102 protein-coding genes and 2 tRNA genes (2 of these 104 cut by a window edge) are annotated in these 114404 nt (G+C 70.4%); 64 read left to right on the top strand and 40 right to left on the bottom strand.

Going from position 1 to position 114404, the window contains the following annotated elements; all coding sequences use genetic code 11:
- On the top strand, nt 1-114 hold the final stretch of the coding sequence (locus tag HQQ79_RS14335; RefSeq protein WP_173035110.1) for a UbiA family prenyltransferase. The gene continues 756 nt to the left of window position 1, outside the view; only the last 114 of its 870 coding nucleotides appear in the window; the start codon falls outside the window, past its left edge; the stop codon is at nt 112-114.
- A gap of 67 nt (nt 115-181) precedes the next feature.
- On the opposite strand, the gene HQQ79_RS14330 is transcribed toward HQQ79_RS14335, so the two are convergent.
- The 5 genes from HQQ79_RS14330 to HQQ79_RS14310 form a co-directional block, all read right to left on the bottom strand.
- Entirely contained in the window at nt 182-1375 is a 1194-nt protein-coding gene (locus HQQ79_RS14330) for an FAD-dependent oxidoreductase (RefSeq protein WP_367948105.1), read from the bottom strand.
- 85 nt (nt 1376-1460) lie between these two features.
- The gene (locus HQQ79_RS14325) at nt 1461-2690 is read right to left on the bottom strand and encodes an acyltransferase (RefSeq protein ID WP_173035108.1); all 1230 of its coding nucleotides are present in this window, start codon (nt 2688-2690) and stop codon (nt 1461-1463) included.
- Nucleotides 2691-3114: 424 nt separating this feature from the next.
- Nucleotides 3115-4413: an NAD(P)/FAD-dependent oxidoreductase gene (locus HQQ79_RS14320; RefSeq protein ID WP_071406544.1), complete on the bottom strand. Its 1299-nt coding sequence runs from the start codon at nt 4411-4413 to the stop codon at nt 3115-3117.
- A 102-nt stretch (nt 4414-4515) separates the two neighbouring features.
- The gene (locus HQQ79_RS14315; RefSeq protein ID WP_071406543.1) at nt 4516-5064 is read right to left on the bottom strand and encodes a dihydrofolate reductase family protein; all 549 of its coding nucleotides are present in this window, start codon (nt 5062-5064) and stop codon (nt 4516-4518) included.
- Between the two features lie 21 nt (nt 5065-5085).
- Nucleotides 5086-5574, bottom strand: a complete 489-nt coding sequence (locus tag HQQ79_RS14310) for a hypothetical protein (RefSeq protein WP_173035106.1) — start codon at nt 5572-5574, stop codon at nt 5086-5088.
- Between the two features lie 82 nt (nt 5575-5656).
- Here HQQ79_RS14310 and HQQ79_RS14305 point away from each other — a divergent pair, with 82 nt between their 5' ends.
- On the top strand, nt 5657-6436 hold the full coding sequence (locus HQQ79_RS14305) for an alpha/beta fold hydrolase (RefSeq protein ID WP_173035104.1): 780 nt from the start codon (nt 5657-5659) through the stop codon (nt 6434-6436).
- Between the two features lie 71 nt (nt 6437-6507).
- Nucleotides 6508-7212, top strand: a complete 705-nt coding sequence (locus HQQ79_RS14300) for an alpha/beta hydrolase (RefSeq protein WP_173035102.1) — start codon at nt 6508-6510, stop codon at nt 7210-7212.
- A 60-nt stretch (nt 7213-7272) separates the two neighbouring features.
- On the opposite strand, the gene HQQ79_RS14295 is transcribed toward HQQ79_RS14300, so the two are convergent.
- From HQQ79_RS14295 to HQQ79_RS14275, 5 genes are all read right to left on the bottom strand, one after another.
- On the bottom strand, nt 7273-8286 hold the full coding sequence (locus HQQ79_RS14295; protein WP_111058031.1) for a LacI family DNA-binding transcriptional regulator: 1014 nt from the start codon (nt 8284-8286) through the stop codon (nt 7273-7275).
- A 135-nt stretch (nt 8287-8421) separates the two neighbouring features.
- Nucleotides 8422-10617, bottom strand: a complete 2196-nt coding sequence (locus tag HQQ79_RS14290; RefSeq protein WP_173035100.1) for an acyltransferase family protein — start codon at nt 10615-10617, stop codon at nt 8422-8424.
- A gap of 209 nt (nt 10618-10826) precedes the next feature.
- Complete coding sequence (locus tag HQQ79_RS14285) at nt 10827-11852, bottom strand: Gfo/Idh/MocA family protein (RefSeq protein ID WP_173035098.1); 1026 nt, start codon at nt 11850-11852, stop codon at nt 10827-10829.
- Nucleotides 11849-12871, bottom strand: coding sequence for a Gfo/Idh/MocA family protein (locus tag HQQ79_RS14280; RefSeq protein WP_173035096.1), 1023 nt, complete (start codon nt 12869-12871; stop codon nt 11849-11851). Before HQQ79_RS14280 ends, HQQ79_RS14285 begins: the two co-directional genes overlap by 4 nt.
- A 39-nt stretch (nt 12872-12910) precedes the next feature.
- Entirely contained in the window at nt 12911-13564 is a 654-nt protein-coding gene (locus tag HQQ79_RS14275) for a CatA-like O-acetyltransferase (RefSeq protein WP_173035094.1), read from the bottom strand.
- 41 nt (nt 13565-13605) lie between these two features.
- Here HQQ79_RS14275 and HQQ79_RS14270 point away from each other — a divergent pair, with 41 nt between their 5' ends.
- The gene (locus tag HQQ79_RS14270) at nt 13606-14163 is read left to right on the top strand and encodes a YbaK/EbsC family protein (RefSeq protein ID WP_071246993.1); all 558 of its coding nucleotides are present in this window, start codon (nt 13606-13608) and stop codon (nt 14161-14163) included.
- On the opposite strand, the gene HQQ79_RS14265 is transcribed toward HQQ79_RS14270, so the two are convergent.
- From HQQ79_RS14265 to HQQ79_RS14235, 7 genes are all read right to left on the bottom strand, one after another.
- Nucleotides 14144-14512, bottom strand: coding sequence for a VOC family protein (locus HQQ79_RS14265; RefSeq protein ID WP_110860834.1), 369 nt, complete (start codon nt 14510-14512; stop codon nt 14144-14146). The two genes, HQQ79_RS14270 and HQQ79_RS14265, sit on opposite strands and share 20 nt — an antisense overlap.
- A gap of 19 nt (nt 14513-14531) precedes the next feature.
- Nucleotides 14532-18383 carry an ATP-dependent RNA helicase HrpA gene (hrpA, locus tag HQQ79_RS14260; RefSeq protein WP_173035092.1) on the bottom strand — a complete coding sequence of 1284 codons (3852 nt, stop codon included), beginning with the start codon at nt 18381-18383 and terminating at the stop codon, nt 14532-14534.
- Nucleotides 18384-18422: 39 nt separating this feature from the next.
- Nucleotides 18423-20255 carry a thioredoxin domain-containing protein gene (locus HQQ79_RS14255; protein WP_173035090.1) on the bottom strand — a complete coding sequence of 611 codons (1833 nt, stop codon included), beginning with the start codon at nt 20253-20255 and terminating at the stop codon, nt 18423-18425.
- A gap of 91 nt (nt 20256-20346) precedes the next feature.
- Entirely contained in the window at nt 20347-20877 is a 531-nt protein-coding gene (locus HQQ79_RS14250; protein WP_173035088.1) for an ATPase, read from the bottom strand.
- Nucleotides 20878-20881: 4 nt separating this feature from the next.
- Nucleotides 20882-21949, bottom strand: a complete 1068-nt coding sequence (locus HQQ79_RS14245) for an NAD(P)-dependent oxidoreductase (protein WP_173035086.1) — start codon at nt 21947-21949, stop codon at nt 20882-20884.
- 91 nt (nt 21950-22040) lie between these two features.
- Complete coding sequence (locus HQQ79_RS14240; protein WP_173035084.1) at nt 22041-22901, bottom strand: sulfurtransferase; 861 nt, start codon at nt 22899-22901, stop codon at nt 22041-22043.
- A gap of 326 nt (nt 22902-23227) precedes the next feature.
- Nucleotides 23228-24769, bottom strand: a complete 1542-nt coding sequence (locus tag HQQ79_RS14235) for an MFS transporter (protein WP_027466052.1) — start codon at nt 24767-24769, stop codon at nt 23228-23230.
- Nucleotides 24770-24940: 171 nt separating this feature from the next.
- On the opposite strand from HQQ79_RS14235, the gene HQQ79_RS14230 reads away from it, so the two are divergent.
- On the top strand, nt 24941-25603 hold the full coding sequence (locus HQQ79_RS14230; RefSeq protein ID WP_173035082.1) for a TetR/AcrR family transcriptional regulator: 663 nt from the start codon (nt 24941-24943) through the stop codon (nt 25601-25603).
- A 136-nt stretch (nt 25604-25739) separates the two neighbouring features.
- Here the strand turns inward: HQQ79_RS14230 and HQQ79_RS14225 are convergent, their stop codons facing one another.
- Nucleotides 25740-27371, bottom strand: a complete 1632-nt coding sequence (locus HQQ79_RS14225) for a dolichyl-phosphate-mannose--protein mannosyltransferase (protein ID WP_173035080.1) — start codon at nt 27369-27371, stop codon at nt 25740-25742.
- Between the two features lie 65 nt (nt 27372-27436).
- On the opposite strand from HQQ79_RS14225, the gene rsmI reads away from it, so the two are divergent.
- From rsmI to HQQ79_RS14195, 6 genes are all read left to right on the top strand, one after another.
- Nucleotides 27437-28258 (top strand): 16S rRNA (cytidine(1402)-2'-O)-methyltransferase, encoded by an 822-nt coding sequence (gene rsmI, locus HQQ79_RS14220; RefSeq protein ID WP_027466054.1) that lies wholly within the window; start codon nt 27437-27439, stop codon nt 28256-28258.
- Nucleotides 28259-28392: 134 nt separating this feature from the next.
- Nucleotides 28393-29961: a methionine--tRNA ligase gene (gene metG / locus HQQ79_RS14215; protein WP_173035077.1), complete on the top strand. Its 1569-nt coding sequence runs from the start codon at nt 28393-28395 to the stop codon at nt 29959-29961.
- Complete coding sequence (locus tag HQQ79_RS14210; RefSeq protein ID WP_173035076.1) at nt 29958-30890, top strand: TatD family hydrolase; 933 nt, start codon at nt 29958-29960, stop codon at nt 30888-30890. The genes metG and HQQ79_RS14210 overlap by 4 nt, the downstream gene beginning before the upstream one ends.
- A gap of 2 nt (nt 30891-30892) precedes the next feature.
- On the top strand, nt 30893-31744 hold the full coding sequence (gene rsmA / locus HQQ79_RS14205; RefSeq protein WP_111087865.1) for a 16S rRNA (adenine(1518)-N(6)/adenine(1519)-N(6))-dimethyltransferase RsmA: 852 nt from the start codon (nt 30893-30895) through the stop codon (nt 31742-31744).
- Nucleotides 31745-32111: 367 nt separating this feature from the next.
- Nucleotides 32112-32645, top strand: coding sequence for a type II toxin-antitoxin system VapC family toxin (locus HQQ79_RS14200; protein ID WP_173035074.1), 534 nt, complete (start codon nt 32112-32114; stop codon nt 32643-32645).
- Nucleotides 32646-32682: 37 nt separating this feature from the next.
- A complete protein-coding gene (locus HQQ79_RS14195) occupies nt 32683-33222 on the top strand; it encodes a hypothetical protein (RefSeq protein ID WP_173035072.1) in 540 nt (179 codons plus the stop codon).
- Between the two features lie 56 nt (nt 33223-33278).
- Here HQQ79_RS14195 and HQQ79_RS14190 read toward each other — a convergent pair whose 3' ends face one another.
- Entirely contained in the window at nt 33279-34025 is a 747-nt protein-coding gene (locus HQQ79_RS14190; RefSeq protein ID WP_367948104.1) for an SDR family oxidoreductase, read from the bottom strand.
- Nucleotides 34026-34120: 95 nt separating this feature from the next.
- Here HQQ79_RS14190 and HQQ79_RS14185 point away from each other — a divergent pair, with 95 nt between their 5' ends.
- The 5 genes from HQQ79_RS14185 to HQQ79_RS14165 all read left to right on the top strand — a co-directional run bounded on the left by HQQ79_RS14185 (nt 34121) and on the right by HQQ79_RS14165 (nt 39611).
- Nucleotides 34121-34963, top strand: coding sequence for a helix-turn-helix transcriptional regulator (locus tag HQQ79_RS14185; RefSeq protein WP_071246969.1), 843 nt, complete (start codon nt 34121-34123; stop codon nt 34961-34963).
- 200 nt (nt 34964-35163) lie between these two features.
- Nucleotides 35164-36162: an alpha-L-glutamate ligase gene (locus HQQ79_RS14180; protein WP_173035070.1), complete on the top strand. Its 999-nt coding sequence runs from the start codon at nt 35164-35166 to the stop codon at nt 36160-36162.
- A 147-nt stretch (nt 36163-36309) separates the two neighbouring features.
- Entirely contained in the window at nt 36310-37350 is a 1041-nt protein-coding gene (locus HQQ79_RS14175; protein WP_111058280.1) for an LLM class flavin-dependent oxidoreductase, read from the top strand.
- Nucleotides 37350-38669 carry an O-acetylhomoserine aminocarboxypropyltransferase/cysteine synthase family protein gene (locus HQQ79_RS14170; protein ID WP_173035069.1) on the top strand — a complete coding sequence of 440 codons (1320 nt, stop codon included), beginning with the start codon at nt 37350-37352 and terminating at the stop codon, nt 38667-38669. Before HQQ79_RS14175 ends, HQQ79_RS14170 begins: the two co-directional genes overlap by 1 nt.
- A 9-nt stretch (nt 38670-38678) precedes the next feature.
- The gene (locus tag HQQ79_RS14165) at nt 38679-39611 is read left to right on the top strand and encodes a 4-(cytidine 5'-diphospho)-2-C-methyl-D-erythritol kinase (RefSeq protein WP_027466065.1); all 933 of its coding nucleotides are present in this window, start codon (nt 38679-38681) and stop codon (nt 39609-39611) included.
- 84 nt (nt 39612-39695) lie between these two features.
- On the opposite strand, the gene HQQ79_RS14160 is transcribed toward HQQ79_RS14165, so the two are convergent.
- Nucleotides 39696-41348, bottom strand: a complete 1653-nt coding sequence (locus HQQ79_RS14160; RefSeq protein WP_173035066.1) for a glycosyltransferase family 39 protein — start codon at nt 41346-41348, stop codon at nt 39696-39698.
- A 95-nt stretch (nt 41349-41443) separates the two neighbouring features.
- On the opposite strand from HQQ79_RS14160, the gene HQQ79_RS14155 reads away from it, so the two are divergent.
- From HQQ79_RS14155 to HQQ79_RS14130, 6 genes are read left to right on the top strand one after another with little or no spacing between them, the layout of a single operon-like run.
- Nucleotides 41444-42502: a ThiF family adenylyltransferase gene (locus HQQ79_RS14155; protein WP_173035064.1), complete on the top strand. Its 1059-nt coding sequence runs from the start codon at nt 41444-41446 to the stop codon at nt 42500-42502.
- Nucleotides 42503-42561: 59 nt separating this feature from the next.
- A complete protein-coding gene (locus HQQ79_RS14150; protein WP_173035062.1) occupies nt 42562-42978 on the top strand; it encodes a molybdopterin-binding protein in 417 nt (138 codons plus the stop codon).
- On the top strand, nt 42975-43784 hold the full coding sequence (gene modA / locus HQQ79_RS14145; protein ID WP_173035060.1) for a molybdate ABC transporter substrate-binding protein: 810 nt from the start codon (nt 42975-42977) through the stop codon (nt 43782-43784). Before HQQ79_RS14150 ends, modA begins: the two co-directional genes overlap by 4 nt.
- A 3-nt stretch (nt 43785-43787) precedes the next feature.
- The gene (locus HQQ79_RS14140; protein WP_071246956.1) at nt 43788-44588 is read left to right on the top strand and encodes an ABC transporter permease; all 801 of its coding nucleotides are present in this window, start codon (nt 43788-43790) and stop codon (nt 44586-44588) included.
- Nucleotides 44585-45625 (top strand): ABC transporter ATP-binding protein, encoded by a 1041-nt coding sequence (locus tag HQQ79_RS14135; RefSeq protein WP_173035059.1) that lies wholly within the window; start codon nt 44585-44587, stop codon nt 45623-45625. The genes HQQ79_RS14140 and HQQ79_RS14135 overlap by 4 nt, the downstream gene beginning before the upstream one ends.
- 12 nt (nt 45626-45637) lie before the next feature.
- The gene (locus HQQ79_RS14130; protein ID WP_017888287.1) at nt 45638-46738 is read left to right on the top strand and encodes a calcium:proton antiporter; all 1101 of its coding nucleotides are present in this window, start codon (nt 45638-45640) and stop codon (nt 46736-46738) included.
- A 176-nt stretch (nt 46739-46914) separates the two neighbouring features.
- On the opposite strand, the gene HQQ79_RS14125 is transcribed toward HQQ79_RS14130, so the two are convergent.
- Genes HQQ79_RS14125 through HQQ79_RS14115 form a run of 3 tightly spaced genes read right to left on the bottom strand, consistent with a single transcriptional unit; the run spans nt 46915 to nt 49469 of the window.
- Nucleotides 46915-47163 carry a MoaD/ThiS family protein gene (locus HQQ79_RS14125; protein ID WP_173035058.1) on the bottom strand — a complete coding sequence of 83 codons (249 nt, stop codon included), beginning with the start codon at nt 47161-47163 and terminating at the stop codon, nt 46915-46917.
- Nucleotides 47164-47166: 3 nt separating this feature from the next.
- Nucleotides 47167-48219, bottom strand: coding sequence for a GTP 3',8-cyclase MoaA (gene moaA, locus HQQ79_RS14120; protein WP_173035057.1), 1053 nt, complete (start codon nt 48217-48219; stop codon nt 47167-47169).
- Nucleotides 48220-48224: 5 nt separating this feature from the next.
- The gene (locus HQQ79_RS14115; protein WP_173035056.1) at nt 48225-49469 is read right to left on the bottom strand and encodes a glycosyltransferase family 87 protein; all 1245 of its coding nucleotides are present in this window, start codon (nt 49467-49469) and stop codon (nt 48225-48227) included.
- A gap of 69 nt (nt 49470-49538) precedes the next feature.
- Between HQQ79_RS14115 and HQQ79_RS14110 the strand changes: the two genes are divergently transcribed.
- The 4 genes from HQQ79_RS14110 to pheA are packed head-to-tail and all read left to right on the top strand — an operon-like array spanning nt 49539 to nt 53162.
- Nucleotides 49539-51134, top strand: coding sequence for a molybdopterin-dependent oxidoreductase (locus tag HQQ79_RS14110; protein ID WP_173035055.1), 1596 nt, complete (start codon nt 49539-49541; stop codon nt 51132-51134).
- Nucleotides 51131-51592: a hypothetical protein gene (locus HQQ79_RS14105; RefSeq protein WP_173035054.1), complete on the top strand. Its 462-nt coding sequence runs from the start codon at nt 51131-51133 to the stop codon at nt 51590-51592. The genes HQQ79_RS14110 and HQQ79_RS14105 overlap by 4 nt, the downstream gene beginning before the upstream one ends.
- A 28-nt stretch (nt 51593-51620) precedes the next feature.
- Nucleotides 51621-52166 (top strand): MarR family winged helix-turn-helix transcriptional regulator, encoded by a 546-nt coding sequence (locus HQQ79_RS14100; protein ID WP_173035053.1) that lies wholly within the window; start codon nt 51621-51623, stop codon nt 52164-52166.
- A gap of 39 nt (nt 52167-52205) precedes the next feature.
- Complete coding sequence (gene pheA, locus HQQ79_RS14095; protein WP_173035052.1) at nt 52206-53162, top strand: prephenate dehydratase; 957 nt, start codon at nt 52206-52208, stop codon at nt 53160-53162.
- 159 nt (nt 53163-53321) lie between these two features.
- Here pheA and HQQ79_RS14090 read toward each other — a convergent pair whose 3' ends face one another.
- The gene (locus HQQ79_RS14090; RefSeq protein WP_173035051.1) at nt 53322-54392 is read right to left on the bottom strand and encodes a diacylglycerol kinase family protein; all 1071 of its coding nucleotides are present in this window, start codon (nt 54390-54392) and stop codon (nt 53322-53324) included.
- 56 nt (nt 54393-54448) lie between these two features.
- Here HQQ79_RS14090 and serS point away from each other — a divergent pair, with 56 nt between their 5' ends.
- From serS to HQQ79_RS14040, 10 genes are all read left to right on the top strand, one after another.
- Complete coding sequence (gene serS, locus HQQ79_RS14085; RefSeq protein ID WP_027466078.1) at nt 54449-55714, top strand: serine--tRNA ligase; 1266 nt, start codon at nt 54449-54451, stop codon at nt 55712-55714.
- Nucleotides 55711-56574 (top strand): HAD family hydrolase, encoded by an 864-nt coding sequence (locus HQQ79_RS14080; protein ID WP_173035050.1) that lies wholly within the window; start codon nt 55711-55713, stop codon nt 56572-56574. Before serS ends, HQQ79_RS14080 begins: the two co-directional genes overlap by 4 nt.
- Before the next feature lie 83 nt (nt 56575-56657).
- Nucleotides 56658-56742, top strand: a tRNA-Ser gene (locus HQQ79_RS14075).
- Between the two features lie 1303 nt (nt 56743-58045).
- Nucleotides 58046-59062 (top strand): Gfo/Idh/MocA family protein, encoded by a 1017-nt coding sequence (locus HQQ79_RS14070; protein ID WP_173035049.1) that lies wholly within the window; start codon nt 58046-58048, stop codon nt 59060-59062.
- Complete coding sequence (locus tag HQQ79_RS14065; RefSeq protein ID WP_173035048.1) at nt 59043-60191, top strand: DegT/DnrJ/EryC1/StrS aminotransferase family protein; 1149 nt, start codon at nt 59043-59045, stop codon at nt 60189-60191. The genes HQQ79_RS14070 and HQQ79_RS14065 overlap by 20 nt, the downstream gene beginning before the upstream one ends.
- The gene (locus HQQ79_RS14060; RefSeq protein ID WP_139179084.1) at nt 60188-60697 is read left to right on the top strand and encodes an NUDIX hydrolase; all 510 of its coding nucleotides are present in this window, start codon (nt 60188-60190) and stop codon (nt 60695-60697) included. Before HQQ79_RS14065 ends, HQQ79_RS14060 begins: the two co-directional genes overlap by 4 nt.
- Complete coding sequence (locus HQQ79_RS14055) at nt 60694-61875, top strand: glycosyltransferase (protein WP_173035047.1); 1182 nt, start codon at nt 60694-60696, stop codon at nt 61873-61875. Before HQQ79_RS14060 ends, HQQ79_RS14055 begins: the two co-directional genes overlap by 4 nt.
- Nucleotides 61876-61976: 101 nt before the next feature.
- Nucleotides 61977-63098: a hypothetical protein gene (locus HQQ79_RS14050; protein WP_027466093.1), complete on the top strand. Its 1122-nt coding sequence runs from the start codon at nt 61977-61979 to the stop codon at nt 63096-63098.
- A 253-nt stretch (nt 63099-63351) separates the two neighbouring features.
- On the top strand, nt 63352-63870 hold the full coding sequence (locus HQQ79_RS14045) for a GNAT family N-acetyltransferase (RefSeq protein WP_254066264.1): 519 nt from the start codon (nt 63352-63354) through the stop codon (nt 63868-63870).
- The gene (locus HQQ79_RS14040) at nt 63867-64430 is read left to right on the top strand and encodes a GrpB family protein (protein WP_173035045.1); all 564 of its coding nucleotides are present in this window, start codon (nt 63867-63869) and stop codon (nt 64428-64430) included. The genes HQQ79_RS14045 and HQQ79_RS14040 overlap by 4 nt, the downstream gene beginning before the upstream one ends.
- Nucleotides 64431-64447: 17 nt before the next feature.
- Here the strand turns inward: HQQ79_RS14040 and HQQ79_RS14035 are convergent, their stop codons facing one another.
- Nucleotides 64448-65143 carry an SDR family oxidoreductase gene (locus HQQ79_RS14035; RefSeq protein WP_173035043.1) on the bottom strand — a complete coding sequence of 232 codons (696 nt, stop codon included), beginning with the start codon at nt 65141-65143 and terminating at the stop codon, nt 64448-64450.
- Nucleotides 65144-65227: 84 nt separating this feature from the next.
- On the opposite strand from HQQ79_RS14035, the gene HQQ79_RS14030 reads away from it, so the two are divergent.
- Together HQQ79_RS14030 and HQQ79_RS14025 are read left to right on the top strand one after the other, a co-directional pair.
- Nucleotides 65228-65689, top strand: a complete 462-nt coding sequence (locus HQQ79_RS14030; RefSeq protein ID WP_173035041.1) for a helix-turn-helix domain-containing protein — start codon at nt 65228-65230, stop codon at nt 65687-65689.
- Between the two features lie 14 nt (nt 65690-65703).
- Nucleotides 65704-66213, top strand: a complete 510-nt coding sequence (locus HQQ79_RS14025; protein ID WP_146247963.1) for a hypothetical protein — start codon at nt 65704-65706, stop codon at nt 66211-66213.
- Between the two features lie 57 nt (nt 66214-66270).
- Here the strand turns inward: HQQ79_RS14025 and HQQ79_RS14020 are convergent, their stop codons facing one another.
- Nucleotides 66271-67284, bottom strand: coding sequence for a LacI family DNA-binding transcriptional regulator (locus HQQ79_RS14020; RefSeq protein ID WP_232536521.1), 1014 nt, complete (start codon nt 67282-67284; stop codon nt 66271-66273).
- Between the two features lie 76 nt (nt 67285-67360).
- On the bottom strand, nt 67361-68644 hold the full coding sequence (locus HQQ79_RS14015; RefSeq protein ID WP_254066311.1) for a Gfo/Idh/MocA family protein: 1284 nt from the start codon (nt 68642-68644) through the stop codon (nt 67361-67363).
- A gap of 198 nt (nt 68645-68842) precedes the next feature.
- Between HQQ79_RS14015 and HQQ79_RS14010 the strand changes: the two genes are divergently transcribed.
- The 5 genes from HQQ79_RS14010 (at nt 68843) to HQQ79_RS13990 (ending at nt 73482) form a co-directional block, all read left to right on the top strand.
- A complete protein-coding gene (locus HQQ79_RS14010; RefSeq protein ID WP_228516654.1) occupies nt 68843-69817 on the top strand; it encodes a carbohydrate ABC transporter permease in 975 nt (324 codons plus the stop codon).
- Between the two features lie 59 nt (nt 69818-69876).
- Nucleotides 69877-70770, top strand: coding sequence for a carbohydrate ABC transporter permease (locus HQQ79_RS14005; protein WP_035808970.1), 894 nt, complete (start codon nt 69877-69879; stop codon nt 70768-70770).
- A gap of 26 nt (nt 70771-70796) precedes the next feature.
- Nucleotides 70797-72170 carry a sugar ABC transporter substrate-binding protein gene (locus tag HQQ79_RS14000; RefSeq protein ID WP_214524401.1) on the top strand — a complete coding sequence of 458 codons (1374 nt, stop codon included), beginning with the start codon at nt 70797-70799 and terminating at the stop codon, nt 72168-72170.
- A 124-nt stretch (nt 72171-72294) separates the two neighbouring features.
- Nucleotides 72295-72765, top strand: a complete 471-nt coding sequence (locus HQQ79_RS13995; protein ID WP_051596847.1) for a BLUF domain-containing protein — start codon at nt 72295-72297, stop codon at nt 72763-72765.
- 108 nt (nt 72766-72873) lie between these two features.
- On the top strand, nt 72874-73482 hold the full coding sequence (locus HQQ79_RS13990; RefSeq protein WP_173035037.1) for a ScbR family autoregulator-binding transcription factor: 609 nt from the start codon (nt 72874-72876) through the stop codon (nt 73480-73482).
- Between the two features lie 43 nt (nt 73483-73525).
- Here HQQ79_RS13990 and HQQ79_RS13985 read toward each other — a convergent pair whose 3' ends face one another.
- From HQQ79_RS13985 to HQQ79_RS13975, 3 genes are all read right to left on the bottom strand, one after another.
- Nucleotides 73526-73954 (bottom strand): BLUF domain-containing protein, encoded by a 429-nt coding sequence (locus HQQ79_RS13985; RefSeq protein WP_173035035.1) that lies wholly within the window; start codon nt 73952-73954, stop codon nt 73526-73528.
- Nucleotides 73955-74030: 76 nt separating this feature from the next.
- Entirely contained in the window at nt 74031-75185 is a 1155-nt protein-coding gene (locus HQQ79_RS13980) for an AI-2E family transporter (protein WP_173035033.1), read from the bottom strand.
- Between the two features lie 10 nt (nt 75186-75195).
- Entirely contained in the window at nt 75196-76413 is a 1218-nt protein-coding gene (locus HQQ79_RS13975) for an MFS transporter (RefSeq protein ID WP_173035031.1), read from the bottom strand.
- Nucleotides 76414-76481: 68 nt separating this feature from the next.
- Here HQQ79_RS13975 and HQQ79_RS13970 point away from each other — a divergent pair, with 68 nt between their 5' ends.
- From HQQ79_RS13970 to HQQ79_RS13960, 3 genes are read left to right on the top strand one after another with little or no spacing between them, the layout of a single operon-like run.
- Nucleotides 76482-77228 carry an MSMEG_4193 family putative phosphomutase gene (locus tag HQQ79_RS13970; protein WP_138804073.1) on the top strand — a complete coding sequence of 249 codons (747 nt, stop codon included), beginning with the start codon at nt 76482-76484 and terminating at the stop codon, nt 77226-77228.
- 33 nt (nt 77229-77261) lie between these two features.
- Nucleotides 77262-77789 (top strand): DUF3090 domain-containing protein, encoded by a 528-nt coding sequence (locus tag HQQ79_RS13965; RefSeq protein ID WP_027466105.1) that lies wholly within the window; start codon nt 77262-77264, stop codon nt 77787-77789.
- The gene (locus HQQ79_RS13960) at nt 77786-78544 is read left to right on the top strand and encodes an SCO1664 family protein (protein WP_173035029.1); all 759 of its coding nucleotides are present in this window, start codon (nt 77786-77788) and stop codon (nt 78542-78544) included. Before HQQ79_RS13965 ends, HQQ79_RS13960 begins: the two co-directional genes overlap by 4 nt.
- 70 nt (nt 78545-78614) lie before the next feature.
- Here HQQ79_RS13960 and HQQ79_RS13955 read toward each other — a convergent pair whose 3' ends face one another.
- The gene (locus HQQ79_RS13955) at nt 78615-80633 is read right to left on the bottom strand and encodes a VWA domain-containing protein (protein ID WP_216852518.1); all 2019 of its coding nucleotides are present in this window, start codon (nt 80631-80633) and stop codon (nt 78615-78617) included.
- Nucleotides 80626-82011 (bottom strand): AAA family ATPase, encoded by a 1386-nt coding sequence (locus HQQ79_RS13950; RefSeq protein WP_173035027.1) that lies wholly within the window; start codon nt 82009-82011, stop codon nt 80626-80628. Before HQQ79_RS13950 ends, HQQ79_RS13955 begins: the two co-directional genes overlap by 8 nt.
- Nucleotides 82012-82266: 255 nt before the next feature.
- Here HQQ79_RS13950 and HQQ79_RS13945 point away from each other — a divergent pair, with 255 nt between their 5' ends.
- The 5 genes from HQQ79_RS13945 (at nt 82267) to HQQ79_RS13925 (ending at nt 88171) form a co-directional block, all read left to right on the top strand.
- Nucleotides 82267-83676 (top strand): MFS transporter, encoded by a 1410-nt coding sequence (locus tag HQQ79_RS13945; RefSeq protein ID WP_173035340.1) that lies wholly within the window; start codon nt 82267-82269, stop codon nt 83674-83676.
- A 169-nt stretch (nt 83677-83845) separates the two neighbouring features.
- Nucleotides 83846-84526: a GntR family transcriptional regulator gene (locus HQQ79_RS13940; RefSeq protein ID WP_173035025.1), complete on the top strand. Its 681-nt coding sequence runs from the start codon at nt 83846-83848 to the stop codon at nt 84524-84526.
- Nucleotides 84527-84727: 201 nt separating this feature from the next.
- Complete coding sequence (locus HQQ79_RS13935) at nt 84728-86023, top strand: LCP family protein (RefSeq protein WP_254066263.1); 1296 nt, start codon at nt 84728-84730, stop codon at nt 86021-86023.
- Between the two features lie 501 nt (nt 86024-86524).
- A tRNA-Ser gene (locus HQQ79_RS13930) sits at nt 86525-86614 on the top strand.
- Nucleotides 86615-86929: 315 nt separating this feature from the next.
- A complete protein-coding gene (locus tag HQQ79_RS13925; protein WP_173035021.1) occupies nt 86930-88171 on the top strand; it encodes a site-specific integrase in 1242 nt (413 codons plus the stop codon).
- Nucleotides 88172-88715: 544 nt separating this feature from the next.
- On the opposite strand, the gene HQQ79_RS13920 is transcribed toward HQQ79_RS13925, so the two are convergent.
- Nucleotides 88716-89021 carry a lactococcin 972 family bacteriocin gene (locus HQQ79_RS13920; RefSeq protein WP_254066308.1) on the bottom strand — a complete coding sequence of 102 codons (306 nt, stop codon included), beginning with the start codon at nt 89019-89021 and terminating at the stop codon, nt 88716-88718.
- Between the two features lie 250 nt (nt 89022-89271).
- Between HQQ79_RS13920 and HQQ79_RS13915 the strand changes: the two genes are divergently transcribed.
- The 3 genes from HQQ79_RS13915 to HQQ79_RS13905 all read left to right on the top strand — a co-directional run bounded on the left by HQQ79_RS13915 (nt 89272) and on the right by HQQ79_RS13905 (nt 91536).
- Nucleotides 89272-89790: a hypothetical protein gene (locus HQQ79_RS13915; protein ID WP_173035017.1), complete on the top strand. Its 519-nt coding sequence runs from the start codon at nt 89272-89274 to the stop codon at nt 89788-89790.
- A gap of 331 nt (nt 89791-90121) precedes the next feature.
- A complete protein-coding gene (locus HQQ79_RS13910) occupies nt 90122-90919 on the top strand; it encodes a peptidoglycan-binding protein (protein ID WP_367948110.1) in 798 nt (265 codons plus the stop codon).
- Complete coding sequence (locus HQQ79_RS13905; RefSeq protein WP_173035013.1) at nt 90913-91536, top strand: ATP-binding cassette domain-containing protein; 624 nt, start codon at nt 90913-90915, stop codon at nt 91534-91536. Before HQQ79_RS13910 ends, HQQ79_RS13905 begins: the two co-directional genes overlap by 7 nt.
- A gap of 1392 nt (nt 91537-92928) precedes the next feature.
- Here HQQ79_RS13905 and HQQ79_RS18985 read toward each other — a convergent pair.
- Complete coding sequence (locus tag HQQ79_RS18985; RefSeq protein WP_301952571.1) at nt 92929-93051, bottom strand: hypothetical protein; 123 nt, start codon at nt 93049-93051, stop codon at nt 92929-92931.
- 897 nt (nt 93052-93948) lie between these two features.
- Between HQQ79_RS18985 and HQQ79_RS13900 the strand changes: the two genes are divergently transcribed.
- The gene (locus tag HQQ79_RS13900) at nt 93949-94866 is read left to right on the top strand and encodes an HNH endonuclease (RefSeq protein WP_173035011.1); all 918 of its coding nucleotides are present in this window, start codon (nt 93949-93951) and stop codon (nt 94864-94866) included.
- 227 nt (nt 94867-95093) lie between these two features.
- Here HQQ79_RS13900 and HQQ79_RS13895 read toward each other — a convergent pair whose 3' ends face one another.
- Nucleotides 95094-96284 (bottom strand): MFS transporter, encoded by a 1191-nt coding sequence (locus HQQ79_RS13895; protein WP_173035009.1) that lies wholly within the window; start codon nt 96282-96284, stop codon nt 95094-95096.
- A gap of 127 nt (nt 96285-96411) precedes the next feature.
- Here HQQ79_RS13895 and HQQ79_RS13890 point away from each other — a divergent pair, with 127 nt between their 5' ends.
- Nucleotides 96412-96861: a MarR family winged helix-turn-helix transcriptional regulator gene (locus tag HQQ79_RS13890; RefSeq protein WP_111057605.1), complete on the top strand. Its 450-nt coding sequence runs from the start codon at nt 96412-96414 to the stop codon at nt 96859-96861.
- 78 nt (nt 96862-96939) lie between these two features.
- Here the strand turns inward: HQQ79_RS13890 and HQQ79_RS13885 are convergent, their stop codons facing one another.
- On the bottom strand, nt 96940-97944 hold the full coding sequence (locus HQQ79_RS13885; protein ID WP_173035007.1) for a LacI family DNA-binding transcriptional regulator: 1005 nt from the start codon (nt 97942-97944) through the stop codon (nt 96940-96942).
- A gap of 116 nt (nt 97945-98060) precedes the next feature.
- Between HQQ79_RS13885 and HQQ79_RS13880 the strand changes: the two genes are divergently transcribed.
- From HQQ79_RS13880 to HQQ79_RS13860, 5 genes are all read left to right on the top strand, one after another.
- A complete protein-coding gene (locus HQQ79_RS13880; RefSeq protein ID WP_173035005.1) occupies nt 98061-99278 on the top strand; it encodes a Gfo/Idh/MocA family protein in 1218 nt (405 codons plus the stop codon).
- Nucleotides 99275-100279: a sugar phosphate isomerase/epimerase gene (locus tag HQQ79_RS13875; RefSeq protein WP_173035003.1), complete on the top strand. Its 1005-nt coding sequence runs from the start codon at nt 99275-99277 to the stop codon at nt 100277-100279. Before HQQ79_RS13880 ends, HQQ79_RS13875 begins: the two co-directional genes overlap by 4 nt.
- 203 nt (nt 100280-100482) lie before the next feature.
- The gene (locus HQQ79_RS13870) at nt 100483-101487 is read left to right on the top strand and encodes a MoxR family ATPase (protein ID WP_173035001.1); all 1005 of its coding nucleotides are present in this window, start codon (nt 100483-100485) and stop codon (nt 101485-101487) included.
- A complete protein-coding gene (locus HQQ79_RS13865; RefSeq protein WP_173034999.1) occupies nt 101487-102818 on the top strand; it encodes a DUF58 domain-containing protein in 1332 nt (443 codons plus the stop codon). Before HQQ79_RS13870 ends, HQQ79_RS13865 begins: the two co-directional genes overlap by 1 nt.
- A gap of 5 nt (nt 102819-102823) precedes the next feature.
- The gene (locus HQQ79_RS13860) at nt 102824-105175 is read left to right on the top strand and encodes a DUF3488 and transglutaminase-like domain-containing protein (protein WP_173034997.1); all 2352 of its coding nucleotides are present in this window, start codon (nt 102824-102826) and stop codon (nt 105173-105175) included.
- A 161-nt stretch (nt 105176-105336) separates the two neighbouring features.
- On the opposite strand, the gene HQQ79_RS13855 is transcribed toward HQQ79_RS13860, so the two are convergent.
- Together HQQ79_RS13855 and HQQ79_RS13850 are read right to left on the bottom strand one after the other, a co-directional pair.
- On the bottom strand, nt 105337-105939 hold the full coding sequence (locus HQQ79_RS13855) for a TetR/AcrR family transcriptional regulator (RefSeq protein ID WP_071246890.1): 603 nt from the start codon (nt 105937-105939) through the stop codon (nt 105337-105339).
- A gap of 247 nt (nt 105940-106186) precedes the next feature.
- On the bottom strand, nt 106187-106948 hold the full coding sequence (locus HQQ79_RS13850; RefSeq protein WP_111038270.1) for a trimeric intracellular cation channel family protein: 762 nt from the start codon (nt 106946-106948) through the stop codon (nt 106187-106189).
- Nucleotides 106949-107017: 69 nt separating this feature from the next.
- On the opposite strand from HQQ79_RS13850, the gene efeU reads away from it, so the two are divergent.
- The 3 genes from efeU to efeB are packed head-to-tail and all read left to right on the top strand — an operon-like array spanning nt 107018 to nt 111121.
- Nucleotides 107018-108628 carry an iron uptake transporter permease EfeU gene (efeU, locus tag HQQ79_RS13845; protein ID WP_173034994.1) on the top strand — a complete coding sequence of 537 codons (1611 nt, stop codon included), beginning with the start codon at nt 107018-107020 and terminating at the stop codon, nt 108626-108628.
- Nucleotides 108615-109838: an iron uptake system protein EfeO gene (efeO, locus tag HQQ79_RS13840; RefSeq protein WP_027466119.1), complete on the top strand. Its 1224-nt coding sequence runs from the start codon at nt 108615-108617 to the stop codon at nt 109836-109838. Before efeU ends, efeO begins: the two co-directional genes overlap by 14 nt.
- Nucleotides 109835-111121: an iron uptake transporter deferrochelatase/peroxidase subunit gene (gene efeB / locus HQQ79_RS13835; RefSeq protein ID WP_173034992.1), complete on the top strand. Its 1287-nt coding sequence runs from the start codon at nt 109835-109837 to the stop codon at nt 111119-111121. Before efeO ends, efeB begins: the two co-directional genes overlap by 4 nt.
- Nucleotides 111122-111442: 321 nt before the next feature.
- Here efeB and HQQ79_RS13830 read toward each other — a convergent pair whose 3' ends face one another.
- Complete coding sequence (locus tag HQQ79_RS13830; RefSeq protein ID WP_173034990.1) at nt 111443-113821, bottom strand: bifunctional UDP-sugar hydrolase/5'-nucleotidase; 2379 nt, start codon at nt 113819-113821, stop codon at nt 111443-111445.
- Nucleotides 113822-113923: 102 nt separating this feature from the next.
- A protein-coding gene (locus HQQ79_RS13825; RefSeq protein ID WP_173034988.1) for a thiamine pyrophosphate-requiring protein crosses the window boundary here: on the bottom strand, nt 113924-114404 show its final stretch. Its footprint extends 1334 nt past the window's final position; 481 of the gene's 1815 nt are visible here — the last part of the coding sequence; its start codon lies off the right edge, out of view; the stop codon is at nt 113924-113926.

Here is a 114404-nt window from a genome sequence, read left to right as displayed (position 1 = left end):
GTCCGGTTGGTGCTCGCGGGGCGCGCATCACGCACCCTGTTCCGGCTGGTCATCGCGTCGTCCCTCGTGCTCGTCGTCGAGCTCGGCTTCGCGGGAGCGCGACTCGTCGCCTGACGACGCGGAACACGCTGCGCCTCCGCGCAGACACGCGTCTGCGCGTCTGCGCGCCGGACGCGAGCCGTCAGGCCCAGCGCATCGCGTAGAGCCGGGCCAGGCCGTGCGCGGTCGGCAGGGAAAGGGCGGTCCGGAGCAGCGCCTCCCGGCCGGTCGCCGTGACGGGGCCGAGCGGACGGCCCAGTGCCATGTTCACCTCGGCCTGCCGTGCCGCGCGTCGGGCGGCCGCCTGGCGGCGGGCGGCGTAGCCCGGCCACGGACCGGGGACGCCGGTGCGGACGGCACCCACCAGCAGGGGCGCCAGTTCGGCGACGTCGAGCCACCCGAGGTTCATGCCCTGCCCGCCGATCGGACTGATCTCGTGGGCGGCATCGCCGACGAGCACGACCCGGCCGACGCCCACCCGGTCGGCGGCGCGGCGGCGCACCCGGAAGCCGCTGGTCATCGAGCAGGTCGCGGGGTCCGGCACGACGCCGGTGCGCGCCGCGACGAGTGCGGCCAGGCGTGTGACGACCGCGGGGTCCGGCGTGCCCGTCCAGCTGCCTTCGGCCGAGGCGAACGCTTCGTCGTCCGGCACCAGGGCGACGTACCGGCGCCGCGCGCCCGGCAGCGGGAAGGACTCGACGACGCCGTCCGGGCCGACGTCGACCAGCGCGGAGGACCGAGCCGACGGGGCCTCGGGATCGGCGAAGTCACCCATCACGTAGCGGTCCGGGTACTCCCGGCCGGTCGTGCCGATGCCGAGCAGGTCACGGACGGCGCTCCGGGCACCGTCGGCCCCGACGACGAAGGCCGCACGGACCGTCACGGTGTCGCCGTCCGGTCCGGTCCCGGTGGCGTCGACGTGGTCGGGGTGCCGGGACAGTGCGGTCAGGGTGGTGCCGGTCCGCAGCGCGCTCGGTGCGCTGGCCCGGAGCCGGTCCCGGAGCAGGGACTCGGTGCGGTGCTGGTCGAGGGTGGCCACGTACGGGTGGGTCGGCGACGCGCGGTCGAAGCGCAGGGTGCCGATGGTCCGGCCGCGGCTCCTGGCGACGCCGGCGTGCACCAGCGACGCCTCGGCGAGCACCGCGGTGTCGAGGCCGATCGCGGCGAACGCGTCGAGGGACGGTGGGTGGATGCCGATGGCCCGCGAACCGGTCGGCGGCTCGGCCCGGCGTTCCCACACCCGGACGTCGACGCCCCGCGCCGCGAGGAGTGCCGCCAGGAACAGCCCGACGGGGCCGCCGCCGACGACGAGGACGTCGACGCGTTCGATGGGCACGCCGCTGAGCCTACGGTGACCGTTCGCCGCCGCGTTCAGTGAGCAGAAGGCGTCGGGTCAGCGGGCCGTACTCGACGTCTTCTGCTCACTCGATGCGCTGCGCGGGCGCGGGCGTGGTCGCCGGCGCGGCGTGGGCTGCCGCACTGCGACCCGCTCGGACCCGTGCGCGGAAGCGCTCGACGGGGACCTCGACGGCGTAGGCGGCGCCGATCGACACGATCACCACCGCGCCGACCAGGCCGACCGTGCCCCAGGGGCCGATCGCGAAGGTGCCGAGCAGCGCGATCACCAGCGGGTGCCAGAGGTACGCCGAGTACGAGACGCGGCGGCCGAACCACGACACCGGCATCCAGGCCAGGGCGGCGGACACGGGGGAGCGGACCGAGACCAGCCCGCCGATCGTCACCGCCGCGATCAGCCCGGTCAGCGGCAGCACGATGCCGAACGTCGACGCGTGCTGCGTCCAGTCGTCGTCGATCCAGAGCAGCACCCCGACCAGCAGCACGAGACCGAGCCAGGTCGCCACGTGCCCGAGGACCCCGGCGGCCCACACGCGCACCCGTTCGTCGTCGAGAACCAGTGCCAGCCCGCAGCCGATCGCGAGCGGCACGACCCCGAGCACGGGCGAGAAGTAGACGTCGGGTGTGGCACCGCCGCTCGGGCTGCGGTAGCTCGCCCACGACACCGCCGAGGCTCCGACTACCAGGACGCCGAGCCCCGCCAGGAGCCAGCGACGCCGGACCCGGAGTGCGGCGAGCAGGACCAGCACCGGTGGCCAGACCAGGTAGAACTGCTCCTCCATCGACAGGCTCCACGTGTGCGCGAACACGCCCTGCGAGGTGTCCCAGAAGGCACGGAACAGGTTGCCCGTGTAGGTCAGCGCGATGAACGCCGCTTCACCCGACGACAGCGAAGCGCCCTTGTAGTCACCGACCCAGTTCCAGAGCAGGAGCCCGACGACGACGAACGCGAGCAGTGCCGGGTACAGGCGGAGCAGCCGCTTCACCCAGAACGAGCCGAGGCGCACCCGCCCGGTGCGACGCCGTTCGCCGAGCAGCAGCGTCGTGATGAGGAAGCCGGACAGCACGAAGAACACCGTCACACCGATGAAGCCGCCCTCGAACTGCGGCACGTGCAGGTGGTACAGGACGACGACCAGGATGGCGAGGGTCCGGAGTCCGTCGAGCGCGGGTGCGCGGTGCGTCAGCGGGGGTGGCGGAGCCTGCTGCGTCCCCGCCCCGGAGTGCGCCGGGGCGGCCGGACGGTGCTGTGTCTGCGCCTGTGTCGTCGCGTGCGTCAGCGTGGTCGTCGCCATGGTCCCTCCCCGCGCTGCTCGGTTGCGTGTCGCCGACCAGGGTCCTCCTCGCGGGTAAGAGGAGTCTCAACGAGCGGGGTGCACGAGGCTCGTCAGGGCCGATGTCGAACGACAGTGTCGACGTCGCACGACAGCGACATCGTCGTTCGTTGCACGCGCGCAATGTTGCGAAGCGCGCGCAGCGACCATGTCGCTGTCGCACGACAGCGTCATCGTCGTTCCGCGTCGGCCGGCCCCACGGTCCCGGCCACGCGTCGGCGCCAGCCCCGCGCACCACGCGCCAGCCTGGAGGCCCGTGGCCGGCCCGCACCGCGCCTCCAGGCCGTCGCGCCCCGCGTCCACCGCACGCACACCGTGAGCAGGAACGGTCGGGTCCGACGTGCGGACCCGACCGTTCCTGCTCACCAAGTGGGAACGCGCGCGGCTACTCGGCCTTCTGCAGCTGCCAGGGGTCCGGCTCGCGGTCGCCGTTCGGGCGCACCGGGCGCACGTCGCCGACGATCGGGATCGAGCGCTTCCGCATGAACCACACGTAGCGGACGAAGAAGTGCGTCAGCGTCGACATCCGGTTGCCGGCGCCGAGCAGGCTCGTGATGTGCACGAACACCCAGGCCAGCCAGGCGACCGGGCCGACCATCGTGATCCCGCCGCGCAGCTGGGCGACCGCGGCGTTCGTGCCGATCGTCGCCATGGTGCCCTTGTCGAAGTACTTGAAGCGCTCGGTGGCCTTGCCCTCGAGCAGGCGCACGATCTGCCGCGCCGAGTGCCGTCCGCCCTGCAGCGCGGGCTGGGCGAGCTGGGCGAGGGCGTCGTCCTGCGCCGCGATGTCGCCGGCGGAGAAGATCCGCTCGGCGCCCTTCACGCTCAGGTCGTCGTTCACCTGGATGCGGCCACCGTGGGTCTGCGGCAGGCCCCAGCCGGAGACCTCCTTGTGGGCGGCGACGCCGGTCGCCCAGATCACCTGCGACGCGGGGATGAACTCGCCGTCCGCGGTCATCACGCCGTCGCGCTTGACCTCGGAGACGCCGGTGTTCAGCCGCAGCACGACACCGCGCTTGCGCAGCACCTTGGCGGCGTAGCGGCGCAGGCGCGGGGCGAACGGCTTGAGCAGCTCGCCGCTGCGGTGCACGAGCGTGATCGAGATGTTGCCGCGTTCGATCTCCGGGTACGCGCCGACGAGCGCCTGGTCGCGGAGCTCGGCGAGCGCGCCGGCCATCTCGACGCCGGTCGCACCGCCACCGACGATCACGATGCGGATCTCGTCGGGGCCCTGGTTGGCCGCCGCTTCTTCGAGCCGGGTGAACAGCTCGTCGCGGATGCGGAGCGCCTGCGAGCGGGAGTACATCGAGTACGCGTACTCGTACGCACCGGGGGTGCCGAAGTAGCTCGTGTTCACGCCGTTGGCGAGGATCAGGTAGTCGTAGTGCAGGTGCTCGCCGTCGGACATCTCGGCGATGCGCTCGTCGGTGCGGATGCCGGTGAGCAGGCCGTGACGGAACTCGGCATTCGACTGGCGGGCCCGGAGCGAGCGCAGGAAGTACGTCACGTCGCCGGCGTTCAGGCCGCCCGTCGCCACCTGGTACATCAGGGGCTGGAACATGTTGTAGACGTGGCGGTCGACCAGGGTCACCCGGACCGGCGCATCGGCGAGCTCGCGCATGGCGGCCACACCGGCGAATCCACCGCCGACGATGACGACGTGCGGGCGGGTGTCCTGGGTCATGCTTGCTCCGGTGTTCCTCGGGTGCGGATGGTCACCATCGAGGGTACGCGCGGTTTGCCGGGGCGCATGACGGGTGGGGCCGGGAGGCCCGTGGTGCGTCCGTCAGGCGTCGAACCGCCCGTAGGTGTTCAGCACGTTCCCCTTGCTCGTCACGGTGCTGTCGACTAGACGCAGGCGCGTGGGCGGATCGGTCGGTTCGAACAGTCGCCGGCCACGGCCGGCGATCGCCGGGTGGATCATGAGCTGCAGTTCGTCGAGGACCCCGGCGAACAGCAGGCTGCGGACGAGCGTGACACTGCCGCACACGGCGATGTCCGCACCCTCGCGCTGCTGCAGATCGCGCACGAACGCGGGGACGTCGCCGGGGATCCGCGTGCTGTTCTGCCAGGTCAGGTCGTCGCCGAGCGTGGTGGAGGCCACGTGCTTCTCGATCGGGTTGATCCACTGCCCGAAGGGGTCCTCCGGGTGGGCCGGCCACCACTCGGACCACTCGAGGTAGCTGTTCCGGCCGAGCAGCACGGTGTCGGTGCGGGCCATGAAGGCACCCATCCCGGCGCCGAGCTCGTCGTCGAAGCTGTCGTACTGGAACTCGTAGGGGTCCTGCACGACGCCGTCGACCGACGTGAACAGACCGGCAGTGGTCTTCCGCATGGGACGGATCGTACCCGCCGTTCAGCTCCCGGTGCCGTACCCGGGGGCCTGGCCGGTGCCGTTGCCCGGGACCCGGTTCGTGCCGGGCACCTGCGTCGTCGACTGCGTCCGGTCCGCGCCGATCGCGTGGCCGATGGCGAACCCGACGCCTCCGCCGACGAGCAGCGCGGCGAGCCCGACGATCGCGGCGAGGAGCGGCCAGAACCACGGGGGCTTCGGGCCTGCGCTGCGGCGGTTGGTCGGGCTCGCGGCGCCGGCTGCGGCTCCGTACCAGGGGGTGGTGCCGTTCGGGGCGGTGGAGTCCCAGCCGCCCGGGGTCGTGGCGCCGGCGTCCGCGCGGTACGGCTGCTGCTGCTGCTGCTGCTGCTGCTGCTGTTGCGACGCGGGGGCGTCGAGCGTGGAGGTCGACGTCGGGGTCGGGGCGGCGCCCCAGCCGGTCGGTGTCGTCGCCCGGTTCGCCGGGTCGGAGCCGTCCGGTTCGTGGCCGTTGGTGGGAGTGGTGTCGCTCATGCCAGGAGTGCACACGGCGCGGCTGTGTGCGGCCGATGACGAGGCTGACCCGGTGCTGCGAACCGCCGCGTAGCCTCGGCTCGTGCGCGCTGCTGTGGAGACCGTCCGGATCGACGGGTTGCCCGTGCGCCTGCACGCGATGGCGTCGCGGCAACCGGTCCGCGACGACACCGACCCCACCGTCGTGTTCGTCCACGGCATCGGGATGTCGCACCGGTCCTTCGCTCGGTCGCAGCGCGCCGTCGCCGTCGCCGTCGAGCACCGCACGGTCAGCGTCGACCTGCCGGGGTTCGGCTGGCTGCCCGCGGCCGGTCGGCGGCTGTCGATCGAAGAGCTCGGCGACGTCGTCGTTCGGGCGGTCCGCCACCTGGTCGACGGTGACCTGGTGCTCGTCGGGCAGTCGATGGGTGCCCAGGTCGTGGTCGAGGCCGCCCGGCGCCACCCGGAGAACGTCACGGCGGTCGTGCTCGTCGGTCCGGTGATCGACTCCGAGCGGCGATCGCTCCCGCTGCAGGCGCTCGACCTGGGCCGCGACGGGTTCGTCGAGGGGGTCCGGATGAACGGCGTCCTGGTCACCGACTACCTGCGGAGCATGCGGCAGTACACGCGAGAGCTCAGACCGATGCTCCGCTACCCGACCGAGCAGACGATCACCGAGGTGACGCAGCCCGTCCTCGTCGTCCGCGGTGACCAGGACCCGATCGCGCGGCACGACTGGTCGGCTCGGGTCGCGGCCGCTGCGCCGAACGGCACCTTCGTTGAACTGGCCGGCCCGCACCACGTGCAGGAACGGCAGCCGGACGCCTTCGCGCGCCTCCTCGAGACGTTCCGCTACGCCGAGCGCCTGAAGGGGCTGCGATGACCCGGCCGGCCACGTCGGGGACGGAGGCGGCGCGGACGGCGCGATCCGGGCCTCCAGGCCGTGTCCCGCTGGTGCGACGCGCGTGGTGGGCCGCACTCGACTGGGGGTACGCCGCCAGGTGGCAGGTCCGGAGCCTCGGCCCGACCACCGCGGACGACTACCGGACCGGTGGCGGGCAGCCCGTCGTCGTGGTCCCCGGCGTCTACGAGACGTGGCACTTCATGCGGCCGCTGATGGACGCGCTCCACGACCGGGGGCACCCGGTGCACGTGCTGCCCGTCCTGCGGCACAACCTGCGGCCCGTGCCCGACTCCGCGCGCGAGGTGATCGCGACCCTGGAGGAACAGGACCTGCGGAACGTGCTCGTGCTCGCACACAGCAAGGGCGGACTGATCGGCAAGTACGCGATGACGCAGCTCGACCAGCACGAGCGGATCGACCGGATGGTCGCGGTGTCGACGCCCTTCGCGGGCTCGGTCTACGCGCGGCTCGCGCCGGTGCCGCACCTGCGGGCGTTCCGGGCGGCCGACCCGGTGCTGGCGGGGCTGGCACGGGAACTCGACGCGAACGCGCGGATCACCTCGGTGTACGGGGTGTTCGACACGCTCATCCCCGAGGGCAGCGAGCTCCAGGGGGCGACGAACGTGCGGCTGCCGGTGGGTGGGCACTTCCGGATCCTCGGCGATGCGCGGACGCGGTCGGCGGTGCTGGCGGCGGCGGACCCGGGTGGGGGCGGCGGCGGCTCCGGCTCCGGTTCCGGCGGTCTTTCGCGCTGAGCGACACGTCACGGGCGCGCGACTGCGTGAGGTGTCGGTCAGCGCGAAACGGCGGCGGCGTCAGCGCGGGCGGTCGGCGACGCTCGCGCGCTCGACGATCCGGTGCGGCACGACGACGGTCTCCGGCGCTGCCCCGCGGTCCGCGATCCGACGGGTCAGCAGGTCGAGCGCAGCCGTTGCGAACGCCCGACGGTCGAACGACACCGTGCTGAGCGACGGGATCGCGTACGCGGCGCCGTCGACGTCGTCGAACCCGATGACGCTGACCTGGTCCGGCACCCGGACACCGCGGGCGGCGAGCACGTGCAGCACCCCGAACGCGATCGAGTCGGTGAACGCGAAGACGGCGTCGGGCAGGGGGTGCTCGTCGAGCCAGGCCGCGAAGGTCGTCGCCGCGGAACTCGTGGTCCACGCCGGCAGCGGGACACGGAGCGACGGGTCGGGCGTGATGCCGGCGGCGGCGATCGCGGCGGCGTACCCGCGTTCGCGGAGCTCGCTGGTCGCCGTCGCCGCACCCTCGGGTGACGCCCCGACGATCGCGATGCGCCGGTGCCCGTGGGCGATGAGGTGTTCGGTGACCTGCTCGGCCGCCGCACGGCTGTCGACGTGCACCTGGTCGACGTGCTCGGGCTCGACCTCGCCGATGACGACGGTCGGCGGCAGTCCCTCGGTCGAGGCCAGGACGCTCGCGCTGAGCGACACCGGGTTGAGGATCAGCCCGTCCACCAGATGTGCGCGGGCACGGGAGACCAGTTCGCGTTCGCGGGCCGGGTCGTTGCCCGTTTGCTCGAGCTGCACGACCCAGCCGCGTTCGCGGGCGAGTTCCACGAAGGACTGCGCGAGTTCGGCGGAGTAGGCGCTGCCCATCTCCGGCAGTGTCAGCGCGATCGCTCCGGAGCGGCCGTTCCGCAGGCCACGCGCGGACAGGTTCGGCACGTAGTCGAGCTCGGCGACCGCGCGCTCGACGCGTTCGCGGGTTTCCGGGCGCACGACCACGCCGCCGTTGACGACGTTGGAGACGGTCTTCGGGGACACCCCGGCGAGGGCGGCCACGTCCCGCACGGTTGCGCGCATCGGGACGAGCGTAGCGCGGGCGCTGCCGGGCGGTACCCGGCGGTACCCGGCGGTACCCGGCGGTACCCGGCGGTACCCGGCGGTACCCGGCTGGCCGCTGAGGCCGTCGCGGCCGTTGCGGCCGTTGCGGCTACCTCAGCCGGCGACGGCGGCCTCGACCGCAGCGGTCACCTTCGGCTCCAGGAACGGCGCCATGGATCGTGCGTAGGTCTGCGTGACGTGTTGCACCTGTCGGTAGACGACGACGCCGCCGATGACCGAGGGGCAGGTGCCGTCGGCGCAGAACATCGCCGTGGAGTCGATCAGCGTGACGCCCGGAGTGGTCCGCGCGGCCTGCGCAACCGGGTCGTCGATCAGCGCGTCGGCCTCGGAGACGTCGCAGGCGGCGCCGTCGCCGTGCTGTTCGACGCAGCTCGGCACGTCGGACACGCCGCCGATGCCCGGGTCGGGGTTGTCGCGCAGGGCCACGATGCTCGACCCGGCCTGCTGCAGGCGCACCCAGGTCTTCGCGTACTGGCCTGCCGCGTCGTCGCGGACCTGGGGCGTCATCTCGTCGGCGTGCCGGATGATGCCGTGCGGCCACGGCGTGCGGGACATCGCGGCGACGAACACGACGTCGTACCGCTCCTGCTGCAGCCGCTCGAGGGTGTCGGCCTTCCAGGTGTTGCACGACGGGGTCACTAGTGCCCGGGTCATCGGGCAGCCGGAGTGCAGGTAGGTGGTGAGGCTCCAGTGCTTCGCCTTCGCGATGAGCTCGAGGGACGGCACGTAGTTGGCGGCGTGGGAGTCGCCGACGATCGCCAGCCGCACGGTGCCGTCTGGGTCGCCGACCTCGCAGCCCCGGACAGTGGTGTCGTCGCCCGCGATCTGGCACCCGGCGCCGGACTGGTCGGCGAACGCGTCGGACCCCGCCTGCACCGGGCTGGGCGTGATGTCGGCCGCGTCCACCTGCGGGCAGTCCGCCCCGGGCTGCATCGCTGCGGCACCGTGACAGGCTCGGCTGGTCAACGTGCCGTCCGCGGTGAGGGTGACCCCGGTGGCGGCGCCCGCGGTCTCCTCCCGCACCACCGACCAGTACATGCTGGCGGCGGGCACGGCGACGACGAGCATGCCGGCGATCGCGAGCACCAGGACGCCGCGGTGCCGCGGGTGCCGCGCACGCATGCGCTCGCTGGAGAACGCGATCACAGGCTGCTCGATCAACCGGCGCGAGAAGTGAGCGAGGACGAGCGCGACGACGAGCACGATGCCCTTCGCCCAGAGCGGGGTCGCTTCGCCCGTCGGGGTCCCGATCACGAAGGGCATCACGATCAGCAGCGGCCAGTGCCAGAGGTAGAGCGAGTACGACACGTCCCCGAGCCACTGCACGGGTCGCAGCCGGTACAGGAACGCCGGGCTCCACGCGGGCTCGGGCATCCCACCCGCGATGACGAGCGAGACCCCGATGATGGGGATGAGCGCCGTCCAGCTCGGGAACGGCGTCGACGCGTCGAACCGGAGCGCGGTCGTCGCGACCAGGACGAGGCCGGTCCAGCTCATCGCTGCCGCCAGCGCCGCGGGGATCCGGACGCGCTGCAGGCCGAGCCAGAGCAGGCCGCCCGCGGCGAACTCCCACGCCCTGGTCGTGGTGAGGAAGTAGGACGCCGGGGTGTGCGCCGTCGCCCAGATCGAGTACGCCAACGACAGCACGAACACGATGCCCAGCGCGACGGCGATCGCCGGAGCGAGGGACACACCGTTCCGGCGTCGGCGCCGGTACCGCACGAAGGCGCAGAACCAGAGGACGAGCGGCCAGACGGCGTAGAACTGCTCCTCGGTCGACAGCGACCAGAAGTGCTGCACGATGCTCGCGTCGGACGCCAGGGCGGAGTAGTCGACGGCGTTGCCCGCGAGCGCCCAGTTCTCGACGTAGAGCGCGCTGGCGATGATCTGCTCGGTGAAGTCCTTCCAGAGCGTCCGGGGGACGAACACCGCGGTCAGGATCACGGTCACGAAGAGCGTCGCCATCGACGCCGGCAGGAGTCGCCAGGCACGTCGAGCGTAGAAGGCCCGGAAGCTGAACCGGCCGGTGGCCAGCGGTTTCGCGATGTGCGCGGTGATGAGGAAGCCCGAGATCACGAAGAAGACGTCGACGCCGACGTAGCCACCGGGCAGCACCTCGGGGAACAGGTGGTAGAGCACCACCGCCCCGATGGCGATGGCACGGACGGCCTGGATCTCGAGTCGCAGCTTCCTGGTGTCGGCCGCACCACCCGGACGGCGAGCGTTGTGACGAGCACGGTGGCGCGCGACAGGAGCGTGTCGCGCTGCGCGCGCCGGCGCGACCGTCACGAGCTACCCCTTGCCTCACCATGCGCGGTCCCTACCGCGCGCCCCGAACATACCGCCGGGGACGGCACGACGCGAATCCGCCTCGCCTCCGAAGACGAAGACGACGACGAAGACGAAGACGAAGACGCGGACGAGCACGCGGACGAGGCCGCGGCTGCGCGACGTCGACCTGGACGGCCACAGCGCACTCGCGCTGCGGCGCTCCCGCATCACGCCGGGGTGACCGCCACCGTCCTGCCCGTCCGCACCGACTCCTGCGCCGCGAGCACGATCGACAGCGTCCGCAGCCCGACTCCCACGTCCGGCTGCGGCTGCTCGCCCGACGCCACGGCCGCCAGGAACGTCCGGAGCATCGGCAGATCGTGGTCGGGTCCGTACCGGAGTTCGATCGGCCGGCCCCCGACCGCGTCGAGCCCGCGAGCAGCCGCCCCGAAGAAGTCCACCGACACCGTGCCACCGGTCCCGGCGACGTCGAGCGTCAGTCCACCCCACACCGGCGACGTGTCCGGTCGGCTCCACGAGCAGTCGATCGCCGCGATCGTGCCGTCGTCGTACGTGACGGTCACGAGGCCCGCGGTCTCGGCGTTCGCTCGGTCCGCGTGCAGCACCCGGTTGGCGACGGCGGTGACGGACACCGGCGCCGCGCCGGTCAGCCCGTCGATCAGGTCGGCGACGTGCACGACGTGGTCGACGAGGGCGCCGCCTCCGCTCGACCGGACGTCGGTGAACCAGTCCCGGGCGAGGGGCAGCATGCCGTTGTTCGCGCCGCGCACCGAGAACACCGTGCCGAGTGCGCCCGAGTCCCGCGTCGCGCGCAGCCGGTCGAACGCCGAGGCGAAGCGCACCGGGAACGCCATCATGAGCAGCACCCCGGCGCGGTCCACCGCATCGCGGATGGCGAGGCCGTCCTGCCACGAGGTCGCGAGCGGCTTCTCGCAGAGCACGTGTGCCCCCGCTGCCGCCGCGAGCTCGACGTGCTCGCGGTGCCGGGCGTTCTCGCTCGTGACGATCACCGCGTCCGGACCCCAGGCGAGCAGCTCGTCGACGGAGTCCGCGTACCCGACGCCGAGCGCGCGTGCCAGTTCGGCTCCGCGCAGGTCGCCGAGTTCCGTCCCCGTCGAGGTGCCGTCCGGATCCGTGCCGCGGACCTCGACGTCCGGCATCGCCGCCAGGGCACCGAGGTAGCTGATGGCGTGCGTGTGGGCGAAGGAGAGCACCCCGACCCGGAGCGTCACCGCGACACCTCCACCGGCTGGCCGGACTCGATCGAGGCGATCGCCGCGTTCGCGATCCGCACCGCAGCGACGCCGTCGTCCACGGTCACCCGGGGCGGTGCACCACCGTCGAACGCGGCGAGGAAGTCGGCGAGCTCCAGCGCGTACGGGTCGTCCGCCGGGTCGACCGTCGGCAGGAAACCGTCCGCGGAAGCCGGTGCCGCGAGGTCGCTGCGGGTGTCCTCCTCTGCCCGGGACGAGTGCGACAGGCTGCCGAGCGTCCCCGTCACCGAGTACTCGGTCGTGAAGGCGAGGTGCTGCGGCCCCCACAGCCCGGCGACGTGGCTGATCGCGCCCGACTCGTGCGTGAGCAGGACGTGCGCCGCCTCGACCGGCTCCGCCTCGGAACCCGCGCGGACGCTCACCGCCGACACCCGGGTCACCTCGCCCGCCACCCAGCGCGCGATGTCGAGGTCGTGGATCATCTGGTCCATCACGATCCCGCCCGACAGCGCGCGGTCGCCGAACCAGGGGACGTGGGTGGGGAAGGCACCGGACCGCGAGAACCGCAACACCGCCAGGTCGCCCAGGAGGCCCGTGGTCGCGGCTTCGTGCAGGCGCGCGTACGCGGGGAACCAGCGCACCACCTGGGCCGGGTAGAGCTGCACGCCTGCGTCCGCAGCGCGCGCCGCCAGGTCCGCCGCGTCCGCGTCGGTCCGGGCCAGGGGTTTCTCGGAGACGACGTCCTTGCCGGCCGCGATCGCCGCACGGACGACCTCGGCGTGGGCGTGCGTCGGGACCACGACGTCGACGACGTCGACCGCGGCGAGGAGTTCGTCGAGGCTGTCGGCGACGGTGATCGTGCTGCCCTCGGCCCGGGCGGTGTCGGTGAACGCGGCGACGAGTTCGTGGGCGCCCTCGCGAGCGTGCACCACCACGTCGCCCAGGCGGAGCAGCCCGGGCAGGTGGGCGACGGAGATGCCGCCGGCGCCGACGAGCCCGATGCGTTTGCGGGCGGGGGTCTCCGACTGCGACGTCATGGGGTCAGCGTAGGAGATGCGGTGGGACGAGGGGCACGGTCAGCCGAGCCAGCCAGGGGCGGCGAAGAGCTCCTCGAGCTCACGCAGCAGTCGGGTCGTGTGGAAGCCGTCGGCAGCGGCGTGGTCGACGTGCAACGCCAGCGGCAGCAGCGTCCGGTCACCAGTGGTCCGGTACCCGCCGAGCGTGATGATCGGCAGCAGGTGGTCCCAGCCGTCGCGCACCTGCAACGAGAAGCCGGTGAACGATGCTCCCGGCAGCGTCGAGACGTCGAAGACGTTGCCGGGCCGGTCGTCCTGCGGGAACATCCGGGTGTCGTCCCGGTACTGCGCCATCGTCGACACCGCAGCGTCGTGGAAGGTGCCGAAGTCGTCGTCGTACGGCACGACGAGAGCGGAGAACGTCTCGGTGTCCGGGTGGAACACGGTGAACATCGGGTGGACACGGTCCCACACGGCGGGGGAGCCGTCGTCGAGCAGCTGCATCCGGAACTCGTCATGCCGGTTCACCACGGTCGCGATCGCCCAGAGCTGCGACGCGTAGGTCCGACGGCCGGTCGCTCGGACGCGCTCGACGAAGGCCGTGACGTCGAGTTCGACGGTCACCTCGTACGCGCACGGCACGCGGTGCCGGTAGTGCTCGAAGTGCTCCCGGCGGGGCCACTGGTCGACGTCGATCGCCCGGAGTTCGGTCATGGCTCCACCCTCGTGCGGGATCGCTTCCCTACGGTGGAGCCATGCCGACGCTCGAACGTGTTCCCGCCCTGGTCGCCACCGGATTCCTCGCGATCCCCGTCGCCGAAGCCCTGGTCGCGTTGCCGACCGAGGTCGTCATGAAGATCGAGGGAGCCCCGATCGACGCCGACCTGGCCGACACCGCCGCGTTCTCGGAGGCGTACGGCTACCCGCTGGCCGGCGGCGCCAACTGCATCGTCGTCGCGGGGAAGCGCGGCGACGAGGTCCGCTACGCCGCCTGCGTCGTCCTCGCATCGACCAAACTCGACGTCAACCGCGTCGTGAAGCAGCTGCTCGACGTCCGCAAGGCGAGCTTCGCCCCGATGGACGAAGCGGTCGAGCTGACCGGCATGGAGTACGGCGGCATCACCCCGATCGGGCTGCCGTCGTCGTGGCCGCTCTACATCGACGCGCGCGTCCTCGACGCCCCCGAGGTGGTCATCGGTGCCGGTCGTCGCGCCGCCAAGCTGTTCCTGCCCGGCGCCGCACTCACCGCGCTGCCGAACGTGACCGTGGTCGAGGGTCTGGCGACCGAACCGGTCAGTCCGACGGCCGGATGAGGCAGAACGGGTGCCCCGCGGGGTCGAGGTAGACGCGGAACGTCTCCGTGCCCGACCCCGTCGCCGTCGCACCGATCGCGAGCACCGCGGCCTCGCCGTCGTCCAGGTCGTCGACCTTCACGTCGAGGTGGCTCTGCTGCGGCACCGCCTGCCCGGGCCACTCCGGCGCCCGGTAGTCGTCGACCTGCTGGAACGCCAGGATCGGACGGTGGTCGGTGAACGGGAGGGCGAGCTCCGCCCAGTCCTCGTCGAAGCCGACGATCTCCCCGCCGAGCAGCTCGGCGTAGAAGCGGGCGAGGGCGCGGGTGTCCGGGCAGTCCAGGACGACGACGTCGAGTGTGCCGATCATGGCCGACACGGTAGACCCATCAGCGTGCGGCGGTCAGGGCCTTCGTGATCCGCTGCAACGAGACGGTCTCGGCGGTCCCGAGTTCCTGCGCGAACAGGCTCAGCCGGAACTCCTCGAGCATCCACCGAGCGTGCACGAGTTCCGGGTGCGCCCCGACCGCGGGCGGGAAGGTGCCGCCGGCATCGGTGTAGCGGTCGGTCGCCACGGTCACCTCGCGCATCCAGGTCGCGTCGCGTCCGGGGTTCTGGAGCAGCTTCTGCACGCGCGCCTCGATGCCCTGCAGGTACACGCGGATGCGGCGCAGCCGGTCGAGCCCCGCGACGGCGACGAACCCCGGGAACACCAGGCGCTCCATCTGCTGCCGCATGTCGCTGAGGGCGGCGAGCAGCGACATCGAGTTCGCTTGCTTGAGTGCTCGTTCGGCGGAGCGCTGTGCGGCCAGGACGGCCGCGACCTCGGACACCGCGGTGAACATCGTGTCGACGACGGAGGCCGACACGGCATCGCGGACCGCCTCGAACTCGGCCTTCGTGAAGACGAGGCCGTCCGGGTGGGCCCGACGGATGCCGGCGTCGACCACGGCGGCCAGCACGTCGTCGAACAGCGCGGCGGTCGACGGGTAGGGGCTGGCGGCGAGCGCGAGCTTCTCCTGCGCGGTCAGGTGCGACTGGATGTACGACACGGGCGACGGCACCGCGTGCATCACCAGACGGCGGACCCCGGCGGGCATCCGGACGACGCGGTCGGACGGGGTGGCGAGCAGCTGCACGCCGACGGTCGCCTTCGGACCGGTGCCTTCCTCGACCAGGGACGGGTACGCGCGGATGACGCCGCCGGCCTGCTTGGTGTCGAGGGTCTGCGGCAGGTCCTGGTCGGGCCAGGCGGTGAGTCCGGACTGTTCCAGCGGGCGACCGGCGCCGGCGGAGGCGACGCGAGCCGCGCCTCCGGTCCGTCCCGCGCCCTTCGCCGTGGCGGAGGCGACGCTCTGCTGGGTCCGGTCCTTGAGCTTGGTCTGCAGGGCCGACAGGTCCTTGCCGGTCTCGACCCGGCGACCACGCTCGTCGACCACGGCCCACGTCGGCAGCAGGTGCGCGGGGACACGGGACAGGTCGAAGTCGGACTCGGAGACCGGCACGTAGGTCATGCGCTGGATCGCCTTGGCGAGGGTGGCGCGGAACGACTCCGTCGGCTCGGTCGGGGCGTCGTCGGGCAGCTCGGCGACGATCTTCTCGGCCCAGTCGGCAGCGGGCACGACGTTCTTGCGGATCTGCTTCGGCAGCGACTTGATGAGCGCGGTGACGAGTTCCTTGCGGAGGCCGCGCACCTGCCAGTCGAAGCCCTCTTCACGCATCCGGGGCAGGAGCGCGAGGGGGACCTGCACGCTGACCCCGTCGTCCTGTGCGCCGGGCTCGAAGCGGTACTGGATGGCGAGACGCTGGTCGCCGCTCCGCCACTGGGTGGGGTACTCGACGTCGTCCTCGGCGGCCTCGGCCGCTGATTCGTCCAGCAGGTCGGACCGGCGCATCGTGAGCAGGTCCGGCTGCTCGCGGCGAGTGGTCCGCCACCACCCCTCGAAGTCGCGGGTCGTGGCGACGTCGGCCGGGATCCGGGCGTCGTAGAACTCGTAGACGTTCTCGTCGTCGAGCAGGATGTCCCGGCGGCGGGTGCGTTCCTCGAGCTGCTCGAGTTCCTTGCGGAGCTTCCGGTTGGCGCGGTCGAAGGCCTGCTGCGATTCCCACTCGCCCTCGACCAGGGCGTGCCGGATGAAGAGTTCACGGGAGTGTTCCGGGTCGATCCGCGAGTACTGCACGCGTCGGCGCTGCACGATGGGGACCCCGAACAGGGTCACCCGCTCGTAGGCGACGACCGCGCCCTGCTTCTTCTCCCAGTGCGGCTCGCCGTAGGTGCGCTTGAGCAGGTCGCCGGCGAGCGGCTCCACCCAGGCGGGGTCGATCCGGCCGACGGTCCGGGCGAACAGCCGGCTGGTCTCGACGAGCTCGGCGGCCATCACGGCGTCGGGCTGCTTCTTCGCGAGCACGCTGCCCGGGAACACCACGAACCGGGTGTTCCGGGAGCCGAGGTAGTCGCGCTTCTCGCGGTCCCGCAGCCCGATCTGGCTGAGGAGTCCGGCGAGCAGTGCGCGGTGCACGGCGTCGCCGTCGTCGGAGCGGGACTGCCCGACTCGGACGTCGACCTGCTTCGCGGCACGGGAGAGCTGCCGGTACAGGTCCTGCCACTCGCGGATGCGCAGGTAGTTCAGGAACTCGGCCTTGCACAGCCGGCGGAACGCGCTCGACGAGAGTTCCTCCTGCTGGTGCTCGATGTGGTTCCAGAGGTTCAGCAGGGTCAGGAAGTCGCTCGTCGGGTCGGCGAAGCGGGCGTGCAGCTGGTCGGCGTGCGCGCGCTTCTCGAGGGGGCGCTCGCGGGGGTCTTGGATGCTCAGGGCGCTGACGATCGCGATGACCTCGCGTCCGACGCCCTGCCGTCCGGCCTCGAGCACCATCCGACCGAGCCGGGGATCGATCGGCAGCCGGGTCAGCTGTCGCCCGGACTTCGTGATGCGGCCGTCCTTGTCGACGGCACGGAGCTCGCGGAGCAGGTCGAGGCCGTCCTTCACGCCCCGGCTGTCCGGCGGCTGCAGGAACGGGAACGACTCGATGTCCCCGAAGCCGAGCGAGATCATCTGCAGGATCACCGCGGCGAGGTTCGTGCGGAGGATCTCGGGGTCGGTGTACTCGGGGCGTCGGCCGAAGTCGTCCTCGGAGTAGAGCCGGATCGCGATGCCGGCACTCGTGCGGCCCGCTCGACCGGAACGCTGGCTGGCGCTGGCCTGCGAGATCGCCTCGATCGGCAGGCGCTGCACCTTGGCCCGCGGGGAGTACCGCGAGATGCGTGCCGTCCCGGTGTCGATCACGTACTTGATGCCGGGCACGGTCAGTGAGGTCTCGGCGACGTTCGTGGCGAGGACGACACGACGGCGGATGCCCGGGGTGTGCCGGCGCTCGAAGACCCGGTGCTGGTCGGCGGCGGACAGGCGGCCGTACAGCGGCAGGACCTCGGTGCCCGGGTAGCGCTTGCCCTCGATCGCGTCCTGCGCGTCGCGGATCTCGTTCTCGCCGGACAGGAAGACGAGCACGTCGCCCGGGTCCTCCTGCGCCAGCTCGTCGAGGGCGTCGGTGATGCCCTGCAGGGTGTCGCGGTCGTCGGCTGCGTTGCCGCTGTCACCGGTGCGGGAGTCCGACTCGTCGTCGGCGTCGTCGTCCTGGTCTTCGGCGACGAGGGGGCGGTACCGGATCTCGACCGGGTAGGTGCGGCCGGACACCTCGATGATGGGGGCGTCGTCGAAGTGCTTCGAGAACGACTCCGGGTCGATCGTCGCACTCGTGATGATGAGCTTCAGGTCGGGGCGTCGGGGGAGCAGCCGCTTCAGGTAGCCCAGCAGGAAGTCGATCGTCAGGGACCGCTCGTGCGCCTCGTCGATGATGATCGTGTCGTACCGCTTCAGGTCGCGGTCGAAGTGGATCTCGTTCAGCAGGATGCCGTCGGTCATCAGCTTCACGCGGGTCTCGGAGCTGACCTTGTCGGTGAACCGGACCTGGTAGCCGACGAGTCCGCCGAGCTCCCCGCCGCCCAGTTCTTCCGCGACGCGCTCGGCGATGGTCCGCGCCGCGATCCGGCGGGGCTGGGTGTGCCCGATGTGCTCACGACCGAGCTCGAGGCAGATCTTCGGCAGCTGTGTGGTCTTGCCCGAGCCGGTGGCCCCGGCGACGATGACCACCTGGTTGTCACGGATGGCAGCCGCGATGTCGTCCCGCCGCTGCGAGACCGGCAGTTCGGGCGGGTACGTGATGACGGGCAGCGGAGAAGACATGAGCATTCCAGGATACAGGCGCGCCGGGCGGCTGGTGCGTCAGGCGATCTGCTGGGCCAGGGCGTCCGCCGACCGGGACGGCAGTTCGCACACCCGGTCGTGGCAGACGTACGCGGCAGGGTCGAGCACGTCGCGACCCTCGAACAACGAGAACCCGGCCTCGGCCCAGTCGCGTGCCTGCTCCGGCGTGGTGGTGGCGACGACTGTGCCGGGGCGCCGAGCACGGTGTGCCACGGCCCGCATCGGGTCGTCGGTGCCGCTCGTGACGACGACGACCTCGCGCGACGGCCGTTGCAGGGCGAGGGCGACACCGAGGGCGTCCGCGTGACCGAGGGGTCGCTCCGTCCCGGTTCGGCCGCGGTCGGCGACGAGTCGTGCAGCGGCGACCCGCAGTGCCCCGTCGCCCGTCAGCGCGCCGAGCGTCGCGGCGGCCGACGCCAGCGCCACGGTGCCGGACCGCATCGCGGTCTGCGGCTGTTCGCCCGTGGCGGTCCCTGCGGAGGCGAGCACCGGGTCGACGTCGAAGCGTTCGGCCAGGCCGTCGTCGACCAGCGAGCGTGCGACGGTCGCGTAGGACACCTCGCCCGTCACCAGGGCCAGTTCGAGCAGCCCTTCGGCGAGCAGCCCGACGTCCTCGACGGTGGCCGGAGCAGAGGACGCCCCGCGCGGTGTGCTGGACCGCACCGTCACGTGGCCGTCCTGCACGTGGGCGGCGAGGACCGCGTCGGCCGCTCCCCGCGCGAGCGCGACGAGTTCCGGGTCACCGTGCCGTGCGCCGGCGATCGCGAGCCCCCGGATCGCCAGGCCGTTCCAGCCCGTGAGGACCTGGTCGTCCAGTGGTGGCGGGTCGAGCTGGGCGCGCTCGGCGACCGGTCGGCGGTACCACTCGCCCTCGACCCGATGGCCGTCGATGGTCGACTCGCTGTCCTGCGCGGCGACGAACGCCCCGTCGGCACGGCGCAGGGTGTCCCGGAGGAAGTCGGCGATGCCGCGGGCCTGCTCGGCCCCCGCGACGGCGAGCAGCCCCGCGTTGTCGTAGAGCATCCGTTCGTAGTGCGGCACGCTCCAGTCGCGTTTGGTGGCGTACCGGAAGACGCCGCCGTCGGCGTCGGTCAGCTCGGACGCGCGGATCGCGTGCAACGACCGGTCGAGCAGCCCGTCGGCTTCGGCGTCGCCGTCGGCCGCCGCATCGGCGAGGAACTCGAGCAGCGGTGTGCTCGGGAACTTCGGCGCGCCGCCGAAACCGCCGTAGGTGGTGTCCTCTGCCCGGGACAGCTGGTCCGTGACGGCCCGGATGGCGTCGACGGACGGGAGGCCCGGGTCGGCTCCGGCACCGCCCTCGCCCGAGCGGGTGGCTGCGTCCGCCACGGCGCCCTGCCGGATCGCCGTCGCGATGGCCGAGGCGTTCGCGTCGACCTCGTGCCGACGCTCGGTCCAGGCGTCGAGCACCGCGGCCAGGATCTGCCGGAACGCCGGGACCTGCCCGACCGGAGTGGGTGGGAAGTACGTCCCCGCGAAGAAGACGTGGCCGTCCGGCGTCAGGAACGTCGTCAGCGGCCAGCCGAGCTGTTGCGTGAACGCACTGGCCGAGGCCATCAGGCTCGCGTCGACGTCCGGCCGTTCTTCGCGGTCGACCTTCACCGACACGAAGTCCCGCCGGAGCAGCTCGCCGATCTCCGGGTCGGCGAAGCTCTCGCGCGCCATGACGTGGCACCAGTGGCACGTGGCGTACCCGACGGACACCAGTACCGGGACCCCCCGCTCGCGCGCTTCGGCGAACGCCTCGGGACCCCACTCGCGCCAGTCGACGGGGTTGTCGGCGTGCAGACGCAGGTACGGGCTGACCGAGGTGCCGAGGCGGTTGTCGTTCATGGCTCCAGCGTGCCCGCCCGCGACTGGGCGGACCACCGCCCGGGGACATCTGTGGACGGGACGCCCGCTCTGCACAGGCCGTGCGGGGAGATCAGCGCTCGAGCCACCCCGTGATCGACGCGAGCCGTGCGGCCACCTGGGCGGGGCTCTGGCCATCGGTGTCCACCCGGGTGACGGTGTCCGCGGTGGCCGAGTCGAGCCTCCCGGCCGTCCGCGTGCTGTGCGCGAGCTGCGCCTGCGGGACCGCGCCACCCGCTCGTCGTGCGAGCCGGTCGGCGGTCGCGCCGTCGGATGCGCGGAGCAGGACGACGCGCACCAGCGGATCGTCGCCCATCGCCGCAGCGAGGCGCTCGTGCTCGAGCACGGACACGGTGTTCGTGTAGACGAGCCGGTGGTGACCGATCTCCCGGTAGCCGGCCCAGATCGTAGCCAGGTTCCGCTCGGCCAGGTGCGCCTCGGGGTGTTCGACGTGCGGGGCCGGGTGGGCGAGGTCGAGCACGTCGCCCTCGATCACCGCGTGCCGGACGTCCGCCGCGACGAGCAGGTCGTGCAGTGCCTCGGCCGCCGTGGACTTGCCCACGCCGGAACGTCCGCCGATGAACAGGACCTCGGACCGGAGCACCGGGTCAGCCCAGGTTGAGGGAGAGGAGCGCGAGTGCGGCGTCCTCGGGGCCGTAGTCGAACATGTGCTCCCAGAACGGGTCGTCGGCCCACGGGACGTCGCCGTCGGCAGGGGTGGCGTGGGCGGTCTCGACGAGCCATGCCAGCTCCGGGGCGACGGCGGCCCGGAACTCCGGAGGTTCCCAACCCAGGGCACGTGCTGCCGTGGTGTCGAGGACGAACGGCGACGGCGACGACCAGGGCGTGCCGCCCACGAAGGCGGGCGCGTCCTCGTCGAGCAGGACCTCGTCGAACCGGTGGTCCAGGTGTCCGGCGATCGTGCGGACGATCTCGAGCACGGTCGGGGCAGCGGCGTCCGCGACGTTGAGGATCCGGCGGTCCGGTGCGTCCGCCACGAGTCGGACGAGCGAACCGATGCCGCTCGCCGCCGTCGTGTGGTCGACGCCGCGGCCGTGGTCGGCGAGCAGGATGCGCTCCCGGCCGTCGAGCACACGGCGGACGACGAACCACTCCCGCGGGCGGCCGATGCCGACGCCGTACACCTTCGACGGGCGGAGCACGGTGACCGGGGCGCCGTGGTCGAGCAGGACCTGTTCGGCCGCCACCTTCGCGGCGCCGTACCCGTCACGACTCGTCGGGTCGCCGTCCCCAGCGGCGACCGTGGGCTGGATCTCGGTGACCGCGCCGCCGAACACCGGCTTGTCGAGCGAGTTCGCGTGCCGACCCTGCTCGTCGGCGTAGACGGCCTTCGACGAGACGAAGACCGTCGAGCCGACGTCGTCGAGGAACGGCAGGAGCTGCTGGGCGTCGTCGCGCGTCGCACCGACGGTGTCGACGAGCAGGTCGGCTCCGGGGCGGAGCAGGTCGCGCAGGACGGAACGGTCGCGGCGGTCGCCGGACGTGAACGTGGCGCCGGAAGCGGTCAGCGCATCCGCTGCGGGGCCGCCTCGGCGTGCGAGGACGTCCACCTGCCAGTCGTCGCCGCCCCTGCCCGAGGCGTCGAGGAGCTCTCGTGCGACGGCTGAGCCGATGCCGCCGGTGCCGCCGAGGATGACCGCGCGTCTGGTGCTCATGGTGCAACGGTAGTGCGGCGGGGCCGTCGGTCCGCTGCCGTCGGTCCTCGGTCCTCGGCCAGGCGCGGCCGTCGTTCCGCGATCGGTTCCGTCAGGAGGCGAGCTGCTCGTGCCGCCACCAGTCGGCGAGCGAACCGTCGTAGACCTTCACCCGGTCGTGCCCGAGCACGGTCAGGGCGAGGGCGTCGACGCACGCGGCGCTGCCCACCCCGCAGTACGTGACGATCTCGTCCGCACCGATCACCGCGGCGAAGGCCCGCTCGAGTTCGGCACCGCGCAGGTACGCGTTCGTCTCGGGGTCCACCAGGGTGTCTGCCGTGATCGGGGTGCTGCCCGGCACGATCGGCGGGTGGTCGTCGCCGAGGGCGGCCCAGGGTGCGGCGAACACCAGGGACGCCGGCTCTTCGCCGGAGACCGCTCGGGTGACACGGTCGTGGTCGGCCCAGAGCGCACGTTCTTCGCCGGCCAGGAACGCGCCGGCATCGGGGTCGGACGGCGCCCTGGGCGTGTGGAGTGCGCCCGCGCGGACCGGGCGGCCCTCGTCGCGCCACTTCGTGAAGCCACCGTCGAGCACCGCGACCGAATCGAAGCCGAACGAACGGAAGATCCACCACAGGCGTGCCGACCACTCACCGACGCTGTCGTCGTAGACCACGACGGTCGAGGTGTTCGTCACGCCGAGCTGTGCCGCGGCGACCTCGAAGCGCTCGGCGCCGGGGCGGGTGAACGGGACGTCGGCGTCGGCGGCGGAGAAGTCGTCGATCAGGTCGGCGAAGCGGGCACCGGGCACGTGGCCGCGCTGCTCGTGGGCGTCCCGCCCGGGAAGCCAGCTGGTGTCGAACCCGGCCCCGACCGTGTGCACCGAGGCGTCGAGCACGACGAGCTCGTCAGCACCGAGGTGGTCAGCGAGCCACTGCGTCGACACGAGTGGTGAGGTCAGGACGGGGGCCATGCCGCACACCATAAACCGCACCCCTGACGTGGGCCAGAGTCGTGGACACACGGCGCAACCGGGGGTGGGGCGGGGTGCGGGCGGGGTGGCGCTGCTGACGCGGAACGACGGTGTCGTCGTCGTACGACATCGACTCCGTCGCATCCGCGCGTGTGCAACTGTCGGCGCGTGCACGGAGCGACGATGTCGTCGTCGTACGACGTCGACGATGTCGTTCGGCGTCGGCACCCCCGCCGACACCCGCCCCGCCGACGCCCCCCGGCATGCACGATGGCCCGCCCCGGCAGAACCGGAACGGGCCGAAGGTGCGGAGCGAACCGCCAGCGTCAGTGCGCCGCGGCGGGGATGCTCCCGGTCGTGGCGGACCCGGCACGTGCGAGCCGCTCGACCCGCACCGACTGCCGGTTGATGAGCAGTCCGCCGGCCAGGGCGACGAGCACGAGCACGCCGGCCGAGATGCCGAACGCCACGTGGTAGCCGTCGAGCGTGGCCTGGGCCTGCTGCAGCTTGGTCGGGGCGGCGGTCAGCCCGGACAGGCTGTTCGACACCACGTCGGCGAAGATCGTCGACAGCAGCGCCGTGCCGATCGAGCCACCGATCTGCTGCATGGTGTTCACCGTCGCCGAGGCCACACCGGCATCGGCCCGGGCGACCCCGGTCGTGGCGGTGTTCATCGCGGACGAGAAGATCGTGCCCATGCCGAGGCCGATCACGATCAGCGCCGGCAGGACGGTGCCCGCGTAGGAGCTGTCCAGGTCGGTGCGGAGCAGCAGGAGGAGCCCGGTCGCGGCGACCAGGCCACCGGCGAAGATGAGCACCTTCGGCCCGACGCGCGGCAGCAGGCGGCCACCGATCTGCGTCGCCGAGATCATGATCGACAGCGGCATCGGCAGGAACGCGAGACCGGTCTGCAGCGAGCTGAAGCCGAGGGTCTGCTCCAGGTAGTAGGTGAGGAACAGGAAGATGCCGAACATGCCGATCGCGACCAGGCCGATCGCGATGAACGAGCCGCCGCGGTCACGGTCGAGCACGACACGCAGGGGCAGCAGCGGGTGGGCGACGCGGGTCTCGATGAACACGAACGCGGCGATCAGCACGACACCGCCGGCGAGCATGGCGATCGTGACGGGGGAGTCCCAGCCGTTCGTCTCGGCGTTCGAGAAGCCGTAGACGACGCCGACGAGCCCGAGCGTGATGGTGATGACCCCGAGGACGTCGATGCGCGGACGCTCGACCTTCGGCGGCTTCTCCATGAAGACGAGCGCGCCGATCACGCCGAGCACGGCGAAGACGACGTTGACGTAGAGGCACCAGCGCCACGAGGCGTACTCGGTCAGCACGCCGCCGAGCAGCAGGCCGATGGCCGCACCCGAGCCGGCGATGGACCCGAAGATGCCGAACGCGCGACCGCGTTCCTTGGGGTCGCGGAACGTGGTGGTCAGCATGCCGAGTGCGGACGGGGCGAGCAGTGCGCCGAAGACACCCTGCAGCGCGCGGGCCGCGACGAGCAGGCCGAACGAGTCGGCCAGGCCACCGAGCACCGAGGCGACGGCGAAGCCGACCAGCCCGATGATGAAGGTGTTCTTGCGGCCGAACAGGTCGCCGAGACGACCGCCGAGCAGCAGCAGCGAGCCGAACGCCAGCGAGTACGCGGTGACGATCCACTGTCGCTGGTCGGTGCCGAAGTCCAGGTCGGCCTGGGCCGAGGGCAGGGCGATGTTCACGATGGTCGCGTCGAGCACGACCATCAGCTGTGCGAGGGCGATGACCGCGAGGGCGATCCAGCGGTGGTTGCTCTTGGCGGGGGTGGTGCCCGGAGTCGTGGGTGCTGTCCCTGTAGGGGTCGGCACGGTGTGTTCTGCCGTCACGGCAGCCTCCTTCGAGAAGGTTGGAGGGTGGGGTGGAGGTGCGCGCCGTCGGGCACTCCCGAGATGTGGTGGTGACGAAACCGGATGCGAGGCATCCGTTTGTGGTCAGTGTAGACCGAAACGGAAGGAGGGCATCCACTTGTTCCCAGAAAGTGCAACTACGGTCGGATCGTGAGCACCACCGACTCCGTGTCCGACCTCGAGCGACCGCTGCGCGCCGACGCTGCGCGCAACCGCGAGCTGATCCTGCAGACGGCGCGCAAGTGCTTCGCCGAGCGCGGGCTCTCCGTCACGTTGAACGACATCGCGCACGAGGCCGGCGTCGGGGTCGGCACCGTCTACCGACGGTTCGCCGACAAGGACTCCCTGATCGAGGCGCTGCTCGCCACCAAGTTCGAGGCCATGAACGACGCCGCAGCACGCGCCGCGGACGTGTCCGACCCGCGTGAGGCGCTCCGGGTGTACCTGATGGGCGTCTTCGCGTTCCGTGCCCGCGACCGAGCCCTCGCCGACGCCATCGTCCGTGCCGGCAAGGCCCGTCCGTCCATCGTGCAGGAGCGCGACCGGCTCGAACGCCAGGTCGCCGCGATCATCGGCCGTGCCGAGACCGCCGGCGTCGTCCGCCCCGGCTTCGACTACCGGGACCTGCCGATGCTCACCGCGATGGTCGGTGCGGTCGCCGACGCCACCCGCGAACACGACCCGGACGCCTGGCGCCGCTACGCGGAACTCCTGATCCAGGGCGTCCTGCCGGGCACGGACGACGTCGCGCCGATGCTCGGCGACCCGCTGGACCGCGAGTCGATCGAGCGCGCGCTGCACGCGCAGTCCTGACGCGTCCGCGCGGACCGCGCTCGGCTCTGGTGCCAGCCGACTCCGGACTGGAGGCCCGTGGCGGCGCCGCCACGGGCCTCCAGTCCGGACGTGGTCGCCACCAGAGCGCCCAGCGCGACGTGCGCGGCCAGACCGGCTACAGCCAGCTGGGGACCCAGTAGTGCGACCGGACGAAGTCCCACGGCACCTGCATCGCCGTCCACATCGGGTACCAGTAGACCGAGGCCAGCACGACGACGCCCAGGTACACGCCGACCCACAGGATCGCCCGTGACCGGCGTGACCGTTCGTCGCTCCGCCTGCCGAGCACCAACCCGATCGCGGCGGCCAGTGCCATGACCATGTAGGGCTCGAAGGCGATCGTGTAGAACTGGAACACCGTCCGGTCGACGTACATCAGCCAGGGCAGGTACCCCGCCGCGACGCCGAGCAGGACGAAGCCGTACTCCCACTTCCGGCGCAGGATCCAGAGCACGAGCAGCGCCACCGTGGCGATGACCGAGGCGTACCAGATGAACGGGTTCGCGATGCCGGTGATCGCCTCGCCGCAGCGGTTCGCCCAGCAGCCGTCCTGTCCGGCGTCCGTGCCGACGTAGAACATCGACGTGGGGCGCTGCATCACGAGCCAGAGCAGCGGGTTCGCCTGGTACGAGTGCGGGGTGTGCAGCCCGATGTTGAAGGCGTAGATCTCCGACTGGTAGTGCCACCAGTTCTGCAGGCTGTCCGGCACCCAGGCGAGCAGCCCGGTCCAGCGTTCGCCGCCCGAGGACAGCCAGTTGCGGTCCCATCCGTCCTTCGACACGAACCAGCCGGTCCACGACGCCACGTAGGTCACCGCGGCGATCGGCACGGTCAGCAGGAACGACACCGGTGCCTGCTGCAGCAGCGCGCTCGACGACCAGAACTCGACCCCGGCACGGCGGCGCATCATCATGTCGCTGAGCACGGAGTACACGGCGAAGAACGCCAGGAAGTACACGCCCGACCACTTCGTCGCCGCTGCCAGCCCCAGGGCCAGGCCCATCGCGAACAACCACGGCCGCCACCAGAACACCGGCCCCCACAGGGTGGTCCGCCCGGCGGCGGCGCGGGCGGCGACCCACTCGTCAAGCCGCCGTTGACCCTGCCGACGGTCGAGCAGCAGCGCCCCGAACCCGAGGATGACGAAGAAGGTCAGGATGCCGTCGAGGAGCGTCACCCGCGACATCACGATCGCCTGCCCGTCGATCGCGAGCAGGAAGCCGGCGAGCGTGCCGATCATCGTCGAACGGAACAGCGACCGGGCGATCACCGCGGTCAGGAACACCGTCGCGATGCCGAGCACGGCCACCGTGAAACGCCAGCCGAAGGAGTTGTCCGCCCCGAACAGCAGCATCCCGAGGCCGATGAGGTACTTGCCGAGCGGCGGGTGCGCGATGAACTCCGCGGCGCTCGTGAAGATGTCCGTCTCACCGCGCACGAACCGGTCGTCGGTCGTCGGGGCGGTGTCACCGCTCGGGTTCGCGGGCCAGGTGCCCTCGTACCCGAGGTGCACGATCGACCAGCCGTCCTTGACGTAGTACGTCTCGTCGAACACGAGCGAATGGGGGGTGCCGAGGTTCACCAGCCGCAGCACGGCGGCGAGGAGCGTCACCGCGAGCGGACCCGTCCACCGCCACACGGCGACCCGCTGCGACGTGGAGAGCACCCGCCCCCACCAGTCGTCCAGGCGCGAGCCGACCGGCCCGTCGGGCACGGCCGTGCGGTCGTCGGTCAGCTCGCTGGTCATCGCTGAGCATCCTACGGATCGACCGTATGTCCGCGCTGCGACTGGGGTGCGGGGACAATGGGTGCGTGATCGTCCTCGCAGCAACGCCCATCGGCAACCTCGGGGACGCCTCGCGCCGTCTCGTCGAGACCCTCTCCAACGCCACGGTCGTCGCGGCGGAGGACACCAGGACCGCCATCCACCTGATGCGCGCCCTGGGCATCGAGAACCGACCGCGGCTCATCGCCCTGCACGAGCACAACGAGCGGGCGAAGGCGTCCGAGGTCGTCGAGCTCGCCCGTGACGAGGACGTCGTCGTCCTCACCGACGCCGGCATGCCCGCGATCAGCGACCCGGGCTTCCCGCTCGTCGAGGCCGCCGCGGCCGCCGGCGTCACCGTCACCGCCCTGCCCGGGCCGTCGGCCGTGCTCATGGCGCTCGCCGTGTCCGGGCTGCCCACCGACCGCTTCACGTTCGAGGGGTTCCCGACCCGCAAGGCCGGAGAGCGCCGCCGGGCGTTCCAGGCGCTGGCGGGTGAGCAGCGGACGATGGTGTTCTTCGAGTCGCCGCACCGGCTGGCCGAGACCCTGGCGGACATGGCCGTCGGGTTCGGGGGCGACCGCCGCGCCGCGGTCTGCCGCGAGCTCACGAAGCTGTACGAAGAGGTCCGTCGCGGGCCGCTGGACGAACTCGTCACGTGGGCGTCCGAGGGTGTGCGGGGCGAGATCTGCATCGTCGTCGCCGGCGCGGCGGAGGCCACGGAAGAAGCCACGCTCGACGACGGTGTGCGGCTGGTGCTCGAGCGGGTGGCCGCCGGCATGCGCATGAAGGAGGCCGCCGCGGCGGTCGCGGACGCGACCGGGCTGTCGAAGCGGGACCTGTACGAAGGGGCGCTCGCGGCGCGCTGAGCGGGGCTCGTCACGTTCGCGCCCGCCGGTCTGGAGGCGCGGGGCGGGCCCGTCACGGGCCTCCCGGACCCGGTTCTCCACAGTCCACCGCCGCACGCGTCATCGGGGTTCCGTGCGCCCGTAGGATGGTCCGCATGTCCGCCGGGTCCTCGTTCAGCATCACCACGCCGATCTTCTACGTGAACGACGTGCCCCACATCGGGCACGCCTACACCGAGGTCGCCGCGGACTTCCTCGCCCGCTGGCACCGGCAGCGCGGTGACGACACCTGGCTGCTCACCGGCACCGACGAGCACGGGCAGAAGATCCTGCGCACCGCCTCGGCGAACGACGTCTCGCCCAAGGAATGGGCCGACCGGCTGGTCAACGACGCCTGGAAGCCACTGCTCGACACGGTCGACGTCGCGAACGACGACTTCATCCGCACCACCGACGAACGCCACGAGCGCGGCGTGACGGCGTTCCTGCAGAAGCTCTACGACGACGGCTTCATCTACGCCGGCGAGTTCGAGGGCTTCTACTGCGTGGGCTGCGAGGAGTACAAGCAGCCGAGCGACCTGGTCGCCGGCACCGGTGCGTACGAGGGCCAGCAGGTCTGCGCGATCCACTCGATCCCGGTCGAGGTGCTGGCCGAGCGCAACTACTTCTTCCGGATGTCCGACTTCGAGCAGCGCCTGCTCGACCTGTACGAGTCGAACCCGCTGTTCATCCAGCCCGAGAGCGTCCGCAACGAGATCATCTCGTTCGTCAAGCAGGGACTCCGCGACCTGTCGATCTCGCGTTCCAGCTTCGACTGGGGCATCAAGATCCCGTGGGACAGCGACCACGTGCTGTACGTGTGGTTCGACGCCCTGCTCAACTACGTCACGGCGCTCGGCTACGGCACCGACGACGACGAGGCGTTCCGGCGCCTCTGGCCGAGCGTGCACATCGTCGGCAAGGACATCGCCCGCTTCCACGCCGTCATCTGGCCGGCGATGCTCATGGCCGCCGGGCTGCCGGTGCCGGAGCGCGTCTTCGGCCACGGCTGGCTGCTCGTCGGCGGCGAGAAGATGTCCAAGTCGAAGCTGACCGGCATCGCGCCGTCGGAGATCACCGACACGTTCGGGTCCGACGCCTTCCGCTACTACTTCCTGCGCGCCATCACCTTCGGGCAGGACGGCAACTTCAGCTGGGAAGACATCTCGGCGCGCTACAAGGCCGAGCTCGCGAACGGCTACGGCAACCTGGCGTCACGCCTGGTCGCCATGCTGCAGAAGTACTGCGACGGCGAGGTCCCGGAGCGCGGCGCGCTCACCGAGTCCGACCAGGCGATCGACGCCCTGGCCGTCTCGGTCACCGAGCGTGCCGACGCCGCCATCGCGGCCTTCGCCCCGCACGAGGCGATCGCCATCGTGTGGGAGCTCGTCGATGCCCTGAACGGGTACATCACCGAGCAGGCGCCGTGGGCCCTGGCGAAGGACGACGCCAACCGCGAGCGCCTCGGCACGGTCCTGACCACCGCGCTCCGCGGCCTCGGCACCGTCACCGTCCTGCTGTCCCCGGTCATGCCGAAGGCGACCGAGAAGCTCTGGGCCTCGATCGGCGCCGGCGGGTCCGTCACCGAGCAGCGGGTCGACCGCGCGTCCGAGTGGCAGGGAGCGTCGCACGTGGTGCCGCTCGAGAGCGGGCTGTTCCCCCGGATCGAGCAGGTCTCCGCGTGACCGACGCCGAGTCGCACGTCCGGTCCCGCGGGGACGGGGGGTCCGGTGGCTCGAAGCGCGACCTGACGTACCCGCCGCTGCCGCAGGCGCTCGTCGTGCCGGTGTACGACAACCACACCCACATGGAGATCGCCGACGGTGTCGGCGACGGGGGTGACGGTCCGCTCGAGTACCGCGAGCACCTCGACCGTGCTTCGAGCGTCGGCGTGCGCGGTGTCGTGCAGGTCGGCACGGACCTCGCCACCTCGGAGTGGTCCGCGTCGATCGCCGCTCGGGAGCCCCGGGTCCTGGCAGCCGTCGCGCTGCACCCGAACGAAGCGCCCGTGCTGCAGGAACAGGGGATGCTCGACGAGCACCTCGCCGGCATCGAACGGCTCGCCGCGCTGCCGCGGGTCCGGGCGATCGGTGAGACCGGTCTCGACTTCTTCCGCACCGGCGAGGACGGCCGCGACGCCCAGGTCCGTTCGTTCGAGGAGCACATCCGCATCGCGAAGGAGCACGACCTCGCGCTGACGATCCACGACCGTGACGCGCACGACGCCGTGGTCGAGGTCCTCGACCGCGTCGGCGCGCCGGAGCGGACCGTCTTCCACTGCTTCTCCGGGGGCCCCGACCTCGCCCGGCTCTGCGCCGAGCGCGGCTGGTACATGTCGTTCGCCGGCACCGTGACGTTCAAGAACGCCGCACTGCTGCGTGAAGCCCTGGTCGTCGCCCCGCGGCACCTGATCATGATCGAGACGGACGCGCCGTTCCTGACGCCCACCCCGTTCCGTGGTCGCCCGAACGCGCCGTACCTCATCCCGCTCACCCTGCGGTCGATGGCGGAGACGCTCGGCACGGACGCCTCGATGCTCGCGGCCCAGATCGCCTCGAACACCGAGCTCGTCTACGGTGCGTGGGACGCCGAGCCCGTGACGGTGGACGAGTAGTCGTGGGTGCCCTGCTCGGCCCGGCGGAGATCCGGGAGCTCGCGGCCGAACTCGACGTCACCCCGACGAAGAAGCTCGGCCAGAACTTTGTGCACGACGCCAACACCGTGCGGCGGATCGTGTCGGTTGCCGGCGTGACCCCGTCGGCACGGGTGCTCGAGATCGGCCCGGGGCTCGGGTCGTTGACGCTCGGGCTCACCGAGACCGGCGCGCCCGTCACCGCGGTCGAGATCGACAAGCGCCTGGCCGCCAAGCTCCCGTCGACGGTGTCGTCGATGCAGCCGGACGCCAGACTGACGGTCGTGCAGCAGGACGCCATGACCGTCGCCGCCACGGACCTCGACGTCGAACCGACGCACCTCGTCGCGAACCTGCCCTACAACATCTCCGTGCCCGTGCTGCTGCACCTGCTCGCGACCTTCCCGTCGATCGAGCGGTCGCTCGTGATGGTGCAGGCCGAGGTCGGGTACCGGCTCGCCGCGGGCCCCGGCAGCAAGGTCTACGGGTCGCCGAGCGTCAAGGCCGCCTGGTACGGCTCGTGGAGCACCGCCGGGTTGGTCAGCCGTCAGGTCTTCTGGCCGGTGCCGAACGTCGACAGCGTCTTGGTGGCGTTCGACCGGCACGAGCCCCCGGGGGACGAGCTCCTGCGATCGCGGGTGTTCACGCTCGTTGATGCGGCGTTCCAGCAGCGACGCAAGATGCTGCGGCAGAGCCTGTCCGGGGTGCTCGGCGGCAGTGCGCACGCGTCCGAGGTCCTGACGGCGGCGGGCATCGACCCGACCGCTCGGGGCGAGGCGATCGGTGTGGACGACTTCGTGCGGCTCGGGCGGACGGTCCTGGCGGCTGCGGAGTAGTCCTCCTCGCGCCTGGCTCCAGCGAAATACGGAATGTTTCGTGAAGTCCATTCGATGCTCCTACGGTTGATCGCATCGACCGAGGGGACACCATGCAGCCGACCGAACCACGCCGACCGATCCGCCGCGGCCCGACCGAGGAACAGCTCACAGCGGGTCGTCGGCGCGCCCTGCTCAGCGCGGATCCTGGTCGGCCGCCGGGGCCGAGGATCTTCACCGACGCCGAGCGGCAAGCGCTGTTCGCTCGGACGCCGCGACCTGAAGGCACGTTCGAAGAACGCCGCGAGCGCCGACGGCGTGCGATCGAGTCGATCGATCCGGACTGCCGAGCCGAACCCATCGCGCGCATCCGCCAGGCACGCTGATCGTGTTCGAGCGACTCAGATCCGGTGAGTTCGACGAGCATCGGGTACTGGAGTTCGACGGATGCACCAGCAGGCCGGATGTCGTGCTCGTCGAGACGAGTTTCATCGACTGCGTGCTGCACCGTGCGGAGCCGCAGCACGTCGGGGCGTCAGCGTTCTGGGATCACCTCGACCTGGCCGACACGCGGATCCTGTACAGCGCGTTCACCGAGTTCGAGCTCTTCGAATCTGCCCGCCACAAGGGACTGCAGGCTGCACGTCGCCATGTGGCCGCATGGCGAGACCTGCTGCGGTCGACGCAACTGCACTGGGTCGGGATCGATGACGTCAGCGATGGAGTCCCAGGGCTGATCGAGGAGTTCGGCCTGACAGCCTCGGGTGCCGTGCACGTCGCCACCGCCATCTCGTCGAAGGTGGACGGTTTCGTGACGGTCGATCCTGCGTTCGGCGTCGTGGACAAGGAGCGTCTCCCGCTGATCATCGACGCGAAGGGTGCGGAGCTGGCGCGTCGCCTGCGGGCCGGCTCCCGACAGTGAGCGGCGCTGGCGGGGTCCCGCAGCCTACGATGACGGCATGGCCGACGGAACGGTTCGCTCGCATGCACAGGGGATGGCGCCGGACCGCGTCCTTGCTGCGACGGGCAAGAAGCCCGACGAGTGGCATGCCCTGATCGACCGAGCCGACGGAGCCACCATCGGACACGCGGCGATCGCGTCCTGGTTGATCGGTCAGGGCGTCGAGCCGTGGTGGGCGCAGGGCATCACCATCGGGTACGAACAGGCCCGCGGGCTCCGCATCCCCGGTCAGCGCACGGACGGCACCTTCGCGGTGTCCGCCTCACGGCAGGTCCCGGGTGAACGAGAGGCCGTGCTCGATCGGATCGTCCCGGTGTTCACGGCGGCACTCGGATCCACGCCGACGTCCGAGCGACGCGGCGGCAGGCGCCCCTCGGCCCGCTGGACCTTCGCTGACCGCGAATCCGTGCTGCTCAACACCGAGGACGGTCCGAAGCCGGACACCGTCCGCATCTCGGTGCAGCGGGAACGGCTCGCCGGCCCCGAGCGGATGCCCGACGCGAAGGCCGAACTGCAGCAGCTCCTCGCCACCCTCTGACGCCGCGACAGGGCAACGTGCCCCTCGCACCGTGCGAACGCCGGCCGTCGCCCGACTCAGTGCTCGCGGGACGCCATCATCTCGAGGATCTGCTGGTGGTTGCCGTTCCGCTCGGCGAAGCGCAGCGGGTGCACGTTCTGCACCAGGATCTCCGGGGCAGCGCCGGACTCGATGAGCGCCATGACCTCGTCGGCGAACGCGTCGAGCGGCATCCCGCCGAAGTCGGCGCCGCCCATCAGGTCGGTCATGACGGCCGGCGGGGCGAGCTCCAGCACCTCGAGCGACGACCCGACGAGCTGCTGACGGAGGGCCTGCGTGTAGGCGTGCACACCGGCCTTCGTCGCGCTGTACGTCGGCGACGCGGTGAGCGGGACGAACGCGAGACCGGACGTGACGGTCATCAGGGTGGCCGAGGGCTGGGCGAGCAGGTGCGGCAGGAACGCGTCGATGAGCCGGATCGTGCCGACCAGGTTCGTCTGGACGAGTTCGACGGCGTCGTGGATGTGCCCGGGGTCGCGGAGGTCCTCGTCGCGCATGATCCCCGACATGGTGATGAGGGCATCGAGCGACGGGTAGGCCTCGAGCACCGAGGTGGCAGCGGCCTCGATCGACGGCGCGTCGGCGACGTCGATCTGCACGGTGCCGAAGCCGTGCTCGGCGGCGAGGGAGTCGAGGAGGGCCTGGCGACGGCCGCCGATGACGACGGTGCTGCCGGCGGCCTGCAGGCGCTGGGCGAGCGCGAGACCGATGCCCGAGGTCGCGCCGGGGATGAAGACGGTGGAGTTCGTGATGTCTATGACCACCACGATGCTCCGTGGGCAGGGTCGCAACCAGAGCGCGGTCATCGGGGGATCGGCGATCCCTGGCACCCGGGCCGGAAGCGGACGATGATCGACCCATGGACCGTGCCGCGCTCGCCGACTTCCTCCGCCGTCGCCGTGAGCTGCTGCGCCCCGAGGACGTCGGTCTCGGGCAGGGGCCACGACGCCGGACCCCGGGGCTCCGCCGCGAAGAGGTCGCTGCCCTCGCCGGCATGTCCGTCGACTACTACACGCGACTCGAGCAGCAACGCGGACCGCAGCCGTCCGAGCAGATGATCGCCGCGATCGCCCGGGCCCTGCGCTGCAGCCTCGACGAGCGCGACCACCTGTTCCACCTGGCCGGGCAGAACGCCCCGACCCGGATGCACCGCGCCGACCACGTCGATCCGGCGATCCTGCGGGTGCTCGACCGGCTCGAGGACACCCCGGCGATCGTCGTCAGCCACCTGGGCGAGACCCTGGTCGAGAACCGGCTCGCGGCGGCGCTCCTCAGCAGCTCGGTCGACCTGCCGGGCAACCGGCGGTACCAGGCGTGGCGGTGGTTCGTGACGGGTGAGGAGCTCGCGAAGTACGCGCCCGAGCAGCACGAGCGGCTGGGGCGGGTGGTGGTCGCGTCGCTCCGGGCGGCCGTCGGGCTCGCGGGCCCGGGAGATCGCCGGGCGACCGAACTCATCGCCGAGCTGCAGACGCGCAGCGCCGAGTTCCGCGACCTCTGGGCCAAGCACGAGGTGGCCACGCGCTGGTCGGACAACAAGACGATCGTGCAGCCGGAGCTCGGCCGCATCACCGTGGACTGCCAGGTGCTGCACACCGACGACCAGGCGCAGGCACTGCTGCTGTTCACGGCGCCCCCAGGTTCGGAAGACGCGCAGAAGCTCGAGCTCCTCGGCGTCGTCGGACAGCAGACCTTCGCCGGCTGAAGACCTCGCACGGTGCGAGGTCGACCACCGCCGGTACCGAACGGTGCGAGGTTCCGTACGCCGTGCGACGGCGAGCAGGTCGCACCGAGTACGGAACCTCGCACCGAGCGACCAGGACCCCCTGCGACCCGCCCCCACCGAGAAGCAACGCCACGTCACACACTTGGGCGCGTGCGGTATACCGTGCCTAGGGTGGGGGCGTGAGCACTCCGCGCGTGTACGTCATCCACGAGAACCCCGAGTGGTTCCCCCCGCTCGCCGCCGCCTTCGAGGCCGAGGGCGTCCCGGTCGAGGAGATCCTGCTGACCGAGGGGCAGATCGACCTCGCGGCCGAGCCGGCACCCGGCGTCTACTGGAGCCGCATGTCCGCGAGTTCCCACACCCGCGGCCACGAGCACAGCAAGGAGTACACCCGGGCGATCCTCGGCTGGCTCGAGCGTGCCGGCCGCCAGGTCGTCGGCGGCAGCCACGTGCTCGAGCTCGAGGTGTCGAAGGTCGCGCAGCACGGTCTCCTGCAGCAGGCCGGGTTCGACGTGCCGCGCACGACCGCCGTGTTCGGCACGACGGCGCTCAAGGACGCCGCCCGCACCTTCACCGACGGGCAGGACGTCCCCTTCATCACCAAGCACAACCAGGGCGGCAAGGGCCTGGGCGTGCGGCGGTTCGACTCGCTCGCCGAGTTCGACGCCTACGTCGACAGCCCCGAGTTCGAGGCCCCGGTCGACGGCATCACCATGCTGCAGGAGTACCTGACGGCCCGCGAGCCCTTCATCACCCGCGTCGAGTTCGTCGGCGGCGAGTTCGTGTACGCCGTCCGCGTCGACACCAGCGCCGGCAGCTTCGAGCTCTGCCCCGCCGACGCGTGCGAGGTGCCGCAGGTCATCGCCGGCGCCGTCTGCGACGTCCCCGGCACCGAGACCGTCGGTGCACCCCCGGCGTTCGCCGTCCGGACCGAGATCACCGCCGAGCACCCGCTGGTCCAGCAGCTCCGCACGTTCCTCGCCGACCAGCGCATCACCATCGCGGGCGTCGAGTTCATGGAGACGACGGACGGCCGCACCGTCGTCTACGACATCAACACGAACACGAACTACAACCCCGCGGTCGAGGAGTCCGCGCCGGCCTCCGGCCCGCGCTCCATCGCGAAGTACCTCGGTGGTCTGCTGGAGACGCAGTACGCGGCCCAGCTCACGGCCTGAGAACGCAACAACCACCGGACTGGAGGCCCGTGGCGGGCCCGCCACGACTGCCTCCGCTGGCTCCGGCAGCGCGACCCGCACAACGCTTCGCGTCGTCAACCAGCGGCTCCCGCCCGTCCGCCTTTCCCACACCCCCAAGGAACCAACGTGCGATTCGGATACTGGACCCCGCTCTTCGGCGGCTGGCTGCGCAACGTCGACAACGAGAACATGCCGGTCACCTTCGACTACGTGAAGCGCCTGGCGCAGCGCGCCGAGCGGATCGGCTTCGACCTGACGCTCGTGCCGGAGCTCAACCTCAACGACATCAAGGGCACGGCGGCGCCCTCGCTCGAGGCGTGGTCGCTCGCGGCGGCCATCGCGGCGACGACCGAGCGCCTGGAGATCATGGCGGCGATGCGTCCCGGGTACCACCTGCCCGCGGTGACGGCGAAGCAGGCGGCGACGATCGACGACATCTCGTGCGGCCGGTTCACCTTCAACGTCGTGAGCGCCTGGTGGGCGGAAGAGGCGAAGCAGTACGGCGGGATCTTCTCGGAGCACGACGACCGGTACAAGCGCACCGCGGAGTTCGTCGAGGTCATGAAGGGCCTGTGGCGCGAGACCCCGTACTCGTTCTCGGGCGAGTACTACGACATCGAGAACGCGCACCTCGAGCCGAAGCCCCGCGTGACGCCGCGCATCTACGCCGGTGGGGAGAGCGAGGCCGGCAAGGCCGCCATCACCGGGTACGCCGACGCCTACGTCACGCACGGCGGCACGGCCCCGGAGCTCCGCGCGAAGATCGACGAGATGAAGCAGCGCCGCATCGACGCCGGCCTGCCGCCGTTCGAGGCGTTCGGCATGGCCGCGTACGTCATCGTGCGCGAGACCGAGGAAGAGGCGCAGGCCGAGCTCGCCCGGATCACCGACGTGCAGCACGGCAAGGCGTACGAGTCGTACCAGGACTTCATCTCGAAGTCGCAGCTCGAGCACGTGCCCTCGCTCGAGGACTACTCGGTGTCGAACCGCGGCCTGCGCCCCGGTTTCGTGGGGACGCCGTCGCAGGTGGCGGACCGCATCCGGGAGTTCGAGGACGCCGGCGTCGACACGCTCCTGCTGCAGTTCTCGCCGCAGCTCGAGGAGATGGACCGGTTCGGCGAGCAGGTCATCCCGCTCGTCCGGCAGTCGGTCGGGGCGCAGTCCTGATGGGGGCCACGCCGACCAACGCCGAGGACGGCTGGGCGTTCGAGACCCGCCAGATCCGCGCCGGCTTCAAGGCCGACCCGGGCTGGGGCGCGAACGTGCCGCCGATCGCGCAGAGCGCCGCGTACGTCTACCCGTCGGGCGAGGACGCCGCCGCGCGCTTCATGCTCGACGCCCCCGGCCACACCTACACGCGGGTGAACAACCCGTCGGCGGCAGCCCTCGAGCGCCGGATCGCCGACCTCGAGGGCGGGATCGGTGCGCTGGCGCTGGCGTCCGGGCAGGCGGCGACGTCGCTGGCCGTGCTCGGTGTCGCACGCGCCGGTGACCACGTGGTGTCGAGCGCCTCGCTGTACGGCGCGACCTACACGCTGTTCGCCTCGACCCTGCGGGACCTCGGCATCACCTTCACGTTCGTGCAGGACCCGACCGACCTGTCCGAGTGGGCGGCGGCGGTGCGTCCGGAGACGAAGGCGTTCTTCGGTGAGTCCATCCCGAACCCCCGCGGGGACGTCCTGGACTTCGCCGGGGTGGCCGGGGTCGCGCACGAGGCCGGTGTGCCGCTCATCGTCGACAACACCATCGCGACGCCGTACCTGGTCCGCCCGATCGAGCACGGCGCCGACATCGTCGTGCACTCGGCGACGAAGTACCTGGCCGGACACGGCAGCGCCATCGCCGGGCTCATCGTCGACAGCGGGAACTTCGACTGGGCGGCCCACGCCGACGCCTACCCGCAGCTGGCCACGACCGAGCAGTCCGGGTTCGCGAACACGAACTTCGCCGAGAAGTTCGGGCGACGGGCGTTCATCCAGCGCACCCGCTCGAAGCTGTCCGCCGACCTCGGGCCCGCGATCGCACCGTTCAACGCGTTCCTGGTGCTCCAGGGCATCCAGACGCTGTCGCTCCGCATGGACCGGCACGTGTCGAACGCCGCCACCGTGGCGAGCTGGCTCGACGCCCACGACCAGGTCGAGCACGTGCACTACGCCGGCCTGCCGGACTCGCCGTGGCACCACCTGCAGCAGCGCTACGTGCCGAAGGGACCGTCGGCCGTGCTGTCGTTCGACCTGGCCGGCGGGGTCGCCGCGGGCCGACGGTTCGTGGCTGCGCTCGAGCTGTTCGACCACGTCTCGAACCTCGGGGACGTCCGATCGCTCGTCGTGCACCCGGCATCGACCACCCACGTGCAGATGACCTCCGCCGAGCGGGCAGCCGCCGGGGTGGGGGACGGACTCATCCGCCTGTCGATCGGCCTCGAGCACATCGACGACATCACCGCGGACCTGGCGCGGGGGTTCACGGCAGCCGCAGCGGGATAGGTTGGGCACATGACCACGTTGGCCGCACCGACCCGGGTGCGGACGCGCGCCCCCGGCAAGATCAACGTGTTCCTGTCCGTCGGGGCGCTGCAGGACGACGGCTACCACGACGTCGCCACGGCGTACCAGGCGGTGTCCCTGTACGAGGACGTCACCGCCGAGGCCGCCGACGACTTCTCGGTCACCTTCACGGGGCCGATCGACACGAGCACCGTGCCGGTCGACGAGTCGAACCTCGCCATCCGTGCGGCCCGGCTCGTGGCCGACGCGGCCGGACACCGCGGTGGGGTGCGGCTGACCATCGACAAGCAGGTGCCCGTCGCCGGCGGCATGGGCGGTGGGTCCGCGGACGCCGCGGCGACCCTGCTCGCCGTCGACACGCTCTGGGGCACCGCGCTCGGTCGCGAGGAGCTGCTCCGGCTCGCCGCGCAGCTCGGCGCCGACGTGCCGTTCGCCTTCGCCGGCGGCACCGCCGTGGGCACCGGCCGCGGTGACGAGCTGAGCCCCGCGCTGGCCAAGGGTGAGTTCCACTGGGTCCTCGCCCTGAGCGACGACGGGCTGAGCACCCCCGCCGTCTACCGTGCGCTCGACGAGCACCGGGAGCGCTACCGAGCCGACATCTCCCCGGCGCCGTCGCACCCCGTGGTCGAGGCCAACGTGCTGCAGGCGCTGCGCGCGGGTGACCCCGACCTGCTCGCCGACTGCGTCCACAACGACCTGCAGGCACCGGCCATGCGGCTGCAGCCCCGGCTCGCGGCGACCCTGGAGCTCGGTGAGAAGTCCGGTGCCCTGGCCGGCCTGGTGTCCGGCAGCGGACCGACGGTGGCGTTCCTGGTGGGCGACCGTGATGCGGCGCTCGAACTGCAGGTCGAGCTCAGCGCCGCCGGCCTCGTCGCACTCCGGGCCACCGGTCCGGTGCACGGCGCACGCGTGGTGCACTGACCCGAAGCCCCGGCACAGCCGTCGGCGGCTGGACCGCCACCGTCAGCGACTGGACCGCCACCGTCGGCGGCCGGACCGCCACCGTCAGCGGCTGTACTTCCAGAGGATGACCGTCCCGGTGTGCCAGTAGCGCACGACGTGGAAGCCCTCGGCCACCAGCGTCTCGGTGACCTGCGGGCGGATGTTCCGCGACTTGCCGCCGACGAACCACACGGTGTCGATGCCGGAGATCCGCTCGGGCACCGTCGTGGCCACGTCGCCGTTGACGTTCCAGAGCTGTCCGCGTTGGGCCCCGGTCTCGGCGACGGCGAGGTCGCGCATCCCGGTGAAGGCTTCGGGGTAGGAATCGGCGATGACCTGCGCGGTGGTGCCGGGGTGCCGCCAGACGCTGCCGAACACGACGCCCTCGTTCCGGTCGGTGCGCCGGTCCCGCTCGCGCTCGATGATCGCTGCGGCGTTCGCCCAGTGCGAGTCCTGCTTGGCGTGGGGCAGCCGGACGATCGTGCTCGTCGGGGCCGACACGAGCAGCATCCCGACGACCGCGAGCGCGAGCCACCGCCGGGGTCGGATCGCCGTGATCGCCAGGCCGATGAGCAGTGCGACGAACGGCAGGCTCAGGCTGGCGTACTTCGGGGTGTACAGGTGCTCCCCGGCCGTGGTCGCGCCGACGAGCAGGGCGGTGGGCAGGATCATCAGGGGGACGGCGACGCGGACGGCCTGCATCCGCAGCAGGTCGCGGGCGGCCGGGGCAGGGCGTCGGGCGGCACGCACGGCGAGCACGACCCCGACGATCATCAGGACCCACCCGAGCACCGCGTACGGCCAGACGGCACCGAACCACGCGGTCGCGACGACCTGGCGCACGGTGGCCCACCCGACGCCGGTGATCCAGCCGACCTGCTTGGCCTGCCCGGCGGCGAGCACGATGAACGGCGACACCACGAGTGCGGCGCCCACGGCGGCGACGCCCCAGCGCACGAACGCGGCTCGGTCGACGATCGGCGCGGCCACCGGACCGCTGCGCTCGGAGAGCACGGCGTCGCGCCGCGCGGCGCGGTCGGCGACGGCGGTCCAGAGGAGCACGACCCCGTGCGCGACGACGGCCAGGGCCAGGTAGACGTTGAACAGCACGGCGACCACGGCGAGCATGCCGTAGACGACCCACCACCGGGTCGCGTGGTGCCGGATCCGGGTGCGGCGGACCGCGGTGATCCCCACGAGGGTCAGCGCGACGGCGAAGGTCGTGACGGTGGCGTACGGGCGCCCCTCGGTGCCGGCCCAGGCGACGCGGGGCAGGACCAGGAACACGATCCCGGAGACGACGCCGAGCCGCACGCCGCCGAGACGACGGCCGAGGGCGACGACGAGCCCGGCGGACACCCCGATGGCGAGGGCACTCGGGAACCGCAGCGTGAACGGCGAGTACCCGACGAGCGTGAACCAGACGTGCATCACGGCGTAGTACAGCCCGTGGACGGCGTCGACGTTCTGCAGTTCGGCCCACAGCGCCGGCCAGCTCCGCTGGGCACTCGCGACGGTCGCGGCCTCGTCGTACCAGAGCGACGGCACCCAGCTGAAGGCCGCTGCGACGACGACGCCGAGCGCACCGACGGTGATCTCGGGGGTCCGGGCGAGGGCCCGGACGGCCGCCGCGGCGAGACCCAGCGAGCGCGCGCGCACCGACCCGTCCGACGTCGTGCGTCGGACCGGGACGGTACCGGTGCGGGGGGAACTCACGCCCGCGACCGTACCGATCTGCTCTGGGGATCCGCCGCGTCCAGGCACTGAACTCTCACATGCAGGAGTTCGGTGCGACGGGCCAGAATGACGGGATGGAACCCCTCGTCGCCCCCGCCGCCGCGCTCTCCCCGGGGCGGGTGCAGCTCGGTTCGCGGACCGCCGCGCTCGCCGAGGTCGGGGTCACCGGGCTGCGACGCCTGGCCACATCGCGCATCCTCGTCGTCGGGGCCGGCGGGCTCGGGGCGCCGGTGGTCGCGTACCTCGCCGGGATCGGTCGGCTCACCGTGGTCGATCCCGACGTGGTCGACGGCTCGAACCTGGCCAGGCAGACGCTCTTCACGGCCGCGGACGTCGGCTCGCCGAAGGCACGGGTCGCGGTCGCCCGAGCCGTCGCCGTCGACCCCGAACTCGACGCGGTCGCCGTGGTCGCGTCGTTCACGCCGGACCTGGTCGCCGGACACGACGTCGTCGTCGACGCCGCCGACTCGGTCGTGGTCACCCGGGCCGTCTCGGACGCCTGCGCCGCGGCCGGCGTGCCGTTCGTGTGGGGCACCGTGCTCGGCCACGACGGGCAGGTCAGCGTCTTCCGCGACGCCGGGTCCGACGGCGTCGACTTCCACGACCTGCACCCCGACGCCCTGCCCGACGAGGGCTCGTGCGCCCTCGACGGCGTCGTCCCCGCACTCTGCGGCGCGGTCGGTGCGGTGATGGCGGGACAGGTCTTCGCGATGGTCACCGGCACGGGCGACCCGCTGCTCGGACGCGTCCTGACCGTCGACGCCCGCCGGTGGCGCTGGACCGAGAGCCCCGTCCGTCGGGGGCCCGCCTCGCGTCGACCGGCACCTGCTGCCGGTGCCTCCGCGGCGCCGCGCATCGCGCCGTCCGCCCTGGCCGCCAGGGTGGCGGACCCGTCGGACCCGCTGGTCGTCGTCGACGTCCGGACCGACGAGGAACGCGCGGCCGGCGTGGTCGCCGGTGCCGTCACCGACGACACCGGCGCTGACGAGGTCGTCGTCTACTGCGCACGCGGACCCCGTGCGGACGCGTGGGCGGCGCGGCAGCCGGCCGGGAGGCGCGTGGCGGTCCTCGACGGCGGCTTCGAGGCCTGGCGTCGCGAGGGCCTGCCCGTGGCGATCGAGCACCGGTCCTGACCCGGCCCGGTCGCCCCCACCGCCCCTGCCGCCGCATCCGCGGATAGGATCGGTGGATCATGACGCAACTGCGGGTACGGGACGCTGCGGCCTTCCTCGGGATCAGTGACGACACCGTTCGTCGGCTCGTCGACGGGGGCACCTTCACCCGTGCCACGGACGACGCGGGGCGAGCCGTGGTCGACGGTCGCGAGGTCGCCGCCTTCGCGCGGGAACGCAGCTCCGAGCTGACCGACCCGGCGTCCGCGGTGAAGAGCTCGGCGCGCAACCGCTTCGTCGGGATCGTCACCGACCTGGTCGTCGACACCGTGATGGCGCAGGTCGAACTGCAGTGCGGCCCGCACCGCGTGGTGTCCCTGATGAGTGCCGAGGCCGTCCGCGACCTGGGGCTCGAGGTCGGGTCCGTCGCGGTGGCGTCCGTCAAGGCCACGATGGTCGCCGTCGAGGCACCCGCCCACCAGGAGGACCCCCGATGACCCGTCGTTCCCGCTCGTTGCTCGTACCCCTCGCCGTCGTGGCGACGCTCGGCCTGTCGGCGTGCTCCACCGCCGACGCTCCCGCGGGGTCCTCGTCGCCGTCACCGTCGTCGAGCGCGGACGCCGACGTGTCGGGTTCGATCACCGTCTTCGCCGCCGCGTCCCTGCAGCAGACCTTCACGACGCTGGGCAAGCAGTACGAGACCGCGCACCCCGGCACCTCGATCCGGTTCTCGTTCGCCGGCTCCAGCGACCTCGTCACCCAGATGCAGAACGGCGCCCCCGCCGACGTGTTCGCCGCAGCGGACCAGGCGAACATGACGAAGCTGACCTCGGGTGACCTGGTGACCGGGACGCCGCGGGCCTTCGCCACGAACACACTCGAGATCGCGGTCGCACCGGGCAACCCGCGGGGCATCGGCGGCCTCGACGACCTGACGGCTCCGGGTGTCCAGCTCGTCACGTGCGCCGCCCCGGTGCCGTGCGGTGCCGCGACGGCGAAGGTCGAGTCCGCATCGGGCATCGACCTCGAGCCGGTCAGCGAGGAGCAGTCCGTCACCGACGTGCTCGGCAAGGTCGAGTCCGGTCAGGCCGATGCCGGACTCGTCTACGTGACGGACGTCCGAGGGGCCGGCGGCAAGGTGGACGGGGTCCCGTTCGACGAGTCGAGCAAGGCCGTCAACACGTACCCGATCGGCGTGCTCCGGGAATCCCAGGACCCGGAGCTCGCGCAGGCGTTCTCGGAGTACGTCCGCTCCGCCGCCGGGCGGCGCGTGCTCTCCGACGCGGGCTTCGGGAAGCCCTGACCCGTGGCTCCGCGCGCTGACGGACGGCCGCCGGTCGCGTGGTGGCTCCCGCTGCCCGCGGTGCTCGGCGGGCTGTTCGTCGTCGTGCCGGTGCTCGCGATGCTCGGCCGGGTCGACTGGTCGTCGTTCGTCGGGCTCGTGACCTCCACCGCGTCACTGACCGCGCTCGGGCTCAGCCTCGGCACGGCGCTCGCGGCCACGGGCGTCGCGTTCGTCCTCGGGTACCCGCTCGCCGTGCTGTTCGCGCGGTCGCGGTCGCGGTGGGTCGGCGTCGCCCGGGCCGTCGTGCTCCTGCCACTCGTGCTGCCGCCGGTGGTCGGTGGTCTCGCCCTGCTCGCGGCCTTCGGTCGGCTCGGGGTGGTCGGGGCGTTCCTCGACGACCACGGCCTGCACATCGCGTTCACCACGACCGCGGTGGTCATCGCGCAGACCTTCGTCGCGATGCCGTTCCTGGTGTCCTCGGTCGAGGGGGCGCTCCGCGTCGAGGGTGACCGGTACGAGCGGGTCGCCGCGACCCTGGGCGCCGGGCCGACCCGGACGTTCCTGACCGTCACGACGCCGCGGGTCCTGCCGGGGATCGTGTCCGGGCTCGTGCTCTGCTTCGCCCGGGCGCTCGGCGAGTTCGGGGCCACCCTGACCTTCGCCGGCAGCCTGCAGGGGGTCACGCGGACCCTGCCGCTCGAGGTCTACCTGCAGCGCGAGGTCGACCCGGACACCGCGGTGGCGCTGGCGGTCGTGCTCGTCGTGGTGGCCGTCGTCGTCATCGGGGCCTCGTCGTTCCGGACCCGCGGAGCCCTGGCATGACGGCCGAGGGTGCGATGGGAGTCCGGGCGCACGTCGTCGTCGAGCCGCGGGACGTCGACGTCGCGATCGAGGTCCGGGCGGGGGAGTGCCTGGCGGTCATCGGGCCGAACGGCGCGGGCAAGTCGACGGTGCTCGAGGCCCTGGCCGGGCTGCTGCCGATCGACGCCGGCCGGATCGAACTCGACGGGGTCCGTGCCTCGAGTCCACGGCACACCCTGCCCGCGCACCGTCGTCGGACGGGACTCGTCGCGCAGCGGCCCGATCTGTTCCCGTTCCTCGACGTCGTCGGGAACGTCGCCTTCGGGCCCCGAGCCGCCGGAGCCGGTCGCGCCGCGGCCCGGCAGCTCGCCCGCGATGCGCTCGACGCCGTCGGGGTCGCCGACCTGGCCACCCGCGACCCCGGGACACTCTCCGGCGGACAGGCACAGCGCGTCGCGATCGCCCGGGCGCTCGCCACCGACCCGGCGGTGCTGCTGCTCGACGAACCGACCTCGGCGCTCGACGTCGGCGCGCAGGACGAGGTCCGCGCGGCACTCCGGACCGCCGTCGCAGGCCGGCCCGCGGTGCTCGTCACCCACGACCCGGTCGAGGTCGTCGCCCTGGCCGACCGCGTCGTCGTGCTCGAGGGCGGCCGGGTGGTCGAGCAGGGCACCCCCGCGGCCGTGCTCGGTCGTCCGACGAGTGCGTTCGCCGCGACGTTCTCCGGACTCGCGCTGGTGCGCGGGACCGCCACCGGGGGTGGGATCGCGATCGACGGCGGGGGTGAGCTGGCGTCCGGGACGCACGCCGTGCCTCCCGGCCGGCCCGCCCTGGCTGCCTTCCACCCGACGGCCGCCATGCTGACGCGGGACGGTGCCGGAGCCACGCGCACCGTCTCGTCGCTCGAGCCGCGCGACGGACTGGTGCGGGTACGGGCCGGTGACCTGGTGGCGGACCTGACGCTCGCGCGGCTGACCGCGCTCGGGATCGCCCCCGGCGACGCGGTGCGCATCGACGTCCCCGCAGCCGAGGTGGCGGTCTACGCGCCCCGCGGTTGAGACAATGGTCGGATGACCTCCTGGTTCCCCAAGGTGTGGCCCGTGGCCACGCCGATCCTGGCGGCCGTCGTGCTCGCGTTCTCGTACGGCCGCTACGGGCTCGGCACCGCCGTGGTGGTCGTCGTCGCCGTCGTGCTCGCCGTCACGGTCCTGGCTGCCGTCCACCACGCCGAGGTCGTCGCACACCGGGTCGGGGAACCCTTCGGCTCGCTCGTACTGGCCGTCGCCGTGACGATCATCGAGGTCGCGCTCATCATCTCGCTGTCGAGCTCCGGCGGTGCGCAGGCCGAGACCCTGGCGCGCGACACCGTGTTCTCGGCGGTGATGATCACGATGAACGGGCTGGTCGGCCTCGCGATCCTGATCGGGACCCTGCGGCACAACACCGTGCGCTTCAACCAGGAGGGCGCGAGCGCCGCGACCATGACGGTGGCCGCGCTCGCCGTGCTGACCCTGGTGCTGCCGACGTTCACCACCGGCACCGACGACGCGTCCTTCACGGGGACGCAGCTGGTGTTCGTCGCGATCGCGTCACTGGTGCTCTACGGACTGTTCGTCGTCACGCAGACCGTGGCGCACCGCGACTTCTTCCTGCCGGTCAACCGTGCCGGCGGGGTGCTCGTCGAGTCCGAGGACGCCCACGCCGCCCGCCCGTCGGGACGCACCACGATGGTGTCGCTCGGGCTGCTCGTCGTCGCGCTCGTCGCCGTGGTCGGGCTCGCCAAGGTGGAGTCGCCCGCGATCGAGGCCGGGGTCGCCGCCGTCGGGTTCCCGCCGTCGTTCGTCGGTGTCGTGATCGCGCTGCTCATCCTGCTGCCGGAGGGCATCGCCGCGTCGAAGGCCGCCGCACGGAACCGGATCCAGACGAGCCTGAACCTGGCGATGGGGTCCGCGATGGCGTCGATCGGTCTGACGATCCCCTCGATCGCGGTCGCCTCGCTGTTCATGCCGGGGACGCTGCTGCTCGGACTCGGGCCGTCGCAGATCGTGTTGCTCGCGCTGACGATCGTCGCGGCGGTGCTCACCGTGCTGCCCGGTCGTGCCACGCGGCTGCAGGGTGGGGTGCACCTGGTGATCTTCGCCGCGTTCATCGTGCTGTCCGTCTCGCCGTAGGCGGGGGCGGGGCGGGGTCGGGCGGGTCGTTCCGGGCGTACCTGGTCGAATCGGGCGTACCTGGTCGGAAGTTCGCACCAGGTACGCCCGGAAACGCCAGGTATCGCGGGTGTTCTGGGAAGGAACGGGCGTACCGCTCAGCCGCCGAACTCAGCCGCCGAACTCAGCCGCCGAACTCAGCCGCCGGCGAAGGGCGGCATGACGTCGACGACCTCGACACCGTCGAGCGAGGTCGCCCGGTCACGCGTGGTCACGCCGTCGACCAGGTACGAGCAGCGCTCCTGCAACGCACTCCAGCGCGCAGGGTCCGCCATGTCAGCCGCGTCGATCGCGCCGAGGGCGGCCTCGATGGTGGGGCCCGTCGTGGTCAGGGAGTCGACACCCACGGCAGCGCGGGCAGCGGCGAAGAACCGGATCGTGGTCATGCCTCAGCCGCCGATCGCACTCATGCCACGCGTCGGGTGCACGAGCTCGTCGCTGTCGTCACCGTGGTCGCGCGGCTTCGCCCACATCGCGAGCCGCCAGAGCTCGGCGACCTCGTCGTCATCCGCCCCGGAGCGGATCGGCCCGAGCACGTCGGTCTCCTCGTCGGAGAACAGGCAGCTGCGCACGTGCCCGTCGGCGGTCAGCCGGGTGCGGGTGCAGTCGGCGCAGAACGACTCGGTGATGCTCGCGATGATGCCGACGGTGCCGAGGGGCTCGCCGGTGACGGCGTCGTGCACGCGGTACCGCTCCGCCGGGGCACCGTCGCGCGGGGCGTCGTCCGGGGTGAGCACGAACGACGTCGCCAGCAGCGCGCGGATCTCGGCGGCGGTGATCATCGAGGTGCGGTCCCAGGCGTGGTCGGGGTCCAGGGGCATCTGCTCGATGAACCGCAGCTCGTAGCCACGCTCCAGGCACCAGCGGAGGAGCTCCGGGGCGGCCTCGTCGTTGATCCCGCGCAGCAGCACCGCGTTCACCTTGATGTCGAGTCCGGCGTCGTGCGCGGCCGACAGTCCGGCGATCACCTTGTCGAGGAACGGGCGGCGGGTCACGGTGGTGAAGACGTCGGGATCGACGGTGTCGAGCGACACGTTCACGCGCCGCAGCCCGGCGTCGTACAGGCCCTGGGCGCGGTGGGCGAGGCCGATCGCGTTCGTGGTGAGCGACAGCTCCGGTGCGTCGGGCAGCGCGGCGCACCGGGCGATCACGTCGACCAGGTCGTGCCGGAGCATCGGCTCCCCGCCGGTGAACCGGACCTTGCGGACGCCGAACCGCGACGAGCCGATCCGGACCAGCCGCTCGATCTCGGTCGCCGTCATCAGGGCCTCGTCGGGGGCGAACGGCAGCCCGGCCGCGGGCATGCAGTAGGTGCAGCGCAGGTTGCAGCGCTCGGTCAGCGACACCCGCAGGTCGACGGCGCGACGCCCGAAGCGGTCGACGAGCCCGGCGGGAGCCGGGTCCACGGAGCCGGTCGTGCCGAGCAGGATCGCGGGTGCCATGGTCGTCAGCGTACGTGTTCCACGCGCCGGAACGACAGCCGCTCCCACCACCGTCGCCACTCCGACCGCTCCGTGCGCAGGAGCGTGACGACCACGATGACCACCACGGCCGCGAGCAACCACCACCGGTAGGCGTCCGCCGACGGCCACACCCCGCGCAGCGCGATGGCGAGGCCGATCGACAACCACTCCCACCGCCCGGACAGCACCACGAACGGGATGAGCAGCAGGGCGTACCAGGGGTAGCGCGGCGTCACGGCGAGGAACGTCACGCCGATCATCAGGACCTCGCCCGACCACGGCCGCGCCGGGTCGGACAACCGCCACGCCACGAACGCCGCCAGCAGCACCAGGAGCCCCACCACCAGGGTCGCAGCGTCGCCCTTGACCACGAGCGACACCAGCGCGAACCGGGAGCCGTCCTCGTAGCCCTCCTCGTTCAGGTAGCCGGGCAGGTACCCGAGCACGTCGAGCCTGGTCGTCAGCACGTAGGGCACGTAGAGCAGCCCGAACACCGCGATGCCGATCGGGATCGCCCACCAGGCCCGACCGCGGCCGAGCAACGGCGGGTACACGATCGCCGGGATGAGCTTCGTCGCGGTCGCGGCCCCGAGCGCGATGCCGCCCCAGATCGGCCGGCCGAACGCGACGAGCACGACACCGGCCGTGGCGAGGGCGGCGCCGACGACGTCGACGTGCGAGTTCGTGACCGCCTCGGACGCGACGAGCGGCGACCAGGCCCAGAGCGCCGCCCACCAGGTCGGACGGCCGATCCGGCGGAGCACCAGGACGAGCCCGACGGTCACACCGAGCGACACGAGCAGCCCGGCGACCTGGAACGGCAGGTACTGCGCGGTCGCCGGCACGAAGAACCGCACCGCGGCGAACCACAGCTGCGCCATCGGCGGGTAGATCGTCGTGACGTCCGGCCGGTTGATCGCGGTGCAGTGCCCGTCGGCGCCGTCGCCGAGCCCGCGGAACCGGGGCTTCAGCGGATCGCACGTGCCGTCCACCTTGTCGGGGAACAACCAGTCGGGTCGGAGACCGGACAGTGCCGCGGACTGGGGGGTGTGCGCGTACGGTGAGACTCCGGCATGCTGGACGATGCCGTCCCACGCGTACCGGGCGGAGTCGGTGCTCGTGTTCGGCGGTCCGACCAGCGCCGCGATGCCGATCACCACCGCTCCGCCGATGACCATGGTGGTCATCCACCGGACGGGCACGAAACGCACCGCGAGCACGGCGATCACGAAGACGGTCCAAGCGATCAGCGTCCACGCAACGAATGCAGAACGATGGCCCGATCGGAGGAACCCCAGATGCGTGACGCCGACGGCGATGACGCCCGACAGGGCGAGTACTCCCACGACGGCCAGCACCGTGCCGATCCGGACGGCGGTGCCGTCGGCCAGGGACGGTCGGAAGGCACGCAGTCGGTCGCTCATGGTCCGTCGAGGCTATCCGGCCTCCAGCGCCTGCTGCACGACGGACGAGCAGCTCTGGAGTCCCCCAACCGCAACGCCCGCTCGGCGGTGGTGCTCGGGCGTCTGCTCGGCATCGCGTTCCTGATCTGCTTCGGCACCGGGATCTACAGCCACCTGCTGCAGGAACCGCTCGGCTGGATGCGGTTCCCGACCCGTCCGACGCAGCTGTACCAGTTCACGCAGGGCCTGCACATCACGACCGGGATCGCGATCATCCCGCTGCTGCTCGCCAAGCTCAACACCGTCATGCCCGCCCTGGTGCAGGTGCCGCCGGTGCGCGGCGTGCTGCACCTGCTCGAGCGGCTGTCGATCGCGGTGCTCGTGTCCGCGTCGATCATCCAGGTCGTCACCGGTCTGCTCAACACGTACCAGTGGTACCCGTGGCCATTCCCGTTCCGCCAGGTGCACAACGCGATGGCCTACGTGATCATCGGGTCGCTGGCCATCCACATCGCCGCCAAGCTGCCGGTCATCGCGCGCTACTGGCGGAAGCGCGACTCCTACGACGCGCACGGCCGGTTCATCGCGGACCCCGCGTCCGGCAGTGAGCTGCTCCCACCCGGCCTGGAGGCTCGTCCCGCGTCCGCCCCGCACGCTGCGGTCGCCGAGACCACCGGGTCCACCGCCCCCGGCCTGCTGGGCCGCGTGTTCCGCTGGATCGACGGCGTCGACGCCGCCCCCGCCGGCGCCGAGTCCCGGCCCACCGGACCGGACGCGGCGCAGGGGGCCCGCGAGGTGTCCGAGGAGCCGGGTCCCGGCCAGCCGACGGCCGACGTGGGGGAGCCGAGCCGGGCCTCCAGGCCGACGCCGGACGCAGCCACCGGACGACGCCAGCGCATCGCCCGACGAGGGTTCTTCGCCGGCGTGACGGCGGCGAGCGTCGGTGTCGTCGCGCTCACGGCGGGGCAGTCCTCGAAGCTCGCGGAACCGTTCAACGTGTTCGGCGCCCGCGGCCGCGGCATCGGCGCGAACGGACTGCCGGTGAACCGGACCGCGCGTGCGGCCGGTGTGCTCGCCAGCGCGACCGCCGCCGACTGGACGCTCACCGTCGTCGGCCACGACGTGAGCCGGACGTTCGTCCGGGCGGAACTCGTCGCACTCGGCACCGCGCAGGTCGACCTGCCGATCTCGTGCGTCGAGGGGTGGAGCCAGATGGCGACCTGGAAGGGCGTGCGGATACGCGACCTGCTCGACGCCGTGCAGGCGCCGCAGGGGTCGCACGTGCGGGTGACGAGCCTGGAACGGCACGGCGGCTACCGGATCATGGACATGGGACCGGAGTACGCCGAGGACCCGACGACGCTCATCGCCCTCGAGCTGAACGGTGCGACGCTCGACCTGGACCACGGGTTCCCGGCGCGGATCATCGCTCCCGGGCGGCCCGGTGTGCTGCAGACCAAGTGGATCGAGAAGATCGAGGTGCTCCGGTGAAGGCCGCGCGGATCGTGCTCGTGGTGATCGGCGTGCTGGTCATCGCGTTCGGGGCGTACGTGCTCGTGACGTCCGTCAAGCCGAACCGCATCGGCGGGCTCGGGGTGTGGCTGCTCGCGGCGGTGGTGCTGCACGACGCGGTCCTGTCCCCGTTCGTGGTCGGTGCCGGGTTGCTGCTGCGTCGGGCCGGACGCTCGCTGCGGGCCTGGGTGCTCGTCGTCGTGCAGGCGGCGATCGTGCTCGGCAGCGTGCTCGCCCTGGTGGTCCTGCCGGAGATCGCTGCGAAGGACCACGGGCAGAAGAACCCCACCGTGCTGCCGTTCGACTACGGCACGCGGCTGCTGCTCGTCGAGGGGGCGCTGCTCGTCGTCGTGGTGGTGGTGCTCGTGGTCGGAGTGGTGCGGTCGCGTCGCGCTGGCGGTTCGTCCGGTTCGTCCGCCGTGCGCAGCACTGGTTAAAGGGACAACCTTTCGGTATGATCAGGTCATGACCGACGAGACCCCGTGGCTCACCCGCGAGCAGCTGCGCGCGTGGATGAAGCTCGTCGCGGTCATGGAGCTCCTGCCGGCGGCGCTCGACCAGCAGCTGCAGCGCGACGCCGACCTGACGCACTTCGACTACATGGTCATCGCGATGCTCTCCGAGACGGACACCCGGACCCTGCGGATGTCGGCGCTCGCCTCGGCCACGAACGCCTCGTTGCCGCGGCTGTCGCACGTGGTGTCCCGCCTCGAGAAGCGTGGGCTCGTGACCCGGTGCCCGTCGACCTCCGACCGCCGCGCCACCGACGTCCGCCTGACCGACGCCGGGTACGCCACCATCGTCGAGGCAGCTCCGGACCACGTCCGCACCGCCCGCCGGGTGGTCATCGACGCGCTCTCCGACGAGCAGGTCGCGCAGCTCGACGGCATCGCGGCGTCGCTCCTGACGCGGCTCGACCCCGAGGGACGGTTCGCAGCGCTGACCTACCCGCGCGAGGACGACGACACCGCGATCTGCGAGCAGCGACTGATGGGTGCGACGACGGACTGAGGCCGCCTGGCCGCCGCGTCCCTGCAATAGGCTCGCCGCATGACCGACCCCGCCGCGCCGTCCGACACGTACTCCTACCTCGGACCCGCCGGCACGTTCACCGAGGCGGCCCTGAAGCTCGTCGAGGCCGCCGCCGGCAAGCCCTGGCGGAGCGTCAACAACGTCGGTGAGGCCCTGGACGACGTCATGTCCGGCCGGTCGATCGGTGCCGTCATCGCGATCGAGAACAGCGTCGACGGCGGAGTCAGCGCCACGCAGGACGCCCTGGCCCGGATCCCCGGCGTGCGGATCGTGGGGGAGTACCTGGTCCCCGTCGACTTCGTGCTCGTCGCCCGGCCCGGCACGACGTTGGCGGACGTCCGCACCGTGAACGCACACCCGGTCGCCTACGCGCAGACCCACAACTGGCTCGAGGAGAACCTGCCCGGCCACGGGCACATCCCGGCGTCGTCGAACGTCGCCGCGGCCCTCGCCCTGCTCGAGGCGAACCCCACCGCCGACGCCGCCGTCGCGCCGCCCGGCATCACCGACCACCACGACGTCGTCGTGCTCGCGTCGTCCATCGGGGACAACGCCTCGGCGGTCACCCGGTTCGTGCTCGTGTCGAAGACCCTCGCCCTGCCCGAGCCGACCGGCGCCGACAAGACCAGCGTCATCGTCGAGCTGCCCGCCGACCACCCCGGCGCCCTGGTCGACATGCTCGAGCAGTTCGCGACGCGGGGCATCAACATGGGGCTGCTGTCGTCACGCCCGATCGGTGACGAGCTCGGCCGCTACCGGTTCGTCATCGACCTCGACGGGCACGTGCGCGACGAGCGGGTCGCGGACGCGCTGCTCGGCCTGCGTCGGTTCAGCCCGCGCGTGACGTTCCTCGGGTCGTACCCGCGCGCCGACGGTGCCCGCCCCGAGGTGCCCGCGCGCTACTCGGACGCCGCGTTCGTCGAGGCGCGGGACTGGTTGCGCGCGATCGTGTCGGGCGAGCCCGGGGCGCGGTAGCTCGGCGCGGCGCTCCGCGGTGCCGTGACGCCGTGTGGTGCGAGGTTCCGTAGTCGGTGAGAGCCCGCGGCCCTCGCACGGACTACAGAACCTCGCACGGAGCGACGGAGCGACGGAGCGACGGAGCGACGGAGCGACGGAGCGAGCGACCGGGTCGGCTCAGGGCACCTGGCGCGAGCCGTGGCGGTCGTCCGCCGGGTCCGGCACGCGCACGGAGAGCCCCATCGGGTCGATGCGCGAACGGAAGGCGATGACCTCGCCCACCGGGTCGCCGTCGATCTCGAACTCGTCGGGCCGCTCGAGCCGCGCCGTGAACTCCTGCCCGCGCAGGTAGCGCAGGGGGCGCTCCTCGCGTGAACGCGACACGATCTTCTTGCCGACGGCGGTCTTGCCCAGGTTCGACCGGCGGAACGCCCGCAGGATCCCGTTCTCCCAGAACACCCGGGCACCGATCCGCACCCAGCCGAAGAACCCGCGAGGACGCATCACGGCGATGTCGAACACGCCGTCGTCGATCTCGGCGTCGGGCAGCAGGATCGCGCCGGCCTGGAGCATCCCGCAGTTGCCGACGATGAGCGAGTGCGCCCGGAGCGAGTGGTTGCCGTCGTCGTCGAGCTGGTAGCGGAACTCGAACGCGTTGGCGTCGCGCACCGAACGGAACAGCGAGTCGACGTAGGCGAGCCAGCCGACCTTCTTCTTCAGCTCGGGGCGGGTGTTCACGAGCATCCGGGCGTCGAGCCCGAGGCCCGCCATCACCAGGAAGCCGAAGCGTTCGCGCTCGCCGCCGGGGCGCTCGACCTTGAGCATGCCGAAGTCGATCTTGCGGTCGTCGCCGTGGAAGATCGTCCGGACGCTCGCGGCCAGGTCGTCGAGGGGGAGCTTCATGTTGCGCGCGAGCAGGTTGCCGGTGCCGCTCGGCAGCAGCGCGAGGGTCGAACCAGACTCGTGCACGACCTCGGCGACCGCACGGACCGTGCCGTCACCGCCGGCCGCCGCGACGACGTCGGCACCGGCCTCGATCGCCGCGCGGGCCATGCCGCCGCCCGGGTCTTCCTCAGAGGTCTCGAACCACAGGGTCTCGGCCCAGCCGGCCTGCTGCTGGTGTTCCGCGACCGTGCGCTGGAGGGTCGGCAGGTGGACCTTGACCGGGTTGTAGACCACCGCGGCCGTCCGCTGCTCGGTGGGGAGGGCGTCCTGGTCCGCGGGCGCGGTCTCCGAAGGGGTCGACATACGTCCACGCTACCGATCGAGGCTGCGTGCGGTTGCCCCCGTCTAGGATGGGGCGGGTGATCGATCCACAGCTGCTTCGCGACAACCCGGACGTCATCAAGGCTTCACAGCAGGCGCGTGGTGCCTCCGTGGCCGTCGTCGACGAAGCCGTCGCCGCCGATTCCGCCCGCCGCAGTGCGATCACCTCGTTCGAGTCGCTCCGTGCCGAGCAGAACGCCTTCGGCAAGACCGTCGCCAAGGCCCCGAAGGACGAGAAGGCCGCGCTCGTGCAGCAGGCCCAGGCCCTCGCCGCGAAGGTGAAGGAGGCGCAGGCCACCGTCACCGCGGCCGAGGACACCTTCAACACCGTCGTCCGCGGTATCCCGAACGTCGTGCTCCCCGGGGTGCCCGAGGGCGGCGAGGACGACTTCGTCACGCTCCGCACCGTCGGCACCAAGCCCGAGTTCGACTTCGAGCCGAAGGACCACGCCGACCTCGGCGAGCACCTCGGCATCATCGACATCCCCCGCGGCGTGAAGGTCTCCGGCTCGCGCTTCTACTTCCTGCGCGGCATGGGCGCCCGGCTCGAGATCGCGCTGATGTCGCTCGGCCTCGACCGTGCGATCGCCGCCGGCTTCGAGCCGCTCATCACCCCGACGCTCGTCCGCCCCGAGACGATGGCCGGCACCGGCTTCCTCGGTGAGCACGCGGCCGAGGTCTACCGGCTCGAAGCCGACGACCTGTACCTGACCGGCACGAGCGAGGTCGCCCTCGCCGGGTTCCACGCCGACGAGATCCTGCCGCTCGAGGAAGGACAGGCCCACCGCTACGCCGGCTGGTCGACCTGCTACCGCCGCGAGGCCGGTTCGGCGGGCAAGGACAACCGCGGCATCCTCCGCGTGCACCAGTTCAACAAGCTCGAGATGTTCGCCTACGTCCACCCGGACCAGGCCGAGGCCGAGCACGAGCGCCTCGTCTCGCACCAGGAGCAGATGCTCCAGGACCTCGGCCTCCACTACCGCGTGATCGACGTCGCCGCCGGCGACCTCGGCACGAGCGCGGCGAAGAAGTACGACATCGAGGCGTGGGTCCCGACGCAGGGCACGTTCCGCGAGCTCACCTCGACGTCGAACTGCACGACGTTCCAGGCCCGCCGTCTCGACATCCGGTACCGCACCGAGAGCGGAAAGACCGCTCCGGTCGCCACCCTGAACGGCACCCTCGCCACCACCCGCTGGATCGTCGCGATCCTCGAGACGCACCAGCAGGCCGACGGTTCCGTCGTCGTGCCCGAGGTCCTGCGCCCCTACCTCGGTGGCGTCGAGGTGATCGAACCCCGATGAGCACCCAGGGACGGTTCGTGGACGGCACCTCGCAGGGCGCGGGCACCGACGCGCCCGCCCGCACCAAGCGCTGGCTGGTCGCGCTCGACATCGACGGCACCACCATGCGCGAGGACGGTGTCATCACCGAGGCAGTCGTCGCCGCCGTCCGTGACGCCGAGGCCGCCGGCCACGAGGTCATGCTCTCGACCGGCCGCAGCGAGGGCATGACCGTGCCCCTGCTCGAGACCCTCGGCATCCGGCCGAAGTACCTGGTGTGCGCGAACGGTGCGCTCATCCTGGCCCGCCGCGCCGACGGCTCCTACGTGCGCGAACACGTCGAGCGGTTCGACCCGTCCGAGGTGCTGCAGACCATCCACGGAGCGCTCGAGAACGCGGCGTTCGGCGTCGAGGACGAGACCGGTCACTTCCTGCTGTCCGGCAACTTCCCCGACGACACCATGACCGTCGAGGGCGAGCACGTGCCGTTCGAGCAGCTGCTCGGCGTCGAGGCCACCCGCGTCGTCGTCATCTCGCCCGGCCACGACACCGAGGACTTCCTGCAGATCGTCGAGCAGATGGGCCTGCACAAGGTCTCGTACTCCGTCGGATGGACGTCGTGGCTCGACATCGCTCCCGAGGGCGTGACGAAGGCCACCGCGATGGAGCGCGTGCGCGAGTGGCTCGACATCCCGCGTTCCCGCGTCTTCGCCGCGGGTGACGGCCGCAACGACATCGACATGCTCCGCTGGGCCTCGACCTCCGGTCGCGGGGTCGTCATGGGCCAGGCCCCCGACGAAGTCGTCGACGCCGGCAACGAGCTCACCGGCGGCATCACCGACGACGGCCTGGCAGCGGCGCTCGACTCCCTGCCCCGCTAGTCAGCGCTCGCGCGCACCCCTGCCTGGAGGCCCGGGTAGACTTCCCGGGACGCGATCACGTCTCGCCACGTGGTCGCGTCACTGGAGGGTTGTCCGAGCGGCCGATGGAGCCTGTCTTGAAAACAGGTGGGCAGAGATGTCTCGTGGGTTCGAATCCCACACCCTCCGCGGCGGCCGTTCGGAGTCCGAACAGCCCAAGAACGTGCTAGCGATCCACCACTGTTCGCGGCTGCGCTGCGATTGCTTGCACCTTGGTCCATGGACTCTCGGTAGGAGCTCCTGCCAACGTCTTTCTCCAACGATGAGCAGCTGCCCGTGCTGACTCATCGATGCGCAGCGAGTCCAGTCGAGCGCGGACTCCCCGCCAATCGGGTCGGACGGTGCCCGCATCGTGTGCCGCCCACGACGTCTCACCGCTGGTCTCGATGATTTGAGCAAGCCCGAGGCGCCGGAGGGCGTGCGCATTCGCCAACCGCTCGGGGCTTCCCCCAGGCAGGACAACCCCGGTGAGGCCGAACTGAAGGAGCAGCAAAGTTGTGCCGTGGCCGCCGTGAAAGACCACGCTGTCGCACGAAGCAAGTACATCGTCGGAGGCCAGCTCCAAGCAATCGACACCGATCGCACGTAACGTCCGCGCCAGCGGCGTCGGGGGCGTTCGCCCCCACGCCACGGACAGTGACGGGCCGAGATCAGCGAAAGCGCCAAGAAAGGCGTCCACGTCGTCGGACTCGGGAACGACGCCGTAGAAGAGCGTTCGATGGCCGTCTGGCGACGTTGGACCAGAAGGCGTCTGTCGACCCGTCAACGGTCCGAGGTACGTGACCTTCCCCCTGAAGCCCTTCGGTACCTGATCGATCTGCGGCACACTCGGAACACCAACGCCGCCTACTGCCAAGAGTTCACGGCCGTCGACGAGTCGCCCTGCGCCGAGTGAATCCGCCATGTCTGTCCAGATCTGCTCGGACGCTCGCCCGGCGTACCGGTGCCCGGGAAGATGCAGCGATTGGAGCACGGACGTCACGGGTATGCCGAACCGCGCCGCGGCCGATCCCACTGATGGGCGACCGTCGTGCACCGCGAGGTTTGCGTTGAACGCTCGCAGCGTGCTCGCGTCCCATTCGACTGACAAGGAAAAGTACGCCGGGTCGGTCCAGCGGTCCCAATAACCGGCCGAGATGAGACCCTCTGGGTACACGACGGGATGCACACCGGACCGTGCGACGAGATCGACGTGCTTCTGAGTCGAGACCGCCATCGCGCACGAATGGCCGGCTTCGTTTGCTTCACGCGCGATATGCAGAAGTCGGCCGACGTGCCCGTTCCCGCCACCCCAAGGGAAGAATAACACCCGCAAGGGAATCCCTCCGTTCCTCGATTCGTCGAGAACTGATTCGATGCGAACCGGAGCTCATGCTAGCGTGCCCTGATGGGGGTACGTTGTGGTACCTTCACTGACCACGAGGGGGACTCAATGGCGAGTATGAAAAAAATTGCGGTGATCGGGGTTGGTGAGCAGGCCTGGACGAATCTCGTGCCCAGCCTCGCGACCATACCGAACGTGCGTATCGATTGGGTCTGTGACACCGACCCGGTCGCGCGCTCCCGAGCTGCGGAGAAGTTGAAAGCAGTTCAATTCGGATCAGTTGAAGAGCTCCTCGGCTCAGTTACACCGGATGCACTGATCGTCGCGTCGACTCCGACAGTGCACCAGCGTGTTCTGGAAATGGCTATCCCGCGCGGGATCCCGACGTTCGTCGAGAAGCCTCCTACGTTGACGACGAGTGGCCTTCAACAACTCCTGCGGCTGAATCGCACGTCGGGTACGCCTACCCGGGTGGGGCTCAACTTCAGCTACTCCGAGCCAGTGCAGATAGCGCTCCAGGCCATGCAGGACGCGGCCTTTGGCAACCTGGCGTACATGCGTATCAACCATCTGAACAACAAACCCGACCAGCCGCTTTGGTTGCAGAACAATCACCGCCGGGATTTTCTTCTATCACAAGTGATCCATGCGTTGGGTGTGGTCTTCGAGGCTGGTGCGCCTGCGAGTGATGACGAGCATTTCACTGCGTACGACAGTCAGGTTGGGGTACTCATGTCACTCAACAAACAGTTCGTGAGCCGACGATCTGGAAACCCCTTCACCTTTGAATTGGTCGCCTCGTCGTCCGCTCCGTTCTTCGATTGGAGTCTCCAAGCAATCTCTGACAACGGTTCGATGATCACGATCAACTCGCTGCTGGAGATCGAGATATCGACTCAAGGAGTCACTCATCCTCTCGGGGTCGGCCCGAAGTGGTGGCGAAGCAGCTGGCGACCGAGTCCGGTGTCGACCGGTCACAGGCGCAATGGCTTCACTCTGCAGTTCGAATCTTTTCTGAACGACAAAACCTCGCATGCTCAAATGGCTCCGACTTTGGCTGCCTGTTTGCCGATGTACGAGTTGATGGACAGGATGGAGGCGGCGAATGTCCTTGAAGCTGCTTGAGAACCGGAACATCGACATCGATGAGCGAGACGTGTCGGCAGTCGTGGCGGCCGTACAGTCAGGAGCGCTCTCGGGAACCTCGCCCCTGGTTCGAGTCTATGAGACCGAGCTCGCTGAGTACTTCGGATCGGCGTTCGCGCTTGCTGTCTCGAGCGGTACGGCGGCATTGCAAGTCCTGCTCTATGCGTACGGCATCGGCCCGGGTGACGAGGTGATTCTTCCACCGACTGCTCCGGTGATGACGGTGCTTCCGATCATCGCTTCGGGGGCGTGCCCGGTGTTCGTGGACATCGCTGCGACGACGTTCGGCCTGGACCTGCGGGGCCTCGAGCTCGCGCGTTCCGCCCGCACTCGGCTGATTGTCACGGTGCCGATGTGGGGATATCCGACGAACGTCGAAGAGGTGCAAAGCCTTGCTTCTGACTGGGCGATTCCAGTGATCGAAGACGCTTCGCACGCGCACGGGACCGTTGAGGGGAACGGGCGACTGGCCGGCCGCACCAGCCATGCCAGTTTCTTCAGCACTCAGGAGCGAAAAATGGTGTCCACCGGAGAAGGAGGCTTCATCCTTACAGACGACGTCGACCTCGCGCGTCGTGTCCGGGAGATCCGTGACTTCGGGAAGATCGACCCTGCCCATCCGTCTCTTGCGGCTCTGGCGGGGACCTACGGGCACGCATTCGGGCTGAACTTCAGAACATCAGCGATCGCGGCGGCTCTGGGAAGGCAGCAATTGCTGAAGCTCGACCGCAAGATAGCGGCAAGGACGGCGAACGCGGCACGTCTCGCTGAGGCAGTTCGTCGTTTGCGCCACGACTACCGACCACGGCCTGTCGAGTCGGGAACGCCGAATCACTACTCGTTGGTGGTCGAGGGGCCCCGTGGTTCCGACGCCACGGGCGTTGGCCGTGTCCTGCACAGTCGAGGCATCGTGTCAGACATCTTCCGATTCGGAGGCGTACCGCTGAACCGCATGCCGCTCTTCGCGGAGTACAGATCCGCTGACACGCCGAATGCGGAACGAGCTCTGGCCGAGTTTGTGACCCTCCCAACGCATGAGGGGTTGACCGAGTCGGACCTCGGCCGGATCGAGCGCGCGATTGAGGAGACGATGGGAACGTCAGCGTGAGCGTAATTGAGGGAATGTACGACTACCAGCGTCACGACACTGCTTCCGGATACGTGACCACGCCGGACCAGGTGCGGCTGTTGCTCGTCGCCCACCGCAAGCTGCGGCGGTGGTTACCTCCGGGAGGGCACGTCGAGGACGGCGAACTTGCACACGACGCAGTCCTCCGTGAGGTTCTTGAGGAGACCGGGGTCGAAGCAATTCACCCCGCAGTCCAGTGGGACCTGCAACTCGGAGGTGTTATTGACGTGCAACTGCCCGCACCGATCGCGGTATCCGCGCAGTTCATCGGACACGGCGACTCTCGAATCGGGAAACCGCATATTCACATCGATCACATCTTTCGGTTGTCCGTGAGAGAAGGCGCGGGTTTGACGACCACCGTCGACCTTGCAGAGGTGGAAGCGTGCGGCTGGTTCACGCGCGCCGAGATCCTCGAACAGATGGACGTCTTCGATGCCACCAGGGCATTCGCGAAGAGATTCATGGACGAGGAAGCGGGATGACGCGCACCGAGGTGTCGGTCGTCATCCCGACCTTCAACCGATCGAGGGAACTCTCCCAGACACTCGAGGCACTCGACAGGCAGACGTCGTCTTCGTTCGAGGTCGTCGTGGCTGACGATGGTTCAAAACTTCCCGTTGTTGATGAAGTCGAGGGGACGTTCTCGTTCCCGATGACGCACGTTCGGCAGGAGCGTGACGGATTTCGACTGGCCGCGGCACGGAACCTGGGGGCGAGCGCAGCGAGCGGCGCGCTCCTCGTGTTCCTTGACTGCGGGACGTTGCCCGGACCGCGGTTGGTGGAGACATACCTTGCAGCAGCAGAGCGAGCATCGTCGGTTGACTTCGTTGCGATGGGGCCAACGTACGGGTATGACGTCGCGCCGCCGTACGCCTCCTACGTCGCAAGGGTCTTCTGCGACGCTGGCGCCGACTTCCAGCCGCATCGCTTCTTCGGTATCCCCGGCGTTGCGGACTATCGAGAGCTGGCCCTCGCAGCCGCAGTTCACCCTGCCGAAATCATGATGCCGTGGCGCTTGTTCTGGGGCCGTAACGTAGCGGTGGCTGCGACCGCCTTCTCCAATGTCGGCGGATTTGACGAGAACTTCAGGAGCTATGGAGTCGAGGACATCGATCTCGGATACCGTCTTCTTGCCTCCGGATGTCAGGTCAGGTGGGAACGGGCGGCCTGGGCTTTGGAGATTCCTGAAGTCGCTGATCTGAGCTCGACGCAAAAGGCGGCCGAGAACGATAGCAATCTCCGGGCGATGCAACGGAAGTACGACGATGTGTGGGTGGAGTTCTACCGCGCAGTCCGTCCCTCGGCCCGGAGCGAGCAAGTCGAAGGCGAGCTCCTCGAAGCGGAGCTTCGACGGATGACGCCGTGCGCTCCGTTACGACGCACGGAGCCCGGCCCGGAGCGGATTGTCTACTTCGGTGTCCCGGAGATTCCGATTGGCGCTGACGACGTGGTCCTCGACCCATGCGTCCACCGCAGCCGTTCGGAGCACGACCCCGGTCTCGTCTCGTCTCTCGGCATGGCGACTCTCTTCAACGAAGGTCAATTCGATCGGGCAGTCATAACGCAGCGGTTCAGACCACTCCTTGCCCATTGGTCTGAATTCGTGACCGCGGAGGCCTCACGACTCGCTCATCGAGTCGATCGGACAGGTAGCCGATGAGGCGCGGAGAGGGGGAACAAGGTCACGAGCAGGCACCTGCGCCAAGCCCATCGGGTCGCCCGGGATCTCGGCCCTACGAACTGGTTCTGCTCTTCAACGCGATGTTCGGAGGGCTCACGGCCGTCGGACTCCCACTCGCCTTGAACAGTGCAGGCCTCTCGAAGGCCGCCATAGCCGTGTTCTTCGTGTCCAATGCGTTCGTGGCAGTGTTCTACAACACTGTGCTCGTCCCGAGGATCCGCCGGGCGGGGTACCCGCGGCTGGCGTTGATCGGAACGCTCTGCTGTGTGCCGGTCGGGACTCTCCTCGTGGCGCGCTCGGCGGACCAGCCTGAGGTCCTCTACACCGGCGGAGTGCTCATGCTCTGCGTGAGTGCGGTCGTGCCCCAGATCTTCGGGCGAGCTGGAACTGCCCTGGGTGGAGAGATCACGACGACGATGGTCCTGCGGTTCAGGCGAGTGCTCATCGCGGGCTACATCGCCGGTCTCCTCCTGTACAGCGTCTGTGTAGCGCTGCACCTGGACCCTCTTCTCGTAGCGGCACTCGTCGCGAGCCTGTGCCTGACCGGACCGGTGTCCTCAGTGTTTCGAGGCAAGGTGGCTCCGTCGCCTAGGGCTTTGGGGGAGGCGACGCGCTCACCGCTTCGGCGTCCGCCAGCATTGGTGGTCTGCGCCGCGCTGGTCGTTGTCGCTCTACTCAAGTCGGTGGACACTCTTCGAGGGCTCTACCTTCCTTTGGTTGCGGCTTCCGGTGGTATCGAGCCGTCACTGATCTCGGCGAGTTTCATGGTCGGGTCACTGCTGGAGTTTGCGATGCTGCCGATTCTCGGCATGCTTATGCGACGGCAGGGATCTGCTCTCGCCTCCGTCGTCGTCGCTAGCGTTTCCATCGCCGTGTTCGTCCTGATGGCCTCATCGACCGGCATCTGGGCACTCTTCATCGTGCAAGCTCTCTACTCATTCGTCGGAGCCGGATTCCAGAGTGTCGGCCTGTTGCTGCTCTCTGACGTTCGAGGGTCGGATGCGGGGGCTGGGGCGAGCGCGTACATGGCGGTGACGCAGGTGGGGACGGTTCTCGGCGCATTGTTGCCGCTCGTGGTGCCGGGGTACTCCCCGGCAATCTTCTGGCTAGCTGCGGCGATGTCGTTTGGAGCGGCCGCACTCGGCTGGGTGGTGCACTCGAGATCTGGCGCATCGAGGTCGGTCTTCGGCAGTGTGAGCTGAATCAAGAGTGAGGAGACCTCGATCACCTGGGGGATCCACGATGCCTTCAAGAACTCACCTGGAGGCGGACCGATCGGAGGTCGTCGAGCACCTAAGCGGGCTCAGAGGACCGCCGTGCCACAGAGCCCTTGCCGCTACCGTGATGTAACGCACACCTCGCTGTCGTCCGGATGCAGTCCCCACAGGGGATGACGCCGACTGGCGGGATCTCTCTGCACAGACCGATTGGTGAACCTCCGCGATGGACACACGGTTGCGCCCACTCCGCCTCGACGACGCGGCCGTCCTGGCTGCGGTCATCACCGAGAACGCCGACCACCTGCGACCGTGGGAACCGGCGCGAGCGCCGTCGTACTACACGGAGTCCGGGCAGCGGGACGTCATCACGCAGGCCCTCGCCGCGCAGCGGGCCGGCAACGCGGTGCCGTTCGTCATCGAGTCGACCGACGGGGAACTCCTCGGCCGGATCACGCTGAGCGGTGTCGCCCGCGGTGCGCTGCAGTCGTGCGCGATGGGCTACTGGATCCGCTCTGACCGCACGCGCCAGGGCCACGCATCCCGCGCCGTCCGCGCCGCTGCGGCCCACGCGTTCGACGTGCTCCGCCTGCACCGCGTGCAGGCCGAGACGCTGCCCGAGAACGTCGGCTCGCAGCGCGCACTCGAGTCTGCCGGCTTCACCCGCTACGGCTTCGCGCCGGAGTACATCAAGATCGACGGGGTCTGGCGCGACCACGTCATGTTCCAGCTCCTCGCGCCGACGCCGGCCCCGTGATCGAGGTCGTCGAGTACCGACCGGCATGGCCCGAGCGGTTCCGGCAGCTGCACGATGCGTACGCCGCCGCGCTCGACGACGCCGACGTGCCGTTCCGGAGCATCGAGCACGTGGGCAGCACGTCCGTGCCGGGCTTGGCGGCGAAGCCCGTGCTCGACGTCGACGTCGTGGTGGACGCCGATGACGTGCCGGCTGCGGTGGCGGCGATGGCAACGCTCGGATTCGAGTCGCGCGGTGAACTGGGGGTTCCGGGGCGGCAGGCGTTCCGGGCTCCGGAGCGCTTCACCCCGACGAACACCTACGTCGTCGCGGCCGGGTCGCTCGCGCTGCGGAACCACCTGGCCGTCCGCGACGTGCTGCGGGCCGACCCGGCGCTCCGCGACGAGTACGCCGCCGTGAAACGCCGGGCAGCCACCGAGGCCGAGGACATCGACGACTACATCGAGCGGAAGAGCGAGGTGCTGGGCCGGATCCTGCGCGCCGGCGGCTTGACCGACGACGAGCGCGCCGCCATCACGGCCACGAACCGTCGGATCACCGACCGCGGCGCGGGCGGCTGATCCGACGGGAGCGAGCCTCAGGCGTTGGCGAGCATCGGGTAGAGCGCGGTGAGCGGGGCGCTCAGGCCGGCACGGACGTCGCGGCTGACCTGGTCGGCCAGGACCTCGTGCTCGCCGGCCTCGACCGCGTCCCAGATCGAACGGACGATGTCGGCGGGGTCGGACTTCTCGACGTCGAGGTCGGCGATCATGCCGGTGTCGGTGTAGCCGAGGTGGGCGCCGACGACCTGGGTGCCCTGGGGTGCGAGCTCGAGGCGCAGGGAGTTCGTGATCGACCAGAACGCGGCCTTCGACGCCGAGTACGCGCCGGCGAGGGCGACCCAGCTCAGGGCGGAGTGCACGTCGATCAACGCGCCGTTGGCGATCGAGGGGGCGAAGGCCTTGGCGACGCGGAGTGCACCGAAGACGTTGGTGGCGAAGATGCGCTCGACCTCTTCGACGGAGACGTCGACGAGCGGGTCGGAGCCGGCGATCCCGGCGTTGTTCACGACGATGGTCACGTCGGCTGCGGCGCGGGCCGCGGCGTCGACGCTCTCCTGGCTCGTGACGTCGAGGGCGAGCGGGACGATGCGCTCGTCGTCCCAGGTGCGCGGGTTGCGGGCGGTCGCGTAGACCTTGGTGGCGCCACGCTCCAGGGCCTGGCGGACGAACTCGGCGCCGAGGCCGCCGTTCGCTCCGGTGACGAGGACGACGGCGTTGGTGAGGTCGGTCATGAGTGCTCCAGACGAGAGAAGTTGAGTACGAAAACCGAACCTAGCACGTTGTGTCCGGAAATCGAACCCAGCTAGGATGAACACATGCTCGGCATCCTCGGCGGCGACGAGCGCTGCCCCATCGCACGCTCCCTCGACGTCCTCGGCGAGAAGTGGACGCTCATGATCGTCCGCGACGCCGTCGGCGGCTCGACCCGCTTCAGTCAGTTCCAGCAGAGCCTCGGCATCCCGCGCGAGGTCCTGACCGCACGCTTGGCCTCACTCGTCGACGGGGGAGTGCTCGAGCGCACGACCTACAAGCCCGAGGGTGCCCGTGCCCGCGAGGAGTACGTCCTGACCGACGCCGGCCGCGACCTGTCGCTCGTGCTGCTCGCCCTCGGCGGCTGGGCCGACCGGCACCGCCCGTCCGAGCGGGCGTCGGACCTGCGCTTCGTCGACGCCGAGACCGGCGAGGCGGTCGAGGCCGCCGCCGTGACGGTGGATGCGCAGCAACGCATCCCGATCGCGCGCCTCCGTGCCGTCATGGAGGACGCACCAGCTTTGTGACGCGGATGTGTGTGATGCCGATAGTCATCGATGTGAGAGAACGAGATCGAATCGAGACCGAGTCCGAGCAGGAACGCTGGGAGCGGTTCATGCCCAAACGGACGAACGGGCGCGTACCAACCGAGGCCGACGTCATCGCGTACTTGCAGGCAGCGAACGACGCGGATCTGCGGCAGAAGGTCCTCGGAGAATTGCGAGATCGGTCTCAGCTCGGTCCGGGCATGTTCCTGCAGCTGCTTGGGGCGGGGACGGCGATGTTCGCAGTCTTGGCGACGACGGCAGCATCGGTCATCTCATCGATTGCGGCATCGGATTCCGAAACCGCCTTTGAGTTCAGCATCGTGTTCTACGTGGCGATCGTCACCGCGACCGTGATTCTCTTCGTGGTTTGTTTCCTGAGCGCCATCGTTCGGCAGCTGAAGTCGAGGGTCGCTGCCGTATGGCTGGCCGCCTACGAAGAGGCGGAACGCAGGCCATGGTGGAAGCGAGTGCGGAGCAGCATGTCGGTGAACGCGACCAGCTGACGGCCAGGAGGCCCGCGGCGGCCCCGCCCCGCGCCTCCAGTCCGCTTGTCGGGTGCGTCAGCGACGCACGTCGCACCCGCAGCTCGCGCCGAGGACCAGCTCGGCGGGGACCAGGTCGCGGTGCCACTGGTTGTCGGCGTCGAGGCCGAGCACGCGGTCGACCGCGGCGACCGCCATCGTCTCGATCGGCTGCCGGACCGTGGTGAGCTGCGGGTTCGTGTAGTCCGCCTCGGCTGCGCCGTCGAACGACACGATCGCGACGTCCTCGGGGACGCGCAGGCCGAGTTCCCAGAGTGCACGCATCACGCCGATCGCCTGCATGTCGGAGCTGACGAAGACGGCTCGGGGGCCGGTCTCGTCGGCGAACATGCGGAGGCCGGCTTCGTAGCCTCCGCGCCGGGTGAAGTCGGTGCGGACGATGGGTCCGTCGGGCAGGCCGGCCTGGCGCAGGGCGCGCATCCAGCCCTGCTCGCGGAGCTCCATCGAGCCGGTGTGCCCCATCACGAGGCCGATCGAGCGGTAGCCGTGCTCGACCAGGTGCTGCGTGCCGTCGAGGGCGCCGCGCAGGGCGTCGACGCCGATGCTGGCGTACTCGGGGACCTCGAAGAACGTGTTGAGCAGGACCATCGGCAGACCGGGGTCGGTGACGGTCGACAGGTCCGGGTGGGTCATGATGCTCGTCACGATGATGCCGTCGACCTGGCGGGCGGACAGGCTGCGGAGCCGTTCGCGTTCCTGGGCGGCGTCGCCGTCGCTGTTGGCGAGCAGGACGTCGTAGCCGCGTGCAGCGGCGGCGTGGGTGACGGCGACGGCGAGCTCGGACCAGAACGGGTTGTCGAGTTCGGGCACGATCAGTCCGAGCATCTTCGACGAGCCGGTGCGCAGGGCCTGGGCGCTCGCGTTCGGGCGGTAGCCGAGGACCCGGATGGCCTCGCGCACCCGGGCGGCGGTGGCGGCGGCGACGGGGCGCGGTCCGTCGTGCACGACGTAGCTGACGACGGAGGTGCTGACCCCGGCGTAGCGGGCGACGTCCGCACGGGTGACCGCCCTGGGGTTCGTCGGGACGGTCACGGCAGCCACCTTCGTCGGGTCCGGGAGCGTCGTTCGGGTGCCGGCCCACGACGGACCGGCACCCGAACGACACGTGTTACTCGGACGCGATCGTAGCCGACGGTGCGGCTCCGGCCGACGTCGGTGCGCTCGTCGGCGTCGCGCTCGTCGCCGCGGCGCTCGTCGTCTCGGGGGCGTCCCCGAAGTCCGGCACGTCGAGGCGGGCGCCGCCCTGCAGCGCGGACTGGTGGGCGATGATGCCCGGGAGGGTGAAGCGTGCGGCGGTCCAGGCGTTCACCGGCGGCAGGGTCCGGTCGACGACGGCACGGACGAAGTCGTCGGCGAGGAACTGGTGGCTGCCCTCGTGTCCGGTCGGCACACCGTCGTACTCGGCGGGCAGGCGGTCGGTGTCGTGCACCTCGGCGTAGCCGGAGACGAACGCGTCGCGCAGGGACGGGTCGACGTCGGCCAGGCGCGGGTCGTCGAGGGACATCGTCGCCTGGGTGTCGATCTTGTCGCTGATGTCGTACGAGTCCTCCTTGTCCTGCCAGACGCTGGTCTTCGCGAGCTGCTCGAAGCTGGCCTCGGTGCCGAAGTAGCGGAACCGTGACTCGCGGATGTGCGACGGGTAGCCGACGCGACGCATCTCGTTGATGCGCATGACCCCGCCGTTGTCGAGCTCGAACAGGGCGGTGGCGTTCGAGAAGTCGTTGTCGAACTGACTGACGTCCTTGTCGAAGACGCCGTCACCGCGATCGTCCTTCACGCCGATGCAGCTGACACTGACCGTGTGCCCGGGGATCGCGCCGAGGACCCCACCGACCGAGTGCGTCGGGTAGAGCATGGGCGGGTAGCTGGCGGTGCGCTTCCACTCGTCGCCGCCGCTGTACTGGTACGCGGCGTAGAAGCCGAGGTCCATGTCGTGCACGTAGTCACCCTCGGCGTAGAACACCCGGCCGAAGGCACCGGCGGCGACCTGCTTGCGGGCGAACACGGTCGCGGGGTTGTAGTAGCTCGTCTCGCCCATCATGTAGGTCAGGCCGGTCTCGCGGACCGCCTGGATGATGTCGCGGATCTCGTCGACGGAGATCGCCATCGGCACAGCGGAGTACACGTGCTTGCCGGCGCGCAGGGCCTTGACCACGAGCGGACCGTGGGTCCAGCGCTGCGTGAAGATCGCGACGGCGTCGACGTCCGAGGCGAGGACGGCGTCGAAGTCCGGGAACGTGCCGTCGAGGTGCTGCGTCTCGACGAGTTCGGACGCGCGCTCGCCGACGAGGTCGGTGACGTAGACCCGGTCGACGTCGGGGTGGAGCTTGAACAGCTTGGCGAACTGGGGGGCGAACTGGCCCGCGCCGACCATTCCGACAGAGATCATCAGTGACCTTTCCAGGGTGTGGGATGCGTCGCCGAGCGGGTCGCTCCGATGCGATCGAGCGCCATCCTGACACACGTTGTCTACACGTGACAACCCCCGCTCACAGCCCGGAAACCCACTCTTGCCAGCGGTGATCCCCACGTGTAGATTCCCGGCTCACGGACTGCTGTACGTCAGTCCACCGCAGACGAAGGAGTCGCGATGGCAACCGAGAGCCCTGTGTCGTCACCCTTGACGACCGCCAGCACGAGACGGAGGAGTCGGTCCGCCGACCTCGCCCGTGCCCGCACCACCGCACCACGGCGCCGCCCCAGGAACGACCTGTGGCTCGCGCTCGTCTTCATCGCCCCGGCAGCCGTCGGGTTCGCGGTGTTCCTCGCCTGGCCGACCGTGCGGGGCATCTACCTGAGCTTCACCTCGTACAACCTGCTCACCGAGCCCGAGTTCACCGGCCTGCAGAACTACGCCCGCCTGGTGCAGGACTCGATCTTCTGGCACTCGATGGTGGTGACCGTCGAGTACGTGCTCATCAACATCGTCATCCAGACCGTCGTCGCGCTGTTCATCGCCGTGATGATGCACCGCCTGACCAAGTCGACCTTCGTGCGCGGCATCGTGCTCGCGCCGTACCTGGTGTCGAACGTCGTCGCCGCCCTCGTCTGGCTCTGGATCCTCGACACCCAGCTCGGCATCGGCAATGAGATGCTCGCCGCACTCGGGCTCGACCGCATCCCGTTCCTGCAGAGCGACGTCTGGGGCATCCCCTCGATCGCGCTCATCAACGTCTGGCGGCACGTCGGCTACACGGCGCTGCTCATCTTCGCCGGCCTGCAGTCGCTGCCGGAGACCGTGTACGAGGCCGGACGCATCGACGGTGCGAGCGAGTGGAAGATGTTCTGGCGCATCACGGTGCCGCTGCTCCGCCCGATCCTGTCGCTGGTGCTGATCATCACCGTGATCGGGTCGTTCCAGGTGTTCGACACCGTCGCCGTCACCACGCAGGGCGGCCCCGCGAACGCCACGAACGTCGTACAGAACTACATCTACAACCTGGCGTTCGGCCGGTTCCAGTTCGGCTACGCGTCCGCGGTCTCGGTCGCGCTCCTCATCGTCCTCAGCATCATCACGATCATCCAGTACCGCCTCACCCGCTCGGGTGAGTCCGACCTGGACTGAACGGAAGCGCCATGACCACGACACTCACCCGTTCCGTCACCACGTCCCGCCCGCCGCGGATGGGGGCCGGCCACCGTCGTCGCCCGTCGCTCGGCCGCGTGCTCGCCTGGGTCGCGATGATCCTCGTCATCGTCGTCACCCTGTTCCCGTTCTACTGGATCCTGCGCACCGCGCTGTCGTCGAACACCGCGATCAACTCCGACCCCACCTCGCTGCTGCCCGTCGGGTTCAGCCTGGGCGGGTTCGAGCGGGTCTTCGGCCTGCAGTCCACCGAAGAGGCGTTGGCCCAGGGCGGCTCCGGCGCCGCGCTGAACTTCTGGCGGTACCTGCTCAACTCGATCCTGGTGTCGACGCTCGTCACCGTCGGCCAGGTGTTCTTCTCGGCAGCGGCCGCCTACGCCTTCGCCCGGCTGCGCTGGCCCGGTCGCGACAAGGTGTTCGGGGTGTTCCTGGCCGGGCTGATGGTCCCCGCGATCTTCACGCTGCTGCCGAACTTCACGCTCATCAAGCAGCTCGGGCTCGTCGACAACCTGCTCGGCATCGCCCTGCCGACGATGTTCATGACCCCGTTCGCGGTGTTCTTCCTGCGGCAGTTCTTCCTCGGCATCTCGAAGGAGGTCGAAGAGGCGGCGCTCATCGACGGCGCGGGCAAGGTCCGCGTGTTCTTCCGGCTCGTCATCCCGATGGCGGCGGCCCCGATCGCCACCCTCGCCGTGCTGACGTACATCACGAGCTGGAACGACTACTTCTGGCCGCTCATGGTGTCGTACACCGACAGCTCGCGGGTGCTGACCGTCGCGCTCGGCGTCTTCAAGTCGCAGACCCCGCAGTCCGGCACCGACTGGGCCGGGCTCATGGCCGCGACCCTGGTGGCGGCGCTCCCGATGATCCTGCTGTTCGGCGTCTTCGCCAAGCGGATCGTCAACTCCATCGGCTTCTCCGGGATCAAGTGACCCGGCGCTCGGACAGGACGAACACCATGACGAACCAACTGACCCGCCGCACGCTCTTCGCCGGCGGTGCCTCCGCCCTGGCCCTCGGCGCGCTCGCCGCCTGCTCGTCGCCCGGTCGCCGCACGACGAACCGGTCGGGTGCGCGCACCGTGAGCTACTGGCTCTGGGACGCCAACCAGCAGCCCGCGTACCAGGCCGTCGCCGACGCGTTCCACCGCGCGAACCCGGACATCACCGTGAAGATCACCCAGCTCGGGTGGAACGACTACTGGACCAAGCTCACCGCGGGCTTCATCGCCGGCACCGCGCCCGACGTCTTCACCGACCACCTGACGAAGTTCCCGCAGTACGCCGACCTCGACGTGCTCTACAAGCTCGACGAACTCGACGCCACGAAGGGCATCCGTGACGACGACTACCAGTCCGGGCTCGCCGAACTGTGGAAGGGCCAGGACGGCCACCGCTACGGCTCCCCGAAGGACTGGGACACCGTCGCGATGTTCTACGACAAGAAGGCGATGGCGAAGGCCGGGGTCTCCGCCGAGGAACTCGGGTCGCTCGCGTGGAACCCGGACGACGGCGGCACGTTCGAGCGGATGCTCGCGCGGCTGACGGTGGACTCGAAGGGCCGACGCGGCGACGAGGACGGCTTCGACAAGGACGACGTCGCCGTCTACGGCATCTCGTCGAACGGCTCGGGCGGCGACGGCTTCGGACAGACCCAGTGGTCGCCGTTCACCGGATCGGTCGACTGGTTCTACACGAACGAGAACCCGTGGGGCGACCGGTTCCGCTACGACGAGCGGGTCGTGCAGGACACCCTCGCCTGGTACTACCGGCTGGCCGAGAAGGGCTACATGGCGAAGTACGGGGTGTTCTCCACCACGACCGGGCCCGAGGTCCAGCTCGGCGCCGGCAAGTGCGCGCTGTCCTTCAACGGCTCGTGGATGATCGGTTCGTACCTCGGCATGGAGGACCTCGACGTCGCGGTCGCCCCGACGCCGATCGGCCCGTCGGGTCACCGTGCGTCGATGTTCAACGGGCTCGGCGACTCGATCACGAAGCAGGCGAAGGACCCCGAGGCCGCCGCGAAGTGGGTGGCGTTCCTGGGCAGCGACGAGGCGCAGCGGATCGTCGGCGAGAGCGGGATCGTGTTCCCCGCTCGTCCCGCGGGCACCGAGGCCGCGGTGGCGTCGTTCCGGAAGCGCGGGCTCGACGTCTCGGCGTTCACCCGGCAGGTCGAGGAGGACACCACGTTCCTGTTCCCGGTCACGAAGAACCCCGCCGACGTGCAGGCCCTGCTGCAGCCCGCCTTCGACGACGTCTACGCGAACGGCAAGCCGATCTCGACGCTGACCGGGGTCAACGAACAGGTCAACAACCTGCTCGCCCTCACCTGATCGAAACCCGAGACCCGAGACCCGACACCCTGAACCCCACCCGTCGTCCGCATGCCGCACCCTCCGGTGCGGTGTGCGGACGACGCGTTGACCGTGCCGCCGACCACGTTCCAGACTGCAGGGGATGACTTCGCTCACCTCCCTCGTCTACATGTCCGTCGCCGTCGACGACCTGACCGACGACCAGCTGGTCGCCATGCTGCGTGAGGCGCGGCTCCGCAACCACGCGCTCGGCGTCTCCGGGCTCCTGCTCGCCAAGGGCGGCCGCTTCATGCAGGTGCTCGAGGGTCCGGTCTGGAGCGTCGAGGACCGCTTCGCCGCGATCGAGCGCGACCCGCGGCACACCGGCGTGAAGTCGCTGTCGCGTGAGTCCATCAGCACGCGTCGGTTCGACGGCTGGGCGATGGCGTTCGGCAGCCCGACCGGGGACGAGCTCCGTGACGAGCCCGGGTTCAGCACCTTCCTCAGCGACCGCACCGGTCTGCCGACCGGGGTGGCGGGCACGCCCGCCGACTGGCTGCTCCGCTGGTTCCGTGGCCGCGACCTGCAGGACCTGCCCGAGGAGCGCATCACGCTCGGCCGGCACGCGGCCTGATGCGCACCACCCCTCGGACCGCCGGCACGCGGCCTGAGACGGACCACCCCTCGGACTGGAGGCGCGGTGCCAGCTGGCACCGTCCCTCCAGACTGTGAGACTGGTCACGTGGAACGACGTGAGCAGATCCTGGTGGCCGCGGCGGAGGAGTTCGACCGCGTCGGCTTCGCCGGCGCGACCATCGCGAGCATCGCGCGCACGGCGGGCGTCTCGCAGGGCACGCTGCACTTCCACTTCCCGACGAAGCTCGCCCTGGCGCTCGGCGTCATCGGCGAGCAGAACGCCCGCACCTTCGACGTCGTCAGCCACACCGACAGCTCGCCGGTCGCCGCGCTGATCGGAGCGTCGCACGGCATCGCCGACCTGCTCCGGACCGACCCGATCGTGCGGGCGGGCATCCGGCTGTCGCTGGAGCGCGGCGAGTTCCAGACCGCGACGCTGAGCTTCTACGAGCAGTGGATCGGCGGGATCGTCGACGTGTTCCGGTTGGCGGTCGCGAGCGGGGAACTCCGCACGGACCTGACCGCGGAGCAGCTCGGATCGACGGTGGTGCCCTACTTCACCGGCGTGCAGCTCGTGTCCGACGTCCGGACGCGGCGCACCGACCTGATGCCGGCGGTGGCGACGATGTGGCGGGTGGTGATCGCGGCGACGGCGGACCCGAAGCACCGCGACCGGCTGCTCGCCGTCGTCGAGGACGCGTTCGGCACCGACTGAACCGCTGGGTACGGCGCGGGCGGAGTGCGTCGCTGCCGGCGGGTCAGAGGTCGTGCAGCTCGCGGTCGCGGAACCACTTCAGCAGCCAGGCCGCACTGGTCCGGTCGAACGAGCGCGGGAAGTCCATCGTGCCGGACAGGAAGGGACTGAAGCCCTCCTCGGAGCGGACGTCCGAGTCGTCGAGCGCGCGGTAGGCCATCGACCAGCCGTCGAACCGTCGGCGCTCGATGTCCTCGCGCACCAGCGACTTGACCTCACCGTGACGGCGGTCCTTCGCGATCACGTCGTACCGGTCCTGCACGCTCCACGCCGGCCCCTCGAGCAGCTGCATGAACCGACCGCCCTTGGCGAGCAGGAGCCCGGAGACCCCGAGCGCTTCGTTGCGCAGCCGGGACTCCGCGAGCAGCACCGCCATGGCCTGGTCGTCGAAGGGGACGACGGCACGGCTCATGTAGACGATGGAGACGAGCACTCCTCCATCCTGCTGGGTGGAAGGCCGCTGCGCGAAGCGGATGTCCGCAACGCGCCCCGCGGATCGGCGCCGCGGATCAGCCCTGCGGCAGCTCGTGCGCGGTGACGTCCTCGTTGCGCTTCTTCCGCCACGGTCGTGCCGGGGTGTTCGGGCCGTCCCACACCAGGATCGCGCCCCAGGCCGCGGCGATCAGCGGCACCGAGATGATCGCGCCGGTGATGCCGGCGAGGACGGTGCCGGCGGTCAGCCCGATCAGGATGACGAGGCCGTGCAGCTTGAGGGTGCGACCCATCAGGACCGGCTGCAGGAAGTTGCCCTCGAGCTGGTTCACGACGATCACGATGCCGATCACGATGAGGGCCTGCACCGGGCCGAGGGCCACGAGCGCGACGAGGGCGGCGAGGATGCCGGCCGCGGTGGCACCGACGATCGGGATGAACGCCGTGATGAACACGATGACGGCCAGCGGCAGGGCGAGGGGGACGCCGACGATCGCGATGCTGACACCGATGCCGATCGCGTCGACGGCAGCGACGGTGGCCGTACCGCGGACGTACCCGCCGAGGGTCGAGACGACCCGGTCGCCGACGCGACGTGCTCGGGCGTAGCGCTCACCGGTGAAGGGGCGGAGCAGGAACTCCCAGATGCTCGGGCCGTCCTTCAGGAAGAAGAACAGCACGACGATCATCAGGACGAGCCCGGTCAGGAAGTTCGCGGTGGCCGAAGCACCGGCGAGGGCACCGGAGCCGAACTGCGCGCTCGTGACGAAGTCGGAGGCCGACGCGACAGCGTCGTCGATCTGCTTGTCGGAGATCGAGAACGGCAGGGTCTTCGCGAAGGTCTGCAGCTGCTCGAACCCGTCGACGGCGGACTTCTGCAGCTGTGACCACTGGTTCTCGACCGCGACGACGATGAGCCAGCCAATCAGGCCCAGGACCGCGAGGACGCCGATGAGCACCGCGAGGGTGGCTACCACCGACGGCACCCGGTGCTTGCGGAGCCACGACACCACGGGGTGCATGGCCGACGCGATGATGAGCGCGAGGAGCACGGGGATCGTGACGACGCTCAGGATGTTGCTCGCCCAGACGATGCCGGCGACGACCACCACGACGACGATGAGCTGCAGGCAGCGGGTCGCGAGGTGCCCCGCGGAGTCGGACCACGCGGCCTGGACCCTGGACGGAGCGGCTGGGGTGATCGGGCGCGGAGCGTCGCGGAAGAACGGCATGCCCGAGACGCTACCGACCGGACGGCCGACGCGCCGGTTCCGCCGGCTCGATCGTCCGCCCGGTGTCCCGTCCCCGCGTCGCCGGGGCGACCACGAACGCCGCGACCAGCAGGGCCAGGGGCACGAGCATCGCCGTCTGCAGGCCGAGGTGCTCCCCGACGAAGCCGAGCAGCGGCGGCCCCACCAGGAACGCGATGTACCCGGCAGTAGCCACCACCGACACCCGGCGGTCGCCGTCGGTGGGGTGGTCGCCCGCGGCGGAGATCGACAGCGGGAACCCGAGGGCGATGCCGAGCCCCCAGACGCCGGCGGCGGCCGCGGTGACCACCGGACTCGGTGACAGCACGACGAGCAGGACCCCCACCGCACCGACCGCCGCACAGACCCGGACGACCGGGGCGCGACCGAACCGGGCGACGAGCGGTGTGCCGGCCGCGCGACCGATGAGCATGGCGAGGGCGAACCCGGTGAACACGAGGGACCCGACCGACTCTGGGGCGTCGTGGTCGGTGGTCATCAGCAGCGGGAGCCAGTCGCTCGCGGCACCTTCGGCGAAGGCCATCGCGAGGGTGATCACGGCGATCATGGCGAGCTGCACGGTGAGGACGGAGCGGCGGGCTCCCCGACGGGTGCCGCGGGCATCGGCCGGTGCATCGGTCGGTGCCTCATGGGGCACCGGCCGCAGGTTCAGCGCCGCGAACACCGCCAGCGCGGCCATCACCGCGGCGCCGACGAGCAGGTGCACCCGGACCGGGGTCCCCGCCGCCGTCATGGCGATGCCGACGACCCCGCCGACCACGCTGCCGAGGCTGAAGCAGGCGTGCAGCACCGGCACGACCGGTCGTTCGATCTGCCGTTCGACCGCGGCGGCCTCGACGTTCAGCCCGATCTCGGCGACTCCCGCCCCGAAGCCGATCAGGAACAGCCCGACCCAGACCCCGGCGGCGACCTGTGCCGGGGCGAGCAGCGCGACGAGCACCATGCCGACGACGGGCAGCGCGCCCCCGAGCAGGATGAGCGGGCGGTTGCCGAGCCGCCGCACCAGGGCCCCAGCGCCGAGGATCCCGATCATCGACCCGATCGACAGCCCGAGCAGGACGAGGCCCATCGCCTCGATCGAGGCGCCGAGCTCGTCGCGGATCGCGGGCGTCCGGGTGATCCACGTCGCGATCCCGAACCCGGTCACCGTCGACGTGGCGAAGAGTGCGAGTCGATGCCGCCCGGCCATGCCCCCATCTGATCGGTCCCCGGGCGGCCCGTCAAGGGCGACCGCGTCCCGCGCCTAGGATCGGGCGCATGGCGACCGTCCTCCTCGTCCGTCACGGACGCACCACCGCGAACGCCACCGGCGTCCTGGCCGGACGCACCGCCGGCGTGCGACTCGACGCCGTCGGCCGCACCCAGGCCGAGCGGACCGCGGAGCGCATCGCCGCGGTGCCCGTCGTCGCCGTGGTGTCGAGTCCGCTCGAGCGCTGCCGGCAGACCGCCCGCGCGATCCTGGACCGGCAGACGGACGGGCAGACGGACCGGCAGACCGGTGCACCCGCCTCGCTGATCGAGCGGGCCATCACCGAAGCCGACTACGGGCAGTGGCAGGGCCGGAAGCTCGCCGACCTGGCGAAGGAGCCCCTCTGGCGCACGGTGCAGGCGAACCCGAGCGCCGTCGTGTTCCCCGGTGGTGAGTCCATGCAGACGATGCAGTCCCGGGCCGTCGCGGCCGTCCGTCGCATCGACGCCGAGGTCGAGGCGGAGCACGGGCCCGGAGCCGTCTGGGTCGCGGTGAGCCACGGCGACATCATCAAGAGCGTCCTCGCCGACGCGTTCGGCATGCACCTGGACCTGTTCCAGCGCATCGGCGTCGGCCCGGCCTCGGTGTCCGTCGTGCGCTACGGCGAGCACCGCCCCGAGGTCGTCGCGACGAACACCGAGTCCGGTGACCTGTCCTGGCTGCGCACCGCCCCGGCACCCAGCGGGGACGCCGCGGTCGGCGGCGGCGCGGGCAACCCGGCACCCGACGCGCCTGCGGGTCCTGCCCGACCCTGAACGGCCGGAGCCGAGCGCTCCTACAATGCGGGTATGCCCACCATCGTCCACGGCTTCGACTGGCCGGACCGCCTCGTCGTCGGCACCATCGGCCGTCCGGGTGAGCGCGCCTTCTACATCCAGGCCCGCTCCGGTCGGCGCGTCACCAGCGTCGCGCTCGAGAAGGAGCAGACCGCCGTGCTCGCCGACAAGATCGACGAGCTCCTCGACGAGGTCGCGACCGTCGACGACAACCGCTTCAGTGTGCCGCCGTCGGTGCCTGCCGAGCTCCGCGACCCGGAGCCCCTCGACCAGCCCGTCGAGGCCGAGTTCCGCGCCGGAGCCCTGAGCCTGGGCTTCGACCCGGCCACCGCGCAGGTCGTCATCGAGGCGTACCCGATCGACGACGAGGTCGAGATCGTGTCCGAGGAGAGCGAGGACGGCATCGAGATCGAGGCCGTCGTCGAGATCCCCGAGCCCGCCGAGCTGTTCCAGGTGAAGATCCCGGTCGGCACCGCCCGGGCCTTCGTCGAGCGCACGCGCGAGGTCGTCGCCGCCGGTCGTCCGCCCGGCGACGCATGAGCGACGGCTCGCTCTCCGTCCGGGCGCGCATCCGTGAGGCGTCCAACGCCACCTTCCTCGGCGAACTCGACGGTGCGACCGTCGTCTACAAGCCCATCGAGGGCGAGCGCCCGCTGTGGGACTTCCCGGACGGCACGCTCGCCGGCCGCGAGATCGCCGCGCACCTGGTCTCCGAGGCGTTCGGCTGGGCGGTCGTGCCGCCCACGTGGATGGGTGACGGTCCGTTCGGGCCCGGCATGGTGCAGCGCTGGCAGGACGTCGACCCCGAGCAGGACGCCGTCGACCTGGTGACGCCGGAGCTCGCCGAGGCAGCGGGTTCGCCCTGGCTGCCCGTGCTCGAGGCGATCGACGAACACGACCAGCCCGTCACGCTCGTGCACGAGGACTCCGAGGCCCTGCGCCGGATGGCCGTCTTCGACGTCGTCGTGAACAACGCCGACCGCAAGGGCGGGCACGTGCTGGCGATGCCCGACGGCCACCGCTTCGGCGTCGACCACGGGCTCACCTTCCACGTCGAGCACAAGCTCCGGACGGTCCTGTGGGGCTGGATCGGGGAGCCCCTCGGGCCGGACGAGCTCGAGGGCCTCGACCGCGTGTCCGAAGCCCTGCGCGGTGGTCTCGGCGACGAGCTCGCCGAGCACCTGACGGACGAGGAGATCGACACGCTCCGGGCGCGCTGCGCGGCCCTGCGTGCCGTCGGGATCTTCCCGCCGCCGCCCGGTCACGGCCCCGCCGTGCCCTGGCCACTGTTCTAGACGCACCCGACAACGGACGGGAGGCCCGTGGCGGTCTCGCCACGGGCCTCCCGTCCGTTTCGTGTGGGCTTCAGAGCCCCCAGTCGTCGCGGAAGAGCGCGCCACCGGCCCCGCGACGCGAGCCGAGGTACGACCCGACCACGGCGACCCCGAGGTCGTCGTTCTCCGGTGCCACGACGCTGCCGTCCACGCGCTTCGCCATCGCGTCGATGAACCGGGCGAGCCCCGGGTCCTCGCCGAGCCGGAAGAACGTCGTCTGGGCGCCGAGGCGTCCGGCGTTCTCGAGCTCCCGCACGGTCAGCGCGATCGTCACCGGGTCGGGTGGGTAGTCGAACCAGACCTGCCCGTTCGGCTCGAGGTGCGACGTCGGCTCGCCGTCGGTGACGATGAGGAGCACCGGTTGGGCCGTGGGGTGCTTGCGGAAGTGCCGGTTGGCGAGCAGCAGGGCGTGGTGCAGGTTCGTGCCCTTGTCCCACATCGCGTCGAGACCGACGAGCTGTTCGACGTCCATCACCTCGGCCTCGCGACCGAAGGCGATGAGCTGCAGGTCGTCGCCGCGGAACCGGGTCGACACCAGGGTGTGCAGCGCGAGGGCGGTGCGCTTCATCGGCACCCAGCGGTCCTCCATCGCCATCGAGAACGACGTGTCGACGAGCAGCGCGACGCAGGCCTGGGTGCGTGCCTCGGTCTCCTGCACCTCGACGTCCTCGATGCTCAGGTGCACGCCCGCACCCTGTCGACCGCTGGCCGCCGTCCGCACCACGGCGTTCGTGATTGTGCGGGGGATGTCCCACGGCTCGGTGTCACCGAACGCCCACTGCCGCGACGCCCCCGAGGGTTCGCCCGCGGCGCCCGAGCGACGGAGGTCCCGCGCGCCCTGCCGACCGGACATCCGCTGGGCGACGTCCTTGAGCAGGCTCTTGCCGAGCTGCCGCATCGCCTTCGGGGTGAGCCGGAGCTGCCCGTCGGCTCCGCGGCGCATCGCCCCGGAGTTCCGGAGCGCCTGCTCGAGGCGCTGCAGGGTCTTCGCGTCGACCGCCGCCTCGTCGCCGAGCTGCCGGGACAGCGCGTCGAGGTCCAGGTCGTCGAGCTCCGAGCCCGGCCCGGACTGGGCGAGCTGGTCGGCGAGGGCGTCGAGGTCCGCGATGTCCTGGAACACCCCGGTGCCGTCGCCCAGCCCGAGGCCCTGTTCGCCCTCCATGCGCTCGGATCCGCCCCAGTCCTCGCCGGGACGCAGCGCGCGCAGGGTGCCGTCGAGCTGGGACAACTGCCCCATCAGGTCGGGGGAGCCGAAGGCCTGCTGGGCGAGGGCGTCGAGTTCGTCCCGCTGCTCCTGGGTCATCGAGTTCCGCATGCGCTGTGCTGCGGCCGCGCGGGCTGCGAGGTCGTCGAGCAGCTCGTCGACGTTCGCAGGGTTCGACGGGAAGTACTCCCCGTGCTGGTCCATGAAGTCGTCGAACTGCTGCCGGGTGTCCTCGCCGCGGGCGTGCGCCTCGAGCAGGGCGTTGAGGTCCTGCATCATCGCGCTGACCGCGGCCCGGTCCTGGTCGGTGGCACCCTCGAGCGCCTGCTTCATGCCGGCGAAGCGCTGGTCGAGCACCTCGCGGCCGAGCAGGTCCTTGATCTCGTCGTACTTCTGGCGCGCGGTCGGGCTCGTCCAGTCGTAGCCGCCGAGTTCCTGCACCGCGGCGGCGGGGGAGGGCGACAGGCTGTCGAGCTGCAGTTCGGCCAGGGCCCGGTCGCCGTCGTCGAGGTCGACGTTGCGGGCGAGCTCCCCGCGCTCGGCGAGCAGCGCCTGGTCCAGGAGCTCGCGCACCTGCTGCAGGGTGCCGTCGAGGTTGTTCCTGCTCGTCAGCTCACGGCGGCGCTCGGCCACCCGTCGGGCCAGGTCGTCGAGACCGCGCTGCGTCCGGCCGCCGCGCCGCAGGAACTCCCGCATCGCACGCTCGGGCGACGTGCCGCCCATCACGTCCTGCCCGATGGCGTCGAGCGCCTCGGCCAGGTCGACCGGGGCGGCGAGCGGGTCGGGTCCGTCGGTGTACCGGCCGTACCGGGTGTCGCGCGTCAGGCGCCGGTTCTGCCTAGCCATAGACGGCTTCGCCTCCGCCGGACTCCTTGCTGATGCGCCGGGCCAGGAACAGGCCCTCGAGGGCGAGTTCGATCGCGCCGGCGCGTTCGCCGTCGTTCGTGGCACCCATCCGGTCGCACACCTGGTCGTACAGGTCGGACTCGCCGATCGACGGCAGGCCTTCGAGGAACGCCCGGGCGCTGACCTGCTCGCCCGTGGTCACCATCGTTCCGCCGTCGAGCGCGTCCACGAGCACCGCGAAGTCGAGACCCTTGAACCGGGAGCGCACGGTCTCGGCGGTCGCGGTGCGGAGCAGGTGCTCGAGGACCTCGTCGGCCCGGTCCTCTTCGCCGTTCTCGAACTCGATCTTGCCGCCGAGGACGTCCACCGCGGTCTCGAGGTCGATCGGCCGCGCGACCGCCTCGTTCTCACCCTGGCGTGCTGCGCGGTGCACCGCGGCGGCGGACACCGTCTCGGCACCGGCGATCGCGAACCGGGCGCTCACACCGCTGCGCTGGTCGACGGCGCTCGAACCACGCAGTGCGCGGGTGAACCGGGCGAGGATCTCGATCAGGGCGTCGGGGACCTCGGCCGTCAGCTGGGCCTCCTGCCGGATGACGGCGATCTCGTCGTCGAGCTCGATCGGGTAGTGCGTGCGGATCTCGGCGCCGAAGCGGTCCTTCAGCGGCGTGATGATCCGGCCGCGGTTCGTGTAGTCCTCGGGGTTCGCGCTCGCCACGACGAGCACGTCGAGCGGCAGACGCAGCACGTAGCCGCGGATCTGGACGTCGCGCTCCTCCATCACGTTGAGCATCGCGACCTGGATGCGTTCGGCCAGGTCGGGCAGCTCGTTGATCGCGACGATGCCACGGTGCCCACGGGGGACGAGCCCGAAGTGGATGGTCTCCGGATCGCCCAGGCTGCGGCCCTCGGCGACCTTCATCGGGTCGACGTCGCCGATCAGGTCGGCGACGCTCGTGTCCGGTGTCGCGAGCTTCTCGACGTAGCGGTCGTCGCGGTGCCGCCAGCTGATCGGCAGGGCGTCGCCGAGGTCGTCGGCACGCCGGATGCTCGCGGTGGTGATCGGTTCGTACGGGTGCTCGCCGAGCTCGGAGCCGGTGATGACCGGTGTCCACTCGTCGAGCAGGCCCTGCAGGGTGCGGAGCAGCCGGGTCTTGCCCTGGCCGCGCTCGCCGAGCAGGACCACGTCGTGGCCGGCGATCAGGGCGCGTTCGAGCTGGGGGATGACGGTGGTCTCGAAGCCGTGCAGGCCGGGCCACGGATCGGTGCCCTGGCGCAGGGCGGTGAGCAGGTTGTCGCGGATCTCGGCGCGGACCGTCTTCTGGACGTGACCAGAGGTGCGGAGCTCGCCGACCGTGCGGATGTCAGGTCGGGTCACGTTCTGGACGTTACGCCTTGTCGGACGGGAGGCCCGTGGCGGGGCCCGCCACGGGCCTCCCGTCCGTCCGCTTGTGGGTTTCCATCGCACTTGCGATCATTGAGATCCCGGCGACGGAGCCGGATTCGAAGTAGGGGGATCCGGCTCCGCCCCCGGTTCCTCGTTCCGCATCTGAACCACATCGGCGATCTCGGCGTACGGTCCCATCTCGTGAGCAGCGCGAACGCAACCATCAAGAGCCTGGTGCCCGCCAGGATGGACCGCTTGCCGTGGACCCGGTTCCACTGGAGCGTCGTCGTCGGACTCGGCGTGTCCTGGATCCTCGACGGTCTCGAGATCCAGATCGTGTCGAACGCGGGCTTCCAGGCGGACCTGAACCTGTCCACGCAGCAGGTGACGTCCCTCGGCACGATCTACCTGGTCGGCCAGGTCGTCGGTGCCCTGGTGTTCGGGCGCATGTCCGACCGGTTGGGGCGCCGCAAGCTGTTCATCCTGACGCTTGCGATCTACCTGGTCGGTTCGGGCATCGCGGGCCTCGCGCAGGACTTCTGGTTCCTGGCGGCCTTCCGCTTCGTCGCGGGGTTGGGCATCGGCGGTGAGTACGCGGCGATCAACTCGGCGATCGACGAGCTCATCCCGGCGAAGTACCGCGGGCACGTCGACATCGCCATCAACGGCACGTACTGGGGCGGCGCGGCACTCGGCGCGTTCGCGAACATCTACCTGCTCGACACGTCCTACTTCGCCGAGAACGTCGGCTGGCGCATCGGGTTCTTCCTCGGCCCGGTGCTCGGCATCGCGATCATCTTCCTGCGACGGCACATCCCGGAGAGTCCGCGGTGGCTGATGACGCACGGGCGCGAGGAAGAGGCCGAGGCCACCGTCTCCCGCATCGAGGAGTCTGTGGAGAAGGCGACCGGCAAGCCCCTGCCGGAGGTCGACCAGTCGAAGGCGATGACCGTCACGCCGACCGACCGCGTCGGGTTCCTCGCCATCGCGCGCGTGCTGCTGAAGCAGTACCCGACCCGCACGCTCGTCGGCGCGACGATGATGATCACGCAGGCGTTCCTGTACAACGCGATCTTCTTCACCTACGCCCTGGTCCTGACGAACTTCTTCGGACTGAAGACGGCGGAGACGGCGGTCTACTTCTTCCCGTTCGCGATCGGCAACCTGCTCGGCCCGATCATCCTGGGGCGCTTCTTCGACACCTGGGGTCGTCGCCAGATGATCTTCCTGACGTACCTGGTGTCCGGCCTCGTGCTCGCCACGTCGGCGTTCCTGTTCCGGGCCGACGCGATCTCGGCGACGGTGCAGGTCGCGTTCTGGTGCGTCTCGTTCTTCTTCGCCTCGGCCGGTGCGTCGAGCGCCTACCTGACCGTCAGCGAGATCTTCCCGCTCGAGCTGCGGTCGCAGGCCATCTCGTACTTCTTCGCTCTGGCGCAGATCTTCGGTGCGGTCGCGCCGGCCATCTACGGCGCCTTCATCGGTGACGGGTCGTCGCGGGAGCCGCTGTTCTGGGGGTACCTGCTCGGATCCGCGGTGATGATCGGCGGCGGCGTGGTGGCCCTGATCTTCGGGGTCGACGCCGCGCGGAAGGGGCTGGAGGACGTCACCCAACCGCTCTCGGTGCTCACCGGGGACGCGAAGTCCGACCGGAGGTGAGCCTGGCGGCGGCGGCCTGACATTCTGTATTCAGAGTGTTTAGCGCCGCCGTCGCAGCGCTGTCACTGTGCGTGCATGGCACTCCTCCACAGCACGACACCGGCGACCACGATCCACGGCAGCGACCGCCCTCGCCTCGGGGGTGCCGCCCGTGCGTGAACCTGGGGTGATGGAGCACACCCCCACCCGAGCCAGCGCCGACGGCATCGATCCCCACGGCCTGCGCCGCAGTCTGCTGCGCGACGCGGTGTTCCTGCGACTGCTCGACAACGTCCTGCGGGGGGAGTACCGCCGCGGACAGCGGCTGCGGCTCGACACCCTCGCATCGGACATGCGGGTGTCGCGCACACCGGTGCGCGAAGCCCTCGTGACCCTCGAGTCCCTGCAGCTGGCCAGCGTGCAGCGGTACGTCGGGGTCGTGATCTCGCACTGGTCGGTCGACCAGATGATCGAGCGCCTGCGGATCGCCCAGGCCCTGCTCGTCGATCCGCCGTCGACCTCCGTGGGGTACCAGGACCGGTTCGACAAGGCGTGGCTGCGCGAGTGCTGGACCGAAGCCGGTGCCTTCGTCGAACTCGGGGCCTGGTACCTGCGGCGCCGCGGGTCGTCGGTCAGCGGTGACTGGTTGCTGTCGCAGCGCATCGTGCTCGACATGTTCTTCACCGACGACGTCGCCCTGGCCAACGGGATCGATGCGGTGGTCGACCGGCGACGAAGGGTCGAGATCGTCGAGCGGGCCGCGGACGCCGCGGAGCGAGACGCCCTCGACGACTGCGCCGCGGCGCTCCTCGACCTGTCGTCGGCCCTGGTCGCGCTGCCGGACCGCTTCCGGGTGGTCGTGTCGGCCTGAACCGGCGGCGGCTGCGGATCCGCTCAGGTCCGTGTCCGCCGCCGTGGTCCGCAGGTCCCGCCGCCGCGCAGTGCGCGGTCGCGGCGCCCCTCGCACTGGATCGTCAGGCAACGTCGTGGCAGCCTTGACCGGTTGCCGTCCCCGGCGTGTCCACCGACGACAGGAGTGCCCGTGAACGACGTCCGCGATCGATCCCACCGCTTGAACCGAGCACCCGGGATCGCACGGCACGGACGTCTGCGGCGCTCGAGCCCCCTCGCGACCGCTGCCAAGACAGTGTCCGCCGTCGTCGCAGTGGCCCTGGTGAGCTCGGTCTCGGTGACGGCGATCGCGGCGAAGCAGGTCACGGACGACCTCGGTGAGGGTGTCGCGATCCAGGGCCAGCCCGCACCGCAGGCGCAGGGCGGTGCGAAGCCGCTCAGTGCCTTCAAGGGCGGGTTCAACATGCTCGTCGTCGGCACCGACAACGACCCGGACCAGAGCGCGGCGTTCGGGGAGCGTGACGCGACCCTCAATGACGTCAACATCCTGCTGCACGTCTCGGCCGACCACACCAACGCGACCGCGGTGAGCATCCCGCGCGACCTCGTCACGCCGATACCGGCCTGCAAGAAGACCGACGGGACGGGCACGGCCCCGGCGATGGCCGCGCAGCCGATCAACACCTCGTTCGGCGAGGGGGGCCTGAACTGCGTCACGCAGACGGTCGCCGGGCTGACCGGACTCGACATCCAGTACTCGGCGGCGGTGTCCTTCAAGGGTGTCATCGAGATGTCGAACGCGATCGGCGGCGTGCCCGTCTGCGTCGCCCAGCCGATCACCGACTCGTACACCGGGTTGAACCTGCCCGCCGGTACCTCGACCCTGCAGGGTGACGAGGCCCTGGCGTTCCTGCGCACCCGGCACGGGGTCGGCGACGGGTCGGACCTCGGTCGGATCTCCAGCCAGCAGGTGTTCCTGTCGTCGCTGCTCCGCACCGTGAAGTCGAACGACACCCTTGGTTCGCCGGCCCGCCTGTACAAGCTGGCCCGGGCGGCGGCGTCGAACATGCAGCTGTCCCAGAGCCTGAACGACATCGGGACGATGGTGCAGATGGGCCTGGCGCTCCGGGACCTGCCGCTGGCGCAGGTGAACTTCGTGCAGTACCCGGGCACCACGGGCGGCACCGGTGTCTACGAGGGCAAGGTCGAGCCGACGACGTACTTGGCCGACCGGCTGTTCGCGAAGATCAAGGCCGGCCAGTCGTTCTCCCTCGGGGCGGACAGCACGGGCATCGGGTCCGAGACGAGTCCGACGCAGCCGAGTCCGACGCAGCCGACCGCGGCGCCCTCGTCGCCAGCGGCTGCGCCGGCGCCCGCGACCCCAGCGACCCCCGCGACGCCGGCAGCGCCGTCGTCCGCCGCGCCGCGCACCCCCTCGGCGACGCCCGAGACCATCGACGGACTCGAGGGGCAGTCCGCCGACCAGCAGACCTGCTCCAAGGCGTTCGGGTACTGAGGCGCGGCGCGGGGGCTGCGACTGGCCCCTCGCCCCTTTCGCGAAAGCGACAGTCTGCCGCCGAACATCCGCGGCACTCTGTCGCCCTGGCGCCAGTGACGGCCGAGCTCGGCGGCGCAGTGTCGCTTTCGTGGGCCCACCCGTTGCCGTGCGTGCGTGCGCCGGAACGTCAGCAGTGCACCCGCCCCGAACGCAGAAACGGGGGCGCGGTGGTGGGCCGCGCCCCCAGGGGAGTCGCTCCCCGCCGGGCGCCACGCGATCGGGCGCGCCGGGCCCGCACGGGGAACGACGTCGGGTGCTGTGTCGCGACGACGGGGACGAGCCCCGGAACGTGATTGCCGCGTCCCGATGATGCTATGCAGTGGGGTACGCCCCGACAACCCCCACGTGTCCCCACTTCGGGGGACCGAGTATGACGGGTCGTGCCACGCGCGGGCGTGCGTCGGGTCGAGAGTGGCGCGGTCCTCCTGTATGGTGGTCGCAGCGCTCGCGAGAGTGCTTGGAGACGTCGCATAGTCCGGCCGAGTGCACCACCCTGCTAAGGTGGAGTCCCCTTTGAGGGGACCGAGGGTTCAAATCCCTCCGTCTCCGCACTAGGCAAGTTGTCGAATCGCCGGGTATCGGGTTCACGAATGAGCGGGCCGGATCCCCGGCGTGACGGCGATGTTGCCCCTCTGTTCTCAGCCTCTTCGCTCGCCGACTTTGATCGAAGCGGGGCTGCGGCGATTGAATCTGATGCCGCTTGATGCCTCTGTCTGTGGGGCTGCAGGGGTGGTGCTGGCGGTGTGCGCCCCAACCGTAGCGTGGTTGACCCTCGCCTCGTCATGGCGCGTTCGCGGGTTTGGTGCCGTTGCGTCTGTCGTGAGAACTCGCACCCTTCGAGTGACGCCTAGGCTCTTTGGTGTCATGGGAACTGATCAGGATCCGGCGCCGGCGCCGGCGGCGATCGCCGCGGCGATTGAGAACTACCGTCCGCAGGCCGTGTCTGAGCACTGGACGGTTACGGGCGGCGCTTTCGCGCGTGCTGCGGTCATGAAGGCGAAGCCGACGACGACCGCCGACGCTTACCGGCTGATGTACAACGTTGCGCCGCTCGTGATGTGGGCGCATGCGCAGGATCTGCCGGAGAACGTTGAAGCCGTGTTCACGCCGGACCGGTTGGATGAGTATCTCTCGACGGGGGACCGGCGGGAGTGGGTTTCGAATACGCATGTGGTTGCTCGGTGGGCGATTACTCGTGTGGGGCGTGCTGCGACTCCTCGTGCGCCGTGGAAGGTTCGTGTTGCCGCGCCGAAGGACGAGAAACTGAGTGCGCCCTACTCGTCTGCGCAGGTTGATTGGTTCCGGGAAGTAGCTGCGACGCAAGCGACGGTGCGGAGGTCGCGTTACATGCGAGCGGCGTTGGCACTGCATCACGGTGCGGGCTTGGAACACAACGAGTTGCGATTCGTCGATGCGTCGGACATTGAGTGGCGTGACGGCTTCTTCGTGGTGCGTGTCACGGAGAAGCACACGGTGAAGAGTCGGATGCCGAATCGGGTGATTGCAGTCGACTCGGCCTATGCGCAGCCGCTGCGTGAACTGCTGATTGAAGCGCGCGGGGAGACGCTTGCTCACGCTTCGAGCGGGTCGGCAACCTATGACCCGCTGAAGGTGATTCGGCGGGAAATTGAAGTTCCCGAGGCGTTGCCTTCGTTTGATCCGCGGCGGCTTCGGAACACGTGGCTGGTGAACATGTTGAATCGGCGTGTTCCGCTGCGGGCGATCTTGACTGCTGCAGGGTTGCAGACGTTGGACTTGCCCCTGCTGCTCCCCGCGCTACATGACGACGATGACCACCTCAGTCTCTCGGCGATGGCGGATGTCACCCGCGAGGCCAGCCCCGGCGAGGCCTCTGTGAGTTGCGTCGGCACGGTCGAACTTGCCGACCCCGTGCCTGCCTCGCTCCTCGCCGCACAATTGAAGTGGGACTCGGGACCGCGCCGGATCCTCTATCGCGCGAGCAGAACCAGGCAGATGGACCCGGAGATGCTGCACGCCAGGACGAGCGCGATCGCACTCACAGTGAAGGCTCACCCCCCTGATGTGCTCCGGAGGCCCAGAGTGCTGACGGCGTACCCGATGGCCTCGTCGAACCCGGTCGGCTGAAGCCGAGTGCACAGTTCCGCACCGGCCGATCCGCGGACAACCTTGCGATGGTCCGAGCCAACGATCCGATGGGTTACGTCCAAGACGACAGCCTCGACTCCATCCGCAGCACTCCGATTCACCGTGGTGTTGCAACGAGGAACGGGTGACGCACGGGCAAGCCATCCAGTAGTCGACCTTGGGTATGAGGCTCCGAGCAGCCCATGCGCGTCAACGTCCGTTCCGCCTTCTTTGGCTTCTCCAGCTGAGCGATCGGCCATTAGCCGCCGGCACCTGAGCCACAGGCAGCAACTCGCTAGCCCCCTGATCGTTGACGCAACGTAATACGCCCCTGATCGTCGACGCAACGCACTAGGCCCCTGCGCTCGTCATCAGTGCGACTGCGGCAAGACGCTTCTGCCATCCGGCCGCGGGAGCCACACTCTGGACGCTTGACGGTACTCACTTACGCGACGCGGTTGGGTCCTCGCTCTTATTTCGATCTGCGTCGTTTTCGGAAACGGAGGGGCGGCCGGGGAGTTCCCCGGCCGCCTCTCAGCGGTGACTAAAGAACGTTCCAGTAGGCGTGACCCGTCGACGCAGACGAAGTCATGCTCACCTTCGCCCATTTGCCGTCTTCGACAGCCTTCTTGTTGCAGGTCACCATCACCCCACCAGCTTTACCGTTGCAGACCGTAGCCGTGTGGAACTTGGTCTTGTGGTAATAGTGTGAGTAGTCCTTCCCGCTGTCCTGACCCCAGTTCCACAGGCCGCCCCCCACTTTCTCGCTGTGCTGGGCTGCCTGGGCCGTCGCCGGCACGGCCAGCATCGCCCCAGCGACCAACGCGGTGGCAACCGCCATGAACTTCATCTTGATCACAAGATGCCCCTTCTCGATGCATGGGACGGCACCCCTTGCCGTACACTCCATGTCTGTCGCCAACGTACCTGCGCAATCGTCAAGAGTCAATACGGGCGGCCCGATATCAGACGTGTCAACGATTGTCAATCAACAGGCGGGGGCCGTCGTAAGAAATGGGGAAAGCGTGTTCAGTCGAAATGCCGCTCTTGTAGCGGCTCTATGCGGTATCTTTGTCCTCTCGGGATGTTCGGGGGGTGGTATGGGTGACGCTGAGAAGCCTCCCGCCACATCCGGGGGCACGCAGAAAAACTTTCATGGACCGTGGGCGTCGGCATTTTCGGATGCTTACCGCATCGCGAGCGATAGCGAGGTCCGTGAAGCTCTGGCTGATGGCGAGATTACCGACGCGGAATACAATTACTTTGTCAATCGGATCTCGAATTGCATGACCGATTTGGGTCTGACAAACGTGAAGTTGAAAGACGGGGAGTGGGCTTACACGCGTCCCGTGAAGACCGACGAAACCGCCGTCGACAAGTGCCTGCAGGACGGGGGTGCCAGAGTGCTGCTCATCCGGGATGCGATTGCGCGCAATCCTGAACACCTGGATGAGGATGAGATAATGGCGCGGTGCCTCGTGGGCCAAGGGCTTGTGCCCAAGTCGTATACGGCAAAACAGTATTCGCGCGAAACTGAGTCTGAGAATTTCTCATTCGACTTCAATTCGGCTGCGTTCGAAAAATGCAATGACGACCCGCTCGGTCTTTCGAATGAGTAGAGCGGCCTCGCGCGAGCCATTCCGTGTCAGGTCGGCTCTGTCACTGGGGGTTATATTCGCACTCGTCACGGGGTGCATTGGCGTTAGTTTGGGACTCGCGCTCGCCCCTGAGCACGTGCCGGAAGCCCTCAGGTCCGCCCCCGATGTTGCGCATGCATCGGTCGCGACCACGACGACAACGGACACCAAGTCGGCCAAAGTGTTGGTGCGGATCGGGTCCGAGAGGAGCTTGACTTCGAGCGCCGAAGGCGTGCTTACGGAGTCCGCGTGTAGAGCAGGTCAAGCGATCGCCTCCGGGACGTCTTCTTATTCAGTGGACGGTGAACGGTTGGTGAACCTTGCCACGTCCTCGCCGCTGTGGCGCAACATCGAATATGGCGCGAAGGGGGAGGATGTCCGGGCGCTGCAAACAGAACTTACCAGGTTGGGTTTTTCCGTCTACGTCGACGGAGTTGCGGGCAGGAATACGGCTCGCGCAATAGCGCGTCTTTCGTATGCTTTGGGATTGAACCTCGACGCAGAGTCGAAGGACGTTAAGCCGGGAGACACTCTATTTCCCCGGTCTCGGTACGTCTGGCTGCCAGCCGAGCGTGTGGACGTGGCTGCTTGCAGAGCGGAGGTTGGAGAGACAATCACGAGCGGAGGCCCGCTTGCTACGGCGACTGCGCAGGTCGAGAGCGCGACCGTCCAAGGCGTGGAGGACCTGAGCCTCCCTGGGGACCGTGTGCTCACTCTTCCGGACGGCTCGACGCTCGATGTCGGCAAGGACGGCACCGTGACGGAACCCTATAAACTCGCCGATGCCTCCGTGGCTGATGCGGAGAGCGCAGACGAGGGTTTAGACGGCTCAGAGCGCGGCTCGTCAGCTGGCGAGCCGTCTACAGGGGAGGCCATTGGGTCGAGGACGATCACCCTTCCCCTGAGGCTCAAAGAGCCTACCCGCCTCTCGGTGGTCCCGGCGGGGTCGATAGTTTTCCATGGTGGTGTGAGTTGTGTCCGCTCGGGGAAAAACGTGGTGCGGGTGCGGGTCGTTGGATCGAAACTAGGCGCCTCCGTGGTCTTCGTTGCGGGAAAGCCCGGGATTGGACCCAACGTAGACGCCAGCCCACGCCCGTCGACAAAATGCTAGAACCGAATGCGCGGATTGTACTAGAGGGCGTTGGCCACCGCTACCCGGGCGCTGATTTTCTCTTCGAGGACATAAATCAGACCCTGAATGCGGGGTTCTCGTATGCGCTCGTGGGGCCGTCGGGCAGCGGCAAGAGCACACTCCTCAATATTCTTGCCGGCTGGCTGAGGCCTGCAGATGGGACAGTGCAGAAAGTCGGAGTGCTCAGAACGCAGTGGGTGTTCCAGAATCCGCATGGCTCTGCACGGCGAACGGCGCTCGATCACGTGTCGTACCCATTGCTGCAAAGCGGGATGTCGCGGCTAAGAGCCAACGCACACGCCAGGAGGATTATGCGCGACGTATCGCTCGACCGAGTCGAGGAACGAGCTTTTTCCCAGCTGTCGGGCGGAGAGGCGCAACGTCTGATGCTGGCGCGGGCCATCGCTGCGCGACCCAACGTCTTGCTCGTCGACGAGCCTACGGCCCAGCTCGATGCGGCCACAAAGCGCCAAGTGAACCGTGCAATATCTTCCATCTCCAGCAGGCCGATCATCACCGTCGTCGCGACCCACGACCCGGATACGCGCGATGCATGCGATTCCGTTATAGACCTAGGTGACTTCCATGCGCTTTAGAGCGATGATTTCCGAGGCGTGGAGGAACTCGGCGACGGGCGTGACGCGGTGGTTCCTCTTCGTAATACTCGGCTCGTTCGGCGTTGTTTCCATTGCCGCGATAGACGCGGTTCAGGCGCACAGCATTACCGAGGCGCGTGAGTCGTTCGAAGCTGCTGGCGGCTCTGTCGTCGTCCTAGCAGCCGAGGGAGGGATTGACGGGAGCGCATGCGATTCGTTACGATCGGCCCCTGGCGTTATCAGCTCTGGAGCGATTTCCCCAGGTACATCAAACCTTGAACTCCGGTCTCTCCCCGGCCAGCCGGTGCCTCTCTATAGAGTGTCGAGCGGGTTTGGCGGGTTCTCGGCCTTACCTGGCCTGCACTCATATTCGTCGATTGCGATTGCTCGTGATGTCGCGGACACGTTGTCGCTAACGCGTGGCGAGGTGATACCGACCTCCCAGGGGAACATGATGGTTGGCGACATCTACTCGTGGGCGGATGACGGCCGCCGCGCGGGTCTTGGATATGCGGTTCTAGAACGTGACCCGTCGTCTCGGCCGTTCGACGAATGTTGGGCAGAGCTGAGCCCCGGCGCGGACGGCAGTCAATCTTTGCTTGCTTCAGCGCTCGACGCAAAATCCATCCTAAGCAGTCAGGATACGGAGTTTTCACAGCTGAATGCATCGCTCGGGCGAAGCGGGCCAGATGAGGAAGCGTACCGAGGTCGTTCCACGGCGAGGCTACCTCTAGTTACTTTCGTTTTCGGCGGGCTGATTGGCCTTGCCCTCCTTTGGCCTCGTCGTCTCGAGACTGCTTCCTCTCGGCATGCGGGCAGCCATGATGGAGAAATAGCCTTGATTCGCTCGGCGGAATTGGCATTCTCGACCTTGCCACTTGCGGGCCTTACCGTGGCCCTAGTGTTTGTCGTATCCGGCGCCTTGGAGGTGCCTATGGTGAACTTTACTTGGAAGCCGTTAATAATCTTTATCGCGGGTGCTTATGTGGCCACCCTACTCGGAACCCTGTCGATACGTGAAAATCTTATGTTTCGGGTATTTCGGGGGTCATAGCGGACTTGGGCCCTGGGTGAGCCAGGGCTGACCGGCGTGGCCAGATCTACGAAGGTGTGAGAGACTGGCTCGATGGAGCTCCTTTCGACCCTCGGCCTCGGCGCGATTGTCCTCGCCTTTATATTTGGGGGTGCCGCGGTGTGGAAAATGGTTCGAGAACTTGTCGTATCCGGGAGGCGAAATGCGGATGAGTCCGGTGACGTCGACGATAATCAGCCAGACAGCTGACTGATTGATTCAGTTCGCGTTCGTGAACGCAGCACTTAGAACAGTTCTCCTGCGAGCTTCAGCGACGTGTACGGAACGCTTCACTCTGAGGGCTACAGCCGTGCAGGGGGCTACTCGAAGCTCTGCCACTCTGCATCGCGCGCTGCGAGGGTCCAGACACCATCTTCGTTGTAGGCGCGGATGTCATCCTTGGCCATGATCGATTCCTCTACCGCCTCCGGCTCGGTCGTCATGAGACAGCTGCCTGGAGTCTGCCCTTCTCCCCACCTAGTCCTGAAACCGCGACGCGTCCTCGACAAGGTCATCTACGTGTCGCGCCACGGCGCCATTCCAACCATGCGGGCCGCGATGTCAGACCTCCCGAGTGTGGCACGAATCGAGAGCCCCACGTCGAGCCCCGCGAGAAGGCGCTCACCTTTGCGTTCACTATCCCCCCGCATGTAGATCGGGTTGCTGCCGCGGCCATCACGGCTCGGATCTGTCGGACGTTCGTCAGGTGCACCTAATCGTCCGTGCCGATCCACGGAACGCTCGGTGCGGGGAGTCGTGGGTCTGGCGAAGTGCCGTCGGGCAGGGTTTCCACCCGCGCCGCAGAATGGCCTGTCGGCGATCCAGGCGAACTGACGAAGGGTGATGTCGACGGGGAACTCGACTCGCCTCGACTCGAGTCGTCGCGGCGCTCCAGCCAAGTGCGGGCGGCTCGCCCGATGTCGTGGCTTCCACGAGGCCGTACGCGGGTTTGCTGGCGGAGAGTCCTGTCAGCGTCTTCGGGACGCCGTAGTGCATGGACCGCTTGCGCAGTGCTCGAATCTGTAAAGCTCGGGCGGGTTGCTCGGACTGCAGGATTGCGATCACCTGCTGGGCGGTTGCGCCGACGTCCGCGCCAAGACCTTCGAGGATCTGCGTGAGCGCACTCATTGCATGCGTCGCCACGACGACCAGTACGCGGAAGAGGCTTGACCGGCGCTCTGACAGTGGGGCGAACACCCACAGCGCCGCGTTCACGGAGCACTCCACCATCAGTGTCGTGGGGGAGTGATCGGCAGGACTCCGGCATCCGAATTTGCGGCCCGATTGCCCTACGGGGTCGGAAGATTCAACGGCAGCGTCTTCTGTGCGATGCTCAGCACATGAACGACGAAGGCAGCCGCCGCCCGATTCGATCCACGATCATCTCAGTCTCTGGGCGCCAAGCGAAAGACGGGGGCCGGGGGCTTCCAAAAGTGAGCGAAATCGAGTTCTCGGACGCGGCAGGAAAGACCACTCGCGCGGCAGTCATCCCGAACACTGATGATCGTAAAGCTGGCGATGCGGCAGTTACAGAATTCATCAAGGCAAGACGCTTTGACGTCTGTCCGATTTGTTTTGAGCATCCCGCGGATTCCGACGAGCACGTTCCGCCCAGGGGGCTCGGCGGAAGCATCATGACAACCACTTGCACGCGCTGTAATAATGTCTTCGGGGCTCGCGTCGAAGCGGGACTGCAAGACTGGTTCGATAGAATGGTTCGAATGCGATACACGGCAGACGGAGACCCGCGACCTTTCGGAGCAACGCGCGCCCTGGTGCTCCGGACCGACGATGGAGAGTTGGTCCTCCTCCCCGAAAAGGGATCAGACCCAGGTGAGGAGTTCAGCCGGCGCATGCGGACTGCTGGGAATCTCGAGCACCACGTGAGCCAGCCCAGCGAAGCCGAAGTTCGAAACGGTGTACTGAAGAGCGCCTATCTCGCTGCCTGCCTCCACCTCCGTGGGGTCCCGCGCGTGGACTCCGCGAAACAGATCCGAACCGAACTCCTCGGCGTTGTGGCCGCACGGTCGCGCACCGACCTGACGGTGGGTCCCCACGCCCAGAAACTGCGGTTTTTTCGGACCGGTAAGCCCGCAGGTGTACCGCTGGCGTTGCTCCGCAACAAGACGATGGAGTCCGGCCCCGCCTGGCTGCTGTCGCTCGCAGGCACTCTCGTCGTCGAATGGCCCTTTCCCGAGATCGACCCATCCACCCGCCAGCGTGTCGCTTCACCCCCGGCAACGAACTCGTCCGAGTGAACACATCGAGCCCCTGCCGACAGAGCTGCGATCGCATCCCTCCCTGCATGCACGCCTCGTGAACTGTGCCAATGTGCGCCCAGGCTCTGTGGCAACAGCTCCCTTGATCATGGAGGTCAAGACTCCCTGATCAGGGCTTTCCGTTGATTCGTTAACTATCCGCACTACACGAAAGCCCGGTCCGATCGGACCGGGCTTTCGTCGTTCTGGGGCCTGAACCGCTCGCGTCAGACCGTCGCGATGCTCCCCGTCGTCGTGGTCCGCACTCCCGCGCGCCCCCGACGCACGGCGCCCATCGCCACGAGCGTCAGCACCACGGCCGCCAGGGTGATCCCCGACCCCGCCCAGATCGGCGACGTGTACCCGAGGCCGGCGGCGATGGTCAGACCGCCGATCCAGGCCCCGAGCGCGTTGCCGAGGTTGAACGCGGCGATGTTCGCCCCGCTCGCCAGGGTCGGCGCGTGGTCGGCGTACTGCATCACCCGCGTCTGCAGGGCCGGGACGGTCGCGAACCCGAACGCCCCCATCAACACGAGGGCGATCACGGTGAGCACCGGCGAGGTCGCGACGAGGGCGAACGCCGCGAGCACCACGGTCAGGACGACGAGCACCACGAGCAACGTGCGGTCGATCGAGCGGGCCGCGAGCTTGCCGCCGGCGAAGTTGCCGACGAACAGCCCGATCCCGAACACGATGAGCAGCCACGGCACCGCCGACGACGGGAACCCGGACACCGAGGTCAACGTGTACGCGATGTAGGTGAAGGCGCCGAACATCCCGCCGTAGCCGAGCACGGTCATGCCGAGCGACAGCCAGACCTGCCCGGACCGGAAGGCGCTGAGTTCGCGGGCGAGCGACGGGACCTCGGTGGAGCGGACCGCGGGGACGAGGACGAGGACGCCGATCAGGGCGACGACACCGATGGCCGCGATCGCCCAGAACGTCGCACGCCAGCCGGCGGCTTGGCCGAGGAAGGTGCCGAACGGCACGCCGAGCACGTTCGACGCGGTGAGCCCGGTGAACATCAGGGCGACGGCCGAGGCGCGCTTGGACCGCTCGACCATGTTCGCGGCGACGACCGAGCCGATGCCGAAGAACGCTCCGTGGCACAGGGCGGCGATGACACGGCCGGTCATCATGACGCCGTAGGTCGGGGCGATCGCGGACAGGGTGTTGCCGACGATGAACAGCACGAGCAGCCCGAGCAGGACGGGCTTGCGGGGGAGCCGGGTGGTCGCGGCGGTGAGCCCGAGGGCCCCGACGATGACCGCCAGGGCGTACCCGGTGACGAGCCAGCCGGCGGTGGTCTCGGTGACGCCGTAGTCGGCCGCCACCTCGGGCAGCAGGCCGGTGATGACGAACTCGGTCAGGCCGATGCCGAATCCGCCGAGTGCGAGGGCGATGAGTCCCGCGGGCATGGATGTCCTTCCGTCGTGCAGCTGTGCCGCGTACGCTGGTTGTTGCAGACGCGGGACATAAATAGTTGCACACGCGGGGTATCCGCGCAAGCAACTGTCGTCGCCTGCACCGACCGAAGGAGCCCCGATGTCCGTCGACGACACCTCCACCGCCGTCCGCGCCCACGGCTGGCGCACCCTGGCGGCACTGCACGGCCTGATCGAGACGCGCCTGGAGCGGGACCTCCGGCAGGTCGACCTGTCCGTCGTGGAGTTCACGGTGCTCGATGCCCTGCGCCGGCAGGACGGCTTCCACATGCGCATGCAGCAGCTCGCCCGCGCGGCCGCCCTCAGCCCGAGTGCGACCACCCGGCTGGTGAACCGGCTCGAGGAGCGCGCCCTGCTGACCCGCGTCCTGTGCGCCGACGACCGTCGCGGGCTCTACACGGAGCTCACGCACGCCGGGCAGGTCCTGCTCGAGCGTGCGACACCGATCCACGCCGCGGCGCTCGAGGGCGCCCTCGCCGAGGCGCACGAGGTTCCCGAGCTCGCCGACCTGGCCGAGTCCGTCGAGCGGCTCGAGGGCGCGCGCGTCTGACCTCGGGTCACCTCGCACCCGCCCTGGAGGCCCCGCGCACCTCCGCCCCGCCGGCGTCGGCCCCGGGGCGGTCACCGCTCAGGCGCGCGGCGGTCCCGTCGTCGACCGCACGACGAGCGTCGGTGGCACGAGTGTCCTGATGGGATCCGTCGGCGTCCCCGCTGCGGCGCCGATCCGCTCGACCAACCGCGCAGCCGCCAGGCGCCCGACCTCGTCGTTGTGCGGGTCGACCGTCGTCAGGCGCAGCAGGGGTGATGCGGCGAGCGGGGTCTCGTCGTTGCCGATCACCGAGACGTCCTGCGGCACGCGGAGTCCGGCTTCCTGCACGGCGGCGATCGCGCCCATCGCCATGACGTCGTTCGCGGCGAACACCGCGGTCAGGTCGGGGTGCTCCCGGAGTGCGAGCCGCATGCCCTCGTAGCCGGTCGTCTCCGAGGTCGGGCCGGAGCCGTAGACCAGCGGCTCGATGCCGGACGCGACCAGCTGCGCGACGGTGGCGTCGCGGCGGAGCGCAGCCGGGCCTCCCGAGCCGGTGACGTGGACGATGCGGCGGTGACCCAGGTCGATCAGGTGATCCGCTGCCAACCGCCCGCCGGCGGCTTCGTCGGAGGCGACCACGTCGAGTCCGCCCGGGACGTCCTCGCGCGCGCCGGCGATCACGACCGGGGTGTCGGCGGGGACGACGACGTCGGGGAAGCCCTCGGCGGCGAGCACCACGCCGTCGACCCGCAGGGAGACCAGGTCGTCGAAGGGTGAGGAGCCGAGGTGGGCGTTGGCCCGGGTGTCGGCCAGGGTGAGGCGGAGTCCGTGCGGGGCGAGGGCCTCGCGGATGCCGTCGAGCATCGGCACGTACCAGGGGTTCCGGAAGTCGTCGACGATGACCCCGATGGTGCGGGTCCGGGTGCCGGCGAGGATGGCGGCGGCGCGGTTCGGGCGGTAGCCGAGCTCCGCGACGGCGGCGAGCACCGCGGAGCGGCGGGCCGGGGAGACCCCGGGATCGTCGCGCAGCACCATCGACACCAGGGACTTCGAGACGCCTGCGCGTGCGGCGACGTCGATGATCGTCGGCGGGCGAGGGGTCACGCTGAGCCTTTCCGGCACGGTGCTTGACAGGACATGGGCTGGTGCGGCTACAGTCTACCGACACGTTCTGGAACGTTCCAGAATCGGGATCCAGCGACCTTCTCGAAGGAGAGAACATGAGCGACAGCATCGGCGTCGCCGTCATCGGCGCGGGCATGGCGGGCAAGGCCCACATGGCTGCGTGGCGGAACGCACCCTCCCTCTTCACCGCGACGCTGCCGCCGGTCCGGCTCGTCTCGGTCGGCGACGTCTACGAGCCCCTCGCCGCCGAGGCCGCACGGCGCTTCGGCTACGAGCGGCACGACACCGACTGGCGCGCCGTCGCGGCGGCGGACGACATCGACGTGGTGAGCGTCGTCGTCGCGAACACCCTGCACCGCGAGATCGTCGAGGGGCTGCTCGCCGCCGGCAAGCACGTGCTGTGCGAGAAGCCGCTGTCCGACTCGCTCGACGACGCCCGCGCGATGGCGTCCGCCGCTGCCGAGGCCGCGCAGCGCGGGGTGCTCGGCCGCATCGGGTTCACCTACCGCCGGGCTCCCGGGCTCGCGGCCATCAGGGAGTTCGTCGAGGACGGCACGCTCGGCCGCGTCCTGCACGTCTCCGGCCGGTACTGGACCGACTACGGCGCCTCGCCCGACGTCCCGTTCTCGTGGCGCTTCGCGGGGGAGCCGGGGTCCGGCGCGCTCGCCGACGTCGGCTCGCACCTGTCCTACGTCGCCGAGTTCCTGGCCGGCCCGGTCCGGAGCGTCAGCGGTGGGACGTTCACCACGTCGATCACCGAGCGCCCCGTCGCCGCCGGACACGCCCTGCGGGGGCAGGCCGTCCCGCTCACCGGTGAGACCGCGGCCGTCGGCAACGACGACTACGCCACGTTCAGCGCACGGTTCGGTGACGGCACGGTCGTCGGGTCGCTCGAGGCCTCCCGCGTCGCGGCCGGGCACCCGAACGGCCTCGTGATCGAGGTGTTCTGCGAGCGCGGCGCCGCCCGCTGGGACCAGGAGCGCGCCTCCGAGATCGGCCTCGCGCTGCAGTCCGACGGCTCGCGCACGGGCGGGTACCGCCAGGTCGTGCTCGGCCCGGACCACCCCTACGTCGCGGGCGGCATGGCGATGGACGCCCCGGGCGTCGGCTGGGGGCAGAACCAGATGTTCGAGTACCAGGCGCGGGCGTTCCTCGACGAGATCGCCGGGCTGACCAGCGCCGTGCCCGACGCCCTGCCCGCGAACGCCACGTTCGACGACGGCGTGCACAACATGGAGGTCCTCGACGGGGTGGCACGGTCCGCCGCGGCCGGAGGCGCCACCGAGACGATCAAGGAAGCAGTGACGGCATGAAACTCGGTCTCTACGACGCGATCCTGCACGACCGGCCCCTCGCCGACGCACTCCGGGTCATCACGGCCAACGGCCTCACCGGCATCGAGCTGAACACCGGCGGGTTCCTGCCCCCGGTGCACGTGCCCGACATCGACGCGATCCTGCAGGACGACGGGGCGCGTGACGCGTTCCTCGCGCAGTTCGCGGGGACCGGCGTCGAGATCGCCGGGCTCAACTGCAACGGCAACCCGCTGCACCCCGATCCGGCGATCGGCCCCGCGCACGCCGAGGACGTCCGGCGCAGCATCCGCCTCGCGGCCCGCCTCGGGCAGGACCGCGTCGTCACGATGTCCGGACTGCCGGCGGGGGAGCCGGGCGGGACGCGGCCGAACTGGATCGTGAACGCCTGGAACTCGGCGGCGCTCGACGTGCTCGAGCACCAGTGGAGCGTCGCGGTGCCGTTCTGGCAGGAGATCGACGCCCTGGCCCGGGAGCACGGCGTCAAGGTCGCGCTCGAGCTGCACCCGCAGAACCTCGTGTTCAACCCGGCGTCGATCCGGGAACTCGTCGAGCGCGGCGGGCTGACCAACATCGGGGTCGAGCTGGACGCCTCGCACCTGTTCTGGCAGCAGATGGACCCGGTGGCGGTCGCCCGCGACCTCGGGCCGCTCGTGTTCCACGCCGCCGCGAAGGACGTCCGGATCAACCCGCACGCCGCGATCAACGGGGTGCTCGACAACTCGTTCCGCCGGTCGTCGCCGGACGAGCCGCGCACGAACCTCGGCGGCGACGAGTGGGCGAACGAGTGGCCGAAGCCGTCGGCGTGGGACTTCGTCGCGCTCGGCAAGGGGCACGACGAGGCGTACTGGACGACGTTCCTCGAGGCCCTGCGTGCGATCGACCCGGACATGTGGGTGAACATCGAGCACGAGGACACCGAGCTCGGGCGCGAAGACGGGGTCGCGGTCGCCGCGCGCGTGCTGCGCGCCGCGGACGCGGCGCTGGCGCCCCGGTCCTGACCGTCCGTCAGCTGACCCGGTCACCGCCTGGAGGCCCGTGGGCCGTTCCGCGCACGAGGTGACGGATCGGCGTGTGGTGGGGTCATGCCTCCCGGCCCCACCACACGCGGATCGGCCGCCGGTGCGCGGAACGACCAGTCCGTGCACCCGTACCGGGTGCTGTCACCGGCCCGATGTAGCATGCACGACACCTGTCCCCGACGATGGAGCCCTGCGTGCCGGACCCGACCGCCCCCGCCTTCCCGCTCGAACACGTGCGGGCGGTGGGCGACGACATCGTGGCCTCCGTCGCCACGGTGATCGACGGCAAGGCGGAAGCCATCCGCACGGCCCTGACGGTGATGCTCGCCGAGGGACACCTGCTCGTCGAGGACGTCCCCGGCGTCGGCAAGACCGTGCTCGCGAAAGCGCTCGGTGCCTCGGTCGGCGGGTCGGTGAACCGCATCCAGTTCACCTCGGACATGCTGCCGTCCGACGTCACGGGCGTGAACATCTTCGACCAGTCGTCCGGCACCTTCCGGTTCTCGCCCGGCCCGGTGTTCGCGAACGTGGTCATCGGCGACGAGATCAACCGCACCAGCCCGAAGACCCAGTCGGCCCTGCTCGAGGCGATGGCGGAGTCGCAGGTCACCGTCGACGGTGTCACGCGCCCGCTCGACCGGCCGTTCATGATCGTCGCGACGCAGAACCCGATCGACATGGAGGGCACGTACCCGCTGCCCGAGGCGCAGCGGGACCGCTTCATGGCGCGCATCGCGATGGGCTACCCGAGCGTCGACGCCGAACGGCAGATGCTCGCGAACCGTGGCGGCAGCGACCCGCTGTCGCGCCTGCGGCCGATCGTCGACGTCGGCACGCTGCGGGCGATCATCCAGACCGTCGCCGGGGTGCACATCGCCCCCGACGTCGAGGCGTACATCATCGCGATCGTCCGGTCGACGCGCACCCACCCCGACCTCGTGCTCGGTGCGAGTCCCCGCGCGACGCTGCACCTGGCGCAGGCGGCCCGTGCGCACGCCGCACTGCTCGGCCGCCCGTTCGTCACCCCCGACGACGTCGCGACGCTCGCCCCGATCGTGCTCGCGCACCGGCTCGTGCCGGTCGCCCGTGGGCTCGGCGGCACCGGCGAGGACACCGTGCGCGAGATCGTCGTCCGCATCGTCTCCGACACCGCCATCCCGTTCACGGCCACCCCCGTCCGCTCCTGATGGCCGGTCCATCGGCACCGCCGTCGCTGCTGCGACGCGTCGGTGCCGCGCGGTCCACGGCGGCACGGTTCGGCCGCCGCGGGCTGTCACTGGCACGCCGCACCCCGTTCCCGCGCCCGACGATCCGGGGCTGGACGGTCATCGCCGTCGGCATCGGCCTGGTCGGCGGCGGCCTGGTCGGCACCACGAGCGTCGCCGTCACGGCCGGCCTGCTGCTGCTCGTGCTGGTCGTGCTCGGCATCGCGATGGCGTTCGTCGTCGCCACCCCGCTCCGCGGCAGCCGCAGCACCGCTCGGGCGATCGTCCAGGTGGGCGAGGTCTACCGGGAACGCATCACCCTCGGCAGCACCAGTCTGCGGATCGGCCCGAGGGCGACGCTGCTCGTGCGCGAACAGCTCGAGGACGCCTTCGCCAGCCTGGCCGAGGCGGAGACCTACGCCGAGGTCGGGCCGAACCTGCCGCCGGCCGTGCTCGACGTCGAGGCGCTCGCGATGCACCGCGGCCGGACGCTGGTCGGGCCGGTGACGATCCGGGTGGAGGACCCGTTCGGCTTGCTCCGGATCGACCGTCCCGTCGTCCCCGCTGAAGAGGTCGTCGTCGTCCCGGCCTCGGCACCCCTCGGGGCGATCGACGCCGGCGCGCTCGCCGGTGCGGTCTCGGCCGACGAGGGCCGGGTCGGACAGGGCGGCTCCGCCGACGACAGCGAACTCCGCCCGTACCGACCGGGCGACCCGATCCGCCGGGTGCACTGGGCCCAGAGTGCACGGCGCGGTGAACTCCACGTCCGCCAGACCACCCAGGCCCAGCCGCCCGAAGCCGTGATCGCCCTCGACGTCCGGCGGGAGTCCTACCAGCGGCTCGGTCGCGAGGACCTCGCCGAGCTCTCCGACCTGGGCGGCGACCAGGCCTTCGAGCACGCCGTCGTGGTGGCCGCCAGTGTCGCCCGCGCGCTCGCCGCCCGGACCTCCCGCGTCGTGCTCGTGTTCGACGGTCCCGAAGGCGCGACCCGGCACGCGGGCGACGTCGGCGGGCTCACCGAGGTGCTCGTCGGGCTCGCCGACGTCCGGCTCCGCTCCGACGCGCGACAGGTGACCGACGTCCTGCCCGAGGTCCGGGGCCGCGACGTGCACGGCATGACCGCCGTCGTGACCGGCACCTGCACCGCGGACGAAGCCGCCGAGCTCGTCAGCGCGACCAGTGGGTCGAGCCGCGGCATCCTGGCGACCATCGTGCCGCCGGACCCGGCCGTGCGGGGCATCCTCGACCGTGGCGGCTGGCGGACCCTCGTGGTGCCGGTCATGGGCGCGACGCCGTCCGGAGCCGCACGGTGACCGGGATGAGCGCACCCGCGCGTGGCCGTGCCGACGTGCGCGAGATCCTCGAGCGCGACGACGACCTGCGTGACGTCCCGAGCGCCTGGGTCGTGGCCCTCGCGCCGGTGCCGGTGCTCCTCGCCGCCCTCGCGATCCGGCCGCTCGTGCAGGGCATCGCCTGGTGGGCATCGGGTGTCGTCGTCGTCGCCGTGCTCGTCGCCGTGATGCTCGCGGTGCGCCGCCAGACGCCCGGTATCCGCTTCGTCGTCCTGGTCGGCACGGTCATCGCCTGCTCGTGCGCCGCCGCCCTGGTCAACGACATCCAACCGCTCGGGTGGCTCGACGCCGACGGGGCCCTCGGGGAGACGCTCGCCGCGATCCGCCTCAACCCCGCACCGCTGCCGCAGACCGACGCGATCCGGCTCATCGTCACCGCGTCGATCGGCTGGGTGGCGGCGGTCTCGCTGTTCCTCGCCGCCATCGCGCGGATCCCGTCGCTCGCCGCGGCACCGGCCCTCGTGATCTTGATCGTTCCGGGTGTCATCACCGGGCAGCCCGCCGGCACCCCGCTCATCATCGCCACGGCGGTGGCGTTCCTCGCCCTGCTCTGGCTGTCCGTCCGCCCGGTGCAGCGCGCACTGCCCGCCGCGGTCGTCGGGGCGATCGGGCTCGTCGTGGCCATCGGGCTGCCGACGATCGTGCCGCTCAACGCCAGCTGGTTGTCCGGCGTGACCGGTGCGATCCAGTCGCCGATCCAGCCCGGACGGCCCGGCACCCTGCTCGAACTCGGCAACGACCTGCGTCGTCCGAGTGAGCTCGAGGTGTTCCGCTACCGCTCGTCGGACGGGCAGCCCGAGTACCTCAAGCTCGCCGACCTGGACGAGTTCGGCACGGGGGACTGGGTGCCGACCGTGACGAACGCGGCCGAGGCCGACACGGCCGACGAGCAGCAGTGGGCCGAGGGCGTCAACCCGCGCCTCGCGAGCCGCGGCGACGTGACCGTCCGGATCACCGGGCTGTCCAGCACCTACCTGCCGGTGCCGTCGGGTGCGGTGTCGATCGAGTCGCAGTCCACCAACCTCGACCTGTCGCAGTGGCGGTGGATGGGGAACTCGAGCACCGTCCGGTCGACCGGAGCCGCGACCGCCCGCGGTGCGATGTACGAGGTCTACGGGGCCTCGACCTTCGCCAACGACTACCTCGACGCGGTCGCCGCCTCGGGGGTGCTCGCCCGCTCCGACGGCCGTGGCTTCCGGGAGCCCAGCCGCCAGCAGTTGCGCACCGACCTCGCCCTGCCCGACGACCTGCCGGCGAACATCTCGACCACCGCGACCCGGGTCGCCGCAGCCGCGACCGACGACTACGGGCGGGCACGGGCACTCGAGCAGTGGTTCCGCAGCGACCTGTTCACGTACTCCGAGACCGCCCCCGTCGAGCAGGGGTACGACGGCGACAGCATGGACGTCGTCTCGACGTTCCTGAAGGTCCGCGACGGGTACTGCGTGCACTTCTCGTCCGCGATGGCCGTGATGGCCCGCACGCTCGGCATCCCCTCGCGCATCGCGGTCGGGTACCGGGCCGGGTCGCCGCAGCCCGACGGCGAGTACGCGGTGTCGAACCGGCAGCTGCACTCCTGGCCCGAGCTGTACATCCGGGGCGCGGGGTGGGTCGCCTTCGAGCCGACGCCCGACTCGGACGAGGCTGCGCCGTCCGAGGAGCCCTCGGCCTCGCCGACCGCGGCGGCACCGGAGACCCCGCTGCCGGCTCCCGAGCAGACCACCCCGGCGCAGGATTCCGCGTCACCGACCCCGTCGGCCTCCCCGGCGCCGGGTGCCGCGGGTGCGTCCGGCTCCGGCGACGCGGGTGGCCCCGTCGGGCTGCTCGTGGGTCTGCTGCTCGTGCTCGCGGTCCTCGTCGCCCCGGGCCTCGTGCGCGCAGTCCGCCGCCGGTCGAGGCTGTCGGCGATCGCCGCCGGCCGGTCGCCCGCCGTGCAGGCCTGGCGGGAGTTGCTCGACGACGTCGCCGACCACGGGTACGCCCCGGGCATCGCGCCGCCGGGTGATGCCGCCGCCGTGGCCCGGACCGCCCGAGCCGTGCTCGGACGACTACGGCCCGGGTTGCCGGCGTCGGTCGTGCCCCACCTGGAGGCCACGGTCGACGCGGTCGATCGTGAGCGCTTCGCCGCCGACGGGGTCGCCTCGGTGGACACTTCGGCGCTGGAGCGGCACGTCCGCGAAGCTCGTGGCGCACTCGACGCGTCGGTGCCCGCCCTGCGTGTCGTGCGGTCGCGCCTGCTGCCGCCGAGCCTGCTGCCGTCGTCCGCCTGGTCCCACGACGGGCCGAAGCCACGGCGTCGCGATCGTCGCACGGCCTGACGCGGGCGCGGGCGAGCCTCGCACCGTGCGAGGGGTGCGCCGAGTGGTGCGAGGTTCCGTACTCCGTACTCCGTGCGACCGGCGCGGCCTCGCACGGACTACGGAACCTCGCACCGTTCGAGCGGGGCGGCCGCGGCACCGCCGCGCCGGGGCGCCGGGCATCAGCGCCGGCGGACGACCGCCTCGACCAGTGTCGCGACGAGTTCGCCGGGGTCGACCCCGGGCAGCGCCGGCGCGTCGAACACCAGGCCGACGTTCGCCCCGATGAGCACGGTCGCGAACTCCTCCGGGGTCATGCCGACGTCGACCTCGGGGTGGGCACCGAGCCACAGCCGCACCAGCTCGAGCACCCCGTCCTGCAGGACCCGGCGCTGCCGGATGAACTCGGGCAGGAACTCCGGGTGGCGCACGGCGTACCCACGGAATGCCGAGAGCAGCGCGAACTGCTCGCTCTGGTCGTGCTGGCCGAACGCAGCGCGCAGGACGTCCCCGACGTCGACGGCGGCGATGTCGGCGTGCACGAGCTCCTGCAGCGAGCCGAGCACCAGGTTCGTGGACCGCTGCATGACCTGCGCGAGCAGGTCTTCCTTGGACGAGAAGTTCGAGTAGACCGCACCCTTGCTGAACCCCGCGCGCGCGGCGACGTCGTCGAGCCGGGCGCCGTACACACCCTGTTCGGCGAAGACCGCGGCTCCGGCGGCGAGCAGGCGTTCCCGGACCTCGGCACGCGGGATGCGCTGGGTGGGGGAAGCGTCGTCGCTCATCGGTTGTTGCTCCGACCTGTGCTGGTGGTCGTCGGGGAGAGCATCGTGGTGAAGACCTGCCGCGCCGCGCGTCTGATCCCGCGCGGCATCAGCGAAGCCCCCATCCCCACGTCTGCTCGGAACCGGCGCGTTCGGGTCGCGTCGGTGCTGTGCGGACAGCGTTCACCGGGATCATCCCCGGTAGAACTGCCAGGACGATACCCGGCGGTACTGATCGTAGCGTCGCGGAGCCGCGGGGGACAGCCCCTCAGTCCTCGTGCTCTTCTCGGACACTGCCGGCACCGGTCCGACGGCCCGGACGCCGGAGCAAGCGGAGCGCGTCCGGTCGCAGGCTCCGACCCCGCCGGAGCAGCGAACCCAGGGTCGACTTCGGCTGCCAGTCACGGCCGTTCGGTAGCCCCCAGCCCCGGCGGACCGCTCCCCAGCGGAGCCCGAGCGACAGGGTGATCGCGAGCAGGATGCCGAGCGACGGCGACCCGAGCGCCGAGGCGATCACCATCACGGCCGACGCGGCGACGGCCACGGTGGCGTACAGCGCGTTCCCGCCGAACACCGCCGGCACCCGCCGCAGCAGCAGGTCGCGCATGGCCCCGCCGCCGACCGCGGTGATGGTCCCCATGATGATCGCGGCAGGCCAGTCGAGCCCGGCGTCGTAGGTCCGCTGCACGCCGACCACGGCCCAGAACCCGATCACGGCGGCGTCGAGCACGGTGAACAGCCGGTCCCACGTCACCTCGGAGAACGACACGAGGAACGCGATGAGCGCCCCGGCGACGGCGACCGGCACGTACAGCGGGTCGACGAGCGCGACGGGTGGTCCGTTCTGCAGCAGGGTGTCGCGGAGCATCCCGCCACCGAGTCCGGAGACGAACCCGACGACCAGGAACCCGAACAGGTCGAAGTCCATCGCGCGGGCGATGGAGCCGCCGAGCAGGGCGGACGCGAAGACCCCGGCGAGGTCGAGCACGTTCGTGACCGACGCCAGGCCGTCGACGGACAGCAGGTTCATGAGAACCATCAAACATCACGTCGCACGACTGGCGGGCCGTTCGGCGGTTAGGTTAGCCTCACCTTCGTCATGCTCGCCACTCTCGTCATCGGTCTCCGTGAAGGCCTCGAAGCCACGCTCATCGTCGGCATCATCGCCGCGTTCCTGCGTCGCAACCGCGTCCCGCTCACCCCGATGTGGTCGGGCGTCGGGCTCGCGGTGCTGCTCAGCATCGCCGTCGGCTTCGGGCTGCAGGCCGTCGAGCAGGCGCTGCCGCAGGCCCAGCAGGAGGGCATGGAGGCGGTCATCGGCATCGTCGCCGTCGTCTTCGTCACGGGCATGATCGTGTGGATGCGCACGCACGCGCGCACACTGACGGCCGACCTCGAGGTCAGTGCCACCGCGGCGCTCGGCCGGGGCACCGCCTGGGCACTCGCCGGCATGGCGTTCCTCGCCGTCCTGAAGGAGGGCTTCGAGACCTCGGTGTTCCTCCTCGCCACGTTCCAGGCGTCGTCGGACACCGGCCTCGCCGCCCTCGGTGCCGTGATCGGCATCGCGGCCGCGGTCGTCGTCGGCTTCGGCATCTACACCGGTGGTGTCCGCCTCAACCTGTCGCGGTTCTTCACCGGCACCGGGGTCTTCCTGGTCTTCGTCGCCGGCGGCCTGGTGCTGACCGTCCTCCGCCGCGCGCACGAGGCCGGCTGGATCGTCATCGGCCAGCAGCGCACCGTCGACCTGTCGTGGCTCGCCCCGAACGGTTCGGTGCAGGGCGCCCTGGTCACCGGCGTGCTCGGCATCCCGCCGGACCCGCGGGTCATCGAGGTGCTCGGCTGGTTCCTCTACGTCGTCCCGGTGCTGGCCCTGACCCTCTGGCCGCGCGCCTGGCGTCCGTCGCCGGACCGCGTGCCCCGGGTGCGCGCCGTCGTCGCCGGTGCTCTCGCCGTCGCCGCAGCGGCGCTCGCGATCGCCGTGCCGACGGGCGGGGTCGACCTGCCCCGCACGACCGCGGTCAGTGGCGACGCCAGCTCCGTCTCCGCCAGCGTCGACGGTGCGTTCGGCGTCCTGCGGGTGTCCGGCACCGGAACCGGCCAGGAGGCCCGACTCACCCTGCCGACGTCGGCCCACCGCCGCGTCACCCGCGCGGGCGTGACCGCTGACCGGTGGCGCGTCGTGCAGGACGGGGCCGGTGGGCAGGGGAGCGGTGCCGACCGTCCGTCGACGCTGACCCTGGACGACCTCGTCACCCTGTTCGGCCGCCTGCCCGTCGGGGTCTCCCCGTCGACGAACCCCGGTCCGTTCGCGGCCCGCTGGGCCGTGCGCGACACGGTGACCCTGTGGACGGTCCGCGGTGGGGTCCTGGACGCGACCCGCGACGAACGCGAGGTGCTGACGCTGAGCGGTGGGGGCCTCCCGTCCGCGCGCACCACGACCCTGGACCGCACCGTCTGGTCCGTCCCCGACGCCCGCGTCGAGCGGTCGGCCGCCTCGGTGGCCGCTGCGGACTCGCGATCAGCCGACCTGCTGCTCTGGAAGGCCTGGCTGCCGATCGCCCTCGGCGCCGCGGCCGCCGTGCAGGCGCTGCTGGCCCTCCGTGACCGCCGTCGCCGGCGACTCCCCACCGTCCCCACCCCCGAACCCGTCCCCGCTCGTGGCCCTCCGGCCGCGGACCCTGCAAGGAGCACCGACCATGTCCTTCGGTAAGCCCGTCCGACCCCTGATCACCCTGGGCGCCCTCGGCGCCGTCACCGCCCTCGCACTCACCGGTTGCGCCGGTGGGTCCGCCGAGGCCGGCGGCTCCGGCTCCGGCGACGCGAAGGTCTCCCGCGTCACCATCACGCTCACCAACGACGGGCAGGACGCCTGTGCAGTGTCCTCGACGAAGGTCCCCGCGGGCCCCGTCACCTTCACGGTGAAGAACGAGTCGTCGACCGCGATCACCGAGGTCGAGCTGCTGCAGGACCAGCGGATCCTCGGCGAGAAGGAGAACCTGGCGCCCGGCCTCGACGCCGTCCGCTTCACCGCCACGCTGACCGGCGGGAAGTACCAGGTGTACTGCCCCGGCGCCGAGACCGAGCTGACGGACTTCACCGTCACCGGCAAGGCCGCGTCGACCGCGAACAGCAGCGCCTCGACCCTGCTCCGCGACGGGACGAAGGGCTACGCGACCTACGTCGACGGCCAGGTCACCGACATGGTCGCCGCGGTCCAGCAGCTGCAGAAGGACATCGACGCTGGCGACCTCGACGCGGCGAAGACCGACTACGCGAACGCCCGTCCGTTCTACGAGCACGTGGAGAGCGACGTCGACGGCTTCGTCAAGAAGGGGTTCAAGGCCACCGACAACGCCGGCAACCTCGACTACCTGATCGACATGCGCGCCTCGAACCTCGACCCGGCCGTCGGCTGGAGCGGGTTCCACGCCGTCGAGAAGGACCTGTTCCAGGCCGGGAAGATCACCGCGTCGACCAAGCAGACCGCCGCGGACCTGACCGAGGACGTGCAGCTGCTCGCGAAGCTCGTGCCGACCCTGGACTACAAGCCGGAGGACCTGGCGAACGGTGCCGCCGGGCTGCTCGAAGAGGTGCAGTCGAACAAGATCACCGGCGAGGAAGAGGCGTACAGCCACATCGATCTCGTCGACCTCGCCGCCAACGTCGAGGGTGCCCGTCAGGCCTTCGCGTACCTCAAGCCGGGGCTGACCAAGCTCGACCCGACCCTGACGAAGCAGATCGCGAAGCAGTTCGACGCCACGAACACGCTGATGGACGGCTACCGCGACGCCGACGACCTGGGCGGCTTCGCCAGCTGGGACGCCGCCACCAAGAAGTCCGACGCGAACACGATCTCGCAGCAGATCCAGGCGCTCCAGGACCCGCTGTCCCGCCTGGCCGAGAAGGTCGCGACCGCGTGACCGAGCCGGACGAGGCACCCCGGGCGAACGTCTCCCGCCGCGGGCTGTTCGGCGCCGGCCTGGCCGTGGCCGGTGCCGGGGTCGGCGCGGCTGCGGGGATCGGCGGCGCCACCGCGGCGACCGGCGTGAACCCGTTCACGGCGGCGACGAACGGTGACGAGTCGATCGACCTGTCGCAGAGCCAGCCGTTCTACGCCACCGCGGCACGGCAGCCGCAGGGCGGGATCCGCACCACTCCGCAGCGGTACTGCGTCTACATGACGTTCGACCTGTCGACCACCGTCACGACCGACCTGCAGGTGCTCCTCGCCCGCTGGTCGGCCGCGATCGCCCAGCTGCAGGCCGGCAAGACCGTCGGCAGCGTCGAACCGGCGCACGGCAACGGGGTCGGCGCCGACACCGGCGAGGCGCTCGACCTCGGGCCCGCGTCCCTGACCGTCACGGTCGGCCTGGGACCCGGCGTCTTCGACGAGCGCTTCGGGCTGGCCGACCGCCGTCCGGCCTCGCTCGCCGACATCCCGACGCTGCCGAGCGACAACCTGCAGGAGGGCCTGACCGGCGGCGACCTGTCCCTGCAGGCCTGCGCCGACGACCCCCAGGTGGCGTACCACGCGGTGCGCGACCTGGCACGGATGGCCCGCGGCACCGCGACCGTCCGGTGGACCGTGCTCGGCTTCGGCCGGGCATCGGCTGGGCCGCACCAGAGCACGCCCCGCAACCTGATGGGGTTCAAGGACGGCACCCGGAACATCACGACCGACGCCGACCACGACCGGTTCGTCTGGCTCGACCGCGACGCCGGGTGGATGGCCGGCGGCAGCTACCAGGTGGTGCGGAAGATCCGGATGAACATCGAGACCTGGGACGCCGACGTCGTCAGCGACCAGCAGCGGGTGTTCGGGCGGACGAAGATCCAGGGCGCACCGCTCTCCGGTGGACAGGAGCACACCACCCCGGACTTCCACGCGAAGGACGACGACGGTGCGACGAAGATCGACGCGACGTCGCACATCGCCCTCGCAGCGCACGAGGCGAACGGCGGCGTGAAGATCCTGCGGCGGCCGTACAACTACACCGACGGGCTCAACGAGTACGGCCAGCTCGACGCCGGGCTGCTGTTCATCGCCTACCTGAACGACCCGGACCACTTCACGCGGCTGCAGCGGAAGCTCGGCGCCTCGGATCGGCTGAACGAGTACGTCTCGCACGTCGGGTCCGCGGTGTTCGCCGTCCCGCCCGCACCCCGCAAAGGGTCGTACATCGGCGAGCAGCTCTTCCGATGAGCTGAGTCGCTGCGACGCCAGGGTGGGCGCCCTCCGCCGTTTCCCTGGAGGCGGAGGACGCCCGCGTCGCGGAGTCTCGCCGAACGGAACCACCGTCGACTTGCTGAAAGCGACCCGGCACGACGCGTCGCGGTGCGACAACCCCGAGAGTACCCCGCGGATCCGCGGATCCGCAGTGATCGACCCGGATGGGACAGCAACCGTGACCGCCGGGTCGCGCGACGCGTGCGCCGGAGCTGTGCCGGGCCTCCTGACCGACGCGAACGGGCCGCCTCACCAGGGTGAGACGGCCCGTTCGCGTGTGTGCCCGCAGGCGCGGGGTCAGTCCGTCAGGACCGTCGCGGCACGTCGTGCGCGGTTGCGGCGGAGGACCACGAGCGCCGTGATCCCGGCGAGCAGGAGCAGGCCCGCCGCGATCGCCGGAGCGGTCAGGTCCGCACCCGTGTAGGCGAGGTCGCCACCGGCGCGCGGGTCGTCGTCGGTCCCGCCGACGCCACCGATGCCGGCGTCGTCACCGCCACCCGCGCCGGGGCCGGGGGCGACCCCGCCGCCCGTGCCCGGGGTCGGGTCGACCGGGTCCGTCGGGTCCGTCGGGTCCGTGGGGTCCGTCGGGTCGGTCGGGTCGACCGCTGCGGCGACCGGGATCGTCACGGCGAGGGTGATGGTCTGGCCGGGCAGGGTGACCACGAGCGGTGCGTCCGTCGTGGCGACGGGCTCGGCCACCGCGGCGAGCGAGACGGAGCCTGCGGTGCGGGCGGCGGCGCGTGCCGCCGGGGCCTCGATCTCGGGGACCGTGACGGTCAGGGTCGCGCGACCCTGCTCGTCGTTCTTGTCGGTGATCGTCGGGTCGATCGCCGACGACGCCAGCTCCTTGCCGTCCGCGCTGACCGAGACGGTGCCGGCCTTCGCGGGGTCCTCGCTGCTGAACACGAGCGACGACAGGTCGAGCTCGATCTCGTCACCGGGCTGGAACCCACCGGCCGGGGTCGGCGTGACCGTGACGCCGACGGCGCGCTGGTCGACCTGGGGTGTGACCTTCTTGTTCGCCACGAAGTAGTCCACCTGGGCCTGCAGGTCGACCTGGCCGGAGTCGGCGACGTTCGTGCCGGTCGCGAAGGCGGCGAAGTTGTCGCCACCGGTCGACAGGAACGAGTTGACGGTCACCTTGAGGGTGTCGGTCAGCGCGATCGGCTTGCCGCCGAGGGTCATGCCGGTGATGCGCTCGCCGCGGCCCTTCGACGGGTCGTAGGTGTACGCGAAGCCGTCCGAGACGCCGAGCTTCAGGAACGGGCGCTCCAGGCCGTCCGGCTGCCACTGCTGCTCGAGGGCGTTCTTGATCTGCTGGCCGGTCATGTCCTTCGTCACCAGGGTGTTGGCGAACGGCTGGACGAGTGCGGCCTCCTTGTAGGTGACGGTGCCGTCCGGGTCGCCGGCGCCGCTGGACGCGTAGACCATGTCGGTGCGGAGGCCGCCCGGGTTCATGAAGGCGATCTTCGAGCCGTTGCGCGCTGTGGCGCTGCGCTGGACCTCGGCGATGTAGTTGCCCAGGACGGACTCGCCACCGCGGTTCTCGGCCTTGCGGTCGGACTGCACGGCGCGACGCAGGTCACCCGTGATCTCGCCGAGCTTCTCGCCGCCCTTGACGTCGGCGACGGCCTTCGCGGCGGTCACGATGTCGCTCACCTCGGTGACCGAGGTGGTGTCGGCGGGGACACGCTTGTCGTTGTTGACGGAGGTGACGGAGGACGTGATGCCGGTGAGCTGCTTGTCCGCGTCCACGGTGAGCTGCAGGTGTCCGAGGTTCACCCCGTAGGACCCGGCCTGGATCACCGGACGCTCCGTGCCGTCGGGGCCCGCGATGGAGTGGTTGTACGTCGCGTGGGTGTGCGCCGACACGATGGCCGAGACCTTCGACGAGACGCCGGAGGTGATCTTGCCGAAGGCGCCGGTGCCGGTGGCGTCGGCGAGCGCGCTCGTGGTGGCGCCCTCGTGCACGAGCAGGACGAGCACGTCGGCCTCGTCGTTGTCGTCCCTGCCGTCGGTGAGTTGCTCGGCGTACCGGTTGACCTGGCTGACGATCGGGGCCATCGCGAGGCCCTCCACCCCGCCGGGGCTGACGAGCCCGGGGATGAGGTCCTCGGTGGTCGCGCCGATGAAGCCGACCTTGACGCCGCCCTTCTCCACGATGGAGTACGGCGTGAACGCGGGGTCGGTGGTGCCGGCCTTGACGATGTTCGCCGAGACGTAAGGCCAGTCGGCGCGGTCGTCGATGCGGTTCTTCAGGTCGTCCTGGCCCTTGTCGAGCTCGTGGTTGCCGATCGCGCTGACGTCGAGGTCCATGGCGTTCAGGGCGTCGATCGTGGGGGAGTCCTGCTGGATGAGCGAGGTGAAGGTCGAGGCGCCCACGTTGTCGCCGACGCTGGCGAAGATCGTGTTCGGGTTGGCCTCGCGGTACGACTGCACGACGCCGGCGAGCTTCGCGGCGCCTGCGGCCTTGTCGGCGGCGGTGCCCTCGGACTCGATGCGACCGTGGAAGTCGTTGACGTCGATGATGTCGATCGTCGTGTCGCCCTCGGCGGCGACGGCTGCGGACGGGACGGAGAGTGCGACCAGGACCCCGGCGGTGGCGAGGGCCGCGCCGGCGCCGAGGCGTCGTCGGGTCGTCGCACCGGCGGTTCCGGTGGTGTGGGAAGTGTTCATCGCCGTCGAACCTACGAAGACGCACAGGCGACTCGCCAGACCCCGTCGCAAGTCGTCACACGACGTTCACACGGCCGTCCCCCTGCGCTCGCCCGACGCGGTTCAGTCGCGGCCGAGGGCGCCCTTCACCCGCTCGGTGACCTCGGTCGCCATCGCCTTGGCGGAGTCCTTCACCACGTCGAACTCGACCGGGTCACCCTTCAGCAGGCTCTTCGCCGTGTTGATCGCGTACTCCTTCGTGATGTGCGGGGGCAGCGGCGGGACGCTCCGGCTGACGTACGCGTCGATGAGGGTCACCCCCTGGTGGGCGAACGCCCGCTCGACCGCCGCCTCGACCTCGGAGTCCTCGTGCACGGCGATGCCCTGGAACCCGAGCAGCGTCGCGTACCCGGCGTAGTCGATCGACTCGACGTCCTGCGAACCGCGCCACATCGGGTTGCCGTCCTCGGTGCGCATCTCCCACGACACCTGGCCGAGGTCGTCGTTGTGCATGACCACGATGACGAGCTGCTGGTTCGGCCAGGCCGCCAGGTACTTCTTCACGGTGATCAGCTCGTTCATGCCGAGCATCTGGAAGGCACCG

This window comes from Curtobacterium sp. VKM Ac-2852, from assembly GCF_013205045.1.
GTDB classification, from domain to species: Bacteria; Actinomycetota; Actinomycetes; order Actinomycetales; family Microbacteriaceae; genus Curtobacterium; species Curtobacterium flaccumfaciens.
This window is presented reverse-complemented; position numbering and strand designations above follow the sequence as displayed.

Excerpts from the sequence above, each read along its gene's own strand:
- HQQ79_RS14325 (WP_173035108.1), bottom strand. The coding sequence starts at position 2,690 with ATGGCGACGACCACGCTGACGCACGCGACGACACAGGCGCAGACACAG.
- HQQ79_RS14320 (WP_071406544.1), bottom strand. The coding sequence starts at position 4,413 with ATGACCCAGGACACCCGCCCGCACGTCGTCATCGTCGGCGGTGGATTC.
- HQQ79_RS14315 (WP_071406543.1), bottom strand. The coding sequence starts at position 5,064 with ATGCGGAAGACCACTGCCGGTCTGTTCACGTCGGTCGACGGCGTCGTG.
- HQQ79_RS14310 (WP_173035106.1), bottom strand. The coding sequence starts at position 5,574 with ATGAGCGACACCACTCCCACCAACGGCCACGAACCGGACGGCTCCGAC.
- HQQ79_RS14295 (WP_111058031.1), bottom strand. The coding sequence starts at position 8,286 with ATGCGCGCAACCGTGCGGGACGTGGCCGCCCTCGCCGGGGTGTCCCCG.
- HQQ79_RS14280 (WP_173035096.1), bottom strand. The coding sequence starts at position 12,871 with ATGACGTCGCAGTCGGAGACCCCCGCCCGCAAACGCATCGGGCTCGTC.
- HQQ79_RS14275 (WP_173035094.1), bottom strand. The coding sequence starts at position 13,564 with ATGACCGAACTCCGGGCGATCGACGTCGACCAGTGGCCCCGCCGGGAG.
- HQQ79_RS14270 (WP_071246993.1), top strand. The coding sequence starts at position 13,606 with ATGCCGACGCTCGAACGTGTTCCCGCCCTGGTCGCCACCGGATTCCTC.
- HQQ79_RS14265 (WP_110860834.1), bottom strand. The coding sequence starts at position 14,512 with ATGATCGGCACACTCGACGTCGTCGTCCTGGACTGCCCGGACACCCGC.
- hrpA (WP_173035092.1), bottom strand. The coding sequence starts at position 18,383 with ATGTCTTCTCCGCTGCCCGTCATCACGTACCCGCCCGAACTGCCGGTC.
- HQQ79_RS14255 (WP_173035090.1), bottom strand. The coding sequence starts at position 20,255 with ATGAACGACAACCGCCTCGGCACCTCGGTCAGCCCGTACCTGCGTCTG.
- HQQ79_RS14245 (WP_173035086.1), bottom strand. The coding sequence starts at position 21,949 with ATGAGCACCAGACGCGCGGTCATCCTCGGCGGCACCGGCGGCATCGGC.
- HQQ79_RS14240 (WP_173035084.1), bottom strand. The coding sequence starts at position 22,901 with ATGGCCCCCGTCCTGACCTCACCACTCGTGTCGACGCAGTGGCTCGCT.
- HQQ79_RS14225 (WP_173035080.1), bottom strand. The coding sequence starts at position 27,371 with ATGACCAGCGAGCTGACCGACGACCGCACGGCCGTGCCCGACGGGCCG.
- metG (WP_173035077.1), top strand. The coding sequence starts at position 28,393 with ATGTCCGCCGGGTCCTCGTTCAGCATCACCACGCCGATCTTCTACGTG.
- HQQ79_RS14195 (WP_173035072.1), top strand. The coding sequence starts at position 32,683 with ATGGCCGACGGAACGGTTCGCTCGCATGCACAGGGGATGGCGCCGGAC.
- HQQ79_RS14185 (WP_071246969.1), top strand. The coding sequence starts at position 34,121 with ATGGACCGTGCCGCGCTCGCCGACTTCCTCCGCCGTCGCCGTGAGCTG.
- HQQ79_RS14170 (WP_173035069.1), top strand. The coding sequence starts at position 37,350 with ATGGGGGCCACGCCGACCAACGCCGAGGACGGCTGGGCGTTCGAGACC.
- HQQ79_RS14165 (WP_027466065.1), top strand. The coding sequence starts at position 38,679 with ATGACCACGTTGGCCGCACCGACCCGGGTGCGGACGCGCGCCCCCGGC.
- HQQ79_RS14155 (WP_173035064.1), top strand. The coding sequence starts at position 41,444 with ATGGAACCCCTCGTCGCCCCCGCCGCCGCGCTCTCCCCGGGGCGGGTG.
- HQQ79_RS14150 (WP_173035062.1), top strand. The coding sequence starts at position 42,562 with ATGACGCAACTGCGGGTACGGGACGCTGCGGCCTTCCTCGGGATCAGT.
- modA (WP_173035060.1), top strand. The coding sequence starts at position 42,975 with ATGACCCGTCGTTCCCGCTCGTTGCTCGTACCCCTCGCCGTCGTGGCG.
- HQQ79_RS14135 (WP_173035059.1), top strand. The coding sequence starts at position 44,585 with ATGACGGCCGAGGGTGCGATGGGAGTCCGGGCGCACGTCGTCGTCGAG.
- HQQ79_RS14130 (WP_017888287.1), top strand. The coding sequence starts at position 45,638 with ATGACCTCCTGGTTCCCCAAGGTGTGGCCCGTGGCCACGCCGATCCTG.
- HQQ79_RS14125 (WP_173035058.1), bottom strand. The coding sequence starts at position 47,163 with ATGACCACGATCCGGTTCTTCGCCGCTGCCCGCGCTGCCGTGGGTGTC.
- moaA (WP_173035057.1), bottom strand. The coding sequence starts at position 48,219 with ATGGCACCCGCGATCCTGCTCGGCACGACCGGCTCCGTGGACCCGGCT.
- HQQ79_RS14110 (WP_173035055.1), top strand. The coding sequence starts at position 49,539 with ATGCGTGACGCCGACGGCGATGACGCCCGACAGGGCGAGTACTCCCAC.
- HQQ79_RS14100 (WP_173035053.1), top strand. The coding sequence starts at position 51,621 with ATGACCGACGAGACCCCGTGGCTCACCCGCGAGCAGCTGCGCGCGTGG.
- pheA (WP_173035052.1), top strand. The coding sequence starts at position 52,206 with ATGACCGACCCCGCCGCGCCGTCCGACACGTACTCCTACCTCGGACCC.
- HQQ79_RS14090 (WP_173035051.1), bottom strand. The coding sequence starts at position 54,392 with ATGTCGACCCCTTCGGAGACCGCGCCCGCGGACCAGGACGCCCTCCCC.
- HQQ79_RS14080 (WP_173035050.1), top strand. The coding sequence starts at position 55,711 with ATGAGCACCCAGGGACGGTTCGTGGACGGCACCTCGCAGGGCGCGGGC.
- HQQ79_RS14070 (WP_173035049.1), top strand. The coding sequence starts at position 58,046 with ATGGCGAGTATGAAAAAAATTGCGGTGATCGGGGTTGGTGAGCAGGCC.
- HQQ79_RS14065 (WP_173035048.1), top strand. The coding sequence starts at position 59,043 with ATGTCCTTGAAGCTGCTTGAGAACCGGAACATCGACATCGATGAGCGA.
- HQQ79_RS14055 (WP_173035047.1), top strand. The coding sequence starts at position 60,694 with ATGACGCGCACCGAGGTGTCGGTCGTCATCCCGACCTTCAACCGATCG.
- HQQ79_RS14050 (WP_027466093.1), top strand. The coding sequence starts at position 61,977 with ATGTTCGGAGGGCTCACGGCCGTCGGACTCCCACTCGCCTTGAACAGT.
- HQQ79_RS14035 (WP_173035043.1), bottom strand. The coding sequence starts at position 65,143 with ATGACCGACCTCACCAACGCCGTCGTCCTCGTCACCGGAGCGAACGGC.
- HQQ79_RS14030 (WP_173035041.1), top strand. The coding sequence starts at position 65,228 with ATGCTCGGCATCCTCGGCGGCGACGAGCGCTGCCCCATCGCACGCTCC.
- HQQ79_RS14025 (WP_146247963.1), top strand. The coding sequence starts at position 65,704 with ATGCCGATAGTCATCGATGTGAGAGAACGAGATCGAATCGAGACCGAG.
- HQQ79_RS14010 (WP_228516654.1), top strand. The coding sequence starts at position 68,843 with ATGGCAACCGAGAGCCCTGTGTCGTCACCCTTGACGACCGCCAGCACG.
- HQQ79_RS14005 (WP_035808970.1), top strand. The coding sequence starts at position 69,877 with ATGGGGGCCGGCCACCGTCGTCGCCCGTCGCTCGGCCGCGTGCTCGCC.
- HQQ79_RS14000 (WP_214524401.1), top strand. The coding sequence starts at position 70,797 with ATGACGAACCAACTGACCCGCCGCACGCTCTTCGCCGGCGGTGCCTCC.
- HQQ79_RS13995 (WP_051596847.1), top strand. The coding sequence starts at position 72,295 with ATGACTTCGCTCACCTCCCTCGTCTACATGTCCGTCGCCGTCGACGAC.
- HQQ79_RS13980 (WP_173035033.1), bottom strand. The coding sequence starts at position 75,185 with ATGCCGTTCTTCCGCGACGCTCCGCGCCCGATCACCCCAGCCGCTCCG.
- HQQ79_RS13975 (WP_173035031.1), bottom strand. The coding sequence starts at position 76,413 with ATGGCCGGGCGGCATCGACTCGCACTCTTCGCCACGTCGACGGTGACC.
- HQQ79_RS13970 (WP_138804073.1), top strand. The coding sequence starts at position 76,482 with ATGGCGACCGTCCTCCTCGTCCGTCACGGACGCACCACCGCGAACGCC.
- HQQ79_RS13965 (WP_027466105.1), top strand. The coding sequence starts at position 77,262 with ATGCCCACCATCGTCCACGGCTTCGACTGGCCGGACCGCCTCGTCGTC.
- HQQ79_RS13960 (WP_173035029.1), top strand. The coding sequence starts at position 77,786 with ATGAGCGACGGCTCGCTCTCCGTCCGGGCGCGCATCCGTGAGGCGTCC.
- HQQ79_RS13955 (WP_216852518.1), bottom strand. The coding sequence starts at position 80,633 with ATGGCTAGGCAGAACCGGCGCCTGACGCGCGACACCCGGTACGGCCGG.
- HQQ79_RS13945 (WP_173035340.1), top strand. The coding sequence starts at position 82,267 with ATGGACCGCTTGCCGTGGACCCGGTTCCACTGGAGCGTCGTCGTCGGA.
- HQQ79_RS13940 (WP_173035025.1), top strand. The coding sequence starts at position 83,846 with ATGGAGCACACCCCCACCCGAGCCAGCGCCGACGGCATCGATCCCCAC.
- HQQ79_RS13925 (WP_173035021.1), top strand. The coding sequence starts at position 86,930 with ATGGGAACTGATCAGGATCCGGCGCCGGCGCCGGCGGCGATCGCCGCG.
- HQQ79_RS13920 (WP_254066308.1), bottom strand. The coding sequence starts at position 89,021 with ATGAAGTTCATGGCGGTTGCCACCGCGTTGGTCGCTGGGGCGATGCTG.
- HQQ79_RS13915 (WP_173035017.1), top strand. The coding sequence starts at position 89,272 with ATGGGTGACGCTGAGAAGCCTCCCGCCACATCCGGGGGCACGCAGAAA.
- HQQ79_RS13905 (WP_173035013.1), top strand. The coding sequence starts at position 90,913 with ATGCTAGAACCGAATGCGCGGATTGTACTAGAGGGCGTTGGCCACCGC.
- HQQ79_RS18985 (WP_301952571.1), bottom strand. The coding sequence starts at position 93,051 with ATGACGACCGAGCCGGAGGCGGTAGAGGAATCGATCATGGCCAAGGAT.
- HQQ79_RS13900 (WP_173035011.1), top strand. The coding sequence starts at position 93,949 with ATGAACGACGAAGGCAGCCGCCGCCCGATTCGATCCACGATCATCTCA.
- HQQ79_RS13895 (WP_173035009.1), bottom strand. The coding sequence starts at position 96,284 with ATGCCCGCGGGACTCATCGCCCTCGCACTCGGCGGATTCGGCATCGGC.
- HQQ79_RS13890 (WP_111057605.1), top strand. The coding sequence starts at position 96,412 with ATGTCCGTCGACGACACCTCCACCGCCGTCCGCGCCCACGGCTGGCGC.
- HQQ79_RS13880 (WP_173035005.1), top strand. The coding sequence starts at position 98,061 with ATGAGCGACAGCATCGGCGTCGCCGTCATCGGCGCGGGCATGGCGGGC.
- HQQ79_RS13875 (WP_173035003.1), top strand. The coding sequence starts at position 99,275 with ATGAAACTCGGTCTCTACGACGCGATCCTGCACGACCGGCCCCTCGCC.
- HQQ79_RS13870 (WP_173035001.1), top strand. The coding sequence starts at position 100,483 with ATGGAGCCCTGCGTGCCGGACCCGACCGCCCCCGCCTTCCCGCTCGAA.
- HQQ79_RS13865 (WP_173034999.1), top strand. The coding sequence starts at position 101,487 with ATGGCCGGTCCATCGGCACCGCCGTCGCTGCTGCGACGCGTCGGTGCC.
- HQQ79_RS13860 (WP_173034997.1), top strand. The coding sequence starts at position 102,824 with ATGAGCGCACCCGCGCGTGGCCGTGCCGACGTGCGCGAGATCCTCGAG.
- HQQ79_RS13855 (WP_071246890.1), bottom strand. The coding sequence starts at position 105,939 with ATGAGCGACGACGCTTCCCCCACCCAGCGCATCCCGCGTGCCGAGGTC.
- HQQ79_RS13850 (WP_111038270.1), bottom strand. The coding sequence starts at position 106,948 with ATGAACCTGCTGTCCGTCGACGGCCTGGCGTCGGTCACGAACGTGCTC.
- efeU (WP_173034994.1), top strand. The coding sequence starts at position 107,018 with ATGCTCGCCACTCTCGTCATCGGTCTCCGTGAAGGCCTCGAAGCCACG.
- efeO (WP_027466119.1), top strand. The coding sequence starts at position 108,615 with ATGTCCTTCGGTAAGCCCGTCCGACCCCTGATCACCCTGGGCGCCCTC.
- HQQ79_RS13830 (WP_173034990.1), bottom strand. The coding sequence starts at position 113,821 with ATGAACACTTCCCACACCACCGGAACCGCCGGTGCGACGACCCGACGA.